101 protein-coding genes and 7 pseudogenes (1 of these 108 running past the window's edge) are annotated in these 113,720 nt (G+C 65.2%); 50 read left to right on the top strand and 58 right to left on the bottom strand.

Annotated features, from left to right (window positions below; genetic code table 11):
- Together ACGF7Y_RS32215 and ACGF7Y_RS32210 are read left to right on the top strand one after the other, a co-directional pair.
- Positions 1–1,115, top strand: the 3' portion of a protein-coding gene (locus tag ACGF7Y_RS32215; RefSeq protein ID WP_393240439.1) for a flavin-containing monooxygenase. The gene continues 598 nt to the left of window position 1, outside the view; the window shows 1,115 of its 1,713 coding nt (coding positions 599–1,713); its start codon lies off the left edge, out of view; the stop codon is at positions 1,113–1,115.
- Positions 1,112–2,590: an aldehyde dehydrogenase gene (locus ACGF7Y_RS32210; RefSeq protein WP_393240436.1), complete on the top strand. Its 1,479-nt coding sequence runs from the start codon at positions 1,112–1,114 to the stop codon at positions 2,588–2,590. The genes ACGF7Y_RS32215 and ACGF7Y_RS32210 overlap by 4 nt, the downstream gene beginning before the upstream one ends.
- 105 nt (positions 2,591–2,695) lie before the next feature.
- Here ACGF7Y_RS32210 and ACGF7Y_RS32205 read toward each other — a convergent pair whose 3' ends face one another.
- From ACGF7Y_RS32205 to ACGF7Y_RS32195, 3 genes are all read right to left on the bottom strand, one after another.
- Complete coding sequence (locus tag ACGF7Y_RS32205) at positions 2,696–4,354, bottom strand: GMC family oxidoreductase N-terminal domain-containing protein (RefSeq protein WP_195140699.1); 1,659 nt, start codon at positions 4,352–4,354, stop codon at positions 2,696–2,698.
- Between the two features lie 646 nt (positions 4,355–5,000).
- The gene (locus ACGF7Y_RS32200; RefSeq protein WP_393240433.1) at positions 5,001–5,855 is read right to left on the bottom strand and encodes a FadR/GntR family transcriptional regulator; all 855 of its coding nucleotides are present in this window, start codon (positions 5,853–5,855) and stop codon (positions 5,001–5,003) included.
- A 387-nt stretch (positions 5,856–6,242) separates the two neighbouring features.
- The gene (locus ACGF7Y_RS32195; protein ID WP_195140701.1) at positions 6,243–7,187 is read right to left on the bottom strand and encodes an alpha/beta hydrolase; all 945 of its coding nucleotides are present in this window, start codon (positions 7,185–7,187) and stop codon (positions 6,243–6,245) included.
- A gap of 669 nt (positions 7,188–7,856) precedes the next feature.
- Between ACGF7Y_RS32195 and ACGF7Y_RS32190 the strand changes: the two genes are divergently transcribed.
- Together ACGF7Y_RS32190 and ACGF7Y_RS32185 are read left to right on the top strand one after the other, a co-directional pair.
- On the top strand, positions 7,857–9,299 hold the full coding sequence (locus tag ACGF7Y_RS32190) for an aldehyde dehydrogenase (protein WP_195065965.1): 1,443 nt from the start codon (positions 7,857–7,859) through the stop codon (positions 9,297–9,299).
- A gap of 141 nt (positions 9,300–9,440) precedes the next feature.
- On the top strand, positions 9,441–10,304 hold the full coding sequence (locus ACGF7Y_RS32185) for a TIGR03619 family F420-dependent LLM class oxidoreductase (RefSeq protein WP_393240429.1): 864 nt from the start codon (positions 9,441–9,443) through the stop codon (positions 10,302–10,304).
- 405 nt (positions 10,305–10,709) lie between these two features.
- Here the strand turns inward: ACGF7Y_RS32185 and ACGF7Y_RS32180 are convergent, their stop codons facing one another.
- Complete coding sequence (locus ACGF7Y_RS32180) at positions 10,710–11,459, bottom strand: alpha/beta fold hydrolase (protein WP_393240461.1); 750 nt, start codon at positions 11,457–11,459, stop codon at positions 10,710–10,712.
- Positions 11,460–11,795: 336 nt separating this feature from the next.
- On the opposite strand from ACGF7Y_RS32180, the gene ACGF7Y_RS32175 reads away from it, so the two are divergent.
- A complete protein-coding gene (locus ACGF7Y_RS32175; protein WP_195065963.1) occupies positions 11,796–12,116 on the top strand; it encodes a 2Fe-2S iron-sulfur cluster-binding protein in 321 nt (106 codons plus the stop codon).
- Positions 12,113–13,384: an FAD-dependent oxidoreductase gene (locus ACGF7Y_RS32170; protein WP_324195993.1), complete on the top strand. Its 1,272-nt coding sequence runs from the start codon at positions 12,113–12,115 to the stop codon at positions 13,382–13,384. The genes ACGF7Y_RS32175 and ACGF7Y_RS32170 overlap by 4 nt, the downstream gene beginning before the upstream one ends.
- Positions 13,385–13,506: 122 nt before the next feature.
- On the opposite strand, the gene ACGF7Y_RS32165 is transcribed toward ACGF7Y_RS32170, so the two are convergent.
- Positions 13,507–14,070, bottom strand: coding sequence for a TetR/AcrR family transcriptional regulator (locus ACGF7Y_RS32165; protein ID WP_321210138.1), 564 nt, complete (start codon positions 14,068–14,070; stop codon positions 13,507–13,509).
- A 220-nt stretch (positions 14,071–14,290) separates the two neighbouring features.
- Here ACGF7Y_RS32165 and ACGF7Y_RS32160 point away from each other — a divergent pair, with 220 nt between their 5' ends.
- The 3 genes from ACGF7Y_RS32160 (at position 14,291) to ACGF7Y_RS32150 (ending at position 20,735) form a co-directional block, all read left to right on the top strand.
- Entirely contained in the window at positions 14,291–16,426 is a 2,136-nt protein-coding gene (locus ACGF7Y_RS32160; protein WP_393240425.1) for an acetate--CoA ligase family protein, read from the top strand.
- Positions 16,427–16,431: 5 nt separating this feature from the next.
- On the top strand, positions 16,432–18,789 hold the full coding sequence (locus ACGF7Y_RS32155) for an acetyl-CoA acetyltransferase (protein ID WP_393240458.1): 2,358 nt from the start codon (positions 16,432–16,434) through the stop codon (positions 18,787–18,789).
- A gap of 278 nt (positions 18,790–19,067) precedes the next feature.
- Positions 19,068–20,735 carry an FAD-dependent oxidoreductase gene (locus tag ACGF7Y_RS32150; protein ID WP_393240422.1) on the top strand — a complete coding sequence of 556 codons (1,668 nt, stop codon included), beginning with the start codon at positions 19,068–19,070 and terminating at the stop codon, positions 20,733–20,735.
- Positions 20,736–20,997: 262 nt separating this feature from the next.
- On the opposite strand, the pseudogene ACGF7Y_RS32145 reads toward ACGF7Y_RS32150, so the two are convergent.
- A pseudogene (locus ACGF7Y_RS32145) lies at positions 20,998–21,180 on the bottom strand (nitronate monooxygenase); the annotation flags it as partial.
- 36 nt (positions 21,181–21,216) lie between these two features.
- Here ACGF7Y_RS32145 and ACGF7Y_RS32140 point away from each other — a divergent pair.
- The 3 genes from ACGF7Y_RS32140 (at position 21,217) to ACGF7Y_RS32130 (ending at position 25,482) form a co-directional block, all read left to right on the top strand.
- Positions 21,217–22,584: a cytochrome P450 gene (locus ACGF7Y_RS32140; protein ID WP_195065958.1), complete on the top strand. Its 1,368-nt coding sequence runs from the start codon at positions 21,217–21,219 to the stop codon at positions 22,582–22,584.
- A 209-nt stretch (positions 22,585–22,793) separates the two neighbouring features.
- Positions 22,794–24,266, top strand: coding sequence for an aldehyde dehydrogenase family protein (locus ACGF7Y_RS32135; RefSeq protein ID WP_195065957.1), 1,473 nt, complete (start codon positions 22,794–22,796; stop codon positions 24,264–24,266).
- A 106-nt stretch (positions 24,267–24,372) separates the two neighbouring features.
- Positions 24,373–25,482 (top strand): NDMA-dependent alcohol dehydrogenase, encoded by a 1,110-nt coding sequence (locus ACGF7Y_RS32130; RefSeq protein ID WP_195065956.1) that lies wholly within the window; start codon positions 24,373–24,375, stop codon positions 25,480–25,482.
- A gap of 157 nt (positions 25,483–25,639) precedes the next feature.
- On the opposite strand, the gene ACGF7Y_RS32125 is transcribed toward ACGF7Y_RS32130, so the two are convergent.
- The 5 genes from ACGF7Y_RS32125 to ACGF7Y_RS32105 all read right to left on the bottom strand — a co-directional run bounded on the left by ACGF7Y_RS32125 (position 25,640) and on the right by ACGF7Y_RS32105 (position 31,177).
- Positions 25,640–26,719 carry a hypothetical protein gene (locus ACGF7Y_RS32125; protein ID WP_195065955.1) on the bottom strand — a complete coding sequence of 360 codons (1,080 nt, stop codon included), beginning with the start codon at positions 26,717–26,719 and terminating at the stop codon, positions 25,640–25,642.
- A 31-nt stretch (positions 26,720–26,750) separates the two neighbouring features.
- The gene (locus ACGF7Y_RS32120) at positions 26,751–28,229 is read right to left on the bottom strand and encodes an NAD-dependent succinate-semialdehyde dehydrogenase (RefSeq protein ID WP_195065954.1); all 1,479 of its coding nucleotides are present in this window, start codon (positions 28,227–28,229) and stop codon (positions 26,751–26,753) included.
- Complete coding sequence (locus ACGF7Y_RS32115) at positions 28,226–29,491, bottom strand: NAD(P)/FAD-dependent oxidoreductase (protein ID WP_393240417.1); 1,266 nt, start codon at positions 29,489–29,491, stop codon at positions 28,226–28,228. The genes ACGF7Y_RS32120 and ACGF7Y_RS32115 overlap by 4 nt, the downstream gene beginning before the upstream one ends.
- 11 nt (positions 29,492–29,502) lie before the next feature.
- Positions 29,503–29,826 carry a 2Fe-2S iron-sulfur cluster-binding protein gene (locus ACGF7Y_RS32110; RefSeq protein ID WP_195065953.1) on the bottom strand — a complete coding sequence of 108 codons (324 nt, stop codon included), beginning with the start codon at positions 29,824–29,826 and terminating at the stop codon, positions 29,503–29,505.
- 64 nt (positions 29,827–29,890) lie between these two features.
- On the bottom strand, positions 29,891–31,177 hold the full coding sequence (locus ACGF7Y_RS32105) for a cytochrome P450 (protein WP_393240414.1): 1,287 nt from the start codon (positions 31,175–31,177) through the stop codon (positions 29,891–29,893).
- A 252-nt stretch (positions 31,178–31,429) separates the two neighbouring features.
- Between ACGF7Y_RS32105 and ACGF7Y_RS32100 the strand changes: the two genes are divergently transcribed.
- Positions 31,430–32,722: an alpha/beta fold hydrolase gene (locus tag ACGF7Y_RS32100; protein ID WP_195065951.1), complete on the top strand. Its 1,293-nt coding sequence runs from the start codon at positions 31,430–31,432 to the stop codon at positions 32,720–32,722.
- A gap of 115 nt (positions 32,723–32,837) precedes the next feature.
- Positions 32,838–33,452 carry a TetR family transcriptional regulator gene (locus ACGF7Y_RS32095; protein WP_393240411.1) on the top strand — a complete coding sequence of 205 codons (615 nt, stop codon included), beginning with the start codon at positions 32,838–32,840 and terminating at the stop codon, positions 33,450–33,452.
- Between the two features lie 225 nt (positions 33,453–33,677).
- Here the strand turns inward: ACGF7Y_RS32095 and ACGF7Y_RS32090 are convergent, their stop codons facing one another.
- The 4 genes from ACGF7Y_RS32090 to ACGF7Y_RS32075 form a co-directional block, all read right to left on the bottom strand.
- Positions 33,678–34,424: an aldehyde dehydrogenase family protein gene (locus ACGF7Y_RS32090; protein WP_195065949.1), complete on the bottom strand. Its 747-nt coding sequence runs from the start codon at positions 34,422–34,424 to the stop codon at positions 33,678–33,680.
- 140 nt (positions 34,425–34,564) lie between these two features.
- Positions 34,565–34,864 (bottom strand): hypothetical protein, encoded by a 300-nt coding sequence (locus tag ACGF7Y_RS32085; protein ID WP_393240408.1) that lies wholly within the window; start codon positions 34,862–34,864, stop codon positions 34,565–34,567.
- Positions 34,858–35,226 (bottom strand): hypothetical protein, encoded by a 369-nt coding sequence (locus tag ACGF7Y_RS32080; RefSeq protein ID WP_195065947.1) that lies wholly within the window; start codon positions 35,224–35,226, stop codon positions 34,858–34,860. The genes ACGF7Y_RS32085 and ACGF7Y_RS32080 overlap by 7 nt, the downstream gene beginning before the upstream one ends.
- 791 nt (positions 35,227–36,017) lie before the next feature.
- Positions 36,018–36,602, bottom strand: a complete 585-nt coding sequence (locus ACGF7Y_RS32075) for a TetR/AcrR family transcriptional regulator (RefSeq protein WP_195065946.1) — start codon at positions 36,600–36,602, stop codon at positions 36,018–36,020.
- 99 nt (positions 36,603–36,701) lie between these two features.
- On the opposite strand from ACGF7Y_RS32075, the gene ACGF7Y_RS32070 reads away from it, so the two are divergent.
- The 4 genes and pseudogenes from ACGF7Y_RS32070 to ACGF7Y_RS32055 all read left to right on the top strand — a co-directional run bounded on the left by ACGF7Y_RS32070 (position 36,702) and on the right by ACGF7Y_RS32055 (position 39,192).
- Positions 36,702–37,841 carry an acyl-CoA dehydrogenase family protein gene (locus ACGF7Y_RS32070; protein ID WP_195065945.1) on the top strand — a complete coding sequence of 380 codons (1,140 nt, stop codon included), beginning with the start codon at positions 36,702–36,704 and terminating at the stop codon, positions 37,839–37,841.
- Positions 37,842–37,862: 21 nt separating this feature from the next.
- A pseudogene (locus ACGF7Y_RS32065) lies at positions 37,863–38,359 on the top strand (acetyl-CoA C-acyltransferase); the annotation flags it as partial.
- A pseudogene (locus tag ACGF7Y_RS32060) lies at positions 38,340–38,714 on the top strand (AraC family transcriptional regulator ligand-binding domain-containing protein); the annotation flags it as partial. The pseudogenes ACGF7Y_RS32065 and ACGF7Y_RS32060, both read left to right, overlap by 20 nt.
- 58 nt (positions 38,715–38,772) lie before the next feature.
- On the top strand, positions 38,773–39,192 hold the full coding sequence (locus ACGF7Y_RS32055; protein ID WP_195065944.1) for a helix-turn-helix domain-containing protein: 420 nt from the start codon (positions 38,773–38,775) through the stop codon (positions 39,190–39,192).
- A 423-nt stretch (positions 39,193–39,615) separates the two neighbouring features.
- On the opposite strand, the gene ACGF7Y_RS32050 is transcribed toward ACGF7Y_RS32055, so the two are convergent.
- On the bottom strand, positions 39,616–40,467 hold the full coding sequence (locus ACGF7Y_RS32050; protein ID WP_195065943.1) for an oxidoreductase: 852 nt from the start codon (positions 40,465–40,467) through the stop codon (positions 39,616–39,618).
- Positions 40,468–40,653: 186 nt separating this feature from the next.
- Between ACGF7Y_RS32050 and ACGF7Y_RS32045 the strand changes: the two genes are divergently transcribed.
- The 3 genes from ACGF7Y_RS32045 to ACGF7Y_RS32035 all read left to right on the top strand — a co-directional run bounded on the left by ACGF7Y_RS32045 (position 40,654) and on the right by ACGF7Y_RS32035 (position 44,191).
- A complete protein-coding gene (locus tag ACGF7Y_RS32045) occupies positions 40,654–41,652 on the top strand; it encodes an AraC family transcriptional regulator ligand-binding domain-containing protein (protein ID WP_393240404.1) in 999 nt (332 codons plus the stop codon).
- 727 nt (positions 41,653–42,379) lie between these two features.
- Positions 42,380–43,399, top strand: coding sequence for a cytochrome P450 (locus ACGF7Y_RS32040; RefSeq protein WP_393240402.1), 1,020 nt, complete (start codon positions 42,380–42,382; stop codon positions 43,397–43,399).
- A 582-nt stretch (positions 43,400–43,981) separates the two neighbouring features.
- Positions 43,982–44,191 carry a MarR family transcriptional regulator gene (locus ACGF7Y_RS32035; RefSeq protein WP_393240400.1) on the top strand — a complete coding sequence of 70 codons (210 nt, stop codon included), beginning with the start codon at positions 43,982–43,984 and terminating at the stop codon, positions 44,189–44,191.
- Between the two features lie 90 nt (positions 44,192–44,281).
- On the opposite strand, the gene ACGF7Y_RS32030 is transcribed toward ACGF7Y_RS32035, so the two are convergent.
- The 4 genes from ACGF7Y_RS32030 to ACGF7Y_RS32015 all read right to left on the bottom strand — a co-directional run bounded on the left by ACGF7Y_RS32030 (position 44,282) and on the right by ACGF7Y_RS32015 (position 47,456).
- Positions 44,282–44,590 (bottom strand): hypothetical protein, encoded by a 309-nt coding sequence (locus tag ACGF7Y_RS32030; protein ID WP_062986225.1) that lies wholly within the window; start codon positions 44,588–44,590, stop codon positions 44,282–44,284.
- A gap of 206 nt (positions 44,591–44,796) precedes the next feature.
- A complete protein-coding gene (locus ACGF7Y_RS32025) occupies positions 44,797–45,645 on the bottom strand; it encodes a short-chain dehydrogenase/reductase (RefSeq protein WP_228819984.1) in 849 nt (282 codons plus the stop codon).
- 15 nt (positions 45,646–45,660) lie between these two features.
- Positions 45,661–46,542 carry an SDR family NAD(P)-dependent oxidoreductase gene (locus ACGF7Y_RS32020; protein WP_195065940.1) on the bottom strand — a complete coding sequence of 294 codons (882 nt, stop codon included), beginning with the start codon at positions 46,540–46,542 and terminating at the stop codon, positions 45,661–45,663.
- Positions 46,539–47,456, bottom strand: coding sequence for an alpha/beta hydrolase (locus tag ACGF7Y_RS32015; protein ID WP_195065939.1), 918 nt, complete (start codon positions 47,454–47,456; stop codon positions 46,539–46,541). Before ACGF7Y_RS32015 ends, ACGF7Y_RS32020 begins: the two co-directional genes overlap by 4 nt.
- Positions 47,457–47,580: 124 nt before the next feature.
- Here ACGF7Y_RS32015 and ACGF7Y_RS32010 point away from each other — a divergent pair, with 124 nt between their 5' ends.
- Positions 47,581–48,012 carry a TetR/AcrR family transcriptional regulator gene (locus ACGF7Y_RS32010; protein ID WP_228819983.1) on the top strand — a complete coding sequence of 144 codons (432 nt, stop codon included), beginning with the start codon at positions 47,581–47,583 and terminating at the stop codon, positions 48,010–48,012.
- 245 nt (positions 48,013–48,257) lie between these two features.
- Here the strand turns inward: ACGF7Y_RS32010 and ACGF7Y_RS32005 are convergent, their stop codons facing one another.
- Positions 48,258–48,884: a TetR/AcrR family transcriptional regulator gene (locus ACGF7Y_RS32005; protein ID WP_393240454.1), complete on the bottom strand. Its 627-nt coding sequence runs from the start codon at positions 48,882–48,884 to the stop codon at positions 48,258–48,260.
- 144 nt (positions 48,885–49,028) lie between these two features.
- On the opposite strand from ACGF7Y_RS32005, the gene ACGF7Y_RS32000 reads away from it, so the two are divergent.
- The 3 genes from ACGF7Y_RS32000 (at position 49,029) to ACGF7Y_RS31990 (ending at position 51,937) form a co-directional block, all read left to right on the top strand.
- Positions 49,029–49,940 carry an alpha/beta fold hydrolase gene (locus ACGF7Y_RS32000; protein ID WP_195140720.1) on the top strand — a complete coding sequence of 304 codons (912 nt, stop codon included), beginning with the start codon at positions 49,029–49,031 and terminating at the stop codon, positions 49,938–49,940.
- A 64-nt stretch (positions 49,941–50,004) separates the two neighbouring features.
- On the top strand, positions 50,005–50,976 hold the full coding sequence (locus ACGF7Y_RS31995) for an SDR family NAD(P)-dependent oxidoreductase (RefSeq protein WP_393240397.1): 972 nt from the start codon (positions 50,005–50,007) through the stop codon (positions 50,974–50,976).
- A gap of 178 nt (positions 50,977–51,154) precedes the next feature.
- Positions 51,155–51,937 (top strand): SDR family NAD(P)-dependent oxidoreductase, encoded by a 783-nt coding sequence (locus ACGF7Y_RS31990; protein ID WP_195065937.1) that lies wholly within the window; start codon positions 51,155–51,157, stop codon positions 51,935–51,937.
- 187 nt (positions 51,938–52,124) lie between these two features.
- On the opposite strand, the pseudogene ACGF7Y_RS31985 reads toward ACGF7Y_RS31990, so the two are convergent.
- The 3 genes and pseudogenes from ACGF7Y_RS31985 to ACGF7Y_RS31975 form a co-directional block, all read right to left on the bottom strand.
- Positions 52,125–52,742 (bottom strand): annotated as a pseudogene (locus tag ACGF7Y_RS31985) (IS3 family transposase); the annotation flags it as partial.
- A 527-nt stretch (positions 52,743–53,269) separates the two neighbouring features.
- On the bottom strand, positions 53,270–53,590 hold the full coding sequence (locus ACGF7Y_RS31980; RefSeq protein WP_228819981.1) for a hypothetical protein: 321 nt from the start codon (positions 53,588–53,590) through the stop codon (positions 53,270–53,272).
- Positions 53,526–53,834 carry a transposase gene (locus ACGF7Y_RS31975; protein WP_324195990.1) on the bottom strand — a complete coding sequence of 103 codons (309 nt, stop codon included), beginning with the start codon at positions 53,832–53,834 and terminating at the stop codon, positions 53,526–53,528. Before ACGF7Y_RS31975 ends, ACGF7Y_RS31980 begins: the two co-directional genes overlap by 65 nt.
- 81 nt (positions 53,835–53,915) lie before the next feature.
- Here ACGF7Y_RS31975 and ACGF7Y_RS31970 point away from each other — a divergent pair, with 81 nt between their 5' ends.
- Positions 53,916–54,107 carry a hypothetical protein gene (locus ACGF7Y_RS31970; protein ID WP_393240394.1) on the top strand — a complete coding sequence of 64 codons (192 nt, stop codon included), beginning with the start codon at positions 53,916–53,918 and terminating at the stop codon, positions 54,105–54,107.
- A 99-nt stretch (positions 54,108–54,206) separates the two neighbouring features.
- Here ACGF7Y_RS31970 and ACGF7Y_RS31965 read toward each other — a convergent pair.
- A pseudogene (locus ACGF7Y_RS31965) lies at positions 54,207–54,637 on the bottom strand (transposase); the annotation flags it as partial.
- A gap of 264 nt (positions 54,638–54,901) precedes the next feature.
- Between ACGF7Y_RS31965 and ACGF7Y_RS31960 the strand changes: the two are divergent.
- From ACGF7Y_RS31960 to ACGF7Y_RS31925, 8 genes are all read left to right on the top strand, one after another.
- Positions 54,902–56,089, top strand: a complete 1,188-nt coding sequence (locus ACGF7Y_RS31960; RefSeq protein ID WP_195065934.1) for a cytochrome P450 — start codon at positions 54,902–54,904, stop codon at positions 56,087–56,089.
- Positions 56,090–56,197: 108 nt separating this feature from the next.
- Positions 56,198–57,667, top strand: coding sequence for an aldehyde dehydrogenase family protein (locus ACGF7Y_RS31955; protein WP_393240391.1), 1,470 nt, complete (start codon positions 56,198–56,200; stop codon positions 57,665–57,667).
- A 35-nt stretch (positions 57,668–57,702) separates the two neighbouring features.
- The gene (locus ACGF7Y_RS31950) at positions 57,703–58,503 is read left to right on the top strand and encodes an SDR family NAD(P)-dependent oxidoreductase (protein WP_195065932.1); all 801 of its coding nucleotides are present in this window, start codon (positions 57,703–57,705) and stop codon (positions 58,501–58,503) included.
- Between the two features lie 13 nt (positions 58,504–58,516).
- A complete protein-coding gene (locus tag ACGF7Y_RS31945) occupies positions 58,517–59,488 on the top strand; it encodes an MBL fold metallo-hydrolase (RefSeq protein ID WP_195065931.1) in 972 nt (323 codons plus the stop codon).
- 81 nt (positions 59,489–59,569) lie between these two features.
- Entirely contained in the window at positions 59,570–60,622 is a 1,053-nt protein-coding gene (locus ACGF7Y_RS31940; RefSeq protein ID WP_195065930.1) for an LLM class flavin-dependent oxidoreductase, read from the top strand.
- A gap of 83 nt (positions 60,623–60,705) precedes the next feature.
- A complete protein-coding gene (locus ACGF7Y_RS31935) occupies positions 60,706–61,524 on the top strand; it encodes a mycofactocin-coupled SDR family oxidoreductase (protein WP_228819980.1) in 819 nt (272 codons plus the stop codon).
- 282 nt (positions 61,525–61,806) lie between these two features.
- Entirely contained in the window at positions 61,807–62,259 is a 453-nt protein-coding gene (locus ACGF7Y_RS31930) for a VOC family protein (RefSeq protein WP_195065929.1), read from the top strand.
- 284 nt (positions 62,260–62,543) lie between these two features.
- Positions 62,544–63,395, top strand: coding sequence for an SDR family NAD(P)-dependent oxidoreductase (locus tag ACGF7Y_RS31925; protein ID WP_195065928.1), 852 nt, complete (start codon positions 62,544–62,546; stop codon positions 63,393–63,395).
- Between the two features lie 521 nt (positions 63,396–63,916).
- Here the strand turns inward: ACGF7Y_RS31925 and ACGF7Y_RS31920 are convergent.
- From ACGF7Y_RS31920 to ACGF7Y_RS31870, 11 genes are all read right to left on the bottom strand, one after another.
- Positions 63,917–64,483, bottom strand: coding sequence for a YbhB/YbcL family Raf kinase inhibitor-like protein (locus ACGF7Y_RS31920; protein WP_195065927.1), 567 nt, complete (start codon positions 64,481–64,483; stop codon positions 63,917–63,919).
- 85 nt (positions 64,484–64,568) lie between these two features.
- Positions 64,569–66,023 carry an NAD-dependent succinate-semialdehyde dehydrogenase gene (locus ACGF7Y_RS31915; protein WP_195065926.1) on the bottom strand — a complete coding sequence of 485 codons (1,455 nt, stop codon included), beginning with the start codon at positions 66,021–66,023 and terminating at the stop codon, positions 64,569–64,571.
- 76 nt (positions 66,024–66,099) lie between these two features.
- The gene (locus tag ACGF7Y_RS31910) at positions 66,100–67,080 is read right to left on the bottom strand and encodes an aldo/keto reductase (RefSeq protein WP_195065925.1); all 981 of its coding nucleotides are present in this window, start codon (positions 67,078–67,080) and stop codon (positions 66,100–66,102) included.
- A gap of 23 nt (positions 67,081–67,103) precedes the next feature.
- A complete protein-coding gene (locus ACGF7Y_RS31905) occupies positions 67,104–67,931 on the bottom strand; it encodes an MBL fold metallo-hydrolase (RefSeq protein ID WP_195065924.1) in 828 nt (275 codons plus the stop codon).
- 16 nt (positions 67,932–67,947) lie between these two features.
- Positions 67,948–68,076, bottom strand: a complete 129-nt coding sequence (locus tag ACGF7Y_RS31900) for a hypothetical protein (protein ID WP_267469273.1) — start codon at positions 68,074–68,076, stop codon at positions 67,948–67,950.
- A gap of 333 nt (positions 68,077–68,409) precedes the next feature.
- On the bottom strand, positions 68,410–69,492 hold the full coding sequence (locus tag ACGF7Y_RS31895) for a hypothetical protein (protein ID WP_195065923.1): 1,083 nt from the start codon (positions 69,490–69,492) through the stop codon (positions 68,410–68,412).
- On the bottom strand, positions 69,492–70,784 hold the full coding sequence (locus ACGF7Y_RS31890; RefSeq protein WP_393240383.1) for an alpha/beta fold hydrolase: 1,293 nt from the start codon (positions 70,782–70,784) through the stop codon (positions 69,492–69,494). The genes ACGF7Y_RS31895 and ACGF7Y_RS31890 overlap by 1 nt, the downstream gene beginning before the upstream one ends.
- Positions 70,785–70,818: 34 nt before the next feature.
- A complete protein-coding gene (locus tag ACGF7Y_RS31885; protein ID WP_195065921.1) occupies positions 70,819–71,376 on the bottom strand; it encodes an HtaA domain-containing protein in 558 nt (185 codons plus the stop codon).
- Entirely contained in the window at positions 71,373–72,659 is a 1,287-nt protein-coding gene (locus ACGF7Y_RS31880) for an NAD(P)/FAD-dependent oxidoreductase (RefSeq protein ID WP_195065920.1), read from the bottom strand. Before ACGF7Y_RS31880 ends, ACGF7Y_RS31885 begins: the two co-directional genes overlap by 4 nt.
- Positions 72,656–72,979: a 2Fe-2S iron-sulfur cluster-binding protein gene (locus tag ACGF7Y_RS31875; protein WP_195065919.1), complete on the bottom strand. Its 324-nt coding sequence runs from the start codon at positions 72,977–72,979 to the stop codon at positions 72,656–72,658. Before ACGF7Y_RS31875 ends, ACGF7Y_RS31880 begins: the two co-directional genes overlap by 4 nt.
- Entirely contained in the window at positions 72,976–73,989 is a 1,014-nt protein-coding gene (locus tag ACGF7Y_RS31870) for a cytochrome P450 (RefSeq protein ID WP_393240380.1), read from the bottom strand. The genes ACGF7Y_RS31875 and ACGF7Y_RS31870 overlap by 4 nt, the downstream gene beginning before the upstream one ends.
- 518 nt (positions 73,990–74,507) lie before the next feature.
- On the opposite strand from ACGF7Y_RS31870, the gene ACGF7Y_RS31865 reads away from it, so the two are divergent.
- The 4 genes and pseudogenes from ACGF7Y_RS31865 (at position 74,508) to ACGF7Y_RS31850 (ending at position 77,675) form a co-directional block, all read left to right on the top strand.
- Positions 74,508–75,101 carry a TetR family transcriptional regulator gene (locus ACGF7Y_RS31865; protein ID WP_195065917.1) on the top strand — a complete coding sequence of 198 codons (594 nt, stop codon included), beginning with the start codon at positions 74,508–74,510 and terminating at the stop codon, positions 75,099–75,101.
- A gap of 266 nt (positions 75,102–75,367) precedes the next feature.
- Positions 75,368–75,511, top strand: a pseudogene (locus tag ACGF7Y_RS31860) (IS256 family transposase); the annotation flags it as partial.
- A gap of 134 nt (positions 75,512–75,645) precedes the next feature.
- Entirely contained in the window at positions 75,646–76,098 is a 453-nt protein-coding gene (locus tag ACGF7Y_RS31855) for a DUF6537 domain-containing protein (RefSeq protein ID WP_393240377.1), read from the top strand.
- Between the two features lie 20 nt (positions 76,099–76,118).
- Positions 76,119–77,675: an enoyl-CoA hydratase-related protein gene (locus ACGF7Y_RS31850; protein ID WP_393240374.1), complete on the top strand. Its 1,557-nt coding sequence runs from the start codon at positions 76,119–76,121 to the stop codon at positions 77,673–77,675.
- Here the strand turns inward: ACGF7Y_RS31850 and ACGF7Y_RS31845 are convergent.
- From ACGF7Y_RS31845 to ACGF7Y_RS31830, 4 genes are read right to left on the bottom strand one after another with little or no spacing between them, the layout of a single operon-like run.
- Complete coding sequence (locus tag ACGF7Y_RS31845; RefSeq protein WP_195065915.1) at positions 77,642–78,145, bottom strand: DoxX family protein; 504 nt, start codon at positions 78,143–78,145, stop codon at positions 77,642–77,644. The two genes, ACGF7Y_RS31850 and ACGF7Y_RS31845, sit on opposite strands and share 34 nt — an antisense overlap.
- Positions 78,145–79,185 (bottom strand): LLM class flavin-dependent oxidoreductase, encoded by a 1,041-nt coding sequence (locus ACGF7Y_RS31840; RefSeq protein ID WP_393240370.1) that lies wholly within the window; start codon positions 79,183–79,185, stop codon positions 78,145–78,147. The genes ACGF7Y_RS31845 and ACGF7Y_RS31840 overlap by 1 nt, the downstream gene beginning before the upstream one ends.
- 22 nt (positions 79,186–79,207) lie before the next feature.
- Complete coding sequence (locus ACGF7Y_RS31835) at positions 79,208–80,239, bottom strand: acyl-CoA dehydrogenase family protein (RefSeq protein WP_393240368.1); 1,032 nt, start codon at positions 80,237–80,239, stop codon at positions 79,208–79,210.
- Between the two features lie 6 nt (positions 80,240–80,245).
- A complete protein-coding gene (locus ACGF7Y_RS31830) occupies positions 80,246–81,415 on the bottom strand; it encodes an acyl-CoA dehydrogenase family protein (protein ID WP_393240365.1) in 1,170 nt (389 codons plus the stop codon).
- A 96-nt stretch (positions 81,416–81,511) separates the two neighbouring features.
- Between ACGF7Y_RS31830 and ACGF7Y_RS31825 the strand changes: the two genes are divergently transcribed.
- From ACGF7Y_RS31825 to ACGF7Y_RS31815, 3 genes are read left to right on the top strand one after another with little or no spacing between them, the layout of a single operon-like run.
- Positions 81,512–82,090 (top strand): acyl-CoA thioesterase, encoded by a 579-nt coding sequence (locus tag ACGF7Y_RS31825; RefSeq protein ID WP_393240362.1) that lies wholly within the window; start codon positions 81,512–81,514, stop codon positions 82,088–82,090.
- The gene (locus ACGF7Y_RS31820) at positions 82,087–82,392 is read left to right on the top strand and encodes an acyl-CoA thioesterase domain-containing protein (RefSeq protein ID WP_195065910.1); all 306 of its coding nucleotides are present in this window, start codon (positions 82,087–82,089) and stop codon (positions 82,390–82,392) included. The genes ACGF7Y_RS31825 and ACGF7Y_RS31820 overlap by 4 nt, the downstream gene beginning before the upstream one ends.
- Before the next feature lie 50 nt (positions 82,393–82,442).
- The gene (locus ACGF7Y_RS31815; RefSeq protein WP_195065909.1) at positions 82,443–83,222 is read left to right on the top strand and encodes an SDR family NAD(P)-dependent oxidoreductase; all 780 of its coding nucleotides are present in this window, start codon (positions 82,443–82,445) and stop codon (positions 83,220–83,222) included.
- A 32-nt stretch (positions 83,223–83,254) separates the two neighbouring features.
- On the opposite strand, the gene ACGF7Y_RS31810 is transcribed toward ACGF7Y_RS31815, so the two are convergent.
- Together ACGF7Y_RS31810 and ACGF7Y_RS31805 are read right to left on the bottom strand one after the other, a co-directional pair.
- Positions 83,255–84,046: an enoyl-CoA hydratase/isomerase family protein gene (locus tag ACGF7Y_RS31810; RefSeq protein WP_195065908.1), complete on the bottom strand. Its 792-nt coding sequence runs from the start codon at positions 84,044–84,046 to the stop codon at positions 83,255–83,257.
- Positions 84,047–84,185: 139 nt separating this feature from the next.
- Positions 84,186–84,569, bottom strand: coding sequence for an SDR family NAD(P)-dependent oxidoreductase (locus tag ACGF7Y_RS31805; RefSeq protein WP_195065907.1), 384 nt, complete (start codon positions 84,567–84,569; stop codon positions 84,186–84,188).
- Between the two features lie 136 nt (positions 84,570–84,705).
- Here ACGF7Y_RS31805 and ACGF7Y_RS31800 point away from each other — a divergent pair, with 136 nt between their 5' ends.
- Positions 84,706–85,389, top strand: coding sequence for a zinc-binding dehydrogenase (locus tag ACGF7Y_RS31800; protein ID WP_393240358.1), 684 nt, complete (start codon positions 84,706–84,708; stop codon positions 85,387–85,389).
- A gap of 1,118 nt (positions 85,390–86,507) precedes the next feature.
- On the opposite strand, the gene ACGF7Y_RS31795 is transcribed toward ACGF7Y_RS31800, so the two are convergent.
- A complete protein-coding gene (locus tag ACGF7Y_RS31795; protein ID WP_195065885.1) occupies positions 86,508–86,936 on the bottom strand; it encodes a limonene-1,2-epoxide hydrolase family protein in 429 nt (142 codons plus the stop codon).
- A 102-nt stretch (positions 86,937–87,038) separates the two neighbouring features.
- On the opposite strand from ACGF7Y_RS31795, the gene ACGF7Y_RS31790 reads away from it, so the two are divergent.
- Positions 87,039–87,668 (top strand): TetR/AcrR family transcriptional regulator, encoded by a 630-nt coding sequence (locus ACGF7Y_RS31790; RefSeq protein ID WP_195065884.1) that lies wholly within the window; start codon positions 87,039–87,041, stop codon positions 87,666–87,668.
- A 262-nt stretch (positions 87,669–87,930) separates the two neighbouring features.
- On the opposite strand, the gene ACGF7Y_RS31785 is transcribed toward ACGF7Y_RS31790, so the two are convergent.
- The 8 genes from ACGF7Y_RS31785 to ACGF7Y_RS31750 form a co-directional block, all read right to left on the bottom strand.
- Positions 87,931–89,406, bottom strand: coding sequence for a CoA transferase (locus ACGF7Y_RS31785; RefSeq protein WP_393240355.1), 1,476 nt, complete (start codon positions 89,404–89,406; stop codon positions 87,931–87,933).
- Positions 89,403–90,302 carry an alpha/beta fold hydrolase gene (locus tag ACGF7Y_RS31780; RefSeq protein WP_393240352.1) on the bottom strand — a complete coding sequence of 300 codons (900 nt, stop codon included), beginning with the start codon at positions 90,300–90,302 and terminating at the stop codon, positions 89,403–89,405. Before ACGF7Y_RS31780 ends, ACGF7Y_RS31785 begins: the two co-directional genes overlap by 4 nt.
- Before the next feature lie 10 nt (positions 90,303–90,312).
- Positions 90,313–90,738, bottom strand: a complete 426-nt coding sequence (locus tag ACGF7Y_RS31775) for a Zn-ribbon domain-containing OB-fold protein (protein ID WP_195065881.1) — start codon at positions 90,736–90,738, stop codon at positions 90,313–90,315.
- Positions 90,735–91,865 carry a thiolase family protein gene (locus ACGF7Y_RS31770; protein ID WP_195065880.1) on the bottom strand — a complete coding sequence of 377 codons (1,131 nt, stop codon included), beginning with the start codon at positions 91,863–91,865 and terminating at the stop codon, positions 90,735–90,737. The genes ACGF7Y_RS31775 and ACGF7Y_RS31770 overlap by 4 nt, the downstream gene beginning before the upstream one ends.
- Positions 91,866–91,876: 11 nt before the next feature.
- Positions 91,877–93,076: a CaiB/BaiF CoA-transferase family protein gene (locus tag ACGF7Y_RS31765; RefSeq protein ID WP_195065879.1), complete on the bottom strand. Its 1,200-nt coding sequence runs from the start codon at positions 93,074–93,076 to the stop codon at positions 91,877–91,879.
- Positions 93,073–94,188 carry a CoA transferase gene (locus ACGF7Y_RS31760; RefSeq protein ID WP_393240348.1) on the bottom strand — a complete coding sequence of 372 codons (1,116 nt, stop codon included), beginning with the start codon at positions 94,186–94,188 and terminating at the stop codon, positions 93,073–93,075. The genes ACGF7Y_RS31765 and ACGF7Y_RS31760 overlap by 4 nt, the downstream gene beginning before the upstream one ends.
- On the bottom strand, positions 94,185–94,994 hold the full coding sequence (locus ACGF7Y_RS31755) for an enoyl-CoA hydratase/isomerase family protein (RefSeq protein WP_195065877.1): 810 nt from the start codon (positions 94,992–94,994) through the stop codon (positions 94,185–94,187). The genes ACGF7Y_RS31760 and ACGF7Y_RS31755 overlap by 4 nt, the downstream gene beginning before the upstream one ends.
- 488 nt (positions 94,995–95,482) lie before the next feature.
- Positions 95,483–96,913: an FAD-binding protein gene (locus ACGF7Y_RS31750; protein WP_393240345.1), complete on the bottom strand. Its 1,431-nt coding sequence runs from the start codon at positions 96,911–96,913 to the stop codon at positions 95,483–95,485.
- Positions 96,914–97,189: 276 nt separating this feature from the next.
- On the opposite strand from ACGF7Y_RS31750, the gene ACGF7Y_RS31745 reads away from it, so the two are divergent.
- Positions 97,190–97,846 (top strand): TetR/AcrR family transcriptional regulator, encoded by a 657-nt coding sequence (locus ACGF7Y_RS31745; RefSeq protein WP_393240342.1) that lies wholly within the window; start codon positions 97,190–97,192, stop codon positions 97,844–97,846.
- Here ACGF7Y_RS31745 and ACGF7Y_RS31740 read toward each other — a convergent pair.
- Positions 97,819–99,321, bottom strand: coding sequence for an aldehyde dehydrogenase family protein (locus ACGF7Y_RS31740; protein WP_195066122.1), 1,503 nt, complete (start codon positions 99,319–99,321; stop codon positions 97,819–97,821). The two genes, ACGF7Y_RS31745 and ACGF7Y_RS31740, sit on opposite strands and share 28 nt — an antisense overlap.
- 104 nt (positions 99,322–99,425) lie before the next feature.
- Here ACGF7Y_RS31740 and ACGF7Y_RS31735 point away from each other — a divergent pair.
- Positions 99,426–100,916: pseudogene (locus ACGF7Y_RS31735) on the top strand (MFS transporter); the annotation flags it as partial.
- 69 nt (positions 100,917–100,985) lie between these two features.
- Here the strand turns inward: ACGF7Y_RS31735 and ACGF7Y_RS31730 are convergent.
- The 6 genes from ACGF7Y_RS31730 to ACGF7Y_RS31705 form a co-directional block, all read right to left on the bottom strand.
- Positions 100,986–102,023, bottom strand: a complete 1,038-nt coding sequence (locus ACGF7Y_RS31730) for a zinc-binding dehydrogenase (protein ID WP_195065874.1) — start codon at positions 102,021–102,023, stop codon at positions 100,986–100,988.
- On the bottom strand, positions 102,023–103,363 hold the full coding sequence (locus ACGF7Y_RS31725) for an MFS transporter (protein WP_393240338.1): 1,341 nt from the start codon (positions 103,361–103,363) through the stop codon (positions 102,023–102,025). The genes ACGF7Y_RS31730 and ACGF7Y_RS31725 overlap by 1 nt, the downstream gene beginning before the upstream one ends.
- The gene (locus tag ACGF7Y_RS31720) at positions 103,360–103,863 is read right to left on the bottom strand and encodes an FAD-binding protein (RefSeq protein WP_195065872.1); all 504 of its coding nucleotides are present in this window, start codon (positions 103,861–103,863) and stop codon (positions 103,360–103,362) included. The genes ACGF7Y_RS31725 and ACGF7Y_RS31720 overlap by 4 nt, the downstream gene beginning before the upstream one ends.
- A 384-nt stretch (positions 103,864–104,247) precedes the next feature.
- Positions 104,248–104,571 (bottom strand): 2Fe-2S iron-sulfur cluster-binding protein, encoded by a 324-nt coding sequence (locus ACGF7Y_RS31715; protein ID WP_195065871.1) that lies wholly within the window; start codon positions 104,569–104,571, stop codon positions 104,248–104,250.
- A gap of 40 nt (positions 104,572–104,611) precedes the next feature.
- Positions 104,612–105,463, bottom strand: a complete 852-nt coding sequence (locus ACGF7Y_RS31710; protein WP_195065870.1) for an SDR family oxidoreductase — start codon at positions 105,461–105,463, stop codon at positions 104,612–104,614.
- Positions 105,460–106,683: a cytochrome P450 gene (locus tag ACGF7Y_RS31705; RefSeq protein ID WP_195065869.1), complete on the bottom strand. Its 1,224-nt coding sequence runs from the start codon at positions 106,681–106,683 to the stop codon at positions 105,460–105,462. Before ACGF7Y_RS31705 ends, ACGF7Y_RS31710 begins: the two co-directional genes overlap by 4 nt.
- A 167-nt stretch (positions 106,684–106,850) precedes the next feature.
- On the opposite strand from ACGF7Y_RS31705, the gene ACGF7Y_RS31700 reads away from it, so the two are divergent.
- The 5 genes from ACGF7Y_RS31700 (at position 106,851) to ACGF7Y_RS31680 (ending at position 113,569) form a co-directional block, all read left to right on the top strand.
- Positions 106,851–107,948 (top strand): helix-turn-helix domain-containing protein, encoded by a 1,098-nt coding sequence (locus ACGF7Y_RS31700; protein WP_195065868.1) that lies wholly within the window; start codon positions 106,851–106,853, stop codon positions 107,946–107,948.
- Positions 107,949–108,217: 269 nt separating this feature from the next.
- Positions 108,218–109,903, top strand: coding sequence for an NAD(P)/FAD-dependent oxidoreductase (locus tag ACGF7Y_RS31695; protein ID WP_324195979.1), 1,686 nt, complete (start codon positions 108,218–108,220; stop codon positions 109,901–109,903).
- A gap of 18 nt (positions 109,904–109,921) precedes the next feature.
- Complete coding sequence (locus ACGF7Y_RS31690) at positions 109,922–111,400, top strand: aldehyde dehydrogenase family protein (protein ID WP_195140539.1); 1,479 nt, start codon at positions 109,922–109,924, stop codon at positions 111,398–111,400.
- A gap of 42 nt (positions 111,401–111,442) precedes the next feature.
- Positions 111,443–112,405 (top strand): alpha/beta hydrolase, encoded by a 963-nt coding sequence (locus ACGF7Y_RS31685; RefSeq protein WP_393240332.1) that lies wholly within the window; start codon positions 111,443–111,445, stop codon positions 112,403–112,405.
- A gap of 45 nt (positions 112,406–112,450) precedes the next feature.
- Positions 112,451–113,569: an NDMA-dependent alcohol dehydrogenase gene (locus tag ACGF7Y_RS31680; protein WP_195065865.1), complete on the top strand. Its 1,119-nt coding sequence runs from the start codon at positions 112,451–112,453 to the stop codon at positions 113,567–113,569.
- Positions 113,570–113,720: the final 151 nt, after the last annotated feature.

Here is a 113,720-nt window from a genome sequence, read left to right as displayed (position 1 = left end):
ACTGCGCACACGTCACAGTCTTCCAGCGCACTCCGAGTTACAGTGTGCCAGCACGCAACCGCACACTGGGCCCCAATGAATTCACGCGTATTCGCGCTGTATACCCCCACCTTCGAGCGGACGCCCGGAAGTCGGCAGGCGGGCAGGTCACCGCGCCGCCGATAGGCAGTGCATTGTCCGGTGACACCGATATTCTCGGAGAACTCGACCAGCGCTGGGCAGAAGGAGGCGCCAGTTTCCTCGGCGCTTTCACCGATACTCTGGTCGACGAACGGGCCAACAAGATCAGCGCCGACTACGTCCGAGAGCGCATCAAGGAAACCGTGGCGGATCCGACGACCGCAGAGCTGTTGTGCCCCAAGGACTATCCGATCGGAACCAAACGGATCTGCGTCGACACCGACTACTACGCCACCTACAACCGAGACCACGTCGATCTCGTCGACGTGTCAACGACACCCATCGAACGGATCACCGCCGAAGGCCCGACAGTAGACGGCACGGTATATCCAGTCGACGTCATCATATTCGCGACCGGTTTCGACGCCATGACTGGCGCGTTCGAGGCCGTCGACATACGCGGGCGCGGCGGCATGACTCTGCGCGACGCATGGGCGGCTGGACCTCGCACCTACCTCGGCCTCGCCGTGCACAGATTTCCGAACATGTTCACAATCACCGGCCCTGGAAGCCCTTCGGTCCTGTCGAACGTGATCGTCTCCATCGAACAGCACGTGGAGTGGATCGCCGACTACCTCACTCATCTCGCCGAGCTCGGAATCACCAGAACCGAGGCCGACCAGGATGCTCAGGACAGCTGGGTCGACGAGGTCAACAAAGTCGCGGACGCGACGCTGTACACGAAGGGGCGTTCGTGGTACTTGGGCGCCAATGTGCCCGGCAAGCCACGCGTCTTCATGCCCTACGCCGGTGGCGTCGGCGCCTATCGGCAGCGGTGCGACGACGTCGCTGCGAAAGGCTACCCCGGCTTCACGCATGGCGCAGTGCCTGATGGGCGGCCTGCAACCACAAACACGGCGAAAGACTCACCTCGACCAATCGCACAGTCATACCGCGTGACCGCGAACAACACCCGCCAGAGGAGCTCGCAATGACTACACAACCCGATGTTGCGCCGTCCGTGACCGAATACGACGACGCATTCATCGCGGGGCGCTGGACGCCCGCCACCGGGGAGGCAGTGCTGAGTGTCGTGAACCCTGCCACCGAAAAGGTCATTGCCACTGTCCGGGAGGCATCGTCGGCCGATGTTCGCGCTGCAGTCGATGCTGCCCGCGCCGCTTTCGACGATGGGCCTTGGGCGCAGACAACACCGGATGATCGCGCTGCGGTCCTAGATGCGATCGCCGATGCGCTCGACAAGCGCGCCGAGCAGGTCACCGCGCTGCAGACAGCAGAGGTCGGTGCTCCGACCGCTTTCAGTCAGGCCAGTCACGGCCGCGCCGTGGGCTGTCTTCGCTACTACGCCCAGCAAGCGCGAGAGTTCCCATTCAGGACGGACCGCCCGCGCGCGGACGGGAAGATCACTCGAATCCTTCAGCAGCCGGTAGGTGTGGTGGCCGCCATCGCACCCTGGAACGGTCCGCTGGCCGTCGCTTGCCTGAAGATGGGTCCCGCTCTCGCCGCAGGATGTACGGTCGTATTGAAGCCCGCGCCCGAAACACCTCTCACAGCAATGGTTCTCGCCGACATCATCGCAGAGCTGGTCGACGCTGGACAGATGCCGGCCGGGGTGGTCAACGTGATCAACGGCGGCCGCGAAATCGGGGCCGAACTCGTTGCCAACCCCGGAGTGGACAAGATCAGTTTCACCGGCAGCACCGCAGCGGGCAGCCGGATCATGGCCTCGGTTGCCGACCGGATCGGCCGGGTGACACTGGAACTCGGCGGCAAATCGGCGGCCATCATCCTCGACGACGCGGATCTGGACCAGGTGCTGCCCAGCCTCATCCCCGGTAGCTGCGGCAATACCGGGCAGATGTGTTTCGCGTTGACCCGCGTGTTGGTCTCCGAACGTCGCCACGACGAAATCGTCGCCGCGATCGCCGACGGGATGGAAAAACTCTCGGTGGGCGACCCCACTGCGCCCGGGACGTTCATGGGGCCGCTGGCCATGCAGCGGCAGCGCGAGCGGGTCGAAGAGTACTTCGAGCTCGCCCGCTCCGAAGGAGCGAGAGTGGTCACCGGCGGCAAGCGCCCCGCCGGGTTGGACGTCGGCTACTACATCGAGCCAACTTTGCTCACCGACGTCGGCAGCGACAGCCGAATCGCCCAGGAAGAGATCTTCGGACCGGTTCTCTCAGTGATCACCTACCGCGACATCGACGACGCCATTCGCATCGCGAACAACTCCGATTACGGACTGTCCGGCGCGATCTACACCGCCGACATCGAGTCCGGATACGCTATCGCGCAACGCATTCGGACCGGCACGATATCGGTCAACGGATCCGTATTCGATACCACGGTCCCATTCGGCGGCTTCAAGAAGTCCGGCATCGGCCGGGAGGGCGGACCGGAGGGCATGCATCCCTTCCTCGAAACCAAATCCGTGCACATGCCGGACTGACTCAATGCACGACGGGCCCGGACACCTCGATGGTGCCCGGGCCCGTCGCTCTCGGTTCTTCTTCGCTTCCGGCCAATCGCGTCACGGTGTCGAGGACGGACGCGCTCAGCGGTCGGCGCGTGCATCCTCCAAGATGAGATCACTTGCCTTCTCCCCCACCATGATCACAGGGGCGTTGGTATTGCCACTCGTCAGCAAGGGAATCACCGATGCGTCCGCGACCCGCAGGCCCGCGACACCATTGACGCGAAGCTGCGGATCCACCACCGCGTCCGGATCGGTGCCCATCCGAGCGGTGCTCACGGCATGCTGACCGGCGTAGGACTTGCTCTTGATCGCCGCGAGCAGTGCTTCGTCGGACTGTGCTTCATGACCCGGAGAAGTCTCCCTGACAACATATTTCGCGAACGCGGGGGCGGCGAGGATCTCTCGGACACGGCGAATGGCGCGGATCATGTCCGCCGCATCTCGGGGATCACCGTAGAGCGGCCGTTCGATGACAGGTGGGTCCGCGGGATCCGCGGAGCGAAGCGATACCGATCCGCGGCCCCGCGGATGCACGACGCAGATCAGGGCGCGTGCTGTCGAATGCTTCTCCAGTTCCATCGCATGCAGGTCGTAGCCCTCGGTCTTCTTTGCAGCCTGCCCGTATCCCATGGGCGCGAACATGACTTGGAAATCGGTCCGACTCGACTGTGGTGAGAAACTGCCGAAAAGAACAGCCTGGGCCGCGGTAGCCGTCGCGGCGCCGCCGCCGTGCAGAACGAAATCGATGCCGTGCTTGATCACGCCGCGCAGGTTCAGTTCCTCATTGAGCGTGGTGACATTCACGTCCATCGTGACGGCGAAGCACGGATGTTCCTGCAAGTTGCCGCCAACCCCGGGCAGATCCCGCACGACCTCGATCCCGTTGTCACGCAAATGATCCGCTGGCCCGATACCGGACAGCATCAGCAGCTTCGGCGTGCTCAGCGCTCCGGCTGAGACGATCACCTCTCGCAGCGCTCGGAAATGCGCCAGCCCGCGCTCGGTACGCGCCTGGACGCCGGTCGCCCGACCGTCTTCGGTGACGATTCGATCAACCGCGACACCGGTCAGTACCGTGCAGTTCGGCCGACGGCGGGCCCGCAGCAGGTAGCCGCTCGCAGTGCTCCAACGCAGACCACGACGTTGCGACAACTGAATATGTGACGATCCGAGCTGCTGCCGACCGTTGTAGTCTGGGTTGTACGGCAGTCCGGATTGATCACCAGCCATAACGAAGGCATCGTTGAGCGGGTGTCGTACTCGCGTCCGGCTCACGTACTGGGGACCGTGGTTCCCCCGGTACTCGTCCGCCCCACCGTCGAAGGTCTCGGCACGTCGGAAGTACGGCAGTACGTCCCGATAGCTCCAGCCCTCGGCGCCGGCCTTTTCCCACTCGTCGTAATCGAGCGGATTTCCGCGCACCCAAATCATTCCGTTGATCGAACTGCCACCGCCGACGACTTTGCCGGCCGCCCACCGATCCACCCGGCCGTCCAGTGAGGGATCGGGCTCGGCAGAATACTGCCAGTCCAGCTCGGGTGGGAGCTTGTACAACCCCGCCGGAACATGAATGAAGGGGCTCCACGCCTCCCCGCCCGCCTCCAAGACGAGAACTCGATACCGACCAGATTCCGAGAGGCGGTCGGCAAGCACCGCGCCTGCCGAACCTGCGCCTACGACGATGTAGTCCCACTCCTGCGAGGCCGCACGGCGGGCTCTCGATTGCTCTCGTGCCATGTCGTTCCTTCGATTCGCTGCGGGGCCCGCGGACGCTGATGTCTCGGTACGTGCGCAAATGCTCCCAGCCAGACTGTGACTCCTATAACAGGATACTCAATCTATCCCATACCGGCGGAGGAGTCATCCAATCTGCAGATGCATGCGCCAAAACATGCACTATATTCTCGAGATGCCTAAGCGTCAGAAAGGTGCTGCCATGCCCCGGTCATGTGCCCATCGCATTGCAGATGGGGGATCGGCGCGGTCTCGGCCCGCCACACCGAGTCGCGGCCCAGTCCAGCAGAATGTCTTGGCCCCGTTGACAAGCCAATCGTTGCGGTCGCGAATCACAGAGGACGACCCTCCCCAGATGTGTCGCAGCCAGCTCGGGCAGCCGGCCAGCCCGATGCTCGCACCACCCATTGGGCCGTAGTCGTAAGCGCCGGGAAGCCACATCGAACGGGCCACGAACCCGAAATTGCACGTCGGCGACACACCAGGCCGAAACACCTGCTCAGGGATCACGCGGAACGTGAGTATCCACGCACGCGATATAGGCATACGCGCCGACCGATGCAAACCCACGCGCATACCAATAACCGTCCACGACGGCGATTTGCTCCTCACCCCACCTACGACATCGGCCGCTACGCGGGCGACGTCCTCATGCGCAGCACGGACCGGCGTGCTCTTGGTTGTCCGGTCGCGGCTCGGCCACCGATGCAGTCGAACCGATTCCTTGGTCGGCAGGCTTTTTCATCCGCCTCACCTTGTCGGACGTCTGCATGCTGGCCTCCAGATAACTACCGATCCCCTCGAGATGGCGGAGCATACGATGCTTGGCCAGCGAGCCGTCCTTGGCCACGATCGCCTCCACGATCCGGGCATGCGCGTGGCGGACATCCGCCTGCCGATCGGTGGCCGCTTTCGTCTCCTTCGGCTGAATTTCCGGCGTCAAGCGAGCCATGACCTCGAGGAACAATCGCAGCGCAGGATTGCCGGTGAGATCCGCGATCATCAAGTGGATCCCGTGGCTTCCCAAGTGACCACTGTCCTGCATCTGCTCCTCTTGCCCGAGTGCTTCCCGCAGCATTCGCACCCCGTCCTCGTCGATGCGCTCGGCCGCGAGTTCGACGATCGTCAACTCCACCGCCGATCGCGCTTCGAAGATGTCTCGGGGACTCGCCTGGTGGAACTGCAGGTACATGGCAGCGGACTGAGCCACCGAGGCCGCCCTCGGAGCCGTCACGATCAGGCCGCCTCCCGGCCCGCGACGCATGCGTGCGATCTCATCCCGTTCGAGCAGTCGCACCGCCTCCCGGAAGACCGCTCGGCTGATTCCGAGTTCGGCGATCAATGCCGGCTCGGATCCGATTACCTCACCCACCGGGAACCCGAGATCCGCGATACGGCGCTGCAGTTCGCGTACCACCACTTCTGCCAACTTGCCCGACGACCCGTCGGCGGCCCGGGGCGCAACTGCATCGTCCGACAGTAAAGGCCCCTCAATGGCCGCCATCACGTCTTCCTTCCCTCACCGCATCACCAGGAGCGACTGGACCGCACCAAGCGAATCGCCCGGCACAGCCGAACGCACACACCAACAGTTGACAATTCCACGAGCGACAGGCCGTGCACACTACCAGTCTCACCCGCAGCAGCTATGATACCGTGTCTTGCTTTTTCGTACACTCTTTTCGAGTCACCAAGAGCTGGGCCTGAGCCGCTACATGGGCGACCGCTCTAATCGAATACCGGAGATAGGGACAGACCAGCACGCCTATCGAGACAGTCCATCTCCAGGCAACTCGAAAGGGACTCCGCCAGGCGCAGCCGTCGCTCCTGGATCTTGACGACGATGCCAAGGAGGAGGCCGGCAAGTCGCAGTCGTGAATGAATCGTCAGCTCATCGCGGAGTGCCTTCGTCGAGCCTTCGAGCGATCGCGTCGGCCACGAAGCGGATACCTTCCTCGCTCCCGGGGAGGACGTTGACGTAGGTGAAGAAACCATGGGATTGTCCGTCGAACCGCTTGTGCTGCACCGGTACTTCGGCGTCAGCCAGACGATCGCGGTAGGCTTCGCCTTCCGCACGCAGGGGGTCGTACTCGGCGGTGAGTACCACGGCAGGTGGCAGACCCACGAGGGACTCACTGCGTAGTGGCGAGGCTTCCGGTTCGTTGCGCCGTTGAACGTCAGGCAGGTAGTGGCCCCAGAACCACTCCATCGACTCTTTGTGCAGCAGCACTTGATTTTCCGGTGCCAAGTAGGTCGAGTTCTCCAAGTCGCAATCGGTGGCCGGGTACACCAGAACCTGCATCGCCAGCCTCGGCCCGTTGCGGTCCCGCGCGCGCAATGCCATCACCGCCGCGAGGTTCCCACCGGAGCTGTCGCCCGCAACCAACATCGGAACACGTTGCCCAGCAATCGCTTCTAGATTCTCCTCGACCCAGGACAGGGCGGTCCAAGCGTCCTCGACAGCAGCTGGATACGGATGCTCAGGAGCTTTGCGGTAATCCACCATCACGACTGCACATCCCGTCGCCGCCGCGAGCTTCCGCCCCAGGGTGTCGAACTCGTCGATGTTGCCCAGGACCCAACCGCCGCCGTGGTAGTAGACGATAACCGCCAGGGGATCCAAGCGGGGCAGCAACGTGCGCACCCTGAACTCGCCACGGTCGAATCCGGCCAACGTGCGCTCGGTTGCCGAGTGCATGTCCGGACCGACGCCGTACATCTCGATGAGTTGCACACCGCCCGCACGGAGCTGGTCCGGCTCATGATGCCAGAGCGGCGGGCGGCCGCTCGCTGCCATCTGCTCGATGAGTACTGCTGTCGACGCATCCAGGGGCATGGGGCGCGTCCCTTCTGAGAGATTCCATCACCATCGACGGGCAGAGGTGATGGCGGTCATGAAACCGTACGGCAGGCAGCGCGGCAACTTCAAGCGCCAGAACCAATTAGAGTGAACTAAATTACCCAGCGGCGCGACGAGGAAAGCTCGACACGAGGTCGCAGAGCCTCGCATCACCACCTGCGGGGCTCGCTCCGAGGCCATGCACTGGAAGGGGTCCGGACCATCTCCCCAGACCACCCACACACAGCTTTATTCAGTATTCTTATATAACGCACGGTGGACTACGTGCCCCAACGTACGTTCGAGGCCCCGTGTCCCCGGCCCCAGACCGATCCCCCACCGCCAGCGACGAACTCCGCGGGGCCCTACGCGGAGCCCACCTGTTCAACGCCGCCAGAACGCCGGCACTACCGGACCATCCGCGCGAGGCCGTAGACAGACCCTCAACATCACCGCTTGAGTACACTATTACTTCAGCTTCACCGCCCAGGCCGACAGACGACTGGATCCCCAATTCGACACCAACGCTGACGCTTTCGGTGCCTAATCCAGGAAAATCACCCCTCAGGACATCAGGCCTCCACCCGCGTTTGACGCACAGATCTTACTATTTAGTATACGCTTATCCCGATCAGCGTAATCAGGCGAAGATAGGATGGATAGACCGTGTACGAGTACGACAAGTTCTTCGTCGGCGGACAATGGGCCGCCCCCACTGGATCGAACCGACGTGACATCGTCTCGCCCGCGACCGAGGAGGTGGTCGCGAGCATTCCGGAGGCCACCACAGCCGACATCGATGCCGCCGTGACGGCGGCACGCGCCGCCTGGGACGCTCGGACCTGGCGCGACGCCCCAGTACGTGAGCGCGCCCAGAAGATCCTGGCCCTCGCCGACCTGCTCGACGGCCGCGCCGAAGACCTCGCCAGGCGCGTGACCGCAGAGATGGGCCAGCCGATGAGCCTTTCCACACGCAGCCAGGCCACGGCCATTCGCCTGATTCGTTCCTTCGTCGATGCGCTGGACCACATAGTCTTCGAGGAGCGTCGGCAGGGCCCGTCGGGTCCGGCAACAGTGCGTCGGGAGGGCGTCGGTGTGGCCGCAGCCATCTCGCCATGGAACGGCCCCTTCTTCCTCTCGGTGATCAAGGTGGTCCCGGCGTTGCTCGCCGGGTGCTCGGTGATCGCCAAACCTGCAGACAACACCCCACTGAGCGGTTACGTGCTCGCCGAGGCCGCCGCCGAACTGGACCTTCCTGACGGCGTACTCAGCGTCATTCCCGCCGGCCGCAAAGTCGGCGCACACCTGGTGGCCCAGCGCGGCGTGGACAAGGTCAGCTTCACCGGTAGCACCGTCGCTGGACGAGCGATCGCCTCGGTCTGCGGTGAGCAGCTCAAGAGCGTGAGCCTCGAGCTGGGTGGCAAATCCGCCGCAATCGCCTTGGACGACGTCGACCTGTCGGTACTTGTACCCGCGATGGTCGCCGGTGCCTTCTACAACACCGGCCAGGCCTGCACCGCACTGACCCGCCTGGTCGTGCATCGCTCCCGTTACGAGGAGGTGGTGGACTCCATGGTCACCGCCGCCAAGGGCATGGTCATCGGCGACCCGATGGACCTCGCGACGCAGATCGGCCCCCTGGCCAGCGCCGAACAACGTGACCGGGTGGAGCGCTATATCGAGATCGGCAAGTCCGAGGCGACCCTCGCCTGCGGCGGCGGCCGCCCCGCGGATCAGGCCAGGGGATTCTTCGTCGAACCGACCATTTTCACCGACGTCCACAACGACATGCGGATCGCCCAAGAGGAGATTTTCGGCCCGGTACTGTCGATCATTCCGTTCGACGGCGGCGACGATGAGGCCATCGCCATCGCGAACGGCACCGCTTACGGGCTACACGGTGCGGTGTTCACACAAGACGCCGAACGCGCGGCCCATGTCGCGAAGCGGGTCGAGTCCGGGACCTTCACCATCAACGGGTACGTGAACAATCCAGCTGCTCCATTCGGCGGAGTCAAGGCCAGCGGGCTCGGCCGCGAATTCGGCGCCGAAGGCATAGCGGAGTACCTCGAGTTCCACACGATCAACGACCCTCACGCGAGCGAATGATCGTTCGCCCGTGGATATATCAGAAATCAATCAGTTCGGTCACGCACGATCCCTCAGCAGCATGGCGAGCCGTCTTCCATCCCGTGCCCGGCACACCTCGAACCTGGTGCTGACTGGCACCGGCGGATTGTCTCCCTTGTCATGACCGTTCGTCTGGCGATCACCCTGGGTCGGCTCAACCCGACGTCGTGGCGCGAGACCGCACTCGTCGCCGACCAGCTCGGCTTCGATGCGATCTTCGTTTCCGATCATCTCGTAGCACCGGCACAGATCGCGGGTTCGCTGCATGGGTCTTACGACTCGCGTCTGGTGGCACCGGATACACCGCTGTACGACCCGCTGGGCTACTGCATGTATCTGTCCGGCATCACAGAGAAGATCCAACTCGGCACCTACGTGTATCTCCGCGGACTGCGGCATCCGTTCGTATCCGCTCGCGCGGCGGCCACTCTCGACCAGGTGAGCGGCGGCAGGGCGTTGCTCGGCGTTGGCAGCGGCTGGCTGACCAGCGAATTTACGGCCGCGGGCGTTCAGCCCTCCGATCGAGGGAGCCGGCTCGAAGAGGCGATCGCCGTGTGTCGGCGGCTGTGGTGCGAGGATCGGATCGAGCACCGCGGGGAACACTGGTCGTTCCCGACGGTGGGGTTCGCTCCGAAACCGGTTCGGCCGAAAGGGGTTCCGATTCTGGTGGGAGGAGAATCGAACCGAGCCCTCCGTCGAGCCGCCGGGCTCGGAGACGGCTGGATGGGCATGGACGGACATACGCCTGCCACCGCAGCCACCAAGGTTGCGCGTCTGCGCAGGCTTCGCGAAGAAGCCGGGCTGGCCACCGAACCATTCGAGATCACAGTTGGTGGTGCGGTGCGCACCGCGGATGACTACGCCGCTTGGGACTCGGCAGGAGTCGATCGGCTTGTGATCACACCGTGGACATCATCCCGGACGGCAGTCCGCGAACTGCGTGAGTTCGCCTCGGCAATCGGAATGCCAGCCGATTCGAACTGAAGTTCCGCATGGTGCCGTATGGCTACCACGGCCAAACCACCTCACCGCGCTCGTCGGTCAGCGTCACGGTGGCCTCGACCAAAGCCTCCCCGCGGTCGGTCCGGTAGACCACGCCTCAGGGAACGCAAGCAGCAGACGCGTGAAACGTTGCGCTGCAGATTTATTCGCCTCTGTGCGCCGTTACGCGGATCGAGCCGATGGAACACTGGTCGATCGGATCGCCACCCGTCCAGCCGAGGAGTATCCACGGCAAGCGGTTCACCGGGCGGTCACAGGGAGCATTCGCCGCCTGCAGGAGCGCCCAACCTGGCGGGAGCACCAAGTACTGATGCGCAGAAATCTCCGGCTGATCCCGACAGCTGTCGCCGACAGCCGCGACAGATCATGGTCGAAGACTGTGAGATTTCATGAGATCGCGTTCCGGGCAACGGAATGCCCCCAGTCTGCGAGCAGCGCACGGAGTCCGGTGATCAGCGAGAGCGGCTGGTCCAGCATCGGGTGATGGCCCGCCTCGGGTATCTCCACCACCGGCGCGCGCCGCCCGAGCAACTCGTACATATCGTCGCTGATCGTGCGGGTCAGGAGGCCGTGTTCGGCACGCAGCAGGGCGACACGGGTGCCGACGCGCCGCAGCATCTCGCGGTGCGGCCGGGCGTTGCCGAAGATTCTGGGATCGAAGCGCCATTGCCATCCTTCGGCTGTTCGGATCACAGAGTGCCGGGCGATGTGGTCGACCACGTAGGGCAATGAGTGTGGCTGATCCGGAACGGTGCGGAAGTGCCCGAGCGCAGTGTCCAGGTCGGGATACGCGCGCAGCGGCCCGAACGCCTTCTGGCGCGAGGCCTCGATCTCTTCCGGGCTGCGCTCGCGAATGGGCGAGTCGATCACAATGACTCCGCCCAGCCGATCGCCAGCTTCCGCACCGGCGTTCAGACTCACCCAGCCGCCCATACTGTGCGCGATGACGACCGGACGCGGCCCCAGATTCGGAAGAGCACAAGTCGAAAGCAACTCCGCTGTCCACGATTCCACGCTATACCCGGCTCGGTGACCGCTGTTGCCGTGCCCTGACAGATCGATCGTGACCGTCCGGTAGTCACCGAGCATCGGCGCCACATGATCCCACCAGTGCCCATGAGCACCGCCGCCGTGCACGAGCACCAGACCGGGCGCGCCGATCCGCCCCCACCAGCGCAATGCGATCCGCGCGCCATCCACCGAAATGCGCTGTTCGACCCGGGGTTGTGCGACCGATCGCGCGAACCACTCCGGAGTCTCGGACACGAGAGCATCAGAGGTCACATGAATCACTCACTCAGTGTACTGAATGAGTCGCAACCACGGGCGTAACGCACGAACAGTACGTGGCTGTTCCCGAAACTTCGCCATCAATCAGGTGTCGCTATGGTAGAACAGTATCCTAATATATCGCTGATGTAGAGGCGTCCGCCGTGACGCCTTCCAGTAGGACGAACGAGTGGGAGGTCGACCATGCCAGTGGTCGTCTATGTGTTGCCCAGTGGCGAACGCCGGGAGATCGACGCCGAGGAGGGCCAAAGCGTCATGGAGACCGCGGTCGGCAATCTTGTTCCCGGGATAATCGGCGATTGCGGGGGTTCCCTGGTCTGCGCCACCTGCCACGTGTACGTCGACGATGCGTGGACGAGCCGCTTGTCATCCGCATCCGACTACGAGCAGGACATGCTCGAATGCACGGCAGCCGAACGCACCGACCGCAGTCGGCTGTCCTGCCAGCTCGAGTGCAAATCAGAGCTTGACGGCATCGTGGTTCACGTGCCGGAGGAACAGTGAGCGAGAACGGCGACGCAGCAGGACCGCAGCGCGTGGTCATCGTCGGCACTGGTCAGGCCGGCGCCGACACGGCGACCGCATTGCGCATGGCCGGTTATCCTGGCGAGATCGTGATGATCGGCGAGGAGCCGACGCTGCCGTATTCGCGCCCGCCGCTGTCCAAGGCCTACCTACTGGGCGATGTCGATGTTGAACACGTCGCGATCCGGCCTGCCGATATCTATGAGCAGCAACGGATTCGAGTCATCACCGGAACGACCGTCACCGCCGTGGAGCGGGCCGGCAAGGCCGTCGTCCTCGCTGACGGCGAACGCATGCAATACGACAAGCTGGTTCTCGCGACCGGCGGCAGGGCGCGGCAGCTGCCGCAATCCGCCACGATCGGTGCGCAAAACATCCACACTCTCCGCACGCTCGAGGACGCCGACCGGTTGCGCGATCGGTTGACGCCTGGAGCACATGGCGTCGTCATCGGCGGCGGCTATATCGGCCTGGAATTCGCGGCGGTGGCGCGGTCGAGGGGTGTGCGCGTGACCGTCTTGGAGGCTGCCAACCGAATACTCGCCCGAGTCACTGCTCCCGTGATATCCGAGTTCTTCGAACGGATCCACCGCGACGCCGGCGTCGAGATTCTCGTCGACGCACAGCTCGACGGCTTCGAACTGAACGACTCGGGAGACGTCGCTGCCATCAGGCTTGCCGACGACACTCGGATCGACGCCGATTTCGTGCTGCTCGGAATCGGGTTGGCGCCACGGACGGAGCTGGCGGCCTCGGCCGGGCTTCCGGTCGACGACGGCATCATCGTCGATCCCGCCATGCGCACTTGGGATCCGGACATCTACGCCGTCGGGGACGTGGCCCGCCATCCCGATCCGGACCGCGGCGGAACGCGCAGGCTCGAATCGGTGCCGAACGCGTCAGCACAGGCTCGCATCGCCGCCGCCGCCATCGCCATGAATCGCCGCCCAGCCGACGCGCCACCGTGGTTCTGGTCGAACCAGTACGATCTCCAACTCCAGACGGTCGGCATGTCCACCGGCTACCACCGCGCGGTCGTCCGAGCCGATGCAGAGAACGACCGCGCGATCACCGTCTTCTACCTCCGCGACGGAGTTGTCGTAGCCGCAGACGTAGTGAACCGGCCGGCCGACTTCGCCGCAGCGAAGAAGCTGGTCTCAGCGAATGCGGTGGTCGATCCAGTCCTGCTCGCCGACACATCGATCCCGCTCCGGACCCTTGTCTCCGCAGCCCGGCAATCGGCATGAGGCGACAGGCGTCCGAAGCCGGACCTACCAGCTCCGCTACGCCTGCTCTGCGCCGACGCCGTCTACCACGGTATACCTATTCAACCGCTGCCTGCCGTGGAAAGCGGTGCGTTCCGATCATTTCAGTCACGCTGCGAGACAGAACATTCCGCGTTGACCGCGCGAAGCAGAAAGTCGACCAGATCGCGGATGTAGCGGGCTGCCGTGTCGGGCAGCTGGTACCGGAGATGCGCAGGGGTGGCCTGCACATGCATGGTCACGGCGCCGCACAACATGTCGAGCAGCAGCGTGACCGACGTGTCGGGAGGCAGCTCGCCTCGAGCGATCGCCCGGCGCACCAAGGCACGAGCCGCCACGATCTGCGATTGACGAATCGTGCGCCAACGTTCGCCGATCGCCGGAATTTCGTCTGCCTCGACCCCCAGGCGCATCGTCGCGCGGCCGTTCGGCCCCATGTACTGCCGCATGACCTCTTCCGCCAGACGGACGAGATCGGTGCGGACATCACCGGTTTCGACGTCTTCGATTGCTCCGAGCCGATTGAGCGCGTCGATCAACAGGGCTTCACCGGTCGGCCAGCGCAGGTAGATCGACGCCTTTCCCACACCCGCCGCCTTGGCCACCTTTTCGACGTTGAAGCCGCCCCAGCCGGCAGCACCGTACAACTCCAGCGCGGCCTCCAGCACACGACGATCCACCTCCGGATCACGCCGTCGGCCCGGTCCCGTTGTGGTCATCGTCCTACCTTCCAGGGTGGGTTCTCGTCGCAAGCACAGCATTGCCATACGACACCGTTCAGTATAGCCTTGAGCGATTGCTAGACGGTGGCGTTCGGTAATTGGTGAGGCCTTCGAAATCTCCGCCGGCGGTTCTCATGTACGGAATGCACAAGGAGCGTGCCCAACGATGAGCAGCGACATCACCCCCCAGCGCTTGAAGACCCTCTTCCGCCCGCGCAGCGTCGCCCTGGTCGGGGCTTCGGACAAGTCGATGTTCTCGGCTCGGGCCTATCAGAATCTCGTCGACTTCGGATTCGCCGACAGCACCTTCCTGGTGAACAGACGTGGGGTGGACGTGCATGGGCAACCGACAGTTCCGACATGTTCGGATATCGGCCAGGATGTGGACGTCGCGTTCATGCAGGTGCCGCAAGCCGGCACGCTCGCCGCTCTCGACGATGCGGCGTCGGCGGGAATCCGCAACGCGGTAATCCTGTCCTCGGGCTACGGCGAGGCCGGGCCGGACGGGCGACGCGCCCAGCGGGAATTGGTAGAGCACGCGAGGTCGCTCGACATGCTGTTGCTCGGCCCCAATCACCTCGGGTTCGCGAATTTCGTCGACCATGTCCCGGTCACACCGGTTCCGGGGCTCCCGCACAGCACCGGTCACGTGGCGCTGTTGTCGCAGTCCGGTGCCAGTTCCGCGGCCATGGTCGAATTCGCAACGATGGCTGGCGCCTACCTGTCCTACATGGTCACCCTCGGCAACGAGGCCATGATCACCGCTGGTCACGTGCTCGACTTCCTAGTCGACGACGAGGCGACCAAGGCCGTTGCGATCTTCATGGAGACCATTCGTGAGCCTGGCGTATTCGCAAACGCCGCACGACGCGCAGCGGCGGCCGGGAAAGCGATCGTCGTTCTGAAGGCCGGCAGCAGCGAGATGTCGGCGCGCACGGCCGCCGCTCACACTGGCGCACTGGTCGGCGACGACCGCGTCGTCGACGCGGTATTCCGCGAACTCGGGATCATTCGGGTCGATTCGATCGAGGACATGATGATCACCGCAGCCGCGGCCGCAAACCTCGGCAAGCTCAGCGCCCCCGGTATCGGCTGGGTTTCCATTTCCGGCGGCGCATGCGACATCATCGCGGACCGTTCCGAGGATCTCGGTGCAACATTGTCCGAATTCTCGGCGTCAACTCAGGCACGATTGCGGGATATCCTGCCGGACTACGGAACTGTGCACAATCCTCTCGATGTCACGGGTGCGGCTGTGATCGACTCGTCGATCTTCACCAAGACGGTCGAAGCGATCTCGGACGATCCCGCGATCGGCGTGGTGGGGGTGATCAGCGGAGCCCCATGGGAGTCCACCGGCGGAAATTACCCCGCGCAGTACCTGCTCAACGCCATCGGCGCCGCCGAAGCTACCACGCCGGTGACCCTCGTCAACCAGGTCATCCAGCCGATCACCGCTTACACCAAATCCGTTCTGGCCGAGGCGAAGATCGACCACCTCATCCCGGGTCTGCGGCAATCCGTGGTGGCGCTCCGCAATTTGGCGTGGTGGTCGGCGACCGTCGAGTCGGTCCGGCCGGACGCCGCGAATCCCGTCGAGATCACGACCACCGTGGCCCGGACGGGCGCATGGTCGGAGTCGACCGCACGCGGCGTCCTGTCAGGAGCTGGAATACCGGTCGTTTCCAGCGAATTGGTGACCAGTCCACAAGAGGCGGTGAAGGTAGCGGCCGGATTCGCCGGACCTGTCGCGCTGAAAATCGCCTCGCCCGATGTTCTGCACAAGAGCGACATCGGCGGTGTGGCACTGAACATCTCGGGCGACGCCGAGGTCGCCGCTGCCTACGATCGGATCACCGCCGCGGCCGCCACAAACGCGCCGGAAGCCAAGCTCGAGGGCGTGTTGGTCTCACCGATGCGCTCCGGCGGTACTGAACTGCTCGTGGGCGTGGTCCGCGACCCACAGTGGGGCCCGGTGCTCGCCGTGGCGATCGGCGGCATTTTCGTCGAGGTCCTCGACGATTCCGCGCTGGCGACGCTACCGCTGTCGGCCGGACGAGCGCGCCGGTTGCTGGACCGGTTGCGCGGGAAGGCTCTTCTCCAGGGCGTGCGCGGAACCGCTGCCGCCGATCTCGATGCGCTCGCCGCCGTGATCGCCCGGACCAGCGATCTCGCACTGGCGCTCGGCGACGGCCTCGAATCGCTCGAGATCAATCCGCTGCGTGTGGATGGTTCCACCATCGAAGCACTCGATGCCGTCATCACTTGGACCCCCGCTCACAACAACCCCGAGGAGGCGTGAGAGATATGAACATCGACCCACACACACCGGTCCTCGTGGGCGTCGGCCAAGCGGCCGAACGGATCGACGATCCCTGCTACCGAGCACTGTCCGCGGTCGAACTGGCCGCTGCGGCCGCACGGGCGGCGTTGAGCGACACGGGAGCCGACGCCGAAACCATCTCAGCGCGAATCGATACCGCGGCCGGCGTCCGGCAATTCGAGATTTCCACCCCCGCTGCAGTGGCGCCGCTGGGAAAATCCGACAACTATCCCCGGTCGGTCACCGATCGCATCGGCGCTGACCCCCCGCGCGCGGTCCTCGAGGTCAGTGGCGGCCAGTCACCACAGCACCTGATCACCGAGCTTGCCCGAACCATCGCTGCCGGAAAGTCGAACGTAGCAATTGTTTTCGGCTCCGAGGCGATCTCCACCACACGACATCTCGCCAAGGCCGACCAGCGCCCCGATTTCACTGAGCAGCGCGGCGGACAACTGGAAGACCGCGGCTACGGCCTCAGCGGACTCGTATCTCGATACGGGGCGGCGCACGGTCTGACCGACGCGCCCAGCCAGTACGCGCTCCTCGAAAACGCCCGACGCGCTCGGCTCGGACTCTCCCGCGACAGCTACAGCCGGAGCATGGGTGAGCTGTTCGCACCATTCACCCGGGTAGCCGCCAAGAACCCCTACGCGGCCGCCCCGGTCGAACGCAGCGCGGCCGAACTGACCGCCGTCGATGATCGCAACCGCATGATCGTCGAACCCTACCCGCGGTTCCTGGTCGCTCGCGATCAGGTCAACCAGGGCGCCGCAGTTCTGCTGATGTCGGTAGCGGCTGCTCAGGACCTCGATGTCCCCCAGGACAAATGGGTATTTCTGCACGGCCATGCGGACCTGCGGGAGAAGAATCTACTCGAACGCCCTGACCTCGGTATCGCACCGGCAATGGTTCGCGCTGCCGAGCACGCGCTGGAGATCGCCGGTATCGGCGTCGATCAATTGCACACGATCGACCTGTATAGCTGCTTCCCGATCGCAGTGTCAGCGATCTGCGATGGCCTCGGCCTGCACTACGACGATCCCCGCGGGCTCACCCTCACCGGCGGGCTGCCGTTCTTCGGCGGCGCGGGCAACAACTATTCCTTGCACGCGGTCGCGGAAACCGTTGCGCGCCTGCGCTCCGCGCCCGGCAGCTACGGCTTCGTCGGCGCGAACGGCGGGACCCTCAGCAAGTACTCAGCAGCGGTGTACTCGACCACCCCTGCCGCGTGGCGCGATGACCGCAGCGAGGTGCTACAGCGGCAACTGAATTCGGTTCCGCCCGTGGAGGTCGCGACAAGGGCCGACGGCCCTGCGACGATCGAGACGTACACGGTCAAATACACTCGCAGCGGCCCAACCGGGATCGTCGTCGGGCGTTTGGACGACGGCCGCCGCTTCCTAGCGACCGTTGCACCGCAGGACACCGACCTGATTGCCCTCCTGGCAACCGGCGATCCGGTGGGACAACGGATTTTCGCTCACTCCTCCGGCCACGGCAATGTCGTCACCCGGACTGCGGAGAAGATGAACGAGCTGCTCCCGCAACGGGTTCCAGCACTGCGCCAGTTGTATGAATGCACTGAGGTTCGACGGAACGGTCACATCCTCGAGATCACGATCAACCGTCCCGAAGCCCGCAATGCACTCACCCCTGACGCGAACGAGGAACTGGACGAGATCTTCGACGCGTATTTCGCCGACCCGGAACTTTGGGTCGCCATCATCACCGGTGCGGGCGAAAAGTCCTTCTGCTCCGGAAACGATCTGCGGTACTCGGCCGGCGGCAAGCGGGTTTGGATGCCCAACAACGGGTTCGCCGGCCTCACCAACCGCCGCGATATGACCAAACCTGTCATCGCCGCGGTCAACGGTTTCGCTATGGGCGGCGGGTGTGAGATCGCGCTGGCCTGCCACCTCGTTGTCGCCGATGTGACGGCTCAGTTCGCACTCAGCGAAGCCAGAGTTGGTCTGGTCGCCGCAGCTGGCGGCCTCGTCAGGCTCCCCCGGACCATTCCGCCGAAGATCGCTACCGAACTGATCCTCACCGGCCGCAAAATTCCTGCCGAGCATGCCCATCAGCTCGGGCTGGTCAACCGGGTTGTCCCCGCGGGCACCGCATTGGACGCCGCCCGGGAGATGGCCGCCGAGATACTCGCTGTATCCCCCACATCGGTGCGCACCTCGTTGCAGATCATGAACGAGACCAGCGGCATCAGCGATGTGGTCGATGCGGTGGACCATCCCTCGCCGGCTCTCGACGATCTGCTGGCCAGCGAGGACATGATGGAGGGGCTCCGCGCGTTCGGCGCCAAACGCCCACCACGCTGGAAGAACCGCTGACAGGTCCGGCCTCCAGCCGAAGCGTCGCAGCAGCGTAGATACCCGTTGACTACCGCGAATACCGATCTCATTGGAGCTCAGATGATCAACTGACGGCCCTTTAACTTATTAGCCAGTGTTATTACCAGTCTAAGCGACCGTCCCCATCCCGAGCCGATACAGGCGTTCTGCGGGTCGGACAACGCAGCCCACAGATCGGGCTGCACTTCCTGACATTACATACGTTCCGCCCCGACCCGGGTGCCGAACTACCTAGAAGTTTCGAGGATCTGCGAGATATGGCCTACGTGATCACCCAGCGTTGTTGCAACGACGCCAGCTGCGTACCCGAGTGCCCGGTCGATTGCATTCGTCCCACTCCGGGGCAACCCGAGTTCGCGACGACCGAGCAGCTGTACATCGACCCCGACACCTGCATCGACTGTGGTGCGTGTGTGGATGCCTGCCCGGTGGAGGCCATCTTCTCCGAGGACGATCTGACCGCGTCGCTGGCTCGTTTCCGCGATATCAACGCCGCCTACTTCCAGCGGCACCCGCTGGAGTCGAATTTCGACCCGCTGGTGAACCCGGCGCGCCCACCCAAGGAGCTGGGCACGCTGCGGGTGGCGATCGTCGGCGCCGGGCCCGCGGCCTGCTACGCCGCCGACGAGTTGCTGCGCCGCGCCGATGTCGAGGTGGAGATGTTCGACCGGCTGCCCACCCCGTGGGGTCTGGTGCGCGCCGGTGTGGCTCCGGATCATCCGGGCACCAAGTCGGTGTCTGCCATGTTCGAGAGCGCGTTCCGTCGTGACGCCCTGCAGTACCGCCTGAATGTCGAGGTGGGTAAACACATCTCGCATGAGGAGCTGCAGGCTCATCACCACGCGGTGGTCTACGCCGTGGGCGCCTCCACCGACCGCCGCCTGGACGTGCCGGGTGAGGATCTGCCCGGAAGCCATTCGGCGACCGAGTTCGTGGCCTGGTACAACGGGCATCCCGACTACGCCGAGCGCAGTTTCGACCTGTCCGGACAGCGGGTGGTGCTCGTGGGTAACGGCAACGTCGCCCTCGATGTCGCACGCGTGCTGACGCTGTCGCCCGAGGAGCTGGCCAAGACCGATATCGCCGACCACGCGCTGGACGCGCTGCGTGACAGCAATATCCGTGAGGTGGTGGTGCTGGGCCGGCGTGGGCCGCTGCAGGCCGCCTACACGTCGGCGGAGTTTTTGGCGCTGGGGCATCTGAAGGGCGTCGATGTAATCATCGACCCGGCCGAGCTGGAGTTGGATCCGGCCAGCCAGGCGCTGCTCGACGATGCCGATATCGAGCCGTCGCTGCGGTTGAAGTACGAACTGGCCCGCGAATACGCGGCCAAGGCCGCGAATCCGGACAACAAGCGCATCGTGTTCCGCTATCTGGCCTCACCGACCGAGATCCGCGGTGCGGGTCACGTCGAGGAGCTCGAGTTGGTGCACAACGAACTGATCTCCGAGGACGGGCGCGTGGTGGCTCGGTCCTCGGATCGCCGCGAGACGCTGCCGGCGTCGATGGTGCTGCGGTCCATCGGCTATCGCGGTGTGCCGATCGCGGATCTGCCGTTCGACGAGCGCGCCGGGATCGTGCCCAACGAGCACGGCCGCGTCGTCGCCGACGGCGCCCACGTCACCGGTGTCTATGTTTCGGGCTGGATCAAGCGCGGCGCGCGTGGCGTGATCGGTTCCAACCGCGTCGATGCCACCGAAACCGTTGAACAGCTGCTCGAGGACTTCACCTCCGGCAAACTGGCTGCGCCGCAAAGAGATCGGGCCGCGCTCGAGGCCCTGCTCGCGCAGCGTCAGCCCGACGCCGTCGGCCGTGACGGCTGGAAGGCCATCGACGCGGCCGAGAAGAGCGCCGGCAAGTCCGGCGGCCGGCCGCGGGTCAAATTCACCACCATCGAGGATCTACTCAGAACCGCACACGGCTGAACACCGGCTCTTTCGGACCCTCCCGCGCGGGAGGGTCCGAAAGTCCCCGGCACCGCGCCACCAATCTCACAACCCGCAACACCTCGTTGTCGAGATCCTGAGCCAACCCAACCCGGTCGGTCTTGACAATCAACCTGCCCGCCGCGGATGTTGCCGTGCCCGAACAGCTCTGACACCTCCGACCATCACGCCGTATTCGACGTTCCGGTCGGTGAACGTGTCACCGAACACCACCAGGAAGGTTCGGCTACTGCCGCTGTCGTCAGTCCTCGATCGATCCGGCGAGGTGTTCGGCGGCCTCGAGATAGTCCTGCGTGAAGTCGAGAACAACCTCGCGGGCGGGCTTGATCTTGTTCATGAGGCCGACGCCTTGGCCGACCCCGTATGTGGCCAGTTCCCGAGCCCCTTTGTCACCCTCTTCGGCCAAGCCGTCGATCCGAATCAGGTGTTGAGTACACTTACACGCCGTTATCCAGTGAGTATGTGGGAAAATTCCCAAAAATTCTCCATAAAGAGTATCCTTATAGTACCTTCATGTGAAGCATGTCACTGGCAGTTAGGCACAACAATGACCAGCACTGAACGAACCACGGGCACAGCCTGGGAAGCGTTCGCGGATGTCGATCTGGATGCTGAGTACGAACACGCGCTCAAAGCGCCCGACCCAGCCGTTTCCGATCCGCACCCCGTGTACGACGAGCTACGCGCCGAGTGCGCGGTGTACCGGGGGGACGTCCTCCAAGACATTTTCAAACTGCCGTACTCGATGGCGAACCGGGGCGGGGGCGACCGGAAAGTGTTCACCTTCCTCACACACGAGGCGTGCACGACGGCGTATCGCCACCCCGAAGTCTTCTCCTCGACGATCCTGCAAGAGACCATCGGCAAGGTCATGGGCAACAGCCTCATCACCTTCGACCCGCCGGAGCACACCCGGTTGCGCAAGCTGCTGTTGGAGACATTCAACAAGAAGCAGCTCGGGCACTGGCGCGACGACATCGTCGATCCTGTGGTCGAGCACCTGTTCGCCCGGTTCTCCGGTCGTGGTTCGGCGGAACTCATGCGTGAGTACGCGTTGCAGTTGCCGATCCGCGTCATCCACGACATCATCGGGCTGGCACCCGAACAGTTCGACGAGTTCCAGCGGCTCGCGGTCGGGCTCCAACTCGCGAAGACGCGCCCCGAGATCGGTGCGGCGGCATCGGAGCGACTGTGTGAGCTGTTGAGCGAGGTCATCGAGGTACGCCGCCGGGATCCGGCGAACACCACGGTGGACGTTCTGCTCAATGCACGAGTGGACGGCGAACGCCCGCTTGCCCATGAGGAACTGCTCGCCTTCCTCCGGGTGCTACTCGTCGCCGGCGGCGAGACAACCACCCGGGGCCTCGGTTCGCTGCTGGTCGGGTTGCTCAACGACACCGCGCAACTCGATCGGCTCCGCGAGGACCGCGGCCTGTTGGCGCAGGCGATCGAGGAAGCGATCCGGTGGGAGTCCCCCACTCAGTTCAATTACCGCATCACCACACAGGATATCGAGATCGACGGCGTCGACATTCCCGCGGGTTCCGGTATCAATCTGTGTATCGCGGCCGCCAACCGGGACCCCGCGCGCCATGAGGATCCGCATCGATTCGATATCGGCCGGAAGTCGCGCGGCCATCTGGGCTTCGGCTTCGGCGCGCACGCGTGCATCGGCATGCACGTCGCCCGGACCGAGATCACCCTCGCCATGAATGCCCTGCTGGACCGTCTACCCGGGTTACGCATTGCGGCGGGCCATCCCCCGCTCAAGGTCGAAGGAACGACCTTCCGCAACCCCTCTGTCATCCCTGTCGAATGGGACAACTGACCCCGAATCGTCGAAACCCGATTGTGGGCGCCGAATCGGCGGTACCAGTTGCCCGCCCTGCGACCGAGTCGTCGCACAGGCTCCTCAAAATTCATCCCCCGGGGAACCGCCACCGGTAGCGCGGAACTCCGCTGATCTCCGGTGCTCCCGATCCCTACGCCGGCCACGCGGTCCCGATCGGCGCACCCACATCACACATCGGAGCAAATATGACCCAGAACATCGCCACCTCGAACGACATCTTCACCCGCACCGAGCTCTTCATCGGTGGACGGTGGACCTCGTCCGCATCGCGCGGAACGATCGAGATCGTCAATCCCTATACCGAGAAGGTGATCGGAACCGTTCCGGAGGCCAATACGGCCGACACCGACGCGGCCATCGCCGCCGCAGTCGCAGCTGTACACAATAATCCTTGGCAGAAAATGTCTTTCGTCGAGCGCGGTGCCGTGCTCGGCAAGGTCGCCGAGGGCCTCGTCGCCCGCAGCGATCAGGTGCTCACCACCTACACACAGGACTTCGGCGGGGTCCGGGCTTTCGGGACGTTCATCGCCGCCCAGGCCGCGCAGGTCTTCGCCGAGCACACGAAGTTCGCCGAGCAACTGGTGGCCGAGGAGTGGCGGGAGAACGGCGGCGAGCGCAACCTCATTCGGCGCGAACCGGTAGGCCCGGTGCTGGCCATCGTTCCGTGGAACGCCCCGTTGGTCTTGGCCGCGGTCAAACTCGCCCCGGCGCTCCTGGCCGGATGCCCGGTCGTCGTCAAAGCCCCGACCGAGGATCCGACGGTAACGTTCATCCTCGCCGAGGTGCTGGCCGAAGCCGGCGTGCCCGAGGGCATGGTCAGTATCCTGCCCGGGCGGCGCGGTTCCCTCGGCGATATCGCCGGCCGTCCCGAGTTCGCCCACGTCGCCTTCACCGGGAGCACCGCCTCCGGCCGGACGATCATGCATTCGGCGGCGGACAACATCACCGATGTGACGCTGGAACTCGGCGGCAAATCCGCCGCGATCTTCCTCGAAGACCTGGATCCGGCGCAGGGGGCACAGCTGGTCGTCGCCGGATCGCTCGCCCAGTCCGGACAGGTCTGCACCACCTATTCACGACTGCTGGTTCCCGCCACGCGCAAAGACGAATGGATCGGCGCGCTGGTGGCGACCTTCCAGGCGCTGCCCATCGGCGATCCGGACCATCCGGACACCGTCATCGGGCCACTGGTCAATGCCGGTCACCGCGCCACCGTCGAAGGTTTCATCGACAGTGCTCGCAGCGAGGGTGCGACGATTCTCACCGGCGGCAAGCGGCCCGATCTTCCGCACGGCTACTTCGTCGAGCCCACCTTGATAACCGATGTCACGCCCGATATGCGGATCGTGCGGGAAGAGGTCTTCGGTCCGGTCATCACCGTGCAGACCTACACCGACCTCGACGAGGCGGTAGCGATTGCCAATCAGACCGAATTCGGCTTGGCCGCCGGTATCTTCACCACCGATACGGAAGCCGCCATGAAACTGGCGCCGCGGCTGGAAGCCGGCAATGTCGCGATCAACAACTTCGGCGCATGCCTGGTTCAGCCGTTCGGCGGCTACAAGAAGTCCGGTCTCGGCCGCGAGGGCGGCATCGAGAACGTAGAGCACCTCCTTGCTTTCAAGCAGGTGCGTATGCCCATGGAACTGCCGCTGTAGGTATCGGGGAAGGTCGCGGGAAACGGCGTGAGCGGACCGTTCGCGATCCCACCGACCCCGCGCCCCGCGCCCCGCGCACAGCCCAGATCATTTTCTAGGAGTATCAATGAAGATCGATGCAGCCGTCTTGTTCGGCACCCAGGAGAAGTACCAGGTGCGGGAGATCGAACTCGATGGTCCCCGCGACACCGAGGTGCTCGTGGAGTTGACGGCATCGGGCCTGTGCCACTCCGACGATCACGCGGTGACCGGCGACGTCCCCGCATCGTTTCCGCTCGTGGCCGGGCACGAGGGCGCGGGCGTCGTGGTCGAAGCCGGCAAGCAGGTGACCGGTCTGAAGGCCGGCGACCACGTCATTCTGCACCCGGTGCCCAATTGCGGCCGATGCCGCTGGTGTTCGATGGGCAAGGCGTATCTCTGCGACGACGGCGCCTTCGCGCTCACCGGCCACGCACCGGACGGCTCCTGGCGCCGCCGGATGGACGGCCAGAATATCGGTGCCTACTGTCAACTGGGCACCTTCGCGCCGATGACGACCGTTTCACAGAATCAGGTCGTCAAGATCGACGACGACATCCCGCTGCACGCCGCGGCGCTCATCGGGTGTGGCGTGACCACCGGCTTCGGCGCGGCGTCCAAGGTCGGTGCCGTTACCGCGGGAGACGTCGTCGTGGTTGTGGGTGTGGGCGGAGTTGGTACCGCCGCGGTCCAAGGGGCGCGGGTGTCCGGTGCGGCCGTGGTGGTGGCGGTGGACCCGGCCGAGTTCCGCAGGACCAAGGCACTCGAACTCGGCGCCACCCACGCTTTCGCCACGATCGAGGAAGCCACCGCGGTGGTCGGCGATCTCACCCACGGGGTGATGGCGGATGTCACGATCATCGCCGTCGGCGTGTTCCACGGCGAGGATCTGGCGGGGATCCTCGGGCTCACCGCCAAGAGCGGGCGTTGCGTGCTGACCTCGATCTCCCCGGTGCACGAAACGACCGCGAATGTCTCGCTGTTCGATCTGGGGATGATGAACAAAACGCTCGTCGGTCATATCTTCGGCTGCGGGAACCCGCGTGCCGACTTCCCCCGGCTTCTGGATCTCTACCGATCCGGTGATCTCCGGCTCGATGAGATGATCACCACCCGCTACAGCCTCGATCAGATCAACGACGGCTACGCCGCCATGCACGCGGGCACCACCGTCCGCGGCGTGGTCGCCTACAAGTAGCGGACGGGTCGCGAGCACAGCGACGCGGCGGCGCCCCTGGCTTCAGGGAGCGCCCCGCGTCGATTGCTTTTCACAGGTCCCCGCGGCCGATCGAGGAAGGCACAACGACCGCAGCCGGGGCCGGCCATGGCCGGCCCCGGCTGCGGTGCGCTTCCGGTCAACTCCGAGCGGCCGCCGATGCCTGCAGAGCGATCTCGATATAGATCAGCTCCATCAAATGTTCCGAGGTCTTCTGGAACAGGTCGACCACGGTCGGCTGCGCGACCAGGAATGCCGACGGTGCCCACGATCCGTCGGCGGCTTGGCGCCGGACGAACCACTCGCCCATCCGGACCGTCCAGGGCAGCATTCCCGAGGACGGGTCCGCGGCGAGCACGCTCGCCGCTCCCCAGCCGAATTTGCAGATCTGCACCTGCCCCGGGTCGTCGAACTGCGCGGGGGTTCCCTCGACATTGAGGGACAGATACGAGCGCGCGAGATCCAGGGCAGCGCGGTCCTGCGTCTGCTGTGCGTAGCCGGCAAGGAATGCGGCGGCGATGCCAGGATTGAAATAGGTCTGACGCTCCTTGCTGTAGTCGGCGACGTAGAGCCACCGTTGCATGCCGGAGACGTCGGTGACGATCCCGTCGCCGCGCCAGCTGCTATACAGACAACCGGGCTCGGGTTGCGCCTCCCATTGCCGCCGTAGCCACCGGTAGATCCGCTCGGAGTGTTCGCGACGACCACAGACGAGCGACGAGATCCCCAGCTGACCGGTCTTGAGTACGTCCTGCTGCGGGTCGGTGGCGAAATCGCGATGTTCGTAGGCGCCGCCGGAGACCGGATCGGTGAAGTAGTCCAACCGGTGGTTGATCACGCCGGCCAGGTCGTACCTGCCCAGTAGCCATCCGCCGATCGCCAGTGCAGACAGGAAATAGACAGGACTGCTCGCCCCGCCGCCGCCGTAGGGTCCCTCACGCAAGTCCCCCTCGTCGGTCAGCGCGGTGCGTTCTGCCCATCCCAGCAGTGCCGACGCGGCGTCCGGCGCGCCCCCGAGAGCCAGCGCCCAGGGACCGCGCCACCAGCCGATGCCGAGTTCGGCGCCCGCGGGGGTGCCGTCGTCGGCGACGTGATCGGTCAACCAGCCGACCGCACGTTCGCGAGCCGTCCGAATCCTGGCCAGCCCGTCGTCGGTCACGGCGTCGGGCCACCAATCGCCGGAGTCCACGGAGGGCGGAGTTTGGGGAGAAGTGGTCATATTGTGCTCCTCGAAAAGGTCGGGCGTGCGCTCATCGCGCGATCAGGCTGTACTTGACCGAGAGGTACTCGTGGATTCCTTCGATTCCGCCCTCTCGGCCGAACCCTGATTGTTTGATCCCGCCGAAGGGTGCTGCGGCGTTGGACACGGCTCCGGTGTTGATCCCGGTCAATCCGGTTTCCAGCCGGTCGATCAGCCGATGCGCACGCGACAGATCCGTGGTGAAGGCATAACTGGCCAATCCGAACTCGGTGTCGTTGGCAAGCGCGACGGCCTCGTCCTCGGTGTCGAACGGCACCACGGCCAGGACCGGCCCGAATATCTCCTCACTGAGCACGGCACTGCCCGCCGGCACCTCACCCAGCACAGTCGGCTCGTAGAACGAACCCGGCCCGGAGACCTCGTGCCCACCAAGCAGCACCTCGGCGCCGCGGTCGACGGCATCGGTGACCAGCCGGTGCACGCGAGCGCACGCACGGTCGTCGATCAGCGGCCCGATCGTGACACCGTCGGTGAGCCCGTCACCCACGATCATCGCGCCGACCCGCTCGACCACGCGCTCGGTGAACTCACCGGCGACCGCGCGCTGTACGAGGAACCGGTTCGCGGCGATGCACGCTTGACCGATGTTGCGGAACTTGGCCTGCATCGCCCCGTCGACGGCCGCGTCCAGGTCGGCGTCGTCGAAAACGAGGAACGGGGCGTTACCGCCGAGTTCCATCGAGGTCCGCAGGACATTCTGCGCGGCCTGGGCGATGAGTATCCGGCCGACCTGCGTCGACCCGGTGAAACTGACCTTGCGCAGCCGCGGGTCGGCCATGATTTGCGCGCAGACGGCGGCAGCCGAGCCGGTGGTGACCACATTGACCACGCCGGCGGGCAGGCCAACCTCGACCAGTAGCTCGGCGAACAGCAGGGTGGTCAGGGGGGTCTGTTCCGCAGGTTTGATCACCACAGTGCAGCCGGCTGCGAGTGCGGGGCCGATCTTGCGGGTGGCCATGGCCAGTGGGAAGTTCCACGGTGTGATGAGCAAGCACGGACCCACCGGACGGTGACCGACAACGACTGTGCCGGTACCCTCCGGATTGGAGCCGTAGCGGCCGCTGATCCGGGGCGCCTCTTCTGCGAACCAGCGCAGGAACTCCGCCGCGTAGGTCACCTCGGCGCGAGCCTCGGCCAGCGGCTTGCCCATTTCGAGCGTGATGAGGGTGGCGAAGCGTTCCCGGCGCTCGGTCAGCAGATCGAACGCGCGACGCAACAGCTCGGCCCGGTCTCTGGCCGGAGTGGCCGCCCATTCTTCCGACGCCGCGACTGCGGCGTCCACCGCCGCAATGCCGTCCGCGACGCTCGCGTCGGCGACATCGGCCAGAAATCCGCCGGTGGCAGGGTTGTCAACGGTCGACGTTCGCCCTCCTTCGGCCGCAACCCAGGTTCCGCCGACGAACAACTCACCGGTGTGCGCGGGAAGAGCGGATGCCGTGGCCACGCGCGCGGGAGCCACGCCGTTCATCGCGCGGCCACCGGGGTGGGCGCGGCACCGGCGAACAGCGATTTCAACGAAACAGCAATGTCGGTAACCAACTCGGGTGGGGCGGATCGCCCCGCGGCCAGTGCGGACTTCACAGCCATGAAGTCGCGAGCGCTGTTGACACACTCCCCGGCGATGAGCCGTCCCCGCCGGTAGTACAGCGCGGAGAACTGCTCCGAGGCAGGGTCACCGCGCACAACCGTGTGGTCGTAACCGTCCATCAGGCCTGCTACCTGCAGCTTCAGATCGAACTGATCGGACCAGAACCAGGGGATGGCACGGTAGGGGCGAGGAGAACCCACAATGCTCGATGCGGCACTCTTCGCCTGTTCGATGGCGGTGTTCACCGACTCGAAACGCATGTGGCCGGTTCCATTGGACACTGGGCACGGGTAGCAGGCGCAGTCTCCGGCCGCGACCGTACTCCTGTCCGAGGCAACGCCGAACTCGTCCACGACGACGCCGTTGTCCACCTGCAGGCCCAGCGCGGCGGCCAGCTCGACATCGGGCGTGACACCGATCCCGACCACCACCACGTCGGCCCGCAGTACAGTTTCGTCGCTCAGCACCACGGCCTGTACCCGGCCGTTACCGTCGTCGAGGAATTCGATGGGTGTGGTGCCGAAACGCAGGTCGATACCACGGCGAGTGTGCGCGCCACGGAAGAACTCGCTGGTGGCCTCGCCCACGGCGCGCCCCATCAGACGGTCGTCCCGGGTCACCACCGTGACGTCCATGCCGCGCCGACGTGCGGTCGCAGCGACCTCCAGACCGATGAATCCGCCGCCGATCACCACCAGACGCTCGGCGCCGCCGAGGCGCTCGCGCAGGGCCAGCGCATCGTCGACGTCCCGGAGCCCGCAGATTCCACGCAGCCGGCTGCCCGGAATCGACAACTCGCGCATCCGGGCGCCGATGGTGAGCGCCAGCCGCCCGTACGGTAGCTCCGCCCCGGAATCGGTGACTGCCACACGCGTTGCGGGGTCCACGGCAACGACCCGTTCGCCCGGCCGCACGTCGATTTTCCGGGCGGCGAAGAAATCCGCGCTACGCAATTCCAGCGATTCCGGTTCGACGGTGCCGGCCAGGAGTGCTTTCGACAGCGGCGGCCGCTGGTAAGGCAGTCGGCGATCGGCTCCCACGAGGGTGACGGGCTCGTCGTAGTCCATATCGCGCAGGGAGCAGGCGAGCTGCACGCCGGCCTGCGATGCCCCGATGATCAACGTCCCGTGGTGTGCAGCCATGTCCGTGCCACTCACTCTTGACATTCGGGAGTGGTCACGTGGAGATCGCCGAGGTCCTCGGAAACCATGAGCTGACAAGCCAATCGGGAGTTCTCGGTGCGGTCGACCGCGGTGCCGTCGAGCATGGCGTCTTCCATATCGGAAACATCGGGCAAGCGGTCCGCGTCGGCGCTGTCCACAAAGACGTGACACGTCGCGCAGGACAGGACACCGCCACAGTCACCGACGATTTCCCGGACCCCGTTGCGAACGGCGGTCTGCATGACGGATTCGCCGACCGTGGCGACGATTTCTTGCTTCTCGCCCGTCGAGGACGTGAAGGTGATGGTGGGCATGGAAAGGCTCGCTATCTTGTCGGCGCCGCATCCCCGGCGGCGCGGTCGAACGGAAACTGCTGGTCTACGGCCGGGGCCGGGCCTCGGCCGGCACCGTGGTGTCGAAGGGCTCGAAGGTGGCGGGCACCGTGTCGTAGCCGATCACCCCGGTTTTGGTCGGGTACTCGACCACCTTGGCCGGATCGATGGCGAAGTCTGGGATCCGGCGCAGGATCTCCTCGAGCATGATCCGCATCTCCAGCCGGGCGACGGGCGCACCGAGGCAACGGTGGTTACCGGTACCGAAGGCGAGGTGGTCCTTCACGTTGTCCCGGTCCATGTCGAATTCCAGCGGGTTCGGGAACTTGCGCGGATCGCGGTTGGCGGCGCTGTTGGCCATGAAGACACGCTGACCTTCCCGGAAGGCGAAACCGTGGAAGTCCAGGTCGCGGGTCACGGTGCGGGCGGCGCCGACGCCGGGTGTGAACAGACGCAGGAACTCCTCCACTGCCTTCGGCACCAGCGACAGGTCGGCCCGGAGCTGTTCGCGCAGTTCCGGATGGGCGGCGAGGTACTGCAGGATATGCAGCATCGTGGTGTTGGTGGTGTCGGTGGAACCGAAGGTCAGGCCGTTGAGGATCGTCTGCGCCTCGAGCGCGGTGACGGGCTGACCGAGGATCGAGCCGCGCATCAGCGCGCTGGCGACATCGTCGCGGGGATCTTCCTTCCGCTCAGCGCAGAGCTGGAAGATCTTTTCCTGCGTGGCCCGGAAGCGCTCCAGCGGAAAGTCCGGCGAACCGAACCCCGTCAGGCCGATGGCGTGCACGGTTGCCGCGAAATCCGCCCAGGACGCCGTGTCCACGCCCAGGAGCCGGCAGGCCATCTTCGTGCTGACCGACGCGACGAACTGCGCGAAATCGAGCTCACCGAGCGCGGCCACCGCGTCGAGCGATTCCACCGCATGACGCCGGATCTCGGCCTCGTAGCCGCGCACGGCCTTCGGCGTGAAGAACGGCGCCTCCAACGCGCGAACCTCGGTGTGCAGCGGTGGATCGGCCTCGGTCGGGACGAAACGCGAGGGCGCCTCCGGGATGGAGAAACCTGTTCGGCGGCTTCGCGTCTCGCGGCCGGTGGTCCGGTCGGCGAACGGATCCCCCGCCACATCGTCGTGCGTCGAAGAGAAGCGCTCCCAGTCGGAATAGACCTCGCGGACTTCTTCGTAACCCGCCACGACCCAGTAGCCGCCGTGCGCCCGGTTCCAAGCGATCGGAGTCTCGGCGACCAGCTTGTTGAGTACTTCGTAGAGATCGGCTGTGGATATCGGGACATGCAGATCGAGGTCGATCTCCACGGGCTGCTGTGTGCTTGTCACTGGGGACTCCTTCGTCCGGAAATGGGTCGCAACACGTCCAAAGTGTATCTTCGTGTCAGTAGCTGTCAATAGATGATTCTGTGGAAATACCACCCTTCAATACCAGCTCATAAGGCATATCCATTGATTAAACCTCGAACCAATCCAGCCTGTATGAAGAACCTATTGTCATAGACTGTCAGGTTGGCTTACGCTCTCGAACACGCGCCGCGCCGGCGACGCCAGACAACGATGTCCACAGAAAGGACCCCCATGACCGAGTTCTCCGTCGAGAGTCTCCGCGACGCCCTCACATCCGACGCCGAGCTGCGTTACAAGCTCAACGGCTTCCGCGGCCGGTATCGGATCGTCGTCGACGAAGTACAGGCCGATGTTGTCGTGGACCACGGGACGATCACGAGCGTGGGCCCCGTCTCGGGCGAGGCAGAGCTGACCCTCACCGTCCCGGCAGCCGTGCTCGCCGACGCCGCACTATCCAAGCCCGTCCCCGGGACCGAGGCTCCGCAGCTGGCCGCCTCGCGTGGTGTGACCGTCGCCGGTGACCTGTTCTCCGCTGTGGCTCCCTACTCCGGGGCGACATCGCGCATCTATGAGCTGCTCCGGCAACTGAGCGGAGCCACCGAGAACGCGCTCCCGGCCGGCGGTGAGACCCTGTTCGAAGAGACGGATACGGCGGTCGGCCGCTACGTGTATGTGACCGTGGACGGGGTGCGATACCGCACCTACTACGAGGAGGCCGGCACCGGAGACCAGGTTCTGCTGCTGCAGCACACCGCGGGCGCGGACGGTCGCCAATGGCGGCATCAGCTGGCCGACCCCGAGTTCCAGTCGCGCTTCCGGATGATCGCCTACGATCTGCCGTTTCACGGGCGCTCGCTCCCGCCGACAGCGCAGCGCTGGTGGGAACAGACGTATCGACCCACCCGCGAGTGGCTGATGGACTTCGTCGAGGCCTTCTCCGATGCACTCGAGCTCGAACGCCCCTCGTTCATGGGGTGCTCGGTCGGCGGCCAGCTCGCCCTCGACCTCGCGGCGTACCGCGGTGAGCGGTTCGGGGCGTTCTTCGCCCTGAACGGCACCCTCGACAACGCGCTGGACGGTGACCCGCACATCGCCGGGTTCAATGATCTGTGCCGCGACAACCGCGTATCCACCGAACTGTACGCGACCGGTAACTTCGGAGCGACCTCCCCGCTCGCCCCGGAGCCCTACCGCCGCGAACTGTACTGGATCTACCGATCGAACTTTCCCGGTGTCTACGCGGGAGACAACGACTACTTCCTGACCGGCCACAACCTCACCCGCGGCGACGTCGCCATCGACACCGACCGCAACCCCGTGTACGTGCTGGCCGGCGAATACGATCCCGTCGCCACCGATGCCGAGCACGGCGGGCCCGCCGTCGCGAAGCGGTTCCCGGGCGTGGTCTACCAGGAGCTGGAAACCCTGGGCCATTTCGCCCCGACCGATGACCCGCTGGGCTTCCGCGCCGTCCTGCCCACTCTCACAGAAGGAATCGGGCGACTCGGCGCCGCAGACCTCTGAGCCTTCTCCTGGACGGGGAGCATCATCCCCGGCCGGAAGACCCGAACCGACAGTGCCGTACGACGACGCGGAACCTGATCGTAGGCTTGTCGCCAAGCTGATCACAGGAGGTGCCGTGGCCGTCCACACGACTCGACGGGAGTGGCAGAAGGCCGCGGTGCGCGCGGAACTGCGCACCGTGGCCATCGAGGTGTTCCTGGCTCAGGGTTACCACGAAGCCAACATCGCCGAGATCGCTGACCGAGCCGGGGTATCGGAGCGCACGTTCTACCGGTACTTCCCCACGAAGGAATCCGTCGCGCTCGACTGGATCGATGAAACCGCCCCGGCCGTGCACCACATGCTACGCCGACAGCGCCCCACCGTATCCCCCAGCGACGCACTGTGCGAAGCCTTCATCGCCGCGACGCCCCCCTCGATGGAAGGCACCCTGGAACATCGGGTTCTGTCGCTGATCTTTTCCACACCGAGGCTGCTCAATGCCTATTACGACCACGCGCGAACCTGGGAGAAAGATGTCGCCCAAGTCCTGGCCGAGCGTCTGGGGACAGACGTCGCGTCGGATCCTCGCCCGGCACTGTGGTCGGCTATGGGTTTCGCGATCGCCCATACCGTGACGCGGGAACGCGCAGCGCAGGGCGATACCGATTTCTCGAACTTTCCAACGTTGCTGCGCAAGCGTTTCGCCGAAGCCGCGCAATTCTTCCACAACCTCGGCGTCCCTGGATAGTTCGCCACCGGATGATCTCGGGCCTTTGGCTCGCACGACGTGCGGAACGCCGGCCCGTACGCCCGGCTACCCCACCGGCCCCTCGCCGGTGGGGTAGCCGGGCGTGGGCGGCACGGCCGACCCCTGTTCGCCGGAACACCGTCACGCCCAGCGATCTTCGGACGACGTTTCCGGCCGTGGACGGACCGGGTGTCACATGTTGCGGCGGTGGCCGATCCCCCGGAATCACTGTGGCGCGAGCACTGCCGCCGACCCGGCGCGCTCCGCCGCGACCGACCCACGCAGGTTCCGGAGCGCGCCGGCTGCTCGCGCCCTTTCGGCGATCAGTTCGGCCGCGATCGGATCGTTGATCACGTGGTACTCGAGGAATTCCTCCAGCCCTTGCAGTCCGTTCTCCCGGCCGAGGCCGCTGGCCTTGACTCCGCTATAGGGCGCATCGACGTTCGTGACCAAGCCGTTGATGGTGAACGTTCCGGCGTCGACGCGAGAAGCGACACGAGCGGCTCGGTCGGCGTCACGGGTGAACACCGCGCCGTGCAATCCGTAGACGGAGTCATTGGCGATCGCCACGGCCTCGTCGTCGCCCCCGTCGTAGGAGATGACCGAGAGCACAGGGCCGAAGATTTCTTCCTGCGCGATGGTCATGCGGTTGTCCACACCGGTGAAGACGGTCGGTTCGATGAAGTAACCGGTCTCGAGATCCGCGGGGCGTCCGCCGCCACAGGCGACCACGGCGCCCTCCCGCTTGCCGGTTTCGATGTAACCGCGCACGCGATCGTACTGGGTTTTCGAGACCAGGGGACCGATCACGGTGTCCGGGTCCATCGGATCGCCCACCCGCATCGACCGGACCGCATCTACCATTGCGTCGACGACCTCACCGTACCAGCTGCTGGGTACGACCAACCAGGACAGCGCATTGCACGCCTGCCCGGTGTTGTAGAACGAGCCGGCCACCAACGCCGACGTCAAGATCGGCGTCGTCGAGAACCAACGCCGCGGACTTACCGCCCAGCTCGAGGCTGCACAACTCCCGAATCCGAAGGAGCCCCGAACCGGTCTCCGGCGGTTCGGGGCTCCTTCAGGGGTATTCGTGCCTACCGTCCGATCGCTCAAACAGTTGACGGCTCGAATCTATCCCGCGTGTAGGGCATCTGGGAAATCCGCTGTTGCGCCGATAGGTGGTGGCCGCGGCTCAGGCGGCGATGCTGAGCATGTTGGCGCACTCTGGGCAGTCGGCCTGCGATGACCTGGGCGGCTGATTCGCTCGCTTTGCGGTCGTTGTGGCCGTAGTAGCAGTCGGTGGTGTTGACCGATTCGTGCCCGGCGTCGCGGGAGACAACGAAGATCGGGACGCCGTCCTGCAGTTTCCACGAAATACCTGTGTGGCGCAGCGTGTACAGGGTCAGCACCTTGCCGCCGAGCGTACGAATCGCGGGGCGCGTTCGCCGAAGAAGGGGATGATGTCGTTGCGGATGTAGGCGAGGTACTTGCGGCGGCCGTCGTCCTGGACACCGGTCAGCCTGTTGACGTACTTGGTCAGCCACTCGACCAGCAGCACTGTGCCGGACTCGGCGTCGTGTTCGGTCTCGACGACCTTCAACGCCTCATCGATCCCGACACGGTCGATCAGCCCGGCCCACCACTGAGCCTTGGCGTAGTCGTCGAAGGACTGCGAGGACTGGCGGCGGGTGCCGTCGGTGTCGTAGTAGTGGAAGGGAACCTGCCAGTTGACCGTGCCGTCCTTGCGCGGCCGGGGGCGAGGTGTAGGCATCGAAGAAGCTCCTCGGTGGTCGACGTCGGTCGACGCGTTGGGGCCTCGAGAAGCGAAGTGGTGACCGCGGTGGTGACGCGGCACTACGATCAGCGTACCGAAAGGACCGATGACCTGGGCGTTCCCTGCAGCCGGGCGAGTGTCGATCCTCGGCTTCCATTTCCTGGGCCTTATGGATCAGGTACTGCAGCATGGGTCGGCATCGCACGCACCCGCGGATCCGAAAATACCACCAGAGCGGTTATGGATATGGACTATCTCGGCCAGCAAGGTTTCGTCGGCGAGCTGCCGCGCCGGAGGCTGTTCCAGGCGACTGCGGCACCGGCAGTAGGCCGACGACGCGATTGCGGGTACCCGTGATACGAGCTCGGCCGGGTGCCGGCTGTCCTCGACGACTCTCGCGATCACCTTCGGGTCTGCCCGAGTTCCGAGGCGAAACGCGCACTCGGTGCAGGTGAACTGGCCGGGACCGGCAGCGCCAGGAGGCGGCTGCCGGTCCCGGAATGTCTCGGCCAGGTGAACAAGCGAGCGTGCTCGTTCGCCCATTGCGCGAATGTGCGGGCCGATCGGCCGGTCACTGTCGCTACGGTGTCGAGGACCTCGTCCGCGGCGTCGGGTGGGTGGGTTGCCGAGCGGAGACCGTCGCGGCGACAGGCGGCGGGGTTGCTCCGCGCAAAATTTGGGGCTGGGCTGCTGTGGTAAGAGCCAACGAGTGTAAGGCGGGAGTGGTGGCCGGGTAGCCGCGCCGGGGGAGCGAGTTCGCCGTGAATGCGTTGACGAACGGATGCCGCTCAGGCGCGCAGTCCGGTAGTGAGGACGGTTGCGAGTTCGCGATAGGCATCGGCGTCGTCGAGGCCGGTCTCGGCGCGCACTGCGCCTTGCTGTATCCGGACCATCATTGTCGCGGCGAGGTCGGCGGCGAAAGCGGCATGTACTTGCCGGAATTCACCCGCTGCCACGCCGGCGTCGACGAACTCTCGAACCCTTCTCGCCGCGAGGCGGGTGTTCTGCTCGTAGACCTCCCGGGCTGGGGCGAAGGCGTCCAGATCGGTCATGAACTGATCCGATGCGGCTCTCAGCGCTGTTCCGACAGCGGACAGATACGCGATGATGCGGTCTCGTGCCCCGGAGGTAGTCGCGACCTGTTGCTCGATCTCGTCAGTGGCGCGCCGGAAGAAATGCACGGTGACAGCCCGAACCAACTGCTCTTTACTTCCGGCGAGGGTGTACAGCGTGGTCTTCGAGCACCGCAGCCGGGACGCGATCTCGTCCAGAGTCAGATGGGCGAATCCCTCGGTCAAGAAGAGGGCGACCATCGCGTCGAACAGTTCGGTACGCCGACGAGTACCGAAACCGCTACGAGTCCGCTGAACCATCCCTGGATAGTACTCATCCGTGGCTTGCAGTACTGCCTATAGGTCAGTACTGTGGCCGATAATCAAGTACTGCCTCTAGTTGTCGACATGGAGGAATTCGTGGCTGTCGATCGATTGCTGCCCACCGACGAGGCTCACGAGCTGATCCAGCTCACGCGTGACATCGCGGACAAGGCGCTCGCTCCGATCGTCGACGATCACGAGCGTTCGGGGTCGTATCCGAGTGGTGTCTTCGCGACCCTCGGTGCCGCGGGGCTGCTGAGCCTGCCGTATCCGCAAGAGTGGGGCGGTGGTGGCCAGCCCTACGAGGTGTATCTGCAGGTGCTCGAGGAAATCGCGTCGCGATGGGTCGCGGTCGCGGTCGCGGTGAGTGTGCACAGTCTCGCCTGCCATCCGCTCACGGCGTTCGGGACGGAGGAGCAGCAGTGCCGGTGGCTCCCAGAGATGCTCGACGGCAGCACGATCGGGGCCTACAGCCTGTCCGAACCACATGCGGGCTCGGATGCCGCGGCGGTGGCGTGCAAGGCTGTGCCCGCAGACGGCGGTTATAGGCTCAGCGGCACTAAGGCGTGGATCACCCACGGCGGCATCGCCGACTTCTACAACGTATTCGCGCGCACCGGTGAAGGGCCGCGTGGAATCTCGTGCTTCCTGGTGCCGCAAGACCTCGATGGTTTGAGTTTCGGTAAGCCGGAGGAGAAGATGGGCCTGCACGCGGTGCCGACGACCACCGCGCACTACGACAACGCGTACCTGCCGGCGGATCGGCGGATCGGCGCCGAGGGGCAAGGCCTGCAAATCGCCCTGAGCGCGTTGGATTCCGGCCGTCTCGGTATCGCGGCGGTGGCCACGGGCTTGGCGCAGGCCGCCCTCGACGAGGCTGTCGGCTACGCGAAAGAGCGCAGCGCCTTCGGCCGGAAGATCATCGACCATCAGGGCCTAGGGTTTCTGCTCGCCGATATGGCCGCGGCGGTCGACTCGGCCCGGGCCACCTATATCGATGCCGCGCGCCGCCGCGATGCCGGATTGCCCTACTCGCGGCAGGCATCGGTCGCCAAACTCGCGGCCACCGATGCCGCGATGAAGGTGACCACCGACGCTGTGCAGGTGTTCGGAGGCTACGGCTATACCCGTGACTTCCGCGTCGAGCGATATATGCGAGAGGCGAAAATCACACAGATCTTCGAGGGCACCAATCAGATTCAGCGCCTGGTCATCAGCCGCTCGCTCGCGAAGTGAACCAGCAAGTAAGAATTTCCGATGCCGACCTCCGTTATCATCGCCGGTGCGCGCACGCCGATCGGAAAGTTACGTGGTGCTCTCGCCGGATTCACCGCTGCCGATCTGTGCGCGGTCGCCTTGGAAGCAGCGCTCGCCAAAGCCGCAATTCCCGCAGCCCAGGTGCAGTACGTGATCATCGGCCAGGTCTTGACGGCCGGCGCCGGACAGATGCCGGCCCGGCAGGCGGCCGCCAAGGCGGGCATTCCGATGAGCATGCCGGCGGCGCTGAACATCAACAAGATCTGGCCTGTCCGGGCTCGACGCGATCATCCTGGCTGATCAGGCCATCCGCTCCGGTACCCATGAGGTGATCGTCGCGGGCGGAATCGTCGCGGGCGGAATGGAATCGATGAGCCAGGCAGCACGACGGACTTCGAGACGCCTTCACCGACCAGGCCATGGGACTTCTCACCGAGGCCGGCAACGACGTCGAGCCGATCTCACGATGCGAGCGCGATCGGCGACACGCCCGCGCTCGGCCTGGACGCAGGCGCCCGCTACCGGCTCACCTTCAATGGCATCTGGGCCTTCGCCGTGGTCACCAGCCCGACGGTGCGCCATGCGTTCCGGATCGGCGTCGACTACGTGAGTCTCGGATACTCGTTCGCGACCTGGCGCTTCGCCGAACAGGACACTGCCGCGGTGGTGACGATAGATTATTCCGCCACTCCGGCGGAGGTCCGTACTTTTCTGATCGAACGCGACCTGGCCTGCCTCGCCGTCATCGACCGGGAGATCTTCGGCACCCTGATGAAACCCGATAGCGTCGAATTGTCCTGTCCCGAGCCCGCTTACGCCGACCGGTTCCCGGACCTGATCGGCCTGATGCCGACCTTCGACGCGCCCCAGACCCGGATTCTGCTGTCCGAACCGGCCTTGGACGTCCCGCTTGCCCCAGGGCAGCCTGCAGCTCGCCGAGTTGGCGCGCCAGCAGGCGGCGCAGGCGCTGCTGCAGCAGCGCCTGCGCCGCGCGGGCATCGGCGAGCAAGTGCGCCGAGTTCTGCTGGCGCACGGGATGGACACCGACCAGAACGAGGTCGCCGCCGCGCTCAACCTGAGCGTGCGCACGTTGCGCCGCAGGTTGGAAGCCGACGGCACCTCCTATCGCGAACTGGTCGCCGAGACCCGCCAAGTGCTCGCCGAGAAACTGCTCGGCATCGGCGCGACCGTCGAAGACGTCGCCCACCGCCTCGGTTACGCTGATGCCGCGGGGTCACCCACGCCTTCACCCGCTGGACCGGAACCACCCCCGGCCGCTACGCCCGTACCCTCCATTCGGGCGAGTAACGGGACTGTGGACGGAGCGTGAGGTATCAACGCGGGCAGCACATTCCGGCATACCGCGGCCAGTGCAGCACATGCCCGTTGGATGATCGCCGACAGAAACGCCCGCTGAATCGCCCAACTCGACGCGGCCGACGCCGCGCAACTGCATCGTCCCAGCGCCGCCGACACCGTGCTGCTGGACGCCCTGCCCTACCTGACGCTCCACCTTGCCGCAGCACCGGAACGTTGCTGCGCAAGCTATTCGAGATCACCCAGCTCACTGCCGGATTGCGCGACGACAGCGACCAGGTGACCATCACGCTGCCCGCCGATCAACTACCCGACAGTCGTTCTGCGCCTGGCGGCGCCGTAGACGATGTAGCCGAGGGCGACCAGCTTGGTGGCGACCGCTTCGCCGATACCCTACGGCGCGCCGGTGACCAGCGCGGTCTTCACGACCGTCACGTCAGTTGTTCGCGGGCACGTAGTTCGCGGGCACGCCGGTGGCGCGGCGCATGAACGCGTCGAAAATGCGGTTGGGCAGTGTGTTGTGCAGGAAGATCATGGGCTTGGCGCCGAAGCCGACGGCGTAACGCGTCTTGGGCCGGCGTGCCCGGACGGACTTGACGATGGTCTTGGCGATCAAGTCCGGCGAGGACATGCGGCGTTCGTTGGCCTCCGAACTGAGCGAGTCGGCCACGGCGTTGGCCTGCGGGGCGTACGGGCCGGTGCCGGAGGCGGCGCGGGCCTTCTGCGCGGCGATGCCGCCCCATTCGGTCTTGATCCCGCCCGGTTCGATCACCACGACGTCGATCCCGAAGGGCGCGAGCTCCAGGCGCAGGCAGTCGCTGAGTGCTTCCAGCGCGAACTTCGTGGCGTGGTACCAGCCTCCCAGCGGGGTGCACATGCGGCCACCCACCGAGGTGATGTTGACGATGGTTCCCGAGCGCTGCGCCCGCATGTGCGGCAGGACCAGCTGGGTCAGGCGCGCCGCGCCGAACACGTTGACCTCGAACTGTTCCCTGGCCTCCTGCAGGGGTACGTCCTCGACGGCGCCGTAGGAACCGTAGCCGGCGTTGTTGACGAGGACGTCGAGCCGGCCGGTTTCGGCGATGAGCTTCTCGACGCCTTCCCGCATGGAAGTGTCGTCGGTGACGTCCATGGCCAGCAGCCGGATCCCCTGCTCGGTCAGGCGTTGCATGCGCTGCACGCGCCGCGCCGCGCCGTAGACGGTGTAGCCGGCCTCGCGCAGCTGGAGCGCGGTGGCCTCGCCGATCCCCGACGAAGCTCCGGTGACGAGTGCAACCTTGGTGGTCATGGTGGCGATCCTTTCGGTGGACGTGGTGACCTTTCGCCATGAACGCTAGAAGTGGATCCGTGGCCTGGCACTAGCGTGGCGCGCCAATTCACTTGCGCATGACGCCACCTTTCGATGGCGCGCTCGGCGAGAGGAATGACGCCATCTGTTGGTGACAGACATGCCGGCGGCCGTTACGCTCCCGTCGTGAGCACCGGACGATTCACCCTGGATCCCAGCATCAAAGCCCTGCTGAAGGACCTCGGCGTGTCATCCACCCGGGTGCTCCGGCGCGCCCAGCTGCCTGCCGACCTGTTCGGCCGCGGCCCGGTCGACCTCTCCGTCGAGGAGTACTTCCGGCTGTGGGAGGCACTCGACGCCGAGAGCGGCGATCCGGACCTGGCTGTCGCGATCGGCCGGTCGATTTCGGTCGAGATGTTCAACCCGCCGATCTTCGCCGCCCTGTGCAGCCCCGATCTGCGGACCGCAGCCGAGCGCATCGCCACCCACAAGCTCCTCATCGGGCCCCTGCACTTGCGCCTCGACAACGACGACGAAGGCTTGACGATCAGCTTCCGGTGGCCGCCGGACACGCCCCCGCCGCCCCTGCTGGCCGCCGCCGAGATGGTGTTCTGGGTCGCTCTGGCCCGGATCGCGACCCGCCACGACGTCCGAGCGGTCCGGGCCACCGCTCCCTGGCTCGCTGCCGAGCACACCGGCCTGGACGACTACCTCGGCGTAAAAGTCCACAACGGAAAGACGCACGCGATCACCTTCGCGCTCGCCGACGCGAACCGCCCGTTCCTCACCGAGAACGAGGAACTCTGGCGGTTCTTCGCCCCGGAACTCCGCAGACGCCTGTCCGACCTGCAGGCGACGGCCAGCGTCGCCGAGCGGGTGCGGGCAGCGCTGCACGAAACACTTCCCGCCGGCGGAAGCTCCATGACCGCGGTCACCCGACACCTCGCCGTCAGCAACCGCACCCTGCAACGACAACTGCAACTCGAAGGAACCACCTTCCAGGAAATCCTCGCCACGACCCGCGAAAACCTGGCCCGCCACTACCTCGGCAACAGCACCATGCGCATCGCCGAAATCGCTTATCTGGTCGGTTACGACGACACCAATTCCTTCTACCGCGCCTTCCGCACCTGGACCGGAACCACCCCCGACGCCCTCCGGACCGCAGCCGTCGCCCGAGCCTGAACGTCCACCTTCCGGGGGCGGGCAGCCCATCCCGGCCTGTCAGTCAGCGGGGCCTTGGAGCCTCCGGTGCCGGGAGCAGGCGTCGCGGCAAGGAATCCTGGGTGTGCGTTCGATCGAACGTTGGGATTCCGATTCCGCCGAGGTCGACATCGTGCTATCGCGTCGTGGTCGACGGTTTCCGATCACGCGAGGGGGTGCGCTGTCCGGTTTCGCGGGGCAGCAGGACGCACTTCCGGGTGCGCGGCGAACGACGCCAGGAAGGTTCCGACGTGGTCAGGGCTGCGTCCCACCCAGCCGTGGGTGTGGCGAGCCCACGTCTCGACAGCTTCGCGACCAGCCGCAGCTCCTCGGCGCTGCGGGGGATCCCGAAGACCCGGTTGGCGACAGAGCCGGTCTCCAGGGCTACTGACGAAGGCCCCCTTCGCGATCTGCTGGACACTCCCGATCCGACGCTCGTCCACCATGTCTGGATCAAGGGGCAGCAGTCACTTGACTCGATCGCAGACCGATCACGCTTCCTGCTGGACGAAAGGACCCGCGTCCTCGCTTCCACACGGAAAACTCGATACGGCAATCGGTTTCACGTACCCGGACGCGGAGGCTCCGCTAAAATCACCTGGTTCCGACGACTCTCGTGTAGTCACGCATGCGCTGCGCTTCCCCGTTTCGGAGAACGTTGACCCCATCACTGTCGAATCCCGCCCACGCCGGCACCCAGCGAATTCCGATGTACTCGCCCGAGTTCAGCGCCGACCCTCATCGGTTCTACCGGGAGATGCGCGCTCGATTCGGCTCGTTCGCGCCGGTCGAGCTTGCGCCGGGCGCCCCCGCCACCCTTGTGATCGGCTACCGCGCCGGGTTGACGATTCTCAAACATCCGGAGCGCTTTCCCGCCGACCCGCGGACCTGGCAGGAAACCGTCCCCGTCAACTGTCCGGTACTACCCGTGCTGCGGTGGAGGCCGATCGCGATGCGCAATGCCGGCCATGAGCACAGTCGGCTCCGGAGTGTGGTCGGCGCTGCACTCGACGAAGTAGACCTGCATGCGGTACGTGGCATCGTCGAGCGGACCGATATACCTCTGATCAACTCCTTCTGCACCACCGGGTCGGCAGACCTGGTATCCCAGTACGTCTTTCCGTTGGTACTCGCGGTCATCACCGACCTTCTGGGATGCCCGCCCGCGATCAGCGAGAAGGCCGCCGCCGACATAGCCGCGATTATGGACGGCGGCGCGGATGCGCAGCAGGCCAACCGCAGGTTCGAAACATCGTTGCTGGAGCTGATGCACTTTAAGCGAGTCACGCCGGGCCGCGACATCACCACCAGCCTACTTCGTCACGGCACCGATCTCGATGACGACGAGATCCTGCATCAACTTCTCGTGTACTACGGCGTGGGAATGGAGCCTGTGCAGACCCTGATCACCAACGCGCTGCGCCTACTACTCACCGACGAACGGTTCGGCGACGAGACGGTCAGCGGCGCACTGTCCATCCGCGACGCCCTGGACGAAGTGCTGTTCGTCGATCCGCCGTTGCCGAACAGCATAAGTTATCCTCGGCAGCCGATCCTGATCGATGAAGTATGGCTGCCCGCTCACCAGCCCGTCGTGGTCAGCTTGGCCGCCTGCAACAACGATCCCGAGATCGCTGGCTCGGAACGGGTTGGCAACCGTGCGCATCTGGCTTGGAGCGCAGGCCCGCATTCATGTCCCGCCAGATCGCTCGCCTATCTGATCGCGTAATCCGCTGTGGACCAACTGCTGGACGCACTGCCCGAACTCCGGTTGGCCGTAACTTTCGACGAACTTCGGTGGCGGCCCGGGCCATTCCAGCACGCGTTGGCCGAACTGCCGGTGGCATTCCCACCTTCCCCACCCCTCTGCCGGCACGCTGAGATCGCGCCGCGCCGTCACCGACGGGACGCATCCCTTACGTCAGCGTCCCGGGTGCACATCTCCCACCAATAGGCCGCCGCCACGGTCGCGTACGCAACGATCACGGTGGCCACCGCCAGGCCGACTGTCACCACCACACCGATCACGTAGACACTCCCTCCCCCGCGGGCATTCACCGCCGTGCCGCGCTTCGCTACGGGCCGAGCCGAATCACACGACGGAAGCTAGTTCCTCGTCTAGAAATGGTGTCCCAGTAGCTCCGTATTCACAGCTTCGTGGCGACGCGGGCATCGTGCGACGGCAGACTACCCGGCCCATATCTATTTTCGACCCCGGGCTGAAGGCCAGATTTTGAAGCACCTAGTTTATATATACACACGCAATATAAGGTCATAGGTCGTGTCTACGGCTCTGCACCAGTGGCTTCGCATGACAGAACTCGCGGGCGCGCTCTACAGCACGAGAAGCGGCCTTAGCTTTCAAATTACGCAGCTGGAGAAGGCCGGTCTGGTCCGGCGCGAAACCTGCCCGACCGATGTGCGAGGCGTGATACGGTCCGCCGTGTCCTGGTCGATGCACTCAGTCCCGACCAGCAGGAAGCTGTCGCGACGAGTGTGGACGATGTGGTCCGCCATCTGACGGCAGTCGGCGATACGTCCAACTCGATGTCTTAGACTGCAGATTTCCGAGTTGCGGAGCCGGCGTCCGCTTCGATTGGGGCAGACACGATTACGGGCCCGAGAACAGCCGTTCATTCGGCAGTCTGGTCATCGGCAATCGGTCGTCGACCTCGCGCACAACGAGTTCGATCGAGCACCACGGTCTCCTCTGCCAGTCGCAAATCAACTGGTACGCCGCGGTGACCGTTGCGCGATAGTCGAAAGCGATGCCGTTCAGCCAGATCCGCAGACGAACGTCACCATCGATCGGCCCCCACGCGCCTCCGGCCGACTTCATCAGGCCACCGAACCCGTCCTCGGCGAATCGTTCGTGAGCGATGCCGATCCAGGAGCGCCCAGGAGTACGTGCTCGAGTCATCGCACTTCCTCGGCTCGACGATGAGCGAACCCCGGACGCTTCGTAGTCGAGTTGTGGCGCCCTGCTTGCAATCTCGATCCGAGCCGATGCCGAGGACTGTTGCGGCTGCCTCGCGGCGTGTGCGCTACTACACTGCCGATTCTGCGGGTAGTTCATGACCGTCATCGAGCGATAGTGCGGGTTCGTTCGCTCCCAGCATTCGTTGTTCAAACCCTTTGTTCGAGCTGTCGTAGCTGTTCTCGCAGTTGCGAATTGCGCTCGAGAGCCCAGTCCGTCAACGGGTTGACCACGCCGCGCAGCGCGGAGATCGGCGCCCACCTACGGGGAACCATGATGCGTGGAGATCGCGACTCGAGGCCTTCCACGATACGAGCGGCGACGGTCTCGGGCTCGATCGCCTCCGCGAGGAATCGAGGATAGAGCTGCCGACGCATCGCGGTGACGAGATCGTTGCCGCCGAAGGCGCTCTGCGCGATCGGCGTACGCACCCATCCCGGATACAGCACGCCCGCGGTGGCTCCGTGCACGGCGAGTTCGGTGCGAAGTGCCCGGCCGAATTGTTCGACACCGGCTTTGGACATGGCGTACGCGGCGTTGATCGTTCCGTTGAAGTACGCGTAGACCGAGGCCGTGACGAGCACATGGCCCTTGCTTGCGACGATCTGGGGCAGCGTCGCACGCACGGTCCGGACCACACCGAGCAGGTCGACCTCGATGATGCGCTCGAATTCGGTTGGGTCGCTGGTGAAGATGGTGCTGGGCGTGGCAGCGGCGATACCCGCGTTGGCGAAGGTGACGTCGATGCCGCCGAATTTCTCCACCGACTGTTCGACCGCGTCCGTGAGGCTGTCGGGATCTGTGACATCGAGTGCGAGAGGCAGCACGCGGCTCCCACCCAGCCGATTCGCGAGCCGCTCCGCACCATCCAGGTGTATGTCGGTGAGCACGATGTTGGCGCCGCGGGTGTGGAGTGCGATGGCGCTGGCGGCACCGATGCCGCCGGCTGCGCCGGTGATGAGGATCGTCTTTCCGGCGAGGGGCCAGATCTCGGACAACGTTCTCTCCTTCGGTCAGTCTGCGGTTCCGGTATGGCGGTCGATAGCTCGGTGGTCGTGCCAACCGGCCGGGGCGGCCAGTTCAGCGGCGTGGGCGATGGTGGTGTCCTTCCAGGCGACGCGGTCCAGCACCGGGCGGAAGAGGCCGGGCGCTTTGGCGATGAGCGAGTTGCGTTTCGGCACCACGATCAGCTCGGAGCGCCGTTCGATGCCGCGCACGATGCCGCGCACGACCGTGGCGCTGGGCACCATCTTGAACAGACCTTTCTCATTGCCGCCCCAAAGCACTCGACCGGCGGGGTCGGCGATGACATCGTCCATCATCGGGGTGCGGAAGAAGGTCGAGTGCACGCTGCCGACTCCGACACCCCGATGGCGCAGTTCGAGGCGGATGCTGTCGCACATCGCCCAGACACCGGCTTTGGTGGCCGTATACGACGCTTGCAACGGGGAGTGGACGAACGCGGCCATCGAGGAAATCGCCAACAGATAGCCGTGATTGGCCTGCACGCCGGGCAGCCCGGCGCGGAAGGTGCGCCACACCCCGGTGAGGTTGATGTCGACGACACGTTCGAAGGCCGCGGGATCCAGGGTGGCCATGGGAGCCATGGTGTCGATTCCGGCATTGGCGATGACGACATCGAGACGGCCGAAATGCTCGGTGGCCGCGTTCATCGCGTCGGTCAGGCCGGTCATGTCGCGGACATCCGCATGCCAACCGCGAGCCTGACGCGCAGTGCCGAGCGCGGCCGCTTGCGCACGCACGTTATCGGCGTCGATATCCAGGAGTGCCAGGTTCGCTCCGCGGGCACGCAGGGCTCGGGCCAATTCACTGCCGAGCCCACCGGTGGAACCCGTCAACGCGACGGTGCGGCCTGCGAGTGGATAGCGGGTCATCGTTCGGACTCCTCGACGGTGATGCGCGGTGCGACGTGAGTGTGCAGGAAGGCGATCTGGTCGGCCACGACGCGCTCGAACCAGTCACCGACGTAGATATCGAAATGCCCCGCGGGATACAGCGCGATCTCCCCGCGGGGAGCCTTACGCGCATGGCGCAGAGTGGCCTTCGCCGGTGCGACCGCATCCAGTTCGCAGATGGCGAACATGATCGGGCAGCTCACCTTCGCGGCGCTGCGCCCCGGGATGTGCAGAGTGATAGACAATGCGACCCGGGCGGCGACTTCGTTGGCGAACGGAGCGGAGTTCGGCACCAACGCTAGATAGCCCGGCTCCGAATCCGGCGACGCCATCAGCGCGGTCGAACCCGGCCGCCCCGCCGTGGTGATCATTACCGGCTCCCTGCCCACATACGCCCCGATCAGATCGCGCGCCGCTCGCGCGGTGACACGCAGAGCGTTCGAAGGCTGCATCGCCAGTACGGAGGCGAAACCGTCGGTGAAAGGACACTGCGCGACCACCGCCGCGATGTCGCCATCACCGGCAGCGGCCACCAGGACGTGTCCGCCACCGAAGGACGTTCCCCACAACACGATGCGGCTCGTGTCGACCACGTTCAGCGAGCGCGCGAACGCGATCGCCGCGGCCCAGTCCGCGAGCTGCTCACGAATGTCGATCAGCTGGCGTGGCGTGCCGTCGCTGGCCCCGAAGTGCCGGTAATCGAAAACCAGGCAGGCATACCCGGCGGCACGGAAACGCTCGGCGTAGGCGTCGAGCCGCATCTCGCGGATACCGCCCAGACCGTGCGCCATGACGATGATCGGGGCCGGACCGCCGGCCGGCAGATACAGCCACGCACCGCATTCCACCCCCGCGTGGCCGGACGGGAACCGGACTTCGTGGCGATCGCCCATCGGCTGACTCCTTTGCTCTCGCCGGTCGACCATGACCGGCACCACACAGTATATGTGATAGGTTCCAAGTATGGAAGTGATTCCAACAATGGATGCCACTCCATGATGGCCGTACAGTGGGCACATGAACTCCGCAGGCGTGACACGGACGGCACGGCGGGTTTCAGCCACCCAGCAAGCGATCGTCGACGCCGCCGAAAGCCTGGTCCTCGCCCACGGAGCCGACGCCCTCACCCTGGACGCCGTCGCTGAGCGGGCCGACGTCGCGGTACAGACCATCTACAACCGGATCGGCGTGCGCTCGGCCTTGCTGATCGCGGTCGCCGAACGAGCGCTGGAACAGAACCGCCAGTACATGGACGACGCCTACGCCGCGCCCGGCTCACCCCGGGCACGGATCCTGCGAGCAGCCGAGGCGTACGCCCGGTTCGCCGCCGAACGACCACACCAATTCCGGCTGCTCATCGACCCGCCCAACGAACCACGCGCGCTCGCACGCGTCGCCGATCCCACGCCGACTGGCAGGCACGCATTAACGCGGATCGGACGCCAGTAGGCGATCAAACCACCGGCCCAGATCACCGCCGGACGCAGTCACCGAGAGCCGTGGATTGCTCTCCAACCTTCGGTGTCACTTTCATCGTGGTTCTCCCCTGCGCCGGCACGAACTCCCGGGCGCTTCCATGACACGAGTTCGAACCGAACGAACTGCTCACGAGTGTTTCGCGTGCGGTCCAGCGAGGTCCGATGCGTCCGGAACGCCCGCTTGAACGTACCGACAGCGGGAGCAAGACGCGTGGGCTACGCAGTCGACGTTGGTCGAGGGGCGTCCGAGCCGATGCCCCTGTCGAGGATGCCGACGATCGTGGTGACGAGTAGCTGTAGATGGTTAGGCTCGGCACGCAACCTGTCGGCGCGCCAGTGCAGGGCGAGGACTCCGTTCATTGCCGCCCACAGAGCGGTCGAGGTGATCATCGGGTCCAGGTCCGGGTCAATGGTGCCGTCAGCGATCCCGTCGGATAACGCGGCGGCGAGTTTCGCATTCTGTTCCTCGATGAGGTCACCCACCCGTGCTAGCGCGTCCGGCTCAGCGGGCGGGTCGACCAGCAACCGGAACTGATGTGGTCGTTCGGCAGCGAACCGGGTGTAGGCCTCGGCAGCTCGAAAAATCCGGTCTCTGGGTGTGCCCGGGGCGGCGTACGCGGCGTCCATGTACTGGCGGTTCTCCTCCAGCGCTCGCTCGGCTACCGCGATCAACAGCGCGGAGCGCCCACCGAGGCGATTGTAGATCGTCTGCACTGCGACATCGGCGCGTTCGGCTACCGCATCCAAAGTCAGGGCATCGGTTCCCTGGTCGAGCACGAGTTGTTCAGCGGCGTCGACGATCGCTCGATAGGTCGCTGCGGCCCGCCGCGCGGTCCGGGTCATGCCTGCGGCACTCATCCGAATCACTCTACGGCCAGACTAGATCTAAATCCATTGTTGTAATGACTTCCACAATTGGAATTGATACCATGTGGTTTGTGGCGTAGGCCATAGGGGCTGCGAACGAGCAAAAAAGGAGTTGTGGGCATGTGCGAGCGCCTCGAGGTCCGATTCCGCTCCGGAGGTGTCGAGTGCGGCGCGTGGCTGTACCTGCCCGCAGGCGGCCCAGCTCCGATCATCGTGATCGGGCACGGGCTCGGCGGCATCCGGCAGATGCGGCTCGACGCATATGCCGAGCGGTTCCGTCAGGCCGGGTACGCCTGCCTCGTCTTCGACTACAGGCACTTCGGCGCCAGCCAAGGCACACCGCGCCAGCTGATCGACATCCGGCAGCAGCTCGAGGACTGGGCGGCGGCCATCGCATACGCGCGCTCGCTCGATGCCGTCGACGGCCGCCGTGTCGTGCTATGGGGCACCTCCTTCGGCGGCGGACACGTGCTGGTCGCGGCTGCCCGTGACGGCGGTGTCGCCGCGGTGGTGGCCCAATGTCCCTTCACAGACGGCCGCGCCTCGGTGCTGGCGATGTCGCCGCCGACCGCGATACGGGTCACCGCACGGGCGTTGCGTGATGCGATCGGAGCGCGCCTCGGCAAGGAACCTGTCATGGTCACCACCGCCGGACCACCGGGATCAACAGCGCTGATGGCCTCACCGGATTCCGAACCCGGCTATCTCGCGCTGGTACCCGACTCGGCACCATTCGCCAACCAGGTCGCCGCCCGGATCGCGTTGGCGGTTACCTTCCACGTCCCCGGCCGCAGTGCCGCGCGCGTGCGGTGTCCCATCCTGTTCTCCGTCTGCGAACACGACGCGGTCGCGCCGGCGAAAGCCACGCTCCGGCATGCCCGCAAAGCCCCGCATGCCCAGATCGAGCTCTATCCCGCCGGGCATTTCGACATCTACGTCGGCCAATGGTTCGAACGCGTCATCGCCGATCAAATCACTTTCCTCCACGCCCACGTCCCACCGCTAGCCACTGCCGAGGAGTCCGAGCGATGACCCACTATCTACTCATGGCCGCACCGTCGCTCTCACCGGGTCCACCGGCGAACTGGGCAGCGAGTTGGCCCAAGCGCTGCGTGCGCGCGGAGCGAATCTGGCGCTGCTCGACCTCGACGCCGATGCCGTAGGCGCCCAAGCGAATACCTTGGGGACATCGGACGAAGCTCGCGGCTGGCGCGCCGATGTTCGCGACCTGGACAGCTTGGACGCGGCGATGGCCCAGGCCACCGAGCACTTCGGGCGGCTCGACGTCGTCATCGCCAACGCCGGAATCGACACCATGGCTCCCCTGGCCACCCTCGAACCGGCAGCCTTCGAACGTGTCGTCGACATCAACTTCACCGGTGTGTGGCGCACCTTCCGCGCCGGACTGCCTAGCGTGCAGGCCACTCGTGGCTACTCGTTGGCGATCTCCTCGATGGCCGCGTTCGTGCACTCCCCCCTGCAGGCCTCCTACACCGCTACGAAAGCCGGCGTTTGGGCGATGTGCGACAGCATCCGGCTCGAACTGCGCCACCAAGGCGTAGCCGTCGGCAGTGTGCACGCCACATTCTTCCGAACTCCGATGATGGACGATGTCATCGCCGACCCCGCCGGCCGGGTTCTGTGGGGCGGGAACGAGAAGGGCCTGTTCAAGATGGTGCCCAGCGAGACAGTCGTACAGGGCATTGTCCGCGGCATCGAGCGACGCTCCGAACTGATCGTGGTCCCCAAACGCAACACCATCATCGCCAAGGCTCCCGGCCTGTTCCGCCCCGTCCTGGACCGCATCGCCTGGAAAGACACCACCATCGCCCGCGCCACCGAACTGGCCGCGCCGGCCGGCTGGCACGACCACCACGCCATCGCCCGCACACCACAACCACCGACTGAGGAGCGCACGTTGCCCGAACTCTGGTCTCTTGCCGGTAAGACCGTACTCATCACCGGTGCCGCCGGCGGTATCGGCTCCGCCAGCGCCGCGAGGCGCTACACGACCGCGGAGCCAACCTCGTACTCACCGACATCCACCAGGACGGCGTCGACCAGCTAGCCGATCTGGACCACCGTGAATGCCGCCAGGATGGCGAAGGCCGCTGCCGCACACTGCATCCCCCGAAGAGGTGCACGCGACCCGGGGTCCAGGGCCGGCGACGGGAGGAGGTTGACGGGGTGGGCAATACAGTATAATCATAGCTATAAATACGCTGATTGCTACATTGGGAGAGACGATGGGACGCCTTGCCGGCAAGCGAGCATTTATCACGGGAGCCGCACACGGCATCGGCGCCGCAGGCGCCAAGATGTTCGCTCGTGAAGGGGCGACGTTGATGTGCTCAGACATCGCACTCGAGGATCTCCGCGATGTGACGCAAGAGATCAACGGTAGTGGGGGCCGGGCAGAGGCGATCCGTTGCGACGTTGGATCCGAGTCCGACATCGCGGCGGCGCTGGATGCTGCGGTGACCACGATGGGAGGGCTGGACGTCGTGTGGGCTCACGCCGGTGCCACAGGAGAGGGCCGCGCGGCTGATATCACGAACGATGTCTGGGACCGGACGATCGCCCTCAACCTGACGAGCGCCTGGCTGACCGCCAAGTATGCGCTGCCACATCTCATCGCGAATGGAGGGGGTTCGCTGATCTTCACGGCGAGCCTGGCGGGGCTTCGTGGCTCGCCGAACGTGGCCGCCTACGCCGCTGCTAAGGGGGGTGTCATCGCCCTTACGCGGCAGATCGCGATGGATTATGCGTCCGACAATGTGCGCGCGAACGCCGTCCTCCCTGGCAACACCCGGACCCGCATGTTGCAGGAGGGCTACGCGGAGCGGTCGAAGCAGCTCGGCGTGCCGGTCGAGGACCTGCTTGCCCAGACGGTGCAGGGTTATCCGTTGAAGCGACTGGCGGAGCCGGAGGACCAGGCAAACCTGGCCCTTTTTTTCGCCAGCGACGAGTCGAGCTACATGACCGGCCACGCCATCGCGGTCGACGGCGGCAGATTCGCTCAGTTCTGAGGAGGCGCGGAGACGCCTACCGGCCTGTCGTCACTCCTACGCTGGCGCAACGCCAACGCCCGCCATCCCGACGTGCTGGCCGCCCGACGCCGCGAACGCGCCCGCATCCGCAGCGAACGCCAGCAACGCTGGGGCAGACCACGCGCTCACGCCGCTTGACCGGTGTGAGTTCGTGGACACCGCACTAGCGAGCTACCAGGTCGTCATGGACGGGTGGTCCCGCGCGTCTGCTGAGTGCGCGCTTGCGGGCGAAGACCGACCAGATCCGCTGCTGCGCACACAATCGCTGCACCCGGTTCTCCCCGGCGCGGATGCCGCGGTCGCCGAGTTCGTCGGCGATGAAACCGATAGCCGAACGCGGGGTCGTCGTCGTGGATGTCGCGGGCGGCATCGATGAGGTGGGTGTCGTCCCGATCACGTTGGGACACAGGGTTGTGCCATTTGTAGAACGCCTGCGGCGTGAAGCCGAGGGCCCGGCAGGTCACCGCGACGGGGAACCCGTCCGCGGCCAGGTCGAGGACCAGCGGGAACCTCATTTTGAGGGCAGCTCGCGGGCGAAGAACGCCGCCGCGCGCCGCAGGATCTCGTTCTCCTACTCCAGCTGTTTGGTGCGTTTACGCAGCTCCCGCAGCTCCGCGAACTCTTCCCGGGTCAGACCGGGCTTGTTGCCGTCGTCGATGTCGGCCTGTTTGAGCCAGTTGTGCAGGCAGGTCTCGGAGATCCCGACATCCTTGGCGACCTACTTGCTCGAGGCGTTGTCCTTGCGGGCGATCGCTGGGACCGGCCGGCGTTGCGCTGAGGCCATCACCACGATGGCACGTCGCATCCTGATCGGTTGTTTGCTGGTCTTCGTGATCCTCTGCAACCGGCGGCCCTCTTCTGGGGTCACCTCTTGCACAAACACTTCCGGCTTCTGGCCACCGGCATCACCTCCACCGGGAGCATCACCGGTCGCAAGCGCACGATCAACTCGACACCCGGTTACCTCAGCAACCTCCTAGACGAGGCACCAGCCCCGTGTTCTAGAAGTGGTGAGGGCGGGCTGTGCCCGCCCTCACCCGTGTCGTAGCCATTGGTTGATGGCAGCGATGTGCCGGACAGCTCGGTAGCGGACGGCGAGTTTGTCGAACCGTGTTGCCAAGGCATGGTTCTCCTTCAACTCGCCGATCCCGCAGTCAAGCGCGTGACGAGCCTTGTACCGCTCGGCGTCGAACACCGGTGGCCGCCCACCGGCAGAACCCTTCCTCTTCCGATTGGCGGCCTGCTCGTCTTGAACGGGATCGTCACGGTGATCGCTCGCCGGCGCAGATAGGGGCGGTTGGTGCGCGAGCTCTATGCCTTGTCCGCGAGGGCTTCCTCCGGGCGGGTCCGCGGCCGCCCCTTGCCCAGGCGGGGCACCGAAATCGCTTCGAGCACTGCGGTGAATTGGGGGCAGTCCGCCGGCTGCCCGGCCGTCGGCACCAGCGACAGCACCTTGCGGCCCTGCTCGCACGCCAGATGAGTCTTGCTGGTCCACCCACCGCGGGACCGCCCCAGCGCGTGATCGGCAGGCTCGGTATCGACCCCGCCGGGCGGCTCGACCTGCCGGTCACCGTCGTGACGAGCCCCAGCCGCGCGCCGATGCGCCCGCACGATGGTGGAGTCCACACTCACCCGCCAGACGATGCGGCCGGTGGCATCGGTGAACGCCTGCAGCAATCTTCCAGATCAACGCCCACACTCCCGCATGCTGCCAGCGACGGAACAGCCCGTGGATCGTCTGCCAGCAGCCATACCGTGCGGACACGTCCCGCAACGGGGTCCCGCACCGCACTCGCCACCGGATACCATGGATGAGCTGCCGTTTCGTCCATTTCGGCGGGCGTCCCGCCTTCTTACCGCAGGGCAACAGCGGCACCAGGCGCGCCCACTGGGCGTGTCAGGTCCGCTCGCCCCGCTACAGCTACGCTGCTCACGAGGCCTCCGGTATTCGTTCTGCTTGGTCGCTGAACTACTTACCGGAGACCTCACCGTATCCGGCTACCGACGCACCAACGCCGACAACATCATTCAATCAACACACTGGTGTGCGCCGCGCAGCGGCGCACACCAGCCAGTCACTTCCAACCTCGACTTTTCGCCGGGCGTTCGGCCCGGCCTGATCGGTTTCGAATTGGTCTTCGGCCGCTGATCAGCAGCCGGTGGGCGCCACAGGATAGCCCGGTCACCGAGTGACTGCCGGGTTCCACTGGCCCGGATGGGAAGTCCTTTCGATGCTTGTCGGGATGGTTTACGCTGGCCAGCCTGGCTGCAGGCGGTCCAGGACAATCAGTAGCAGACCGGTGCCGTAGCGATGCCGGGATAACCGGAGGTAGACGCAGCGGGCGTGGTGAGCGAGCCGGGCTGGGATCGGGAACAGTTGCAGGCGCAGTGTTTTCGGTTCCCAGCGCCGCGCTGGGTGGTCGTGCAGGCCGATCGTCTGTAACCAGGTGGTCAGGTCGAGAGCGAGCGCGACGACCCCGCGACCCAGATCTGGTTCGCGTCAGAGGATTTGTTCCGCAGCCCGGTGGCTTTCGCGCAGCGGATGCGGTCCTCACTGCGGGCGCGGCGGCGGTGCCGCAGTTCCAGATCGGGCAGCTGCCCGTGGCGGATGTTGGTGACGAACGCGGTCAGCCGCAGGCCGTCGACATCGGTGAACCGCAGCTGAGCGCCGGGGTGCGGGCAGTGTGCTCCTCGAACTGCAATATTCGATCATCAGCAAATCGAACTATCGCAGCTCAGAGCACCTTTCGCCATTCCAGGACACCATCAGCGCAGATCAGCGTGACTGGTCGAGGCTCCAGCACGGGCTAGACCGACAGTCACCAGGGGCACCTAGAGGTCTATCAATGCACTTCTTGTAATCAACTAACTAATATGGCAGGTTGTAGTGATGGGTGACACACAGGGCCGACAGGGTTGTCCGACAGTGAAGGCGGAGTAGGGATGGCAGCGGCAGATGCAGACGTACGACCCGACATCCCCAAGGAGCTTGTCTTCGACTACGACATGTACTGGGATGAGAGGATCGCGACAGATCCACATGAGGGATGGTTGACTCTTCGCGCGAATGCGCCTGACGTGTTCTGGACACCACGAAACGGTGGACATTGGGTTGCCCTTGACTCCGATGCGATTACTGCTATCATGCGCAACCCGTCGACCTTTTCGAACTCGAACGGAATCATTCCACGGCAGGAATCAATGCCCCGATTGATACCGGCGTCACTTGACCCTCCCGAACACCTATTTTATCGGCGCTTGATGATGACCTACTTCGAGCCCCGGTCGATCTCACACCTCCGAGCACAGGCAGAGCGATTGGCGGATGTGCTCATCGACGACGTGTTACCGGATGGCGGATGTGAGTTCATCCGGTCGTTCGCGCGCCAGATGCCCGTCAAGGTGTTCATGCAGTTCGTCGGTTTTCCGCTAGGTCGGTTCGAAGAGTTCGTCGACATGATCGACCACTACTTCGAGAACCGCTCTCCTCAGACTGCCGCGCCCATCCTCGCGGCGATCGATGAGATGATCAAAGATAAGAAGCGTAACGATGCCGGCGACATCTTTTCACGTCTGGTGCGTGAAGACTTCCAGGGCCGCCTACTGAACCATGAGGAACTCCGCTCGATCGGTTTCCTACTGTTCCTGGCGGGCCTGGACACTGTAACCAACGCGATGGCATATGGCGTGCGCCACCTCGCGAGATTTCCTCAACATCAAGACGAGTTGCGTCGCTCGCCCGAATTGATTCCGAATGCGGTCGAGGAACTGTTACGTGCTTACAGCTTTGCCGCTGTCCCCCGGCTGATAACCGAGGATGTGGAACTCAAAGGCGCACCCCTGAAGGCAGGTGAGATGGTACTTCCGTTGCTCCCTATGATCGGACGAGACGCTGAACTGAACGAACGCCCGAATGAGATCGACTTTCACAGAGAGAAGCCGATTCACTTCGCATTTGGGCACGGCGGCCATACTTGCCTGGGCCGTCATCTCGCTAAACTCGAGCTCAATGTAATGTACGAACGCGTATTGGCCCGCATTCCCCGGTTCCAGCTCGATGAGTCAAAGCCGGTCGGCCGAGTTCGCGGCGGCACGGTAACGGAAATTCCGCAAGTCTGGCTCACCTGGTAGTACTAAATACATCGCTACGGCCTGCGAGTTGTAACTCGTCCTGCAAAATTTCCTAACTCTGCCGCCGCCGCGGCGACACCAATAAGATATCTATCCCTAGGATACGAGATGCCCGATCCCAACGATACCCTACCGAACGTCAAGATCCGCATCGGCGACCGACTGCTCACCGAAGGTAGCGGTGGGGTGTACGACCACATAAACCCGGCTACAGGTAAAGTCCAGGCAACGATCCCACTCGCTGGCCAAAAAGAAGTCGACGAAGCTGCAACGGTAGCGCAGGAAGCCTTCGAGGAATGGAGCCGTTGGAAGCCGGCCGATCGGTGCGAGGTGCTGTTCAAGCTCAGTAGCCTGTTGGAGGAGAACGCGTACGAACTCGGCCGACTGACGGCGAGGGACGTCGGATCGGCCATGTCGCTCGCGTCCCGGGGCTGGTCGCAGGCCAAGGCCTGGAACAGCTACTACGCTGGCTGGGCAGATAAAATTGATGGACAGGTGACGAAGTCCTTCAACCGTGATGGCGAATTCAGCTACACCCAGCTCGAGCCATATGGTGTTGTGGGAATCATCAACACATGGAATGGCCCAGTTATCGGGATGGGCATGAAGGTCAGTCCAGCGATTGCGGCCGGCAACACAGTTCTCGTAAAGCCCTCTGAGCTGACTCCGTTCTCGACTCAGCTTTATGGAGATCTCGTTGTTGAGGCCGGCATCCCCCCGGGTGTTGTGAATATTTTGCCTGGCACCGGCGAGGCCGGAGACGCAATTGTCAAAAACCGACTTGTGAAGAAAGTTAGTTTCACCGGCGGACCAACGGTTGCCCGCAAAATTTTGGAAGCTTGCGCTCGTCTCATCAAACCGGCTGTTCTCGAACTCGGCGGAAAGTCCGCGAATATCGTCTTCCCGGACGCAAATCTAGATGTAGTGTGCCCTTGGTCGGTTCAATTCAGTATCGGACTCTTGAGTGGTCAGGGATGCTCTCTACCGACTCGAATGTTGGTTCATGAGAAGGTCTACGACGAGGTCGTCGAGCGCGTTGTGAACGAAGCACAGAAGCTCGTACAGGGAGACCCTTTCGATCCCGCAGTCACCATGGGCCCGGTCGTCAACCAAGCGGCGGTGGACAGAATCCTCGGGATCATCGAGACCGCGAGGAAAGAAGGTTCCGGGCGATTGCTCACCGGCGGCAAGCGACTCGGCGGAGAGTTCGCCGACGGCTATTACATTGAACCGACCGTATTTGCCGATGTGGACCCCGCCAGTTCGCTTGCGCAAGAAGAGATTTTCGGGCCGGTCCTTGCTATAACAAAGTTCTCCTCGGAAGACGAAGCAGTATCGATAGCGAACAGTACCGAATACGGACTCGCTGCTTGGCTGCAAACCGCAGATGCGAGTCGTGTTCACCGTGTCGCTGAACGTCTCTACGCAGGTTCGGTGTGGGCAAACGGCGCCGCACCGATCCAACCGAACACTCCCTTCGGCGGCGTCGGCCTCAGCGGCTACGGCAAGGAAGGCGGACGCGCTGGCCTCGATGAGTTTGTCCGCGCCAAGACCATCGCGCTCGGCACGTTCGCATAGGTCATTTATTGCCACCACTATCAACAGGAGACCGAATGCACGACGAAATCCTCCCAATCGTTCCGGATGGAATGCTTACGGATAAGGTCCTGATTATTACCGGAGCCAGCCAAGGAATCGGGGAGGTTGCAGCCTTCGGCTTTGCACGTGCTGGAGCACGTGTGGTGCTCGCCGCTCGCCGCGGTGAAATTATCGAGGGGCATGCTCGCAAGATTCGCGATAACGGTGGCAGCGCATTGGCTGTAGCCACGGATGTTGCAGATGAAGAAGCCGTGAAAAACATGGTTGATGCGGCAGAAAAAGAGTTCGGTCGCGTCGACGGCATCTTCAATAACGCCGGCCTGGAACAAGCGGCCCGGGTGCCTTTCGATGCACTTGAAATCGATGAGCTGCAAAAGCTGTGGGATGTGAAGATCAAGGGAATGTTTTTCGGCACCAAACACGTAGCCAATGCTATCCGAAAGCACGGCAATGGTGGGGCTGTTGTCAATAATGGGACATTGGTCGCGAACCGGGCGCCGAGCGTGTATCCCGGTGCGACGATATCGCAGGGAGCTGTGCCGGCACTGACTCGGTCGGCGGCGGTCAACTATGGTGCCGAGAACATCAGGGTAAACTGCATCGAAACCGGGCTCGTCGTCACTCGTGAAAAAACGGTTCGATATGGTGGCGAGAACGACAGAATTCGTGATCAAAACCCGATGCAACGTGGTGGTCACGCCGAAGAGATTGCTCAGGTAGCCGCCTTTCTGCTGTCTGACTATTCCACATTCGTCAATGGCGCCAGCATTCCGGTGGACGGCGGATCATCCGCCGGTTACGTTTTCAAAGTTTGACGAGGATATAATCATGAACCCGCAGCATAAGCGATTCGAAGTCGGCGACCTTTCGATCATTCCGATTAATGACGGTACCCTTATCACGCCGACACCGCCTCAGGTTCAAGGCGAAGACCTTCCCGACTTCGAGGTCCACAAATCTTACATCCCCGGAGACGGTCTATTCTATTCCGATCTCGGCGCATTTCTTGTTCGATCTGGCGATCAGCTCGTTTTGCTCGACGCGGGCCTGGGGCCTGCGGTAGGGCACGATGGAACGTACTGCGGAGCAAGCCAGCCAGAGGAGCTGCTGCGTGAGTACGACCAGCAATGGCGCAACTTCGGACGCGATGAAGAGTTCGTAAGAATGAGGCGCGCCAACCTGCCTCGGACAATCGTGAAGCACGGAAATCTGGAACGCAATCTTCGAGCGGCAGGCGTGACCCCAGAGGAGATAACCGACGTCGTCCTTTCGCACCTGCATTGTGATCACATGGGCTGGTGCACAAAAGACGGCGCTTCCTTCTTCCCGAATGCTGACATTTGGGTCCACGCTCACGATGTCGACCACTTCTTGGGTGACAGAGAGCTGAACGAAATTGGAATGAAGGTCCAATTCGGCGTCGAGGGAACCAAGCATCGCATGAAAGCCGCGTTGGAGCAACTGAAATTGTGGGAAAATGACACGAACGTGGCTCCAGGAATTGACGTACGACATATGCCGGGGCACACTCCGGGCAGCAGCATAGCTGTTATTTCTTCTGCAGGACAACGAGCAATGATGCTGGGCGACGTAATTCACTGCCCACTCGAAATGACAGATGATCAATTCAGCATGATGGCTGACGTTGATCCCGCTTTGGCACACGAAACCAAACTGCATCTGCTGAGAGAACTGGAAGACAGCGACATTCATGTTGCTTCGACCCACTTCCCCGGCATGCGTTTCGGTAGATTGCTGAGTAGTGAACTGCCGAACAAGCGGAAATTCATTTTCAGTTAGGGCTGTAGCTGCCCGGCCTGCAGACGTGGTCCGAGATTTTTAGAAGTGCTCCAGAGAGCGCAGTTATGGCTGGTGGGAAAGATGAAGATCGCCGTAGAAATCGACTGGCAACGACGTAGATTTGATGTAAATCGCTCTCGAATCGAGCTAGTCGATAAACTGGGCTATGACGTCGTATTTACGGCAGAGGCAAACGGATCGGATGCGCTTACGCCGCTCGGATATATCCTGGCCGCGACTAAGCGGATCGGAATAGGTACTCGCATTGTCCAGAATACGGCACGCACGGCTCCGGCGACGGCATCAGCCTTCCAGACCCTCCGGCATATGGCAGGTCCCGACAGGGAAATAATTGCGGGCCTAGGCAGCTCGAACAAGGTGCGCACCGAAGCGTGGCACGGTACCGAGTGGACGTCGCCCTATTGGCGTATGCGTGACTATGTCGCAATCATGCGAAAAGTGTTCGCTGGGGAGCCCGTCGAGCATCATGGACGGGTCCTAAACATTCCCTATGTCGATGCAGACGACAGTTCCAAAGCATCGACTTTACGTTCGATGTTGGAACCCGATGCACCGATAAAAATCATGTTCGGCGGTGGCACGGATTTGATGATGCGAAACGCAGCGGAGATTGCAGACGGCCTTCTCCCGAATGGGAGCTGGTCGCCCGGGATGATGGAGACCCTGCGCCCCATTTTGGAAGCAGGATTCGCCAAAAGAGCAGTGCCAGTGAAGCTCGAAGAGTTCCCGATCTGGGCGCATGTCGATATCCTTTTGAGTGAGGATGTCAAGGCCGATATGCGGCAGTTCAAGGTATATACTGCCACATGGGTTGGAAGTCATCCAGGAAAAGGCGGTCTCCATCAGCAGTTGGTGCAACGCGGTTATCGCGAAGCCGCGGACCGGATACGCGAGCTTTGGCAAGCAGGGCATCGCGACGATGCCGTGGATGCCGTGCCTGACGAATATATAGACGAGAACTGGCTTATTGGCCCGCTACCCCGCATTATCGAACGCTGGAAAAAGCACTGGATAGATGATGGTTGCAACCTCATCGTCCGTACCGATAATTGGCCCGGAGCCAAGCCGGCAGGTAACGATCTTTATGAGCCGCTGATCCGCGCCATGGGGTAGCGAATAGACCTTCCGGCATCGAGGCACGAAGGCTCATTCCAGCTTTGTTTCGGTGTTCAGGACCTGAAAAGCAGGAGATAACATTGGTTACGAGAACAGCCTTCATTACGGGTGTTGCGCGTGGGCAGGGGCGCGCGCATGCTATCGAGCTCGCCCGGCGCGGCTATGCAATCATCGGTGTGGATATCTGTGCCGATATGCCGTCGATGGACTATCCGAACGCGAGCCCAGAAGATCTGCAGGAGACAGCCCGCGCCGTGAAGGCGGTGGGCGGCGAAATTCTCGTCGCCGAGGCCGATGTGCGAGATCAAGAGGCGCTGTGCCGCGCGTGCGAGGAAGGTATGGCAAAGTTTGGGCGTATTGACGTCCTCATCGCAAATGCTGGAATCGCCAGGCTTTCGCCAGGGGGCGACCGGAGCGCAGTCTGGAGGGACATAATCGACGTAAATCTAACTGGAGTTTGGAACACTATCGAAGTGGTGTTGCCAGCAATCAGGGCAGGCAATCGTGGTGGGTCGGTTGTAATCACGAGCTCCTCCTCCGGTATCAAAGGCACCGGGACCGACAAGGCTGGAGCACAGGCCTATACCGCAGCCAAGCGTGGCCTGGTCGGACTCATGCAGAATCTCGCCAACGAATACGCGCCAGAGAGAATTCGCGTGAATACGATTCACCCTACAGGCGTCGCTTCGGGCATGACCATGAATGATGCAATGAAGGCCTTGCATGAGGCTGCGGCACGGGGCGAGAAGACTACTATCGGCACTATGCAGAACGCGCTTCCCATCGATATTCTCCAGCCTGAGGATATCGCGAAGGCAGTAGCCTGGCTGGTATCGGACGAGGCGTATTATATAACGGGCGCCGCTCTTCCGCTTGATGCTGGTTTCTCGGTTCGATAGAGCAGGAGATCAAGTGCGGGAGAATTTTGGCGCCGATCAGGCGACCCTTATGCTTGCCATCGCCACGCCCTGATATTGAGCGCGGGCCTGGCGATGGACCGCCGACTGGGATCTCATCTCGGTGTATTCAGAAAGTAGGTCAGGCGCGCCGGTTCGGGTGCCTGATCATATACATCCTCGTCGTTACACATTTGCGCGCGTTGGCCGAGTACGGCCGGAGTAGTCCATACGGATCAGCGCCACTAGTTGGCTGTCCAGCCCACATTGAGAGAAAGGACGGGCATGGGAATCAAGGGGATCAACCGCATCGTGGTGGGCGTTCCAGACATCGACCAAGCGATTGCGCACTACGAGAAGCTTCTGGGTGCCACCTTTGAACGTGTCCCCGATGAGTTCTGCAAGGGGTTCGGGTCCCGCGTGGCCATCTCCTGGGACGCCGGGATCGAGCTTGTCGCTCCGTTACAAGGGCCGGCGAGCGACACGATTGGACTTCTGCCCAAGCGGATGGGATTCATGGGAATCATCTTCGATGTCGATGATGTGGAGGATGCCGCTCGCACCGCCGAGGCCGCGGGCGCTCGGGTCGTGCGCGAGCTTCGCTTGTCCAGCGAACAAATGAACGCGGTGTTCGGCCAGTCGATGACCACCTTCGAGGAGGTGGCGCTCGACACTGGAGACACCGGGATCCCGATTGTGCTCGGGGAGATCCGGCGACAACCGGTGCCTGAGGACTGATAGGGCATCGTCGATGACGAATGTGGAGACTACGCCCGTCGCGGCCGGAGCTTGGTGTGCCCGTGGAGGTCGTCGCCCGATCCGGGGCCGGCTACCCGTTGGGCAGGTTGGGCCGAGCTGCGGACCAGGCCAACTTGGCACTCGACCTCACGACTGACGAGTCGGAGTTGGATGACGGGGCACGCCATCACCGTCGACGGTGACAGGCTCGTCAAGTTCTGAGAGCGCCACCCGCACCATCGCCCAGTGTGGGCACCTTACTGATTACTGATTGGAGACACACCATGTCTGAGAAGCTTGTGCGTGCACTCGGCGGCGACCGCCTGCCGTTGCATCAGAAGAACGCGCGTGTCACTGACGTGATGGACCTGAGTGGCGTGGTGGTGGCAGTCACCGCCGGCGCCGGGCCCATCCTGGGGAGAGCGATCGTGGACCGGATGGCGGGCCTGGGTGCTTCCGTCGCCGTCGTCGACGTCGACGAAGCAGCGGCACAAGAGGTGGCCGACAAGGTGGCTTCGCGGTGGGACGTGCCTGCCACGGCGATCGGTGCGGATGCCACCGATCCCGCCTCCGTCTCGGAAGCGGTCGCGGCGATCACGGAGCGTCTCGGTCCGGTCGATGTCTGGGTGAACAACCTCGGGCTCACGCTGGGGGATCGCTTTTTCTGGGAGAGGTCGATCGAGGAGATCGACCGGGTGGTGGCGCTGAACTACTCCGCCACCATGTACTGCGCTCACGCGGTGCTGCCCCAGATGCTCGAGCGCAACCGCGGGCGGATCATCAACATCGCGAGCGAAGGTGGGAAGAGCTGGATCCGGGGGCTAACCGTCTACAACAGCGCGAAATCAGCCGTCATCGGTTTCACCCGCAATCTCGCCCACGAGCTGAAGGGAACAGGCGTTTCGACAGTGGCCGTGTGCCCGGGGATCATGCTGACCGACGCGGTGCTCGAGCGAATGCGGGACCTGCCAGAGGACGCCGCCGGGACGATCCCTCAGGCCTTGTCGCGATTGTCAGCGAACCGCGGATCCCTCCCCGAGGAGGTCGCCAATATGGTGGCCTTCCTCGCCACGGAGGCGGGCGCCTACGTCGAGGGCACGGCGGTAAGCGTTGGGGGCGGGATGACGGACTGGTGAGACGACTGCTTCCGGAACCGGAAAGTTCTCGCCATCCCATACCTGTGGCGGCTATTCACTCCCGGTGGAAAGTATGGTCGGCGCGCTTGGTTGAAAGACCTGCGCTCCAGCGGCGAAGGGCCCGCCCACAGCGGATAGCCGGATAAGCTCCATCAGTGCCGAAACGTTCGGGCATCCGGTCCCGGGCACATCGGGTCGGCCGAGCTGATGTGCCCGGGCGGGTCGGCCGAGCTGATCGATGGCGCGTCGACGACGTCATGAACGTCTCCGGGCACCGCATCTCCACCTCCGAAGGCGAATCGGCTCTCGTCAACCACCACGGCGTCGCCGAAGCCCCAGTAGTCGGCGCAGCCAACGGGGTTGGGGCAAATGCACGATTAGCGGGCTGTCTCGTTAGAGGAGACCCAAACATCCGAGAAGTCGGTGCACAACGCCGAAGGCATCGCTTCGCCGCCGGGGCCAGCCGATCACCAGCGGTGGCGAACGCTCGAAAAGGCTTGATATCCGCCTGTTTCAGCGTATCACGGCCGATCGTAAAGGCCGTCGATCCGTGCGCGGGCCAATGCCTGACCAGCCTCGAGGACAGCCTTCGGCTTCGCCGAGGCCACCGGTTTGCCTGCCACTGTGGAGATTGGTTCGGCGAGTGCGAACAGCTGGAACGCATAGCGGTGCGGGCCATGACCTTTGATCGGCGCCGGCCCCTGATAGCCGCGCCCCTGGCTCGACCGCAAGATCTGCACGCCCGCGGCGGGCGCGCTCGAATCGAGTGCGTTGCACGGTAGCTCGGTCACTGCGGGGTCCAGCAGCGCCGCCGCGTGCACCAGCGGGCTTCGCAGCGGTACGTCGGGATCTTCGACCACGAGCAGCAACTGCGCGGTCCCGGCCGGTGGCAGCGCCCAGGCCAGCGCCGGCGAAAGATTCTGCCCGCCGAGTCTCTTCACCACATGCCGAACAGGAAGCGTGGTTTCGTGGTCGAAATCGGGACTTGTGAGGTCGAAGGTGGCCGCAGCGGCCAGATTCGATCGGTGCCAAGCCAGGGTCTGTTCACCGGCGCGCCGGTTGACAAGCAGTTTGCCGATCAGAGACATCGCACTCCTTCGTTGTCGGTCGAGGCAGCATCACCCGCGATGACAGTGCCGTCGGGCAACTTGCGGCCCGCCGGGGGTGTGCTACTCAGGGCAGGGCAAGGTATTTGACTTCGAGATATTCTTCGATACCTTCGGTACCGGCCTCGCGGCCGAGACCCGACTCCTTGATACCGCCGAAAGGCGCGGCGACATCGGATATCACGCCACGATTGATTCCCACCATGCCCGACTCGAGTGCCGCACCAACGCGAAGCGCCCGTTCCAGATCACGGGTGTAAATATAAGCGGCCAAGCCGAATTCGGTGTTGTTGGCGGCGGCGATACCCGCGGCTTCGCCGTCGAACCCGGTGATCGCGGCGACCGGCCCGAACACCTCCTCCCGCAGAATACGCGCGTCGGCCGGAACATCGGATAGGACCGTGGGGGGATAGAAGTAGCCCGAACCGGGCTCGCTCGCCCCGCCGGTATGCACCACCGCGCCCCGCTCGACGGCATCGCGTACCAGGGCATCGACCGAGGCCCGCTGCTTTTCACTGATCAGGGGGCCGACTTCCACGCCATTGTGGTGGCCGGGGCCCATCCTCATCGCCCGCATCCGCTCGGTGAGTTTCGCGGTGAATTCTGCGCGGACGGCATCGTCCACGTGGAAACGATTTGCGGCGGTGCATGCCTCACCGTTGTTGCGCATCTTGGCTGCCATCGCCCCGTCGACCGCGGCATCGAGGTCGGCGTCGGCGAACACCACGAAGGGAGCATTGCCGCCGAGTTCCATCGAGGTGCGCAGAACACGCTGAGATGCCTTCTCGAGCAGAGCCTTTCCCACACCGGTCGAGCCGGTGAAGGTGAGCTTGCGCAAACGGGTGTCGGCGATCAGCGGTCCGGTGAGTCCGGCGGCATCAGTGGTCGGCAGGATCGATACCACTCCGGGCGGAACTCCGGCGTCGACCAGGACCCGGCCGAGCAGCAGCATGGTCAGCGGAGTCTCGGCCGCAGGCTTCACCAGAACGGTGCAGCCGGCGGCGAGGGCAGGCGCGATCTTACGGGTGCCCATGGCCAGCGGGAAATTCCAAGGCGTGATGGCCAGCGTCGGACCGACAGGCTCTCTGGTCACCAAAATCCGGCCCTTACCCGATGGAGACGGCAGGTAGCGCCCATTGATCCGGACCGCTTCCTCGGCGAACCAGCGCAGGAACTCCGCACCGTAATCGACCTCACCGTAGCTCTCAGCCAGTGGCTTACCCATTTCGAGAGTCATCAGCAGAGCGAAGTCGTCGCGGCGACCGACGACCAGTTCCCAAGCGCGCCGCAATATTTCGGCACGCTCGCGAGCCGGGGTGGCGGCCCACTGGGGCTGTGCCTTCACCGCCGCGTCCAGCGCGCGGGCACCATCGGCGGGGCCGGCCGCGGCGACCTCGGTCAGGACCTGACCATCGGCCGGATCGAACACCGGAAATGTGCGTCCGTCGACGGCCGGTACCTGTTCACCACCGACCCACAGCCCGGTCGGAACCGATGCGATGACTGTGTCCCTGTCGGGCATATCTTCCTCTCCTAGTCGGATGATCACCGGATGGACGGTGTTGTGGTGCACGGCCGGCGGGGCAGCGGCGGAGGACTCAAATAATTCCGTTGCGGACCAGGGTGTTCGCCGCTTCGAGCTTGGTGATCTCCTCGGTGGTGAGTTCGAGTTCGAGACCGGCGACGGCGTCCTCGATATGGCGTTCCTTCGTGGCACCCACAATCGGCGCCGCCACCGGGGATTTATTCGCCACCCAGGACACCGCGACCTGCGCCATCGGCACCCCGCGAGCCTCGGCAACCTCCTGCACAGCGGTCACGACCCGCTTGTGCGATTCCTCGTCACGGGTATACAGCTGTGGCGCCAGTGTGTCGCTGGCCTCACGCCCGGACCCTTCCGAGCCCCACGGCCGGGTGAGCCGTCCGCGCGCGAGCGGGCTCCAAGGCAGAATTCCCATTCCCGTGGCTTCGGCATAAGGCGCGACCTCGCGTTCCAGCTCCCGCGCCAGCAAATTGTAATGCAGCTGATTCGACACGAACTTCGTCCACCCGTGCCGTTCCGCCGCGTTCTGCATGAGCGCGAGCTGCCACACCAGCACATTGCATGCGCCGATATAGCGGGCTTTGCCGGCCTTGACCACATCGTGCAGCGCTTCCATCGTCTCTTCGATCGGTGTATTCGGATCGAAAGCATGGATCTGATACAGATCGACGTAGTCGGTCCCGAGACGGCGCAGCGAGGCGTCGATCTCGTGCATGATGGCGACCCGGCTCAGTCCGGATCCGTTGCGAGACGGGCGCTGATGCGCGTAGACCTTCGTCGCGATCTGGAACTCTTCGCGCGGACCCAACTCTCTGGTCAGCGTGCCCAGGATTTCCTCACTTGTGCCGCTGGAATATGAGTTGGAGGTGTCGAAGGTCGTGATACCTGCCTCGTAGGCGCGGCGGACGAACGGACGGGCCTCATCGAGACCGATGGTCCACGACGGATAGCCCTGCTCGGGGTCACCGTAGGTCATCATGCCCAGGATGAGACCGCTCATCTCCAGGCCGCTCTTGCCCAATCGGACAGTCTTCACGTGCCGATTCCTTTCATGTGCGTTCAGTTCGTGTGGATTCGGTTGCTCGGGATCGGCTGCCACTGCCGGGCGCCCTGTTTGTCACGGATGATGCGGCCGCCCTGGGTCCCCGGGAAGTGTGCGCCAAGACCGATAGCTCCGGTACGTTCCATCTCCTGCGCGAGCCGGTCGCGGGCCCTGGCCGCCGCGGCGCGATCTTCGTCCAGGCGGTCGGTCCACCCATCCTCGACCAGGAGTACGGGGTGATGCGCGGTGTCCCCCAGCAGCAATACTCGTGCTTCGCCGGTCTCGATCTCGACGAGGCAGTTGCCCGGCGTATGACCGGCGAACAGCCGCAGCGCGACCGAATCCGCGATCTCCGTTCGCTCCCCCTCGGCTAAGTCGAGAAGGTCGGAAACGGCACGGATGGTAGCGGTCACCGCGGCCGTGGCAGGGTTGCTGCCGGGATCAGCACGCATCCAGTCGTAATCAGCGCGGTGGCAGTGGTGCCGGGCGTGAGTGAAGATCGGTTCACCCGCAGGAGCGACCCAGCCGACGTGGTCCAAGTGCAGGTGGGTGAGCACGACATCGGTGATCTGCTCGGGTGTGACGCCCAGATCGGCGAGCGAGTCGAACAGCTTTCCGCGCGTTTCGACGATATCGATGTTCGGTCCCAGTCCCGCGTCGACCAGGATCGTCCGGTCTCCCGAACGCAGCAGGAAACCGCCCATCGGCATGATCCAGCCCGCACCGTCGAACCACGGCGGCGCGGTCTGCCAATCTTGGCCCGCGCTGGGCGGCGGGTCGAAGAATTCGCCCGGCGGTATGGGATGCTGAGCATCGAGTACGGGATCGATGCTGGTAACTACCACAAGGTCCTCCTCGGCGTTATGCGGCGTACTGCGGATGCAGTGAGATCATTACGAACGAGGCCGCGAGGGCGGTCTCGATATGGGTCAGTTCCATCAGGTGCTCGGCCGTCTTCCAGAACAGGTCCAGCACACCGCGTTCGGGCACCAGCGCTCCGACAGGGCCCAGGCCCCGTCGGGCGCTGGCGCCGCGCGAACCACTCCCCATCCGCGGAACCCATGGCAGATGTCCGCTGTCCGGCGCGCCGGTGTGCATGGGCGCGGCACCCCCAACCGAATTTGCAGATCTGCACCGAATCGGGATCGTCGAACTGCGCTGCCGTGCCGTTGATCGAGTCGCCAGGTAATCCTGGCCGAGGCGCAGTGCGTCCGGGCCTGGTGTTGCTGGTGATAGCCAGCCCGGAACGCACTCCTCGTTGATGTCTCATCGGATCAACGACGCGGCTTCGCGCGCGCCCTGTGCGGTGATTGCGGACACCGGCTACGTCGTGACGGGAGAGTCGAACTCCTCAGCCGCCAGCGCAAGCACGATCTGCGACAGCTCCATGACGTGCTCCGCGGTCTTCCAGTAGTAGTCGAGCAGCCCAGGTGCCGGTGTCGCGTAGGCCGAGGGCGCCCACGCTCCATCGCTTTCTTGCCGCCGAACGAACCACTCGCCCATCCGCGTAACCCAGGGTCGCAGCTCCGGTGCGGACGTGGCCGCGTAGGTCGCCGCGGCACCCCAGCCGAACTTGCAGATTTGAACGGTGGAGGGATCGTCGAATTGCAGGTCGCCACCGGCGGTGGTGATGGCGAGATACTTGTGCGCGCTCTCCAGCGCGCGAGCGTCTCCGCTTTGCTGGTGATAGCCGGCCAGGAAGGCAGCGGCAATGCCGGGCAAAAAATACGCTTGATGTCGACGGCCGAAGTCGAGAACCCGGCTGAAAGCCTCCTGACCGGCGAACTCGGTAACGAGCATCCCATGTCTGCGACTGCTGTAATAACGGCTCGGAAGCTCCGGCTGCTCCGCGTAGTTCTGGATCAGCCACTCAGCCACACCGTCGGCCACCTCGCGGTGGCCCGTCATCAGCGCTGATATTCCGAGCTGCGATGTCTTCAAGGTGTCCTGGATCGGATCCGCAGCGAAATCGCGCAGTTCGTAGACGCCGCCAGTGCGTTCGTCGGTGAACTTTGCCATCGCTTCCATGACTCGGTTCGCTGTGTCGAACCGACCGGTAAGCCATGCGGCGATCGCGATGGGCGATAGGTGATAGACGGGGCTATGGCCCGTCGGTGCGTCGAAAGGGCCGGGCCGCAAATCGCCATCGTCCGTCAATGCTGTCCGCTCGATCCAACCGAGCATCCGGGCCGCGGCCTCCGGCGCTCCACCGACCACCAGGGCCCACGGCGCGCGCCACCAGCTGTTACCGCGGTCGGCGCCGGCTGGCGTGCCGTCGTCTCCGATGCGGTCGATCAGCCACTGGACACCGCGATCGCGCGCGGCAACGAACCGCGCGAAGTCCTCGGCGGAGCAGGTCACCGGCCAGTGTTGAGCAGGTACCAGCTCGGAGTCAGTTGTTGCCATCAGACGGCCTTCTGCTTGTTCGACACCGCATGGACGCCACTTTCGACGAGCTCGTCCAGGATCGGCGTGATGGCCGCATTGAAGCGCACCGGATCATCCGACATCGCGAAGTGACTGAGCCCGGGCAGCACAGCGAACCGGGCGCCGGGGATATTGTCCGGGATCTCCTGAGGCCCTCCGGGCACCCCGTTCATCGGATCGAACTCCCCCACCACGGCAAAGAGTGGCGTTGTCGCGGTATCGATCAGATGACCGTCGACCCGGAGATCGTGTTCCTGGGAATAGTAGAGATTGTCACCTCGGTAGACGCCCGGGCCATTGCTCGAGTAGATCCATTGATTTTCGCGGCGGTACGCCTCGGGCGCGATCGGCGACGTCAACTCGTACATCAGCGAGGCATAGTATTCCCGCGGAATGCGGTGGTCACCGAAAGGACTGTTGTCGAGGAACGCCAGCGAGTCGTTGTGGAACGTGCCGTTCATCGCCACCGCACCGCCGAAGTGCTCACCGTGATGGGCCAGCAGATCCGCCGCGAGTTGCCCACCGACGGAAAGACCCATGATCAGCGGGCGGTCCAGTTCGAGGGCGATCTTCAAGGCGACGACCCACTTCATGATCAACTCGCGCCCCGGCTCGTACGACTCCTCCCACCAGCGAGGGCCGACGACTGGAGGCAGTGAACGACCATGGTAGGGCAAATCGAAGGCGATCATCCGGTACTTCTTCTGCAGCACTGGATCGGCCAGGAAGTTGCGCCACTGCCGCGAATCCGCGCCCGCGGTGTGCTGCAGCAGCAGCGGCACTCCCTGCCCAGCCTCCTCGTAGTACACCCGGTACTGCGACCCGTCGACATCGAGCCGGACGTACCGGCCCACCGCCACATCCGAGTCTGCGAACGGCTCCGCCACCAAAGGCTCCTCGGGCGGCAACGTACCGTACATTCCGCGCAGCACCTTGATCAAGCGACGGATCGCACGAGCGTAGGGCCCCAGTTGCGTGATCAGATCGGCCTCGAGCCGCGCCATCTCCCCGCCCGCCGTCATCGCCATCAGTGCTTCGGGGTCCCCGGCAAGGAGCTTCTCCCACCCCTCCTCGGTGCATACCAGCCGCACTTCGGGCTCCACCGCTGTCGCCGGCGCTACCTCGACGATCGTGCCGTCGGCCAGGGTCACGTCGTCAGCGCGCTCCCCCCGCTCGAGCCGGATAACCGCAGTCCAGCCGCGCGCAAGGTAGCCGAATTCGCGATCGCCAGCCAGCGCCGCCCGCGCTTTGTCATGATCGAAAGTATTCATCTCATTGTCTCCATGTTCGAAACGATGTGTTGTCTTACGCGGCATCAACCCGGATATCCGAGGGCAGGACGAGGTGGAGGTCGTCGAATCGCTCCCCCACGGGGTAGACACCGCCGAAAAGCTCCGCCCCCTCAGCCATGAGCCGCAAATCGACTCCTCGCAAGCAGTTCCGGCCCATCTCCCTCGGCGCGTCGGCGACCTGGACGAGGGAGAAGTGGGCCAGCGGAATCCGGCTCGCGGAGGCGCTCGTCTCAGGCGCCGCCACCGTCACAATCGCTGATCGGTCGCCCAACACGATGACGGGGTCGGCAATCCGAACGAAGAGCATCCCGTGGTGCCCGGAGAATCGAACGTCGCCGAGGAAGCAGATGGCTCGGCCTTCCGGAAACTCCTGGACGTCGGCGAATTCGTAGCGGAATCGTCCACCACTACCTTTGGGTGCCGGTGCCGCACCGTCCGTAGCCGAGCAGCGTCCGTCGGCCATCGAGGCGATGTATGTCAGAAACCGCGTGTGAATAGTCCAGTCGAGGCCGAAGTCGGAAATTGCACCTTCGCCCTGAGGCTCGCCGGGGCCGGATTGTGACCCGGTCACACCGCCACCTCCGCGATGTCGGCCTCGATGTCGCGCTGTAGCGTCTTCAGCGAAACCGTAGTGTCGCCGGCTCGCTCGGCGTCGATCGTGCGCCCATGGTTCAATGCGCCGCGAGCGGCCATGAAGTCGGCCGGGCGGTTGACGCATTCCGCTGCCACCAGTCGTTTCCCGCGGAAGTAGAGCGCGCAGAACGCGCCGTCCACCACCGAGCCCCGTACGACGACGCTGTCGTGGCCGTCGGTGAGCCCGGCTACCTGGAGTTTCAGGTCGTATTGGTCCGACCAGAACCACGGGACGGCTCGATAGCTCGCCTGCGTGCCCGCCAGTGTCGCCGCGGCGACCTTGGCCTGCTCGATGGCTGTGCTGACCGACTCGAAGCGCCGGTACGGGCCATCCTCCGCGCTCATGGGCACCCGACAGCGAACGCAGTCGCCCGCCGCCACGGTGAACCCATCCGACGTAACGCAATGCTCATCGACCATGATGCCGTCGGCCACCTCGAGCCCGAGTTGTGTGGCGAGCTCGGTGCGCGGCGTCGCACCGACCCCGACGATGACCAGGCCGGTTCGGACGACGCTGCCGTCGTCGAGAACGACGGCACGCACCGCGCCCGAACCGTCGTCCAGAAAGGACTCCGGCCGGGTCGACAGCCGCACCTCCACACCGCGCTCGCGGTGTGCGCGGAGGAAGAACTCACTCGGCACCGTCCCGACGGCGCGGGCCATCAGCCGGTCGTCCGCGAGCACCACAGTGACCCGTTTACCCATTTGCGCCGCCGTGGCGGCGACCTCCAGGCCGATGAATCCGCCGCCCACCACCACCACGTCGGCAGCGGTCTCGAGCCGCGCCCGTAGCGCGACGGCATCGGCGAGGTCACGCAGGCGCACGACACCGGAGAGTTCACTGCCTGGGATGGGCAGCGCACGTGCCCGGGCGCCGACGGTCAGGGCCAGCCTCTCGAACGCGTATTCCCCACCGTCACCGGTCCACGCCACGCCGGACCCGTCGGCCCCGGTCTCGACGCGGACGATTCGACTACCCAGCGCCAGCCTGATATCGCGATCCTCGTAGTACGTGGGGCTACGGAGGACGAGCGATTCCGGCGAGATCCCCTCTCGGAGGGCCCGCTTCGACAGCGGTGGACGCTGATAGGGCGGGTACGGTTCGGCTCCGACGAGTGTGACCGGCCCACCGTGTCCGAACTCGCGTAGGCTGCTCGCCAGCTGTACCCCTGCCTGCGAAGCGCCGACGACGAGGACGCCCGCCCGCACCGCCGCGCTCATTGCTGGAATTCCGGCGTGGTGACGCGAATCTCGTGCAGCTCGTCGCTCGCCGTGATCTGGCAGGAGAGACGTGAACACTCCTCGCGGTCCTGCGCGGTGCCGTCGAGCATCTCATTCTCGAGATCGCTCATCACGGGCAGGCGGTCGAAGTCGCGAGCGTCGACAATGACGTGGCATGTCGCGCAGGACAGTACACCGCCGCACTCCCCGACAATGCCGGGCACTCCGTTCCGAATCGCCCCCTCCATGACAGTCTCGCCTGGTTCGAGCGCGATTTGGACGGTGTTCCCATCATGCGAGGTATAAGTCGCCTTCGTCATCGCAATACCTCCTCACCACTGGTGACCGCCCGCCTCCCGCGGGGGGTGAAATCGGCCCGCAGATTGAGGAATCCATTCACGCCACCCTGAGCCGGATGCTGCCGCAGGCTGTCGTGGTCGATGCGGAGGTCCGCCAGCTCACCGCAGATAACCCGCACCATTTCGGACACCTCGACCTTCGCGAGGGGGGCGCCGAGGCATCGATGGTGACCCGTGCTGAAGGACACGTGATCTTTGGCGTTGGCGCGCTCCGGATCGAAGTTGTCCGGATTTTCGAATTGTTTCGGATCTCGGTTCGCGGCGGCCAGCCACATGAAGACCGATTCGCCTGCGGCGATCTTCTGGCCCATGAACTCCACGTCACGCACCGCAGTCCGGGCCATCCCGGCCGGAGGCGGGCAGAGCCGCAGCGTCTCTTCGATCAGATTCGCGCGGAAAGCGTCGTCGGTGACAACCCGATCACGGTGCTCGGGATGCCGGTCGATCAGGAGTAGCGCACTGACCGTGGTGGCCGCAGCGGTGTCGAAACCAGCGAAGACGAGGGCGTTCATCATGCTTTCACCCTCGTCCAGGGTCAGCTCGTGACCTTGAACTTTCCCGGTCGCCAATGCCGAAATCAGGTCGCCGTTCGGTTGGGCACGACGCTGGGTCAGCATGTCGCGAAACTGCTGACGCAGGCGGATCAATTGCTCCGCCGGGAAGTCCTCATGGTCTGGTGGGAGCAGGAACCCGTGCGCGACGGCCGCGACGTCCTTCCAGTCATCGGGGCCGTACCCGGTGACGAAGAGCGCCGTGCGGGCCGCCGTCGGGATGACGATGTCGTCGACCAGGTCGCACTGACCGCTCTCGATCACCGCATCGACAGCTTGGCGCAGATGTTCGGCGAGCACTGGCCGCCACTGGCGGAGCGCCTTGGGCGTGAAGAAGGGCGCCTCGAGCCGTCGGCGCTCGGTGTGGAGCGGCGGATCCGACTCGCCCAGATCCAAGCGATACTGGTTCTGCGGGATCATCTGTCCTCGGCCGCCGTTACCCTGGCCTTCCAGGTCGTTGTACGACGTGAATGATTCCCAGTCCTCGCCGATTCGACGGACTCCCTCCCAGGAACCCACCACCCAGAAGCCTCCGTGGTGTTCGCTCCAGGCTATGGGGCTTCCTGTCGCGTGAAGATCAGCGGCCATCCGCTGCCAGTTCTGCCGGTAGTAATCCGAATGGTGATCGAAGTCGATTGTCGGCCGGGCTGACAGTGCCATCGAAGCCGCCTCCTATACGCCTTCCCCCTAGGCGGTCGTGTCGTGAAAGTGAGTGAGCGGTGTCATACTATGACACATGTGATTGCTATGACAAGATGTCATCTTGTGGCGGCTCCTGAGCTGCGAGTACAGAGATGAAAGCCCGATTCGCGTCCCGGCATGCTCCACGTCTCCCCACTCGTCACGACCAGCTGTGACAGGATGAAACAGCTAGAGGGAACTGTTCGGCGTACGTCGGCCCAACGGTCGGGAACCAAAACGAATACGGAGGGGACTGGATGGCTCGCCAATCGCTGCGCGACCGCCAACGCTCGGCAGCGCGCGACGAAATCCAGCGGGTGGCGCTCGCATTGTTCGTAGAGCGAGGCTTCGACGCGGTTTCTATCAGCGACATCGCGGCCGAGGTCGGTGTCGCGCATCGGACCTTCTACCGACACTTCCCCTCGAAAGAGGACGTCGTGTTGAACGTCCTCGACGACTTCGCTCCGGCGATTCACGCCAGCCTGCGTCGGCATCCTTCCGGGCAACCCCCGTGGAAGGTACTCCACGGCGCCTTCGAGGAAGCCACCCGGACCGGGCCAGCGGTGGGGGTGGCCATCGTCAGGATGATCCACGAGACGCCCCGGCTCCGCGCGGTTTATTCCGAACGCCAGCGCCAGTGGGAGGCGATGGTCGCCGAGGTACTCGCGGAGCGGATGAATGTGGATCCTGATATCGACCCTCGTCCGGGACTCTGGGCCACCATGGCGTTCGACATCCTCACCCGAACGACCCTCGAGAATGCGATGCGCAATTCGAGCTACGAGCCTCTCCGAAACCTCGAACAGAGATTTCGGCAAGCTGAAGAGTTCTTTTCCGGGATCCTCGCTTAGCCTCATACAGTGACTCAGGAGTCGCGTGTTGGGGTTTGGCGGTTCTTCGGTGGCGCGCCACTGTGGGGCGATGGCGACCGCGTCGATCGGGTTCGGTTGTCGTGGAACAGGTTTGCGGTGCTGGTCGCGTAGCGCAGCACATTCGACTTCGCCAGGCCGACCCGGCGGCTGATTCGTCGAGGTGATCGCGGCGATCGGCACCCCGCTCAGCATCGTCGCCGCAGTCTCCAGGATCGCCCCGCGCCAAACCTAGCGCTGCTCTTCACGTCGAGATCCGGCAGGTCACCCGCAGTACGAACGCGATCGAGTTGTTGAGTGTCCGCTACCGGCGGACCATGCGCTGGAACCCCGCGGTCAACGCCTTCGCGATCACCTTCGCCGACCGCTGGCCCAATGCGGAAACCTACTGAGAAACAAACCCGGAAACACCGTTGGCGAGGTAGGCCCCCCGGTTCGGGTTGATACTGATTCAGTTGGTCGAAACCTGGTTGGCCCGAAGCCGCGTCCGCTCACCGTCACCGGTCTGCCGCCCGCGTCGCGATCGATGATCCTGCACGGCCTGGTTCGCACCGCGCTGTTCCAGAACACCGACTACGCGGGGCTGTACCTGCGTCGCGTCGGCGTCTTCGCCGCCCTGGATCCCGACCGAGACGGCGACGCGCTGCTCACCGTCGAAGCGGCCCGGCAGGTCGCGCTGTGGATGTGCTACCAGGACACGATTCAGGGTGCGCTGCAAAGACCCGGCGCAACCGCACGGACCGCATCCGCACCGAGGCGCGGGCCGAGCCGGACCAGCTCATCCAGGTCCGCGAATACCTGCACCCGCAGATCGAGCGCGGCCCCCCGGCGAACCTGCCTGCTTCGACGAGATCACCGACACCATGCCAGCCCGCCTCGGATCGACACTGCGCCGCTCCACCGCATTCCAACGTCTGGTCCGCCGCTGGTGAGCCATGGGAATGCAGAACCTCTGCGACAGTGGGTGGCGTCGAGATGAACGCCGTGCAAGGCGCGGACATGACGATTCTGTCGGCCGGACTCGTACACAACGACCTCATCAGCGAGGGCTACCACTCCATCCGCAAGGCAGGCGCACTCGTCGTCACCGGCGTCGGCCCGGACCAAGAGGACGGTCTGCAAGGCATCAACGCCTTGACACTCGCCATGTTACAGAAGCGGATTCAGGGCGCGTTGTACGGGCATGAAATCTCCACGCGAAGCCATGCCGATGCTGCTGAACCAGTACCGAACCGGCAGGCTGAAGCTCGACGAATTGGTCACCCGCACCTACAGTCTCGACCAGATCAACACCGCCTACGACGACATGCGCAACGGCCGCAACATCCGCGGTTTCATTCGGTTCGGCTGAACTCGCCGCAGAACCGGATCCGACGTCCGGCCGGTGCGACCCCACCGGCCGGACGCCTTGCCGTGATTGCTCGTCCTTCGGCAGGAGAGAATCGAACCGTGTCACTGATATCGGCCCTCACCATCATTACCGTGGACCAGCTCGCGGCGGCAGCCATCGCGCCTTCGTTTTCCACAATCGACACCGATGGTCTTCCCTCCACGCCGTTGCTCGTCGTCGACCTGGACAGCACCCGGTGGACCGCGCCACTGGTCGATGCCGCGGAAGGTGTACTCACCCATCCTGCGAGCCCGATCACCATCGGCGTCGCGACCCACAGACCGCCGCCAGAAGCTGCTCCGTTGCTCGCCGCGTTGACGTGCACGCTCGCCCCTGAGGAATGGTCCCGGCACGTAGTTGCTGCCGACGTCGAGAGCCTGAGCATGATCGCCGACGCGATCGAACAGGCCCCGTTGGCGTCGTTGGCGCTGGGCGGACTGCTGAGGCTCACCTCGGCCGTCGGCGTTCCAGAGGGCTTGGTGGCCGAGTCACTCGCGTATTCGACCCTGCTGGCGGGTGAGGAGTTCGCCGCTTGGCGCGCCTCCCGGCCCGTCCGTCCGATCCCGGAGCTCGCCGCGGCGCCGGTGCTGGCGACCCGAACCGGCGATCGGCTCGACCTCACTCTCAACCGCCCCGAGCGGCGCAATGCCTTCGGCCGCGCAGTACGCGACGGTCTGCTGGACGCGTTCGACATCGCCGCACTGGATTCCAGTATCACCGAGGTCCATCTACACGGCGCCGGACCTGATTTCAGCAGCGGCGGTGATCTGGATGAATTTGGCACCGCAACCCACGCGCCGACCTCACACGCAATTCGGTTGCACCGCAGCGCGGGCTATGGCCTGCACCGGCTGGCCGATCGCCCGGGCACCGCGGTATACGCGCATCTTCACGGCGCATGCATCGGAGCGGGCATCGAGATACCGGCGTTCGCTACGCATGTCTATGCGTCCCCAGACACACGGATACGTCTGCCCGAGCTGTCGATGGGCCTGGTTCCCGGCGCCGGCGGAACCGTCGGGGTGGTGCATCGAATCGGGCGCTGGCGCACGGCATGGATGGTGCTGACCGGCAGCTACATCGATGCCCCCACCGCGTTGCGATGGGGGCTGATCGATGCGCTGCGGGAGCCTCAGCCGGAGGTCTCCGTCTGTGACGGGCGGTAGCTCAATACCAGGAGTGCCGCCGCGGCCAGGACGCCACCGGCCGCGGCGACCACCGCCCATATCGTGCCTGCGAAATCGAGATGGAAAACCGCGTCCGCCGAGCGCTCTCCCGGGCCTGTCGCGGCCAGGCCGACAACCACCATCGCTACCAGTAGGGTGTACTCCCACCCACCCTTGAATACGAAGTAGCCCTTGCCCCAGTGGTCAGTACGCATTGCGACGACCATGAGTCCGACGACGGCAAGTGCGGTGAGCCCCGTCAGCAGGCCGAGGGTCACGAACAGCCCCGCACCCATCTCGGTGGCCGCAGCCACCCGGGCGTGCACTGCGGCCGGGCGCAGGCCGAGAGAATCGAACCACCGCGTGGTTCCGGCTATCCCGCCCGGACCTGCGATCTTGTTCCAGCCGTGCACTATCAACATCGGTCCGAGCGCCAGGCGCACGATAAGAAGCCCGAGGTCGATATTCATCACGAATTCCTCTTTTCCGGGAGAGTGCTAGTCAAACCGCCGATGCCTGTCCCGATCAGCGCGAGGCTCGCACGGGCATAGTCGCGTTGCCGACGTTTACTCACGAGATACGAAGGCGGCGCGGCGAATACGATGTCGGCAGGCAGCCCGGCGCCGCGGGCAGCCAATTGTCTTCGCGCTTCCTCGCCTGTGCCGGCCAGCGCGATCGCACTCAACATATCGTCGGTCACAGCCAGTGCCATGGCGTCGGTGTCGCGGGCAGCGAAAGCAGTCCGGATCCGCTGCACCTCTGAGGTCCAGCCATGGTGCGCTATGAACGGATCATAGGTCCGCACCGTCAAATAGAAGGCGATCATTCGGCGCGCGTCCAGCCTGGCTCGCTTCGGATCATCATCGTCGATCGCCGTGATCAGCCAGCCGGTCTCGAGCCACTCCGGTCGACCGCCGGGGGAGCGCACGCGACCGCTTGCGACGGCCGGTCGCACGACCTCGTCCCACCACAGGGTCGTGAACAATCCGTGGCCGATCACGCCATCGGCGACCTCACCCGCTGCCGCCGCCATTCCGGCGTTGAATCCGGCCAGCAGCAGCGGCATATCGACACGGCCGAGGACGGGTGCACGGATGTCTGCTCTGATGTCGTAGAACTCGCCGGAAAACCGCACCGTGTCGCCATTCTCGGCGTCCAGATAGGCCCGGACCGCACCGAGCAGCTCCTTGATCCGGGCTATCGGCCGGTCGGCCGGCACGCCGAACCAGTCACGGTTGATCCGACGAGCTCCGCTACCAAAGCCTAGAAACATCCTGCCCGGTGCGGCGTGGTGGACAGCCCGCGCCGCCGTGGCGTGCGCGTACGGCGTGCGCGCGAACGCGTAGGCGATCGCGGTGCCGACCTCGGCGCGACGAGTACCTTTCGCCATCTCGGCGAGCTGGAGGTACGCGTCGTGGTCGGCGAAGTCACCGGTGCAGAACGCGGCGCAGCCGGCTTGCTCCGCAACGGCCGCAACTTCGGGGCCGTTCCATGGCATTCCGAACTTCATGGGCGAATTCCTGCTCGTGAGTTCACAGCGGATTGTCCGCCCGAGCCACAATCTCGAGTTGATGCCGACGCGAACCGAAGGCATTGTTCTGCGCAATCTGCCGGCGCGCAAAGAGGTGCGGGTCCGCCTCGGCGGTGAAGCCCATACCACCGTGGTTCTGGATGTTGTCGGCCGCATTGAGTCGGGCGGCATCGCGCGCCACGATCAATGCGGACGCGGCGTGGAAGTCCGGCTCGGCGTGCCCTTCATCTTCGGTAAGCGCGGCGTAGACGGTCTGGAAGAACGCGGTCTCGGCACGTACGGCCATCTCCGCGCACCGATGCTTGACAGCTTGGAAGGCACCGATGGGTTTACCGAATTGCTCACGTTGTTTGACGTATTCCACGGAATTCGCTAGCGCCGCCTCCGCCATCCCACAGAACAACGCGGCCTGAAGAATCGTCCCGCGCCGCATCAGACCGGAATGGAAGTCCAGCAAATTCGCCGGACTGTCGATCTCGGCGATCGACACCGGCGCCGTGGGATCGACCGCATCGACCGCATCGACGGTGAGTCCCGCACCGGGCACCAATGCCGCCGTCTCGCCGTCGAGTACCAATATGTGATCAGCCGTTTCCAGAGCATAGACCCGGAAGCTGCCGGTGACGCGCGATCCAATTTCGGGCTCCGCGCCGGGCTGCCGGAACGCGACAGCCGCGCGCGTCCGGCCCGACATCAACGCCTCGGTCAATGCGGTGTCCCCCACACCCGCGGCGAACTGGGCCGCCAGGACGGTGCCGACCACCGGCCCCACCGCGAGATGCCTGCCCAGTTCGCGGAATGCGGCCACCTCGTCGGCGGCGCCGAGTCCGGCACCGCCGAACTCCTCGCCGACGCCGAGCATGAACAATCCCATCTCTGCCAGCCCTGTCCAATACTGCTCGGTGGCAAGGGATTCCAGAACTTGTCCCGGACGGTCGGCAGTGTGCAAGGCGGCTCGGGGCAGGATGTTCGTCAAATATTTGGCCAGGGAGGCGGCGATCGCCTCCTGTTCGGCGGTGAACAGCATGTCCATGCGAAACTACCTGTCCTTCGGAAGGCCGAGCAGACGCTCGCCGATGATGTTGCGTTGGATGTCTTTGGTGCCCGCGGCGATGGATGCGCGGAACGCGTTGAGCTGGTTCCTCGCCCACGGCGAGAATCGCTCCCCGCCGACGGTGGTGGCCCCGAGCGCTTCCACGCCGAGCGATTGTGTGCGCTGCAGCAGCTGCGAGAAGTAGTAACGCACAATCGAGCCCTCGACCCCCGGCTTGCCGTTGCGGGCGATACGAGAGACCGTGGCGTAGTTCAGCGCACGCAGCGCCGCGACTTCGGCGCGCAGCTCCGCGATCTGCACCCGGATCGCTTCGTCATCGTAGGCAGAGCCCTTCCCCAGCGGTGCGGACACCTGCTTCGATTGCTCGACGAGCTGCTCGAGTGTGTTGGCGAGCTCGACGATATCGGCCATGAACGCCGTTCCGCGCTCGAAGGACAGGGTCGACATCGCGACCGACCACCCGCTGTTCACCTCTCCGACGACCTGAGACAGCGGAATTCGAACGTTCTCATAGAAGACCTCGCAGAACTCTTCCTGGCCCGCGATGTTTCGGATCGGCCGAATCTCTATGCCAGGCAGCGACATATCGCAGATCACCCAGGTGATGCCCTTGTGTTTCGAAACAGCGGGATCGGTGCGAACCAGCAATTCCTGCCGGTCGGCGACGTTGGCGTAACTCGTCCAGATCTTTTGGCCGTTGACCACCAGCTCGTCGCCATCGATCTCGGCCCGGGTAGAGAGGCTCGCGAGGTCGCTCCCACTGCTGGGCTCGCTGAAGCCCTGACACCAAATTTCGTCACCACGCAGGATCTTCGGAATATGCGCGGCCTGCTGTGAGTGGGTGCCCCGAGCCATCAGCGTGGGGCCCGCGTGGCTCATTCCGACGAAGTTCACGCCCAGCGCCGGTGCATGCGCCCGAGCATAGGCTTCGTACCACAGCAACTGCTGCAACATCGACAAGTCGCGGCCGCCCCACTCCGCCGGCCAGGAAATGCCCGCCCAGCCGGCGTCGAACTGAGCTTTCTGCCACGCGACGTCGTAGTCGCGAGCATCGGGCCAGCCACTCGGCCGGGGTTCGGACGGACGATTCTCTTCGAGCCATGTTCGCGCCTCCTCCTGAAAGGCGATGTCTTCCGGTGCGAACTTCAGATCCATCTCACTCCTTCAACCGGACCGGCTGACCACTCGCGGCACCTACAGCAATCGCGCTAATTTTCGACAATATCGCTAACTGATTATACGATATCCCTCATGCCGCACAACGTCCACACGGACCGGGCGCCGTTCGGGGCCCTGGCCCAGATTCTCGCCCTCGACCGCGTCGACGGGAACACCTTCGTTGCCGCGCCCCGGCGGCATCCTTCCCGCCGCAAATTCGGCGGCGAGACGATGGGCCAGGCGGTAGTGGCAGCGGCGATGACCGTGGCACCGGATCGCCGGCTGCACGCGACACAGACGCACTTTCTGGCGCCGGCCGATTCCGCGGAACCGACCGAATACACGGTGACTCCCCTGCGCGACGGCCGAAGTTCCAACACCCGACGGGCAGAGGTTCGACAGCACGGCCGTGTCGTGGCCGAGACGATGACGTCTTTCCACGCCGCACGGCGCGGTTTCGATCAGTCCGACCGTATCGACCCTGGTGAGCATCCCGAAGTGTTGCCGACCCCCGCAGAGCAACTGGCCACGAATCCCAGGATTCTCGCGTGGTACACCGACCTCGCGGGGCGAGGGGCGGTGGACTTCGCTTTTCCGGCGGACCGCTGCAAGCGCGGGTCGATGCCGGCGAACGGACGCCTCGAGACCAAGCGCTCTGGCTGCGCAGCATGACAACCTTGGACGAGAACCCCGTGCAGCATCAGGCCGCGCTGCTGTACATGAGCGACTATTTGATGCTGGGCATGGCAGCCCTGCACCACGGATTCACAGTGCAGGATCGTGGCGCGACCGTCGCCACGGTGAACCACTCGGTCTGGTTCCACGCTGCGGGGCGCGCCGACGACTGGGCGTTGCACAAGCAACACAGTCCATGGGCCGGGAACGGCAGAACACTCACCGAAGCGCGCCTCTACACCGCAGATGGCGGACTGCTCGCCACCACGCTCCAGGAAGGCGTCATCAGCCGCTCCTGATACCCCCCGGCCCCGGATCGACCTGGGGCTCCGACGAGAGGAATACAGACATGCACATCGCAGGAAGTTCGGCCTTCATCGCCGGCGGCGGAGGCGGATTCGGTGCCGCGACCGCGCGTCGCCTGCACGCCGCAGGCGCGAAAGTGGTCATTGGCGATCTCGACGAGGAAAAGGGGAAGTCCGTCGCCGCGGACCTCGGGTCAGGGGCGACGTTCATCCGCACCGACGTCACCGACGAGAACGACATCCGAGAAGCGCTCGCCGCCGCTGCCGACATGGCGCCGCTGCGGGTCACGGTGGCCGCACATGGCGGCCCCGGCGGTAACCGTGTCTTGAATCGCGATGGCGTCGCGGTGCCGCAGGAAGACTTCACGCGCGTAATCGATATCTTCCTCTCGGCGACGTTCAATATCGCACGACTCGGCGCCGAGGCAATCGCCGCGTCGGAGCCTCTCGAGGATGGGGAACGCGGAGTCATCATCAACACCGCCTCTATCGCTGCCTACGAGGGCACCATCGGCCAAGCGGCGTACGGGGCGGCGAAAGCCGGAATCGTCGGAATGACCTTGCCGCTCGCTCGAGACCTTGCTCCCCTAGGCATCCGCGTGGTGACCATCGCACCCGGCACCTTCCTCACCCCGGCATTCAAAAACGCCGATCCCCAGCAGCTCGATGAAATGTGGGGCGCCGCAGTGCAATTCCCGAAGCGGATGGGCCGCCCCACCGAGTACGCTCAGCTGGCCCAGCAGATCTGCGAGAACATCTACCTCAACGGCGAGACGATCCGCTTGGACGGCGCACTGCGCTTCACACCGAAAGGCGCGAAATAGCGGGTGCGCTCAGCGCACACCCGCCGGCCGCCTCAACGCATCCGCGGCTGCGGCTTGGCGTACGTCGACCGATCGACCGTCCGGATTCCGTCCGGACTCCCGATAGTCGCGTAAGCCAAGCCGCGCTCCAGGGCCGCAGAACGCCCGAGATCCAGCGACTCCCAGATCGCACGAACCGTTCCCTGCACGGCGGAAGTCGGCTTCGCCGCGATTGTCGCGGCGATCTCGTGTGCCCGCGCGCGCAAATCCGCCAGCGGGACCACCTCGGTAACCAAACCGATCTGCAGCGCCGTCCGCGCAGTTACGCGCTCGTCGAGACCCATCAGCGCCATCCTGAGTGCCTGACTTGGGCCGACCCGATACGACAAACCGATGGGCTCGACTGATGCGACCATTCCATAACTGACGTGCGGGTCGAAGAAGGTAGCATCCTCGGAGCAGATCACGATGTCGCTTTCAGTGATCCAGTAGAACGCTCCGCCCGCAGCCATCCCGTGCACGGCACAGATCACCGGTTTCCACACTTTGTTCGACTTGGGGCCGAGCATCTCCCCCGGATCCCGTTTCGCCCAAATGTTGTCCGGATGAACGAGCCCCTGCTTGACGTCGACCCCGGTGCTGAATGCACGACCTTCTGCGGCCTGGATCACCACCGCTCGCACGTCGTCGTCAGCGTTCAACTCGGCCCATACCGCCGAGAACTCCTCACGCATCTGCTGATTGAAGGCATTGAGCGATTCCGGCCGGTTCAGCGTAACGGTGGCAACACCGTCCTCCGCCCGTTCGACCAGGATCGTCTTCCAGCCCCGCGTCTTCTCGCCCACGCATCCTCCACTTATCTCGCCGAGCTCGAGAGCCGCCAGGTCGGCCACGGAGAAGGACCGCCCGTCATGCCGGGACGCTTCCGGTGTGCACGCGCGCCAGTGCAGTGCCTCCTCCTGCGTTTCGGCATCGACGCGCCAGCTACCGCAGGAGGCAGAAGGCGTAGTAGCCCTCCCGCTCCTCGTACGGCAGTACGGCTTGACCGTCACAGTACCCACCAGAATTCGCGATGGAGGTGATGAATTCGATCCGGCCGAACCGCGCGACGCCCTCGTCGTGGACACGTTGCAGCGAAACCTGATCGCGAACGTCCGCCGGCGCAGCCACGATCTCGCCGCCGACCTCTTTGACCGCGCGAACGGTCTCTTCCAGGTCCTCACGACTGGCGTTGGGATAGTCCATCGAGGCGATGTCGGCACAAATGTCGACCCCGATGATTCCGAACCCACGGCCAGCGAGTTCGATTGCGTGGGCGCGTCCTTGGCCGCGCGCCACGCCGGTGATGAAAGCGACTTTCGAATCCATTGTCTGCTGTTGCTTACGTGAAGAACGTGTCGTTACTGCTGCCGTGACGGCAGCTGGACGACGAGGCCGTCCAATTCCTGCTCGATCTGAATTTGGCACGACAGACGAGAGGTATCGCTTTTCTCCCGAATGGCAAGTGTACGACCAGCTTTCGCTGGTCAAGATCGACAAGGATGTTCCGCTGGACGTGGCGTGCCTGGTCGCGTGCGGAGTCCAGACCGGATACGGGTCGGCCACCACTGCGGGAAACGTCCAACCCGGCGACGTCGTCATGGTGGCCGGAGTGGGCGGCATCGGCATGAACGCCGTGCAGGGCGCCGCGGCGTCCGGCGCCGCGCACATCATCGCGGTGGACCCCGTCGCCGACAAGCAGAAGTGGGCGTTGGAATTCGGGGCGACCGAGTCGTTCGGATCGGTGAGCGAGGCCATGCCCCGCCTCCACGAGCTCACCAACGGCCAGGGCGCCGACGTGGCGATCCTGTCCGCCGGACTGGTGCACAACGACCTGATCACCGACGGGTACCACGCCATCCGCAAGGCGGGCACCCTCGTGATCACCGGCGTCGGACCGGACCAGGAGGACGGTATCCACGGCATCAACGCCTTCACCCTGGCCATGTTCCAGAAGCGCATTCAAGGCGCCCTTTACGGCATGAAGTCGCCGCGTGAGGCCATGCCCATGCTGCTGAACCAGTACCGCGCCGGCAAGCTCAAGCTCAACGAACTGGTCACCCGCACCTACACCCTCGACCAGATCAACACCGCTTACGACGATATGCGCAACGGCTGCAACATCCGCGGCGTCATCCGGTTCAGCTGACTCTGTTCCGAGAGACCGCCACGGTGCGTCGGTATCCGGCCACAATGGCGCCGGCTCCGGCGCCCGTTCCGCCGTGAACCGTCCTAATCGATTCACCCTCTCCGCTCGAGTTCGTGCCGGTAGTCGCAGAAAGTCCGAGTGTCGAGCAACACTATCCGTGGGCAATACCTGCGGATTGTGTTGCTGGACAAACACTCCGAAGCTCCACCGTCTTGCGATGGGCGCGTGGAAACGCTTTCGTAGCTGCTAACTCGTCGACGCCGCACAATCCGGCCAGGCGCTGACGGCCAGCAATGCCAGGACCGCAACGGCACCACCGACCGCGGTGATGCAGGCCCACACCGAGCCCGCCGACTCGACGCCCAAAAACCCGTCGAGCGACCAGGTGCCAGGGCCGAGGCCGCAACCGCGAGCGTGGCAGCCCGTCGCGGCGAGCCACCGCGAGCCATCCCGCCGGGAATCGCGTGCCCCGAACGCCGCGCGAATAGAATCCGATCGGGATCCTCGTCGTCGACCGCGGCGATCAGCCAACCTGTCTCACACCATCCGGCCGTATCACTCGTCGAACGCCCGAAGCCCTCGAGACCATGCTCGCATTGAATGCGTCGGCCTCGGCGGTGAATCCCGTCCCGCCGTGGTTCTGAATGTTGTCCGCGGCGTTGAGGCGCGCCGCGTTGGATTGATTGCGCACCATGACCGGCTGGACCCCGCCCCCTCTTCACGCCGAGGAGTCTGCTCGAGTGCGGACTCGGTCAACTCGACTGGGAGAGCCGGCCGCTTGTGGCCTCATCGCCTGTCTGGCACAACCAAGCCACATGGGCGTCCGACCTCCACCTCCGCCGAGCGTCGAACGCGCCGCGCGGGCCAAGTCTCCGCGCTCGATCACTGAGAACCAGTCGGTGTCTGCATACACCGCGTCGAGCGCAGCCCGGACCATTCGTGCCGTTCGGACACCAACAACGGACGGGCAAGGTGTCGACAGTTCATCGACCCTCGCAACCAGGTGCGGATTTCGATCGACGTTCACAAACCCACCCGGTCTTCGACCGCAACCCAGAGCACAGAGCGGAGAGCGCCGCCCACATGTTCCCGCCGCGGCGTTCGATGTGGGCGCGGCTCTAGTGATGCTGAGCGCCCGAGGTGGCTGGAAGAAGCGCGCTGACATCCTCGCCTGTGCGGAGTTTGGCCGGCAACGCGGTATCCCAGTAGTCCGTCCAACGCGTGATCTTGCCGTCGTCGCCGACGACGAATGTGCCCATGACGGGAACACCAGGTTTGCGGCCATCCGGAGCCTGGATGTAGTCGAGCCGCTCGGTCATGACGACGGAACCGTTGCCGACGATGTTCACTATCTCGTACGCATAGGCATCCGGGTACATTGCGAACTGTCCGTGCAGATTCCGGACGATCGCATCGACGCCCGATACTGCTGGCATACCAACGTTCTGATACACGGCGCTATCGGCAAGGAATGGTCGCAACGCTTCCGCCTCACGGCGCTCCATCAGCGCGCAAAACTCACGAACAACATCGACGGCCTGTTCCATGGCGAACCTCCGAAGAAAGAGTGGGTACGGCGGTAACATGCAACCTGCATGCGACATACTGACTGTATGTGGAGTGCGATCGGAGTGCAATAGGCTGTAGCGATGCGATCGGACGAGCGAACGTTGAGCACGAAAGAGCGACGGGCTGCGCAGGCCGAAGCGACGCGTGCGGCCATCGTTGATGCTGCAAGGCGATTGTTTGTCGCGAAGGGGTATCACCGGACCGCGACCGAGGAGGTGGTCGCCGAGGCTGGAGTGGGCACGCGCGGCGCGCTTTACCACCACTTTGCTGACAAGCGAGCACTCTTTGAAGCGGTGTTCATCGACGTTGAAGAGGAACTGGTTGCACACGCAGGCGCCGGTGCGGGCGCCCGTCCGGCGGGCTCTGCCTTGAACCGACTGCGCCAAGCTCTGATTGGGTTTCTCGATGCCTCGCTCACCCCCTCTGTTCAGCAGATACTTCTTATCGACGGACCCGCCGTGCTCGGTTGGGAGAAGTGGCGCGAACTCGAAGGCCACTATGGGCTCGGTGCCATACGGGGGATGCTGGAGAACGCCGTCGCAGAGGGCCACCTGGCCGCCGACCAGCCTATCGATGCACTTGCCCACGTCCTGCTCGCCGCCACGGATGAAGCAGCACTGTTCATCGCAAATGCGCCCGACCCGTACGCCGCTCGCGACCAAGGCGTGCAGGTGCTGAACACCCTATTGGACGGTTTACGAACTCGGTGATTGTGCCGAGATGCGGGTCACCGCAGCGATACGCCACCACGTCCAGGCGCGCCGCTCGACGGCGTCGCTGATCACGCGCGCTTCGAGCAGGGTGACCAGGTGCCCGAGGTCGGTGACGGGCCTTGAGACGCTCCGCCTCGGCCGATGCCTCCGAACGGACTTCGTAGAGGACGTTCCTCAGCTTCGACGGCTGATCGAGAGGGCGCCGGACCGGGGATGACGCGATGCCCATGGCATCCCCTCCTGCGTCGCGTGCCCGGGTTCAGAAGGCCCAATTCGGTGTCGCGGAGCCCACGCGCTCGGCCGGGCGCTCCCAGAACAGGGGATTCCCCTCGATCTGCACCGGGAACACGAGCCGCTTGACCGGGCCGAACGGACCCGCGTAGATGCGATCCTCCCACGGCCCGTCGATGGGGATCTGGATGGCCGGGCCCGGATCCGCCGTCGACCGTGCGTCCTTGATGACCAGCGAGGCCGTTCGCGCCAGCGAGAACTTCCACGTCGATCCGGCGCCCGTGCGGGCGCGCGTGGTCAGGCCTCGAATGGCCGCGGCGGCCATCAGGTGGCCCGTGGTGAAATCGAGTCCTTCGACTGTGGTGTGCCGGGGGCGCGAGGCGTCGACCATCAGCCCGTTCACCGAGATCGGCACGCGCGTCTCGGGGTCCTCCAGCGCCCACCGCTGCGTCTCGTTCGCCAGCCCGGTGCTGAACTGCACCACGGTGTCGAAGCCGCGGCGCAGGGCCCACGGACCCGTCCAGCCGTAGGCACGCACGGCCACCTCGACGAGGTCGGGCTTGATCGCGCGACGCTCCTCCTCGCTGATGATCCCGTCGATCGCCCCGGGCCGGTAGCCGTGGACGAAGACGTCGGCTTCGGCGAGCAGACGCCTGAACTGCTTGAGGCCCTCGGGCGTCTTGATGTCGAGGAAGGCCCAGCGCTTTCCGAGCACCATCTCCGCGCCGCGGCCCCCGTGGCTTATGGCCTCGTCGGAGCCGGGCCGCTCGATGCGCAGCACCTCCGCGCCGAGCGCGGCGAGCCACCGCGTTCCCACCGGGCCCGCGATCACACGGGTCATGTCGAGGACCTTGATCCCCGCCAGGGGCCGGCCCGGAGTGGGTCGCCACGCCGAACCCGACGCCGGGTGCTCGGTGTACGCCGCCAGCGGCTCGGCATCGACCGCGCGCCCCGCCGGCGTCTCGAGCCACTCTTCGGGCGTCCGGCTCGCGGCGACGATGGCGTTGCCGTCGACGAGCCGCTGTTCGATCTCGTCGGCCGGGGTCGCCTTCACGACGGCCGCGACGGCGTCGATGTCGTCGGCGACGCCGAGGGCCTTGACGATCCGCTCGCGGGCCGAGGGGAAAATGCCGTGCAGACGCAGCCACCGGTCGTCGGCCGTGGGCAGTTCGGTGAAGAAGTCGAGGTTCGCCGGGATGGGGACGATGAGCGGTTCACCCAGCGGCTGCGAGGGCCCGAGGGGCAGGCGGAACCAGCCGCTGGCGATGTAGCGGTCGACCTCGATCGCGGGGTGCGGCTCACCCACCTCGCCGAGGAGCTCGCCCACGGCGGTGGCGACGAGGGCGTTGGACGCGCCCGCGAGATCGGTCAGCGCGAAGGGCGAGGGCATGGCCCCCTCGCCGGTGAAGGTGACGTTGCTCGTGAGCTCGGCGGCGCCGCCCAGAGCGCTCCACAAGTGGCCCAGCAGGCGGTGGGTTTCGGGGAAGGTACGGGACATGATCATCCGATTTCTCTGTGGGTGCGGGAGGTGTTATGCGGTTCCGGCTGCTCGATCGCGGGCAGCCAGGCGGTCATCAGGGCCTGCAGCACCGCGACGAAGGCCACCGGCTGATCCAGGAACGGATTGTGGCCGGATGCCGCGATGACGGCCTCCGCGGATGGAGCCGGGGTAAGGGCCCGCATCTCGGCGGCGGCATCCGCGTCGAGCACTCCCCCGTCGGGCCGGATGATGGCGAGGGGCACGACGAGCGGGCGGAGGAGGTCGCGCAGCGACGCGTTCTCGATCCACAGGCGATCGGAACGTTTCCACCGCCACCCGTCGCCCTCGCGCCGGAGGGACGTCTGGGCGAGGTGGCGGCGCAGCACCTCGGGGAGGGGCGCGTCGGTCCGCGAGTGGGCAGTCGAGAAGCGGGCGATGCCCTCTTCCGCCGAATCGAAGCGCGGACTGGGCTTGTCGCGCCCCGGCCAACCGGCATCGTTGAAGCGGGTGTCGACCGTCACGACCGCCCGGAACAGCCGCGGATGGCATCTGGCCGCGGCGACGCCGACGACACCGCCCATGCTGTGTCCGACCAGCACGGTGCGGCGGAGCCCGGCGGCTTGCGCGACGGCCACCACCTCGTCGGCCCACCCGTCGATCGCATAGGCGTCGCGGTGCGTGCTGTCGCCGTTGCCGGAGAGGTCGATGGCCACCACCCGGGAGCCGGTGAGAGCCGGCGCGATGTGGTCCCACCACCGCGCGTGCGCCAGCCCGCCGTGCACGAGCAGGATTCCGTCCGCCTCTCGCGGACCCCAGACGCAGTAGGCGATCTGGGCGCCGCTTACGGCGACCCGGTACTCGCGGGCCGGCACGGCGAGGTTCCGCTCGATCCAGTCGAGCGTGCCGCCGGGCGCCGTCATGACGAGCATGTCACGGTGCCGCGAATCGGAGGAGGGTCACGGCATCGGTGACGTCGTTCCACGACGCCACCAGTCGCATCCCCACTCGCGCCTCGTCGGGCGCGAGGTCGAGACGGACCGTGAAGACCACGCCGTCATCGGTGAGCACGCGTCCGACGACGTAGGGGATCTCGTCCTTCATCGACGGGTCGAGCGCGCGGTGGTAGACGACGTAGCTGTAGAGCTCGCCGGTCGGCGCGATCGGCACCCACGACTGCGAGTCCGACCAGCACCTGGGGCAGATCTCGGTCGCCGGATAGCGCAGGTCGCCGCAGGCGTCGCATTTCTGCGCCAGGAGCCGGTGCTCGCGGGCCGCCTCCCAGAAGGCGGCGGTGGCGGGGTCGGTGACGTCCGGCAGGTTCTGCGGCGTCGTGTTCGAGGTCGGTGCGTAGGTCATTGCGAAGTCCCGATGATCGAGGCGGCGCTCTTGAAGAACGCCATGGTGGAGCAGTACAGGGCGAGTTCGGGGTTGGGAACCTGGCGGTCGGGCTCGACCGTCCCGCGCAATTGGCGAACGGCTTCGACCATGTGGAGCCAGCCCCACATGTAGCTCTCGGAGAGCTGACCGCCGTTGGTGTTGAGCGGCATGTCTCCCCCGGGCCGGGTGTGCCCCTCGGCCACCCAGCGCCCGCCCTCGCCGACCGGCGCGAATCCGTAGTACTCGACCATCTGCAGGTTCCACACGGCGGTGGGGTTCTGGATGTAGAGGATGTCGATGTCCGACGGAGTGAACCCGGTGTTCTGCCAGATGCGGGCGGCGGTGCCCCCGATGTTGGGCCGGGCGGGGAACTCGGCGAATTGATCACCGATGATTTCCGTCCCCTCGGCCATGCCGAGGATGTAAACCGGCTTGTTCGGGTAGTCCTTTGCGCGCTCGGCGCTGGTGACGATCAGCGCGACCCCGCCGTCGGAGATCATCGTGACGTCTTCGCGCCGCAGCGGCTCGACGAGATACGGCTTGGCCAGGTAGTCCTCGATCGTGAGCGGATCACGGAAGATCGCCAGGGGATTGCGCTGCGCCCACTCGCGTTCCGATACGGCGAACCAGCCGAACTCCTCGTCCGTCGTCCCGTAGAGCGCCTTGTGGCGCTGCAGCGCCATGCCTGCCTGCCCCGCGATGTGCACGAAGCCCGACGCCCCCTCGAGAGACGGCGTGGGGGCGGCGAAGTTGACCTTCGACGAGCGAGCGTTGGCGCCATAGACCAGGACGATCGTCTCGGCCAGCCCGGTGAGGATCGCCTGTACCGCCAGGTGCAGCGAGAAGTTGCACGTGCCGTAGTCGAGCGTCTGGGCATACTTCGGACTCATCCCGAACAGGGGCCCGACAGAAACGTCCGTGTTCCCGCCCTGGATGGACTTGCACGTGATGAGGCCGTCGACCTGCTCCCGCGTGAGGCCCGCGTCGGCCAGCGCGGCCGTGATGGCCTCGATCGACAGCCGTTCGGCGCTCTTTCCCGGGAATGTGCCCTGGTCGGAGTGTCCCACTCCGACGATCGCGACCTTGCCGCGGATGTCTTCCACCATGTCTTCGTCTCTCAGCTCGGTGTTGTCGTCGCCTGCGGTGCCGACACGATGCCCCGCGCGAACAGCGCATCGATCTCGTCCGCGGTGTACTCGAGCTCGGCGAGCACCTCGGCGGTGTGCTCTCCGACGTGGGGGGCACGCCGCCGGATGAGCGAGTCGTTCGCCGCGAAGCGCACGACCGGCCCGCGTTGCCTCTCGGTTCCCCCCTCGGCGAGATCGACCGTCTGCCACCAGCCCCGCTCGTGCAGGTCGGGATCCTCGAGCAGTTCGTGACCGCTGACGACCGCCGTGGCCGCCAGGCCCGCCGCCTGCAGTTCCGCGGCAGCCTCGTCCCGGGTGTGTCCGGCGGCCCACGCATCCGTGGCACGACGCAGCGCCTCGTCGTCGCCCGCGTCGGCGTCACCGACGACCGCGCGCAGGCGCGAACGGTCCTCGCGGGTCTCGAGCGAGACCGCGACCCACTGGTCGTCGCCGAGGCAGCGCGAGAGCCATCCCGGTGCGCCCGGAGCATTGTTGGCGTCGGGCTGCGGGTTCGGGGCGCCGAGCGACGTGGCGAGGATGTGGTCTCCGAGCAGGCTGGTCACGGTCTCCCGCTGCGACATGTCGACCCACCGGGCTCGACCGTCGGCCCGGGCGGCCATCACGGCCGCCAAGATCACAGCGGGGGCGAGGGAGTTGGCCGTCTGGTCGGGATAGTTGATCCGGCCACTCGACCACGTCGGGGTGTTCGCGTCGTATCCGCTGAGCGATTGGATGCCACCGAGGGAGTCCAGGGTCGTGCCGAACGAGGTGAAGCCCCGATTGGGGCCGGTGGCGCCCTGGCTGGAGATCGAGACGAGAACGATGTCGGGGCGCAGAGCGACCAGGTCGGCGAATCCCAACCCGAGCCGCTCGATCGCTCCCCGGCGGAAGTTCTCGACCACGACATCACTGCGACTGATGAGCCGGCGGGCGATCTCGTGCCCTTCCTCGGTCTTCAGGTCCACCGCGAGCCCCCGCTTGTTGCGGTTGGCGACGCGAAAAGGTGCGAAGGCGAGGTCGCTCGAGCCGCCTTTGTCGCGAGTGAAGCCCATCCGGTACAGATCCGGACGGTTCTCGCTCTCGATCTTCACGACGTCCGCTCCGAAGTCGGCGAGCACCTGGGTGGCCGCCGCCCCCGCGGTCACGATCGAGAGATCGGCGACCTTCAAACCTTGCAGCAACCCGCTCATGCGGCATCTCCCTCGTCGAGATCCTCGATAGTTCGAATCGCCCACGGCGCGTCAGGGATCTCTCCCTCCCCCACTCCGGGCACCTCGATCCGCCGGAAGAAGTCGCGCGCGCGGTACTGGGGAGAATCCAGCAGATCCGACATCGTCGCGACGTGCCCCGACGGGATGCTCCGCGCCTGCGCGCGGGCGTACAGCTCCTTCTTCGACATCGGAAGAGTCGTCTCCTCGACGAGCTCTTTGAGCTCTCTCTCGTGGAGCGCTCGAGAACCGGGGGTCGCGAAACGGGGATCGTCGAGGCGCGGGTCGCCCAGCATCTCCTTCACGCCGTCCCAGTCGCGGGGAGTGAAGAACAGGCCGAAGTGTCCATCGCGCGTGCGCGCGACGAGCGGCCCTCCGTCGTCGCCGCGACGGTCGATGGGCATGCCGGTCTGGAAAGTGCTGGCGATCTTCCACTCCAGGTGGGCGGCGGCTTCGAACTCGGACGTCTCGAACGAGGTGGCATGCCCCGTCGACTGACGGTGGAAGAGTCCGATCATCACGCCGTCCAGGACGAGCAGTCCCGCCGTCGCCTGCAGCGGGTGACTACCCAGGCGCACCGGCTCGCGGCTCGCCGAGCCGATGAGGTTCATGAAGCCGCCCGCTGCCTGCAGGAGGAGTTCGTTCGAGCGCAGGTGTGTGCGCGGTCCGTCATCGCCCCACGCCGTCACATGGCCGATGACGGCGCCACTGGCCCGGCGACGCACGTCGTCGAGATCGATCCCTCGCTCGCTCCACCGCGAGGTCGTCCCGGCGATGAGCACGACGTCCGCGTCGTCCAGCAGCTCGTCGAGGCGAGCGCGCGCCTCGGGCGCGCCCGGATCGAGGTCGATGGTGTCCTTGTTCTGGCGCAGCCAGACTCCGGCCGCCGACGGGCCGTGCTCGTCGTCGCCGAGCCGCGGCCCGAGGGTGTCGAGTTCGGCCTCCTCGCCGGTGGGCACCACACGCGTCACGTGGGCGCCCAGTCGCTCGAGGAAGCGCCCGGCGAGAGCCGTCGAGAAGGTCTCCCCCAGTTCGACGACGCGAGTCGAGGGCGGGAGCAGCCTCGTCGCTCTTGTCGACTCCTCGGCGCTCATGCTCCCTGCCCCACTCCCCGGTGACCGCTCAGGAACGCTGCGATGCCGTCGCGGGAGGCCGGCGTCTGCCCCATCACGATGCGATTCGTCATCTCGGTGTAGGCGATCGCGTCATCCCACGAAAGGTTCTCCATCGCCTGGATGGTGCGCTTTCCCCAGTCCAGCGCCACCGGGTTGAAGGTCGCGAGCTGCTGCGCCCAGTCCGTGGCCTCGGCCAGCAGCTGGTCGTCGGGCACGACCTTGTTGACGATCGCCATGCGAAGGGCCTCGTGGGCGTCGACCCGGCGCGCCATCAGGATGATCTGTGCCGCGTGCTTGGGCGCGAGCCGCTTCACCGCCGCCGGACCGGCGTGCGAGGGAAATCCGCCGAAGCCCATCTCGGGTGCGCCGATCTGCGCCGATTCCGCCGCGATAGCGAGGTCGCAGCTGTGGATGAGTGTCGATCCTCCGCCGAGGGCGAAGCCGTTGACGGCGGCGATGAAGATCGCGGGATGCGAGCGGATGTCGGCTTGCACCTCGGTCCAGTAGTGCGTCTGCTGGCTGGAGCGCGAGGAGAACCCGTCTCCCGTCTGCTCACTGAGGTCGACTCCGGCGCAGAAGGCCGGGCCGGCACCCGTCAGGATGACGGCCTGCTTGTCGCGGACCGCGGCCAGGGCTTCGCGCAGCTGTCGCACCGCCTCGCGGCTCATCGCGTTGCGCTTGGCCGGGCGGTTCAGGGTCAGCACGGCGTACCCGTCGTGGTCATCGATGAGCACCAGCGGCTCGTCGGGATTCTGCGTCTGCGCAGCGGGGTGAACTTCAGTCATGACCATCCCATCAATCAACTAGTTAGTTGAGCATACAGTTGGTCGTGCGGGTCTGCAATGACAAGTACATTCCCTTCAGAAGGCACGACCGAGAGGCACATCGCCGGCCACCGCTGGCGACCGGCCGATCGGGTTATCCGCACCCCGGCTCGCCCCTCAGCGGATCAGCGCCCCTCCGGCCCCAACCAGTAGGCCTTGACGTGGGTGTACTCGTCGAACAGGTCGAGGCCCATCGTGCGACACCGCGAGTCCTCCGACTACTGATTGACGCCCATTGCCAGCTTTGTCGTCGATCGCACCGCGATTCGGGCACACGCCCGATCCCGACATGAGGACTCACGGCCACGACCGGTTCGATGTCTCGTCGCGGGAGACGGTCTGCCCCATCTCGCGAACCGCGCCCGAAGTCTTATCGGTCACCAGGGTTGTGACACTGATCGGATGCATGGGCCGATCGGCAACGGCGCGAGCGGAAGCTGCGCTCCGGCTCAGCCTGCGGCCGCGCCGATCGATGCGTGCGCGCCGAAGACCTCGGCAGCCGCGACGCGGCCGGCCTCACGGCCGAACGTCATCGACCGCAGCACCGAGGTGCCTGCCGGATACTCCTTGTAGAAGATGCCCGTCACCTCTCCGGCGGCGTAGAGGCCGGAGATCACGCGCCCATCCATGTCGAGAACGTGCGCCTCCGCGTCGACCTTGACCCCGCCATAGGTGAAGCAGATCTGCGGCTCGATCGGCCACGCCTCGAACGGACCGTCCGTGAGTGGCTGGGCGTAGTTCGACTTGCGCGGCGTGATGCCGGTGGTTGCCCTACCGTCCATCGTGAGAGGGTCGATGTCGCCTGGGGCGGCAGCGTTGTACTGCGCAACTGTTGCCGCCAGCCGCTGGGGGTCGATGCCGAGCTTGACGGCGAGTTCTTCGATGGTGTCGGCGGTGACCGGCGCGAGAGCGGTCGACTGCATCGCGTCGAGGAACGGCACTGCGCGGCGAACCGACTGGTCGATGATGGCGTAGGACCGTCCACCCTGAGTCCGGTGGGTCACGTTGGCGATGCTGTCGAACTGGATGTCGTAGGTGCGCTCGGCCTCGTCCATGAAGCGCTCGCCCGCCTGGTTGACCAGGATGCCCCAATACCAGGCCGCGACAAGCGGTTCCTCGGACGCCGATCGGGCGTCGCAAGGCTCGAGGTGCGCAGCATCGAACTGCCCGGCGGTGCCTGCTCCGACTTCGAGGGCCATCCGAAGGCCGTCACCGCGGTTGTTCATCGTGCCGGGCGACACCGTCTTAAGGCGGTAAACGTCGGCGATGTAACGAGACAACATCTCATGGTTGCCCTCGAACCCGCCGTTGGCCAGCACGACCGCAGCCGCCCCGAGCACGGTGGCGGTGCCGTCGGACAGCCGGACCTGCACGCCCGTGGTCTGGCCCTCGTCATCACGTACGAGGTGCTCTGCGGTGGTTTCGTAGAAGACGTCGGCGCCCTGGGCGGTCACCTTCGCCAGCAGCTTCTCCACGACTGCGCGCCCACCGCCGACCACGCTCCACGCCCAGCCGGTGCCGAACGGCGTCGGCACCTTGTCGAGCGCGACTCCGAGGTCTTGCAGCCACTGCAGCGTGGCTGGCACGTTCGCGTAAAAGCTGCTGACGTATTGCTCGTCGATCAGCGCGCCGGAGTTCATGCGCATGTTCTCGGCCCACGACGGGTCGAGCTCCCCCTCGCCGGTGAGACGCAGGAACGCCGTGGTCCACGCCGACGATCCGCCGCGATCGGATCGGGGGGCACGTTCGAGGACTGCGACCCGCGCGGTCCGGCCAGCTTGGGCACTGTGGTCGAGGAACGACTTGGCCGCGGCCAGGCCGGCGACGCCGTGACCGACGACGACGAGGTCCCAGGTCGAATCCGGAGCAGCAATTGTCATGATGGGCGCACTCCCTCGTGCTTGTTGATGGGTTCGGCTCTGCAGGACCTTCGCAAGGGGCCGTACAGTTCGCGGCGGTGACCGTTGTCACAGTGAAGCGCATGGCGACCGCGCCGTCAACCAACAAGTTGGTCAATGCTAATTTTCGAGACGAGTGGCCAGGCCATGCCTACTTCCGATGAAGGCCAACCTTGTCAATGCCGTCGGCCTCACCGAACAAGCGGGAGTTCTGCAACGACGAGGCCACTGGCGGACGCGGACCGTCCAACCCAATGGTTGAATGACCCCATGCCTTCTTCTTCGACACGCGCGTCCAGCGAATCGGAAAACGCCACGCGTGAACGCATCCTGGACGTGGCCGTGGAGGAGTTCTCCTCGAAGGGGTTCGGATCGGTGCGCATCGACTCGATCGCTGCGCGCGCCAACGCGAACAAGCAGCTGATCTACTACTACTTCTCGTCGAAGTCGGGCCTGTACGACGCCGTCCTCGATCGGCTCGTCGACACGTACCGCCCCGTTTGGGCGGCGATGCGCGAGGGCACCCTCGACGACATGATCCGCCTGCGCGCACAGCAGGCGCGCGGCAGCATCACCTGGCGGCGCCTCTTGGCCTGGGAAGGCCTGGAGTACTGGGAGAACCGCGACAATCCGATACATCGCGAAGACATCCGCAAGGCCGCGTACGACAGTCAGCGGGAAGTGCTGGAGCACGCGCAGCAGAGCGGCACGTTCCCCGCCGAGGTCGATGCGCGCTTCGCCTCGCTGCTGCTGATCTTCGCCTCGCTGGGCCCCGCCGCCTTCCCCCAGATCACCAAGCTCGTGACGGGGCTCGAGCCCGACGACCCCGCCGTCGCCGACGGGGTCGATCAGGTCATCGCCGCGCTGCTGGCGCGCACCTCAGAGGATCAGCGCCCCTCCGGCCCCAGCCAGTAGGCCTTGACGTGGGTGTACTCGTCGAACAGGTCGAGGCCCATCTCGTGACCGACGCCGCTGTTCTTGCGTCCCCCGAACGGCACGTTCCCGCTGAAGGCGCGCCAGGTGTTGATCCACACGACGCCGACGTCGAGTCGCTCCGACACGCGGCGCGCCCGGTCCACGTCCGTGGTCCACAGTCCGCCCACGAGGCCGTACTCGCTTTCGTTCGCGATGCGCACGGCCTCGTCATCGGTGGCGAAGGTGATGAGCGAACCGACGGGGCCGAAGATCTCCTCCCGCCGCAGGCGCGACTGCTCGTCGGGGGTCTCGTACAGCGTGGGTTCCACGAAGAGTCCCCGGGCGATACCGAACGGCTCCGCTCCGCGGCGCCCACCGGCGACGAGCCGCGTCGTGGACTCCGACTCTGCGACGTCGAGGTAGCCGCACACCTTCGCGTACTGAGGGCGCGACGCGATCGGCCCGATCGCTGTGCCGGGGTCGAGCGGGTCGCCGATGGGCAGCGCCGCGAGGGCCTTCGTGAGCCGCTCGAGCACCTCGTCCTTGATGTCTTCGTGGACGAGGACGCGCGAGCCCGCGTTGCAGGCCTGCCCGGTCCCCGCGGTGAGACCGACGACGATCCCCTCGACGGCGCGATCCAGGTCGGCATCGGCGAAGACGATGTTGGCCCCCTTGCCGCCCAGCTCGAGGGTCGTGCGAACGAGACGGCCGGCGGCTGCCTGCGCTATCCGGCGACCGGTCGCGGTCGAGCCGGTGAAGGCGATCTTGTCGATCCCCTCGTGCTCGACGAGCGCCGCGCCCGCCGCGCCGGCGCCGGTCACGACACTGATGACGCCCGGGGGGAAGCCCGCCTCGACGGCGAGTTCGACGAGCCGGATCGTCGAGACCGGGGTGACCTCGCTCGGCTTCACGATTACGGCGTTGCCGACCGCCAAGGCCGGGAACAGCTTCCACCCGAGCAGACCGATGGGGTTGTTCCACGGGGTGATCGCCGCCACGACACCGACGGGCACCTTCGTCGTCCACGCCCGGTGCCCCGGCATCATCGGGGTCACCGTGTCGCCGTGGAGCGTCGTGGCGTAGTGCGCGCAGAACTCGATCGCGTTGGCGATCGAGCCCATCGCCAGCGTCATCTCGGTCAGCGTCTTGCCGTTCTCGTGCACCTGGATGCGCGCGATCTCCGCCACATGCTCACGCACGAGAGCCGCCCAGCGCTGGAACAGCGCGAGGCGCTGGAACGGGGAGGTCGCCGCCCACGCGGGTTGGGCGGCACGGGCAGCCGCGACGGCGCGGTCGACGTCGTGCGCCGACGCTTCCGGGACGTAGCCCCACTCGGCTTCCTCGTACGGGTCGAAGCAGCGGAAGACGGCGCCGTCGGCGGCCTGCGTGCTGCGACCGTCGATGATCATTCCGAATCGCCGTGCCGGGTCCATCTCCGGGAAGCGGGTCGAGGCGGTGGTGGGTGCAGTCGTCATCGACCGGCCTTTCTTCGATGCGGCGAGGGGCCACCACGGCCACTTCAACCGCTTAGTTGATAGCGTCATACTAGGGCCGTCATTCGACACCGTCGAGTCCCGCGATGGATCGATCGTCGACGACGCGCCCTCGAAGACCCGCCCGGCGGTCGCACCCGCCAGGCCGGGTCGCGCACGGCCGACGCCGACACAGAGGAGCCACCGTGGACGAGCCGTTCGATGCGCGCCGACCGGATGACCATCACCCGCACCCGGGCAGGGTGGTCGCCGTGCTCGCCGTGGCGGGCCTCGGATCGTCGTTCGTCTTCACCGCGATCATCCCCATCCAGGCGCACCTGCCCGACCTCTTCGCGTCGGGACGCGAACAGACCGCGTGGGCCGTCACGGCGACGCTCCTCGTCGCGGCGGTCCTCACCCCGATCTCGGGGCGGCTGGCCGACATGATCGGCAAACGCCGCGTCGCGCTCGCGCTCCTCGCGCTGCTGGCCCTCGGCTCGGTCGTGTCGGCGGGCGCGCAAGAGCTGTGGATGCTCGTCCTCGGCCGCGGACTGCAGGGGGCGGCGACCGGCATCATGCCGGTGGGGATCGCCATCCTCCGCGACACCGTTCCCGCGCGCCGCCTCGACACCTCGATCGCTCTGATGAGCGCGACGCTCGGCGTCGGAGGCGGCCTCGGACTGCCGATCAGCGCGATCGTCAACCAGCTCGCCGGCTGGCGCTGGACGTTCGGGGCGACCGCGGTTTTCGCGGCCGTCGTCGCGGCGCTCGTGGTGGCGGTCGTCCCCGAGAGCGGGCGCAGCGGCGGACGGTTCGACGCCCTGGGCGCGGCGGGGTTGGCCCTCGTCACCAGTGCGCTCCTGGTGCTGCTGTCCTTCGGGGCCACGTGGGGCTGGACCTCGCCCGCCACCCTCCTCACGTCCGCGGCGGCGCTGATCGTGCTGGCCGGGTGGGTGTGGCACGAGTCGCGCACCCGGGATCCCCTGCTCGACCTACGTCTGGCGCGCAGTCGGCCGGTCCTCATGACCAATCTGACCTCGTTCGCGGTCGGGTTCTCGCTCTTCGCCTCGAACATCGTCTATCCGCAGCTGCTCGAGATGCCCCAGAGCGCCGGAGGTTTCGGCCTGTCACTCATCGGGGCCAGCGTGGTCATGATGCCGCCGGGAGTCATCATGCTCACCCTGGCCCCCGTGGCGGGCGCCCTGTCCAGTCGCTTCGGACCGCGGACTCCGCTGCTGATCGGAGCGGCGTTCCTCACGGCCGCCTACGGTTACGGCCTCCTCTTCTCGAGCGAGATCTGGCAGATCGTCGTGACGAACGTCCTGATCGGCGTCGGCGTCGGCTTCGGTTACGCCGCGATCCCGGCGCTGATCATGCGGGCCGTGCCGGAGCACGCCGCCGGGGCGTCGAACGGCCTCAACACTCTCTTCCGCTCGCTGGGAACGAGCGTCGCGTCGGCATCCATCGGCGCCGTCCTCGCCGTGATGTCGCGCACCGTCGGCGGGACGACCGTGCCCACACCGGGGGCGTTCCACGTCGCGATCCTGTTCGGGCTCATCGCTTCGGCGGTCGCCCTCGTCCTCGCGACCGCGATCCCCCGACCGACACGACGCGGGTGCCCAGCCCCGTTCAAAAGCGACGCGCCACGGACGGCGGGCGCCGGGGCGTCAGCGGACGAACACGCCCTTGCCCCCCGCTTGCCGCTCGAACGACGCGTACGCCTCCGCTGCGTCGTCGAGCCGCCACCGGTCGGTGAAGAGCGCGTCGAGGTCGATCCCCCGGTCGGCGACGAAGCTCGCGCACGCCTCCTGCTCGACCGACGAGAACGTCCAGACGCCGTGCACCTGCACCTGACGTCGGAGCAGATCCGGACTCACCTCGAATGAGACGTCTCCGCCCTCGCCGACGAAAGCCGTCCGCCCCCACGGGCGCAGGCTCTGGACCGCCTGTCGACGCGCCGCCGGAGAGCCGCTGGCGTCGAGGGATGCATCCACGCCTCTCCCCCGGGTGTGCTCGCGGATGGCGGCGACGGCATCCGTTCCGCTCGGATCGATCGTGACCGAGGCGCCGAACGCCCGCGCCCGCTCCAACCGGCTCGCGCTCACGTCCAGCGCGATCACCCGCGCGCCGAGGGCCGCGGCCAGCAGAGTGGCGGAAAGACCGACAGGACCCTGGCCGAAGACCGCGACGGTCTGATCGCCCCTCACGTTCAGGCGCCGCAGCGCGCCCCACGCGGTTCCGGTCCCGCACGAGATGGCCGCGCCGGCAGCGAACGAGAGCGCGTCGGGAAGAGGTACCAGAGTGGCGACACCGACCGCCATGAAGTCGGCATGGCCGCCGTCGGCGTTGTAGCCGTACGCCGTCGGCGCCCGGCGCTCGCACATTTGCGTCCACCCCGATCGGCACGACGGACACATCCCGCAGCCCAGGTAGTGGTGCACCATCACCCGCTGGCCGACGCGGGCCTCGTCGTCGTGCACGTCGGAACCGACCTCCGCAACGACTCCGCACGGTTCGTGCCCGGCGACCACCGAGCCGAGCAACCCGGCGCCCCGGACGTCGGCGTCGCCGTGGTAGAACTTCAGGTCCGTGCCGCACATCCCCGACGCCCGGATCTCGAGCACGACGTCCCGAGGGCCGGGGGCGGGGTCGGGGACCATCCGCACCTCCGCGGTGCGGTCGCCGGGAAAGACCACCGCGCGCATCAGGCGCCGACCGTCTCGTCGGCGGAGGGGGTGGATGCCGGGCGCCCCTCCGACGCGTCCCGACGACGGTACGCCGGGATGAGGAACACGGCGAGCGCCGCCGCCAGGGGAAGAAGGGCCCACAGGATGAAGTTCACCGCGGGGGGCAGGTTCGCGGCGGCGATGACGCCGCCCAGGGCGGCCGCCACGACGGCGGCGGCACGGCCGACCCCGAAGTCCACGCTGAGGATCGAACCGCGCAGGTGCGGCGGATACACGTTGGCCACGAGCCCGTTGAACATGAACGGGTTGTTCACGAGGCCGTAGCACAGCAGCAGCACGAGGATCAGCCAGAAGGGCGCGCCGAGCGCCAGGCCGATCGCGACGAGCGCCAGGCCCGTCAGGAGGAGGAAGACCGCCACGACGATGCGCGGATTGCCACGGTCCTGCATCCGCCCGCCGACGAGACAGCCGACGATCGTTCCGAAGGTGACCAGCGCGGACAGTGCGAGGGCGTTGCTGAACTGCACTCCCCCCAGCACGAGGTATTGCGGCAGCCAGGTGGGGAAGGCGGTGCTCGAGCCGATGACGAACATCGCCGAGATCGCGATGAGGATGGTGCGTCCGCGATACTCGCGCGTGAAGAGGGTGCGCAGTTGCGGCCGGTCGCCGGAGGCCGGCACGTCGAGGTCGCCGAGCCCGAAGCGGGCGCGGAGAGATGCCGCCCGCTGTGGCTGACCGTGCGTCTGCAGGTACGCCCATGACTCGGGCATGGTCGCGACGGCGACGGGGACGAGCAGCAGACCGAACACACCGCCCATGATCCAGAGGATGCGAAAGTCCAGCCCCAGCCCCGCTAGGAGGGCCAGGCCGGCCAGGGGGGCGAGCATGCCCCCGATCGCGGTGCCGACCAGCATGATCGTGTTGTTGGCGAAGCGGCGCTCGCGCAGCGAGAACTCGGCCACGTAGGCGATGAGGGTCGGGACGATACCGCCGATGCCGACTCCGGCGAGGAAACGGAAGACGAGGAAAAGGGTCAAACCGGGGGCGATGGACACCGCGAGAGTGAACACCGAGAAGAGGATGAGCGTGGCGAGCATCACCTTCTTCTTGCCGATCCGATCGGCGAGGATGCCGGCGACGACGGCGCCGACGAGCATGCCTAAGAGCTGGGCGCTCGCGACGGCGCCCGCCGTCCCGGGCGTGACACCGAATTCGCCTTTCGCGAGGATCACGGGCAGCGTGACCCCGACGAGCGAAGCGTCGAAGCCGTCGGCGATCGCGAGGATCGTGGCGACGACAAGGAACCGCCGACGCAGTGCTTTCGCGCGGTCGGAGGTCGGCAGGGTGGTGGCGTTCATCGTCTGTCCTCCTCGACAGAGACCGGGCGGCGCGCAACGCGGCGACCCAGGGATAGTGGTGCGACGTCACTGACGACCGCTTTGCCCGCGAGGCGCCCGAAGGTCATCGACCGCAGGCCCGAGCTGCCCGCGGGGTACTCGTTGTAGAAGATGCCGGCGATCTCCCCCGCCGCGTACCGGCCGGGGATCGGCTTGCCCGCCGCGGTGAGCACGCGGCTCGAGCCGTCGACGCGGAGCCCCCCGTAGGTGAAGCAGATGCGCGGGGCGATCGGCCACGCCGAGTAGGGCCCCTCGGTGAGGGGCGCGGCGAAGTTGCTCTTGGCCGGCGACAGGCCGCGCGTGCCGATGCCGTCCAGGGGCGTGAACGGGTTGATGGTGTTCCCCTCGGCCGCCGCGTTGAACTCCTCCACCGTCTGCGTGAGGGCGGCGGCGTCGATGCCCAGCTGCGTGGCGAGCTCCGCAATCGTGTCGGCCACGACGGGTTCATCGATGAGCCCCATTGATCACTCTTTCTTGTCTTCGCTGACGAAAGCACAGGTGACTTCGAGGTGGGGCAAGTCACACCATCAAGCCTGTGCGGCGAGCATAAGGCCGCCCGAGCGGGGTCAACTATCTAGTTGATTGAATCAACTAGATAGTTGGCCGCATGTAGATCGCGTGAGATGTTGGCCGACGATCTCGCCCCCTCCTCGCCGAACTCGCCACGGCTGGACCCCTGCCCACCCGCACGCGGCGCGCTCGTCGATGCCGCTGGCCGATGCCCTGGACGCCGCAATGGATGCCGTCTCCGCGATCTCGTAGGACGGCATGCGGCCTCGCGGCCCCACAGCCCGATCAACTCGGAAGCGTCAGCCCGCCGATGATCAGGAGGTCGCTGTCGGCGGTCATCGCTGTGTCTCGGGGACGTGAAGCGACAAGCCGTCCAGGTCCTCCGTCATAGTGATCTGGCAGCAGAGCCTGCTGGCAGGAGTCGGCTCCTCCGAGGTCACGTCGAGCATCTGTTCCTCTTCCGCCGTTCTCGGGTTGAGCTTCGCCAGCCACGGTTCGTCGACGAACACATGACACGTTGCGCAGGACAGGCCTCCTCCACACTCACCGACGATGCCTGGTACGAGGTTCTCGACCGCCACATTCATCACGGTTCGGCCCACATCGGCTGAGACGGTGATGTGTTTCCCGCTGGGCTGCACGAAGGTAACTTTGGGCATTTTCTACTTCTTCTACTTCCCTATCTGTGCCGTCAGGACGTCACATGTCCCCGACGACGGGACACTTCGCGATATCACCGGTGCCGTCGTGCACCTGGATCGATGCCGTGACCTGACGCGCGTGCTCGAGAGCGAACTCCTGGGTCACGGGGTTGGTGGCCGTGATGTAGTCGCCCCTCAGCAGACCGTCAACCGCTCGGCGGCCGACCTCGTCGGCGTCTTGAGCGTTCGGCTCGATGGCTTCGGCGAGTTCGCGTGATGAGCGGATAAGCTCGAGCAGCTTCTCGGTCCTCACCCAACTCGGGGCGAGCAGAGTGACGGAGACTCCCGTGGCTGCGAAGTCGCGCCGGGCGGTATCGACCAGCCCGAGCGATGCATACTTCGACGTCGTATAAACGCTGGCGGGGAAGACATGCGGCGGCACACCGAGTGAGTGTTCGGACCCGACGACCAGGAGGCGGGCCGGGGACCCGGAACGGGAAGTGGCGGTCAGAGCCGGCGCGAATTCGCGGATCACGTTGTAGACACCGAACACCATGATGTCGAACGTGCGTCGCGCGGTCTCCGGGTCGGTATCCCAGATCGCGCCGTAAGCGCCTCCCCCCATGACATTGGCCACCACGATGTTGAGGCCGTCCTGGGCTATTCCGGCCGCCTTCATCAAGCCCGCCAGGTCGGTGCTCGACGTCACGTCGGCGTGGACGTACGTTGCGCGTCCACCGGACCCGTTGATGTCCGCGGCCGCCTTCTGTCCGCCGTCGTCGTCGATGTCGCTCACGACCACGAACGCTCCACGCCGCGCCAACTCTGTCGCAATGGCCTTGCCGACGCCGGTGGCGGCTCCGGTCACGAGAGCCGTCTGGCCGTCCAGGCTCGTCTCCACCGCGCTCATGCCCAGGCCACCGGAAGGGATTGGATCTGATTGATGAAGACGGACCAGCCGCGTTGCGGCTCACCGTCCAGCTTGAGCGAGAACCCGCGCTTCGACATCTCCTCGAAAAGGATCCGCAACTCCAGCTTCGCGAGCGCGTTGCCGATACAGCGATGTGCTCCCGAACCGAACGTCAGCGATGCCGTCTCCGTGCGCCACGGGTCGAACTCATCGGGGCGATCGAACACCGTTTCGTCACGGTTCGCCGCGATGAAATACAGGTTGAGCAGGTCGTTCTTGCGCACCTCCTGACCGCCGACCACGGTGTCCTCGGCCGCCGTCCGTGACATGAACATGGCCGGCGTGATAATGCGCAGGAACTCGTCGACTACCTTGTCGGGGCCCAGCTCGTCGATGCCACGCACGGTCTTCTCCGCGACCTCCGGATCCTCGAGGAGCATCCGCATCGATTGACCGATCAACGTGTGCGTCGTCTCGAAGCCAGCGCCCTGCAGCAGGTTCAGAAAGCTGTAGCCCTCGCTGATCGTGACGTCGCCTCGCTCCATCGCGTGGGCGATCACGGTCGTCATGTCGTCCTGCGGCTCCCTGAGCTTCAGAGGGACGAGCTCCTCGCGGTAGTACGCCACCACCTTCTCGATCGCTTCTGCCGTCTGGGCGAGGTCACCCGTCCCCTGTGCAGCGAACGCATCGATCGTGCGATCGACGATCCACTGCCGGTGCTCGCGCGGCACCCCCTGGATCTGCGCGATCACCACGGCCGGAACGACTCGAGCGACCTCCGTGATGTAGTCGAAGGACGTGAGCGTGCCGATGCGATCCAGCGTCTCGACCACGATCTCGCGGACCCACGGGTCGAAGTTCTTGACGACCCGGGGACCGAACGCCTTCGCCGCGACGCGACGCACCGAGCTGTGGCGGGGCGGGTCCATGTGCATCAACAGGTCGGCGGTGGGGTTGAGCTGCGGATCGGCAGGCAGGTTGGTGCCCGGCCAAGCCGCGCCCGGGACGGAACTGAAGAGGTCGGGTCGCGCTTCGATGTCGAGAATGTCCTGGAACCGCGTGACGGCCCAGAAGCCACCGTTCGCGACGCCGAGCGATGCATCCTGCCAGTAGAAGCCAGGCTGGCTTCGCATGTAGTCGAAGGCGCCGAATGGCACCGCATCGTGAAAACTTGCGGGGTCGGTCAGATCAGGCAGAAGGGCCTGAGCGGTCGTCGACACGCATCCTCCTTGAGACGACGGGAGGCCAGCGTATGACAGACCTCACATATATAGTGGATCAACTAGTTGGTTACCGCAATCCAATCTAGATAAATAAGTTCAATAATTTGGCCCACAGGTGGCCGAAAGGCGTCTAAGCTCCAGATATGCACGCGGTTCGTCCCAGCTTGGACATCACCCTCGACCGGGCACTCGAGGTCATCAAGGAGTTCGATGCGCTCCTGGTGAGGGGTGCGACGATCGACACCGTCTTGCGAACCGCCGCCTCGCGGGCCGGATGCATCGCCGGCCTTTGGACCACGGGCGCCCTGGACGGACGCACCGCAGCCCCGGACGGCACAATGTCTCGTGGCACCCCGGGCCCGTCGGCCGCGACCTGCACACTTGGCGCAGGCGGAGTCATCTGGCTGGAGCGCGACCAGCTCATCGCCGACGACCTAGACGCACTCATCCTCGATCGGATGGATTTCGTAGCCACCGTAACGCTGCGGAGCATGGGCTCGGCGGAGACCGCGCTGTCGGAAGCTGCGCTCATCGAAGTGACGATCAGCGCTACCGCCGACGAGGCGGATCGCGCCCGCGCCCTGCGCATGCTCGGCTACTCCGCGGCCGCCGAGTTACGGGTGCTCACCTGCGATGGCAGCCGCCGCCAGCTCGATTCTGTGGTCGAGCAACTCCGCGCCGCGGGTCGCCGGGTGCACACTGCCGAGATCGGCGCCTTGTGGGTGATCCTCGTCGACGGCGATCTCCCCGAGACGCTCGGAGTGCCTATCGGGGTGCGACTGGCGACCAGCCCCAAGACGCCCGGCATCACCGCCCCACGCGCATGGATGGAGGCCGGACTCGCGCTCGAATTCGCCCTGCCCAGCACTCGTCACACCGGGCCCTATCGCATCGAGGAAGCGGTAATCCTCGAAAGCAATCGGATCGGTTGTGTCACCTTGCTCGCCCAACACATTCCGATGGACGCCATGGCCGAGGCCGCAGAAGTGGTTGCGCTGGACAAGCTCGCGGGGACACCGGGCGGCACGGAAATGCTGAGAACCCTCGAGGCTGTCGCCGCCACCGAATCACTGAGACGGGCGGCGAGCACCATTCATATGCATCACAATTCCGTGCGTACTCGCGTCGAACGCGCCGAGCAACTCCTCGACTTCCAGCTGACCGAACCCTATGGCCGTGTCCGGCTGATGACGGCGCTGACGCTGCGTCGGTTGCGGGACGCAAAACTGCGCGCCCGGGAACGGCTCCAACACCTGCAGTGAACTCCGATAGGACTACAACCCGCGGCGCACCGCGGGTCGGTCGGCTACGTGTGGCGTCGTGCGCCATATGGCGCGATGGCCGACTGGATATCGCGCCATATGGTCAGTGATTTCCACCACACAGGTCCGCAATACTGACTGAGCGAAATGAATTGGACACGGGACGATTTCGTGAACGGCCATGGTGCCACATCCATCCGGACGGCCCGCCGCAGGCATTCGAAGTCGAAGCTGCGAAATCTGCCGTCGGGCGGTGATTGGAGATCCACGTGAGCATTCGGAATCAAGAGCGATGTGACGCCGTCGTCATCGGAGCCGGATTCGCGGGAATGTACGCGCTCCACCGCCTCCGCGACGACCTCGACATGAATGTCGTGGCAATCGAGCGAGGCGAAGACGTCGGCGGAACATGGTACTGGAACAGATATCCCGGCGCGCGGTGTGACGCGGAATCAATCTTTTACTCGTACTCGTTCGATCCGGCTCTCCAGGCCGACTGGAACTGGTCGGAAAAGTACGCGACACAGCCAGAAATCCTTGCTTACGCGTCGCATGTCGCGGATCGATTCGATCTGCGTCGTAGTATCCGGTTCAACACCGACGTCACTGCGGCGCATTTCGACGAGAACGACGATATGTGGCTCGTCCAAACCTCGTCTGGGAATATTCGGACTCGATTCCTGATCACCGCGCTCGGCTGTCTGTCCGCCTCACGTATTCCCGAGATCGACGGCCTCGGCGATTTCGCCGGACAGGTTTATCACACCGGCCGCTGGCCGCACGAAGGCGTGGATCTCACTGGAAAGCGCGTCGCTATGGTCGGTACCGGATCCTCCGGTATTCAATTGCTCCCGGCCATCGCGGCCGACTGCGCGCAGGTCACCGTTTTCCAGCGCACCCCCAACTACAGCGTCCCGGCACGCAACAGGAAGCTGGGACCCGACGAACTCACCAGGATCCGCTCGGTCTACGGCGCTCTGTGGGCCGAAGCCCGGCTGTCGCCGGCGGGTCAGGTCATCGCTGCGCCTACCGGTAGCGCATTGGCCGCGGGCGCCGGTGCTCGCGACGAGCTGGATCGGCGCTGGGCGGAGGGCGGACCCGGCTTCCTCGCCGCTTTCACCGATACGATGCTCGACGAGCGGGCGAACGCTGTCACCGCCGACTACGTGCGCGACCGGATCCTGGAGACAGTCGACGACCCGCGGACCGCGGACCTCTTGTGTCCCAAAGACTATCCCATCGGCGCCAAGCGGATCTGCGTGGATACCGATTATTACGCCACCTTCAACCGCGACAATGTGGAACTCGTCGATGTCGCGACGACCCCGATCGAGCGCATCACCGCCGGCGGCATTGTGGTAGGCGGCATCGAGTACCCCACCGATGTGATCGCTTTCGCCACCGGCTTCGACGCCATTACCGGACCGTTCGACGCGATCGATATCCGGGGCCGGGACGGTGCCGGCCTCCGTTCGGCGTGGGCCGAAGGCCCCCGGTCCTACCTGGGCCTCGCAGTGCACGGATTCCCGAACATGTTCACCATCACCGGCCCGGGCAGCCCTTCGGTGCTGTCCAACATGATGGCCTCGATCGAGCAGCACGTCGACTGGATCGCCGGCTATCTCACCTTCCTGTCCGCTCTCGGCGTCACCACCAGTGAGGCAGCCCGGACCGCGCAGGACGCCTGGGTACAGGAGGTCGACGAGATCGCCGCCGCGACCCTCTATGTCAAGGGTAAGTCGTGGTACCTGGGCGCGAATGTACCGGGCAAGCCACGGGTGTTCATGCCCTACGCCGGTGGTGTCGGGGTGTATCGCCGGCAGTGCGATCTGGTGGCGGCCAAGGGTTACCCCGGCTTCACCCACTCGGTGGCGTCCCATGCTCACCACGCCGGCGACGCAGCACGAACCGGCACTACCCCGAACGACGCCGCAGCCGTCCCGGCCGGCGCCTGACCGAAAGTTGGAACGAGTATGACACAGCAACTCACGACGGCTACCTCGACGGATCTGTTCAACCGGAGCAAGCTTTTCATCGGCGGCCGGTGGACTTCCTCGTCCACCCGCGGGACCATCGAGATCACCGACCCGTACAGCGAAGAGGTGATCGGCGCTGTTCCGGAGGCCAACGCCGCCGATACCGACGCCGCCATCGCGGCAGCGGTACGGGCGCTCCGGGACAATCCGTGGCAACGCATGTCATTCGACGAACGCGGCGACGTACTCGCCCGAGTCGCGGAACTGCTCGTCGAACGCAACACCGATGTCGAGACCACCTATATCAAAGACCAGGGCGGGATCCGCTCCTTCGCGGCCTACATTGCAGGTCAGGCAGCAGATATCTTCGCCGAACACAAGAAATTCTCCGGTGAACTCTACGCCGAACAGTGGCGGGAGAACGGCGGCGAGCGCAACCTGATCAAGCGTGAGCCGGTCGGTCCGGTGCTGGCCATCGTCCCGTGGAACGCTCCGCTGGTCCTCGCCGCGGTGAAACTCGCCCCCGCTCTGCTCGCAGGCTGTCCGGTGGTGATGAAGGCCGCAGTCGAGGATCCCTCTGTGTCCTTCATCCTCGCCGAGGTCCTCGAAGCGGCCGGCGTCCCGGAAGGGATGGTGAGCATCCTGCCCGGTAACCCCGACGCACTCGGAGATATCGCCGCGCGACCGGAATTCGCACATATCGCCTTCACAGGTAGCACCGCCTCTGGGCGGCGGATCATGCATACCGCGGCGGACAACATCACCGATGTGGTCCTGGAACTCGGCGGCAAATCCGCCGGTATCTTCCTCGACGACCTCGATCCTGCCCACGGCGCCCAGCTCGTGATTCCGGGTTCACTGGCCCAATCCGGCCAGGTCTGCACCACCTACTCCCGGCTGCTGGTGCCCGAATCTCGGCGTGACGAATGGATCGGGACCCTGATCGCCACCTTCCAGTCACTTCCCGTCGGCGACCCGGACGATCCCGCCACCGTCATCGGACCGCTGATCTCGGCCGGACACCGCGACCGGGTGGAGGGCTACATCCAGAGCGCCCGCGATGAGGGCGCGACAATCCTCACCGGTGGCAAGCGCCCGAACCTGCCGCACGGATATTTCGTGGAGCCGACCCTGATCACCGATGTCACACCCGAAATGCGCATTGTCCGGGAGGAAGTGTTCGGCCCGGTGATCACCGTGCAGTCCTATCGGGACCTCGACGAGGCGGTCGAGATCGCCAACAGCAGTGAGTTCGGCCTGGGGGCAGGCATTTTCACCGCCGATACCGACGCCGGGCTCGCCCTCGCACCGCGCCTCCAGGCAGGCAATGTGGCGATCAACAATTTCGGCGCCTGCCTGATGCAGCCCTTCGGTGGCTACAAGAGCTCCGGCCTCGGACGCGAGGGCGGAATCGAGAACGTCGAGCACTTGCTGGCCTTCAAACAGGTGCGCATGCCCATGCAACTGCCCCTCTGAACTCATACCTCCCCGCCGAAGCCGCCGGAAAGGACGATTCCCATGTCACCCCGCGACAGGGTGGATCCCGCCTCGCGTGAACCACTCGAACAGCTCCTGGCCGCACTTCCCGGCGGCTTCAACGCCATCGCCGATATCGAGCAACGCCGTGCCACCGTCCGTGCCATGACGGCCGCCACAACGGCCGAGCTTCCGCCCGACAACCGCGTGGTCACCGAGAACCGAATGGTGCCCGGCCCGGCCGAAGCACCCGATGTTCCCGTTCGCATCTACCGCCCCGCCGGCATCGAGGGCGAGCTCCCCGGGCTGTTGTTCATCCACGGCGGCGGCATGGTGATCAGCGACATCGATGGGGAGGACCTCGCTGCCACCCGCCTTTGCGCGGAGGTCGGTGCCGTGGTGGTCTCCACCGGCTACCGTAAAGCACCGGAGAACCCGTATCCCGCTCAGCTGGAAGACTGCTACGCCTCGCTGATCTGGATGGTGAAAAGCGCCGCCGAGCTCGGCATCGATATCGATCGGGTCGGAGTCTACGGCGGTAGCGCCGGTGGCAACCTGACGATCGCGGTGTCGATGCTCGCTCGGGACAAGGGGTTCCCCACCTTGCGGTTCATGATGCCGATCTATCCGATGGTCGACGATCGGAACGAGACGCCTTCCAGCCATCAGATCACCGATATCGGTATATGGGACCGCTCGGCCAATATCGAGGCCTGGTCGTGGTTCCTGGCCGGGCAGCCCGCGGACGGCTACGCCGCTCCCGCTCGGACCGAGGATCTGGCCGGATTACCGCCGGCCTTCATCGATGTCGGCGAACTGGATCTGTTCCGCGACGAAGACATCGCCTTCGCGCAGCGACTTGTTCAAGCGGGTGTACCGACCGAGTTCCACCTGTATCCGGGGGCCTACCACGGCTCCGAAACCTTTGCCCCCGCCGCGGCACTGTCCCAGCAGATCTGGGCGACCCGTATCCGGGCACTGCGCGCGGCCCTGCATGCCCGGTAACACCGCCGGCATCAATCGTTTGAGTACATCCAGGAGAACTGTCCAGTGAAAACCAATGCCGCTGTCCTGCATCGCGCTCCCGGCGAGTGGAGCGTGGAGGAACTCGAACTCGATGAACCCCGGCGGGGCGAGGTACTCGTGGAGATGGTCGCGACCGGCCTGTGCCACTCCGACGACCATGTCTCGCACGGCGACGCCCAGGTCGCCTACCTGCCCGTCGTCGGTGGCCACGAGGGCGCCGGGATCGTCCGCGCGGTCGGCCCCGAAGTCCACGGATTAGAGGTGGGCGATCATGTACTCACCTCCTTCATCCCCAGCTGCGGTAAGTGCCGCTGGTGTGCCATGGGAATGCAGAACCTCTGCGACAACGGCGCGCTGGTCATGGTGGGCTACCAAATGGACGGCACATTCAGGATGCACACCAAGGACGGGATCGATGTCGGCACCCTCAGCCTGCTCGGCACCTTCTCCGAATGGCAGGTCTACGATCAGTTGTCCCTGATCAAGATCGACAAGGATATTCCTCTCGAAGTGGCCTGCCTCGTCGCATGTGGCGTGCAGACCGGCTACGGCTCGGCCAGCACCGCGGGCGATGTGCAGCCCGGCGACGTTGTCGTGGTGGCCGGTGTCGGCGGTGTCGGTATGAACGCAGTCCAAGGTGCCGTCGCCTCCGGCGCGGCGCACATCATCGCGGTGGACCCTGTCGCCGACAAGCAGAAGTGGGCCCTCGAATTCGGCGCGACCGAATCCTTCCCCTCGATGAGCGAAGCGCTGCCCCGGGTCCAAGCCCTCACCAACGGCCAAGGCGCGGACGTGACCATCCTGGCAGCCGGGCTCGTCCACAACGATCTGATCACCGAGGGCTACCATTCCATCCGCAAGGCGGGCACGCTCGTCGTCACCGGTGTGGGCCCGGACCACGAATACGGCCTGCACGGCATCAACGCCTTTACCCTGGCCATGTTCCAGAAGCGCATCCAGGGCGCGCTCTACGGAATGAAATCGCCGCGTGAGGCCATGCCGAATCTGCTCAACCTGTACCGCAGCGGAAAATTGAAGCTCGACGAACTCGTCACCAAGACCTACAGCCTCGACCAGATCAACACCGCTTACGACGATATGCGCAACGGACGCAATATCCGCGGCGTCATCCGTTTCCGCTGACCTTCCCGGACATGTGTTGGGGGCGGGGGGGGCGCCCCCCCCCCCCCCCCGGCCCCCCCCCCCCCCGGGGGGGGGGCGGCCCCCCCCGCCACCCCCCCCCCCCCCCCCCCCCCCCGGGAGACAGTTGTGAACACCCCCCCCCCCCCCCCCC

It is taken from the genome of Nocardia sp. NPDC047654, from assembly GCF_043205035.1.
GTDB lineage: Bacteria > Actinomycetota > Actinomycetes > Mycobacteriales > Mycobacteriaceae > Nocardia.
Note: the sequence above shows the minus strand (reverse complement) of the source record. Positions and strands in the feature narration are given on the sequence as shown.

What these genes read in the sequence shown, in the direction of transcription:
- ACGF7Y_RS31825 (WP_393240362.1), top strand. Translation starts at nt 81,512, where the DNA reads ATGCCGCACAACGTCCACACGGACCGGGCGCCGTTCGGGGCCCTGGCC.
- ACGF7Y_RS32160 (WP_393240425.1), top strand. Translation starts at nt 14,291, where the DNA reads ATGAGCAGCGACATCACCCCCCAGCGCTTGAAGACCCTCTTCCGCCCG.
- ACGF7Y_RS31855 (WP_393240377.1), top strand. Translation starts at nt 75,646, where the DNA reads ATGATCCTGCACGGCCTGGTTCGCACCGCGCTGTTCCAGAACACCGAC.
- ACGF7Y_RS32120 (WP_195065954.1), bottom strand. Translation starts at nt 28,229, where the DNA reads ATGAACGGCGTGGCTCCCGCGCGCGTGGCCACGGCATCCGCTCTTCCC.
- ACGF7Y_RS31770 (WP_195065880.1), bottom strand. Translation starts at nt 91,865, where the DNA reads ATGGTGGAAGACATCCGCGGCAAGGTCGCGATCGTCGGAGTGGGACAC.
- ACGF7Y_RS31830 (WP_393240365.1), bottom strand. Translation starts at nt 81,415, where the DNA reads ATGGATCTGAAGTTCGCACCGGAAGACATCGCCTTTCAGGAGGAGGCG.
- ACGF7Y_RS32110 (WP_195065953.1), bottom strand. Translation starts at nt 29,826, where the DNA reads ATGCCCACCATCACCTTCACGTCCTCGACGGGCGAGAAGCAAGAAATC.
- ACGF7Y_RS32020 (WP_195065940.1), bottom strand. Translation starts at nt 46,542, where the DNA reads ATGACCCGCTATCCACTCGCAGGCCGCACCGTCGCGTTGACGGGTTCC.
- ACGF7Y_RS31925 (WP_195065928.1), top strand. Translation starts at nt 62,544, where the DNA reads ATGTCTGAGAAGCTTGTGCGTGCACTCGGCGGCGACCGCCTGCCGTTG.
- ACGF7Y_RS31805 (WP_195065907.1), bottom strand. Translation starts at nt 84,569, where the DNA reads ATGGATTCGAAAGTCGCTTTCATCACCGGCGTGGCGCGCGGCCAAGGA.
- ACGF7Y_RS32195 (WP_195140701.1), bottom strand. Translation starts at nt 7,187, where the DNA reads ATGCCCCTGGATGCGTCGACAGCAGTACTCATCGAGCAGATGGCAGCG.
- ACGF7Y_RS31820 (WP_195065910.1), top strand. Translation starts at nt 82,087, where the DNA reads ATGACAACCTTGGACGAGAACCCCGTGCAGCATCAGGCCGCGCTGCTG.
- ACGF7Y_RS31960 (WP_195065934.1), top strand. Translation starts at nt 54,902, where the DNA reads ATGGCAGCGGCAGATGCAGACGTACGACCCGACATCCCCAAGGAGCTT.
- ACGF7Y_RS32140 (WP_195065958.1), top strand. Translation starts at nt 21,217, where the DNA reads ATGTGGGAAAATTCCCAAAAATTCTCCATAAAGAGTATCCTTATAGTA.
- ACGF7Y_RS32040 (WP_393240402.1), top strand. Translation starts at nt 42,380, where the DNA reads ATGTACTCGCCCGAGTTCAGCGCCGACCCTCATCGGTTCTACCGGGAG.
- ACGF7Y_RS32175 (WP_195065963.1), top strand. Translation starts at nt 11,796, where the DNA reads ATGCCAGTGGTCGTCTATGTGTTGCCCAGTGGCGAACGCCGGGAGATC.
- ACGF7Y_RS32075 (WP_195065946.1), bottom strand. Translation starts at nt 36,602, where the DNA reads ATGGTTCAGCGGACTCGTAGCGGTTTCGGTACTCGTCGGCGTACCGAA.
- ACGF7Y_RS31740 (WP_195066122.1), bottom strand. Translation starts at nt 99,321, where the DNA reads ATGACGACTGCACCCACCACCGCCTCGACCCGCTTCCCGGAGATGGAC.
- ACGF7Y_RS32155 (WP_393240458.1), top strand. Translation starts at nt 16,432, where the DNA reads ATGAACATCGACCCACACACACCGGTCCTCGTGGGCGTCGGCCAAGCG.
- ACGF7Y_RS31840 (WP_393240370.1), bottom strand. Translation starts at nt 79,185, where the DNA reads ATGAAGTTCGGAATGCCATGGAACGGCCCCGAAGTTGCGGCCGTTGCG.
- ACGF7Y_RS31760 (WP_393240348.1), bottom strand. Translation starts at nt 94,188, where the DNA reads ATGAGCGCCGAGGAGTCGACAAGAGCGACGAGGCTGCTCCCGCCCTCG.
- ACGF7Y_RS32100 (WP_195065951.1), top strand. Translation starts at nt 31,430, where the DNA reads ATGACCGAGTTCTCCGTCGAGAGTCTCCGCGACGCCCTCACATCCGAC.
- ACGF7Y_RS31690 (WP_195140539.1), top strand. Translation starts at nt 109,922, where the DNA reads ATGACACAGCAACTCACGACGGCTACCTCGACGGATCTGTTCAACCGG.
- ACGF7Y_RS31780 (WP_393240352.1), bottom strand. Translation starts at nt 90,302, where the DNA reads ATGACGGCGCCCGGCGGCACGCTCGACTGGATCGAGCGGAACCTCGCC.
- ACGF7Y_RS32030 (WP_062986225.1), bottom strand. Translation starts at nt 44,590, where the DNA reads ATGACTCGAGCACGTACTCCTGGGCGCTCCTGGATCGGCATCGCTCAC.
- ACGF7Y_RS32205 (WP_195140699.1), bottom strand. Translation starts at nt 4,354, where the DNA reads ATGGCACGAGAGCAATCGAGAGCCCGCCGTGCGGCCTCGCAGGAGTGG.
- ACGF7Y_RS31880 (WP_195065920.1), bottom strand. Translation starts at nt 72,659, where the DNA reads ATGAGCGCGGCGGTGCGGGCGGGCGTCCTCGTCGTCGGCGCTTCGCAG.
- ACGF7Y_RS31895 (WP_195065923.1), bottom strand. Translation starts at nt 69,492, where the DNA reads ATGGCAACAACTGACTCCGAGCTGGTACCTGCTCAACACTGGCCGGTG.
- ACGF7Y_RS32015 (WP_195065939.1), bottom strand. Translation starts at nt 47,456, where the DNA reads ATGGGCGATCGCCACGAAGTCCGGTTCCCGTCCGGCCACGCGGGGGTG.
- ACGF7Y_RS31920 (WP_195065927.1), bottom strand. Translation starts at nt 64,483, where the DNA reads ATGTCTCTGATCGGCAAACTGCTTGTCAACCGGCGCGCCGGTGAACAG.
- ACGF7Y_RS32150 (WP_393240422.1), top strand. Translation starts at nt 19,068, where the DNA reads ATGGCCTACGTGATCACCCAGCGTTGTTGCAACGACGCCAGCTGCGTA.
- ACGF7Y_RS32125 (WP_195065955.1), bottom strand. Translation starts at nt 26,719, where the DNA reads ATGACCACTTCTCCCCAAACTCCGCCCTCCGTGGACTCCGGCGATTGG.
- ACGF7Y_RS31750 (WP_393240345.1), bottom strand. Translation starts at nt 96,913, where the DNA reads ATGACAATTGCTGCTCCGGATTCGACCTGGGACCTCGTCGTCGTCGGT.
- ACGF7Y_RS32210 (WP_393240436.1), top strand. Translation starts at nt 1,112, where the DNA reads ATGACTACACAACCCGATGTTGCGCCGTCCGTGACCGAATACGACGAC.
- ACGF7Y_RS31755 (WP_195065877.1), bottom strand. Translation starts at nt 94,994, where the DNA reads ATGACTGAAGTTCACCCCGCTGCGCAGACGCAGAATCCCGACGAGCCG.
- ACGF7Y_RS31720 (WP_195065872.1), bottom strand. Translation starts at nt 103,863, where the DNA reads ATGGGGCTCATCGATGAACCCGTCGTGGCCGACACGATTGCGGAGCTC.
- ACGF7Y_RS31950 (WP_195065932.1), top strand. Translation starts at nt 57,703, where the DNA reads ATGCACGACGAAATCCTCCCAATCGTTCCGGATGGAATGCTTACGGAT.
- ACGF7Y_RS31955 (WP_393240391.1), top strand. Translation starts at nt 56,198, where the DNA reads ATGCCCGATCCCAACGATACCCTACCGAACGTCAAGATCCGCATCGGC.
- ACGF7Y_RS32200 (WP_393240433.1), bottom strand. Translation starts at nt 5,855, where the DNA reads ATGGCGGCCATTGAGGGGCCTTTACTGTCGGACGATGCAGTTGCGCCC.
- ACGF7Y_RS31785 (WP_393240355.1), bottom strand. Translation starts at nt 89,406, where the DNA reads ATGATCATGTCCCGTACCTTCCCCGAAACCCACCGCCTGCTGGGCCAC.
- ACGF7Y_RS31710 (WP_195065870.1), bottom strand. Translation starts at nt 105,463, where the DNA reads ATGAGCGCGGTGGAGACGAGCCTGGACGGCCAGACGGCTCTCGTGACC.
- ACGF7Y_RS31865 (WP_195065917.1), top strand. Translation starts at nt 74,508, where the DNA reads ATGGCTCGCCAATCGCTGCGCGACCGCCAACGCTCGGCAGCGCGCGAC.
- ACGF7Y_RS32115 (WP_393240417.1), bottom strand. Translation starts at nt 29,491, where the DNA reads ATGGCTGCACACCACGGGACGTTGATCATCGGGGCATCGCAGGCCGGC.
- ACGF7Y_RS31725 (WP_393240338.1), bottom strand. Translation starts at nt 103,363, where the DNA reads ATGAACGCCACCACCCTGCCGACCTCCGACCGCGCGAAAGCACTGCGT.
- ACGF7Y_RS32035 (WP_393240400.1), top strand. Translation starts at nt 43,982, where the DNA reads ATGACAGAACTCGCGGGCGCGCTCTACAGCACGAGAAGCGGCCTTAGC.
- ACGF7Y_RS31790 (WP_195065884.1), top strand. Translation starts at nt 87,039, where the DNA reads ATGCGATCGGACGAGCGAACGTTGAGCACGAAAGAGCGACGGGCTGCG.
- ACGF7Y_RS32000 (WP_195140720.1), top strand. Translation starts at nt 49,029, where the DNA reads ATGTGCGAGCGCCTCGAGGTCCGATTCCGCTCCGGAGGTGTCGAGTGC.
- ACGF7Y_RS31940 (WP_195065930.1), top strand. Translation starts at nt 59,570, where the DNA reads ATGAAGATCGCCGTAGAAATCGACTGGCAACGACGTAGATTTGATGTA.
- ACGF7Y_RS31795 (WP_195065885.1), bottom strand. Translation starts at nt 86,936, where the DNA reads ATGGAACAGGCCGTCGATGTTGTTCGTGAGTTTTGCGCGCTGATGGAG.
- ACGF7Y_RS31685 (WP_393240332.1), top strand. Translation starts at nt 111,443, where the DNA reads ATGTCACCCCGCGACAGGGTGGATCCCGCCTCGCGTGAACCACTCGAA.
- ACGF7Y_RS31870 (WP_393240380.1), bottom strand. Translation starts at nt 73,989, where the DNA reads ATGATCCCGCAGAACCAGTATCGCTTGGATCTGGGCGAGTCGGATCCG.
- ACGF7Y_RS31875 (WP_195065919.1), bottom strand. Translation starts at nt 72,979, where the DNA reads ATGACGAAGGCGACTTATACCTCGCATGATGGGAACACCGTCCAAATC.
- ACGF7Y_RS32005 (WP_393240454.1), bottom strand. Translation starts at nt 48,884, where the DNA reads ATGACCCGGACCGCGCGGCGGGCCGCAGCGACCTATCGAGCGATCGTC.
- ACGF7Y_RS32130 (WP_195065956.1), top strand. Translation starts at nt 24,373, where the DNA reads ATGAAGATCGATGCAGCCGTCTTGTTCGGCACCCAGGAGAAGTACCAG.
- ACGF7Y_RS31715 (WP_195065871.1), bottom strand. Translation starts at nt 104,571, where the DNA reads ATGCCCAAAGTTACCTTCGTGCAGCCCAGCGGGAAACACATCACCGTC.
- ACGF7Y_RS31945 (WP_195065931.1), top strand. Translation starts at nt 58,517, where the DNA reads ATGAACCCGCAGCATAAGCGATTCGAAGTCGGCGACCTTTCGATCATT.
- ACGF7Y_RS31815 (WP_195065909.1), top strand. Translation starts at nt 82,443, where the DNA reads ATGCACATCGCAGGAAGTTCGGCCTTCATCGCCGGCGGCGGAGGCGGA.
- ACGF7Y_RS31915 (WP_195065926.1), bottom strand. Translation starts at nt 66,023, where the DNA reads ATGCCCGACAGGGACACAGTCATCGCATCGGTTCCGACCGGGCTGTGG.
- ACGF7Y_RS32010 (WP_228819983.1), top strand. Translation starts at nt 47,581, where the DNA reads ATGAACTCCGCAGGCGTGACACGGACGGCACGGCGGGTTTCAGCCACC.
- ACGF7Y_RS31850 (WP_393240374.1), top strand. Translation starts at nt 76,119, where the DNA reads ATGACGATTCTGTCGGCCGGACTCGTACACAACGACCTCATCAGCGAG.
- ACGF7Y_RS32185 (WP_393240429.1), top strand. Translation starts at nt 9,441, where the DNA reads ATGACCGTTCGTCTGGCGATCACCCTGGGTCGGCTCAACCCGACGTCG.
- ACGF7Y_RS31845 (WP_195065915.1), bottom strand. Translation starts at nt 78,145, where the DNA reads ATGAATATCGACCTCGGGCTTCTTATCGTGCGCCTGGCGCTCGGACCG.
- ACGF7Y_RS31730 (WP_195065874.1), bottom strand. Translation starts at nt 102,023, where the DNA reads ATGCGCGCGGTGGTCTTTCCCGGCGACCGCACCGCGGAGGTGCGGATG.
- ACGF7Y_RS31775 (WP_195065881.1), bottom strand. Translation starts at nt 90,738, where the DNA reads ATGACCTACGCACCGACCTCGAACACGACGCCGCAGAACCTGCCGGAC.
- ACGF7Y_RS31765 (WP_195065879.1), bottom strand. Translation starts at nt 93,076, where the DNA reads ATGAGCGGGTTGCTGCAAGGTTTGAAGGTCGCCGATCTCTCGATCGTG.
- ACGF7Y_RS31890 (WP_393240383.1), bottom strand. Translation starts at nt 70,784, where the DNA reads ATGAATACTTTCGATCATGACAAAGCGCGGGCGGCGCTGGCTGGCGAT.
- ACGF7Y_RS32135 (WP_195065957.1), top strand. Translation starts at nt 22,794, where the DNA reads ATGACCCAGAACATCGCCACCTCGAACGACATCTTCACCCGCACCGAG.
- ACGF7Y_RS31990 (WP_195065937.1), top strand. Translation starts at nt 51,155, where the DNA reads ATGGGACGCCTTGCCGGCAAGCGAGCATTTATCACGGGAGCCGCACAC.
- ACGF7Y_RS32050 (WP_195065943.1), bottom strand. Translation starts at nt 40,467, where the DNA reads ATGACCACCAAGGTTGCACTCGTCACCGGAGCTTCGTCGGGGATCGGC.
- ACGF7Y_RS31930 (WP_195065929.1), top strand. Translation starts at nt 61,807, where the DNA reads ATGGGAATCAAGGGGATCAACCGCATCGTGGTGGGCGTTCCAGACATC.
- ACGF7Y_RS32080 (WP_195065947.1), bottom strand. Translation starts at nt 35,226, where the DNA reads ATGCCTACACCTCGCCCCCGGCCGCGCAAGGACGGCACGGTCAACTGG.
- ACGF7Y_RS31835 (WP_393240368.1), bottom strand. Translation starts at nt 80,239, where the DNA reads ATGGACATGCTGTTCACCGCCGAACAGGAGGCGATCGCCGCCTCCCTG.